The sequence below is a fragment of the Microbacterium sp. USTB-Y genome (assembly GCF_023703415.1).
Classification (GTDB): domain Bacteria; phylum Actinomycetota; class Actinomycetes; order Actinomycetales; family Microbacteriaceae; genus Microbacterium.
The window spans coordinates 1-114,042 of the sequence record NZ_JAGMTU010000009.1; the positions used below are offsets into that span (position 1 = coordinate 1).

Annotated in this window: 97 protein-coding genes and 1 pseudogene (1 of these 98 only partly in view); 38 read left to right on the top strand and 60 right to left on the bottom strand. The window is 71.3% G+C overall.

Going from position 1 to position 114,042, the window contains the following annotated elements; genetic code table 11:
- Positions 1-224: 224 nt before the first annotated feature.
- The 3 genes from J8G10_RS17520 to J8G10_RS17530 all read left to right on the top strand — a co-directional run bounded on the left by J8G10_RS17520 (position 225) and on the right by J8G10_RS17530 (position 4,299).
- Entirely contained in the window at positions 225-2,864 is a 2,640-nt protein-coding gene (locus J8G10_RS17520) for a glycoside hydrolase family 3 protein (protein ID WP_251448017.1), read from the top strand.
- 81 nt (positions 2,865-2,945) lie between these two features.
- Entirely contained in the window at positions 2,946-3,893 is a 948-nt protein-coding gene (locus J8G10_RS17525; RefSeq protein ID WP_251448019.1) for a histidine phosphatase family protein, read from the top strand.
- A 172-nt stretch (positions 3,894-4,065) separates the two neighbouring features.
- Positions 4,066-4,299: a hypothetical protein gene (locus J8G10_RS17530; RefSeq protein ID WP_251448022.1), complete on the top strand. Its 234-nt coding sequence runs from the start codon at positions 4,066-4,068 to the stop codon at positions 4,297-4,299.
- A 22-nt stretch (positions 4,300-4,321) separates the two neighbouring features.
- Here J8G10_RS17530 and J8G10_RS17535 read toward each other — a convergent pair whose 3' ends face one another.
- The 17 genes and pseudogenes from J8G10_RS17535 to purL all read right to left on the bottom strand — a co-directional run bounded on the left by J8G10_RS17535 (position 4,322) and on the right by purL (position 16,450).
- A complete protein-coding gene (locus J8G10_RS17535; RefSeq protein WP_251448025.1) occupies positions 4,322-5,317 on the bottom strand; it encodes a Gfo/Idh/MocA family protein in 996 nt (331 codons plus the stop codon).
- 4 nt (positions 5,318-5,321) lie between these two features.
- Positions 5,322-6,203 carry a hypothetical protein gene (locus J8G10_RS17540; protein ID WP_251448028.1) on the bottom strand — a complete coding sequence of 294 codons (882 nt, stop codon included), beginning with the start codon at positions 6,201-6,203 and terminating at the stop codon, positions 5,322-5,324.
- Positions 6,204-6,313: 110 nt separating this feature from the next.
- Positions 6,314-7,012, bottom strand: a complete 699-nt coding sequence (locus J8G10_RS17545) for an SGNH/GDSL hydrolase family protein (RefSeq protein ID WP_251448030.1) — start codon at positions 7,010-7,012, stop codon at positions 6,314-6,316.
- Between the two features lie 128 nt (positions 7,013-7,140).
- Complete coding sequence (locus tag J8G10_RS17550; RefSeq protein ID WP_251448033.1) at positions 7,141-7,491, bottom strand: hypothetical protein; 351 nt, start codon at positions 7,489-7,491, stop codon at positions 7,141-7,143.
- Positions 7,488-8,108: an Asp23/Gls24 family envelope stress response protein gene (locus tag J8G10_RS17555; protein ID WP_251448036.1), complete on the bottom strand. Its 621-nt coding sequence runs from the start codon at positions 8,106-8,108 to the stop codon at positions 7,488-7,490. Before J8G10_RS17555 ends, J8G10_RS17550 begins: the two co-directional genes overlap by 4 nt.
- Positions 8,105-8,680, bottom strand: a complete 576-nt coding sequence (locus J8G10_RS17560; protein ID WP_251448039.1) for an RNA polymerase sigma factor — start codon at positions 8,678-8,680, stop codon at positions 8,105-8,107. Before J8G10_RS17560 ends, J8G10_RS17555 begins: the two co-directional genes overlap by 4 nt.
- Positions 8,681-8,884: 204 nt before the next feature.
- Complete coding sequence (locus J8G10_RS17565; RefSeq protein ID WP_251448042.1) at positions 8,885-9,124, bottom strand: CsbD family protein; 240 nt, start codon at positions 9,122-9,124, stop codon at positions 8,885-8,887.
- An 82-nt stretch (positions 9,125-9,206) separates the two neighbouring features.
- Positions 9,207-9,818: a hypothetical protein gene (locus J8G10_RS17570; protein WP_251448045.1), complete on the bottom strand. Its 612-nt coding sequence runs from the start codon at positions 9,816-9,818 to the stop codon at positions 9,207-9,209.
- Complete coding sequence (locus J8G10_RS17575; RefSeq protein ID WP_251448048.1) at positions 9,815-10,384, bottom strand: hypothetical protein; 570 nt, start codon at positions 10,382-10,384, stop codon at positions 9,815-9,817. Before J8G10_RS17575 ends, J8G10_RS17570 begins: the two co-directional genes overlap by 4 nt.
- Entirely contained in the window at positions 10,381-10,725 is a 345-nt protein-coding gene (locus J8G10_RS17580; RefSeq protein ID WP_251448051.1) for a hypothetical protein, read from the bottom strand. Before J8G10_RS17580 ends, J8G10_RS17575 begins: the two co-directional genes overlap by 4 nt.
- Positions 10,722-10,913 carry a hypothetical protein gene (locus J8G10_RS17585; protein WP_251448054.1) on the bottom strand — a complete coding sequence of 64 codons (192 nt, stop codon included), beginning with the start codon at positions 10,911-10,913 and terminating at the stop codon, positions 10,722-10,724. Before J8G10_RS17585 ends, J8G10_RS17580 begins: the two co-directional genes overlap by 4 nt.
- Positions 10,910-11,356 (bottom strand): Asp23/Gls24 family envelope stress response protein, encoded by a 447-nt coding sequence (locus J8G10_RS17590; RefSeq protein WP_251448057.1) that lies wholly within the window; start codon positions 11,354-11,356, stop codon positions 10,910-10,912. The genes J8G10_RS17585 and J8G10_RS17590 overlap by 4 nt, the downstream gene beginning before the upstream one ends.
- A 166-nt stretch (positions 11,357-11,522) precedes the next feature.
- Complete coding sequence (locus J8G10_RS17595; protein WP_251448061.1) at positions 11,523-11,873, bottom strand: TraR/DksA family transcriptional regulator; 351 nt, start codon at positions 11,871-11,873, stop codon at positions 11,523-11,525.
- A gap of 147 nt (positions 11,874-12,020) precedes the next feature.
- Positions 12,021-12,653, bottom strand: a complete 633-nt coding sequence (locus J8G10_RS17600; RefSeq protein WP_251448064.1) for an amidohydrolase family protein — start codon at positions 12,651-12,653, stop codon at positions 12,021-12,023.
- Positions 12,654-12,709: 56 nt separating this feature from the next.
- A pseudogene (locus tag J8G10_RS17605) lies at positions 12,710-13,651 on the bottom strand (LacI family DNA-binding transcriptional regulator); the annotation flags it as partial.
- A 306-nt stretch (positions 13,652-13,957) separates the two neighbouring features.
- Positions 13,958-14,104: a hypothetical protein gene (locus J8G10_RS17610; protein ID WP_251448067.1), complete on the bottom strand. Its 147-nt coding sequence runs from the start codon at positions 14,102-14,104 to the stop codon at positions 13,958-13,960.
- A gap of 18 nt (positions 14,105-14,122) precedes the next feature.
- Positions 14,123-16,450 carry a phosphoribosylformylglycinamidine synthase subunit PurL gene (gene purL / locus J8G10_RS17615; RefSeq protein WP_251448070.1) on the bottom strand — a complete coding sequence of 776 codons (2,328 nt, stop codon included), beginning with the start codon at positions 16,448-16,450 and terminating at the stop codon, positions 14,123-14,125.
- A gap of 354 nt (positions 16,451-16,804) precedes the next feature.
- Between purL and J8G10_RS17620 the strand changes: the two genes are divergently transcribed.
- On the top strand, positions 16,805-18,406 hold the full coding sequence (locus tag J8G10_RS17620) for an APC family permease (RefSeq protein ID WP_251448072.1): 1,602 nt from the start codon (positions 16,805-16,807) through the stop codon (positions 18,404-18,406).
- Positions 18,407-18,609: 203 nt separating this feature from the next.
- Here the strand turns inward: J8G10_RS17620 and J8G10_RS17625 are convergent, their stop codons facing one another.
- Entirely contained in the window at positions 18,610-19,605 is a 996-nt protein-coding gene (locus tag J8G10_RS17625) for an SDR family NAD(P)-dependent oxidoreductase (RefSeq protein WP_251448075.1), read from the bottom strand.
- A gap of 103 nt (positions 19,606-19,708) precedes the next feature.
- On the opposite strand from J8G10_RS17625, the gene J8G10_RS17630 reads away from it, so the two are divergent.
- On the top strand, positions 19,709-20,293 hold the full coding sequence (locus J8G10_RS17630; protein WP_251448078.1) for a TetR/AcrR family transcriptional regulator: 585 nt from the start codon (positions 19,709-19,711) through the stop codon (positions 20,291-20,293).
- Between the two features lie 1,153 nt (positions 20,294-21,446).
- Complete coding sequence (locus J8G10_RS17635) at positions 21,447-21,971, top strand: PKD domain-containing protein (RefSeq protein ID WP_251448081.1); 525 nt, start codon at positions 21,447-21,449, stop codon at positions 21,969-21,971.
- Between the two features lie 36 nt (positions 21,972-22,007).
- On the opposite strand, the gene J8G10_RS17640 is transcribed toward J8G10_RS17635, so the two are convergent.
- The 5 genes from J8G10_RS17640 to J8G10_RS17660 all read right to left on the bottom strand — a co-directional run bounded on the left by J8G10_RS17640 (position 22,008) and on the right by J8G10_RS17660 (position 24,642).
- A complete protein-coding gene (locus tag J8G10_RS17640; RefSeq protein WP_251448084.1) occupies positions 22,008-23,111 on the bottom strand; it encodes a nuclease-related domain-containing protein in 1,104 nt (367 codons plus the stop codon).
- A gap of 77 nt (positions 23,112-23,188) precedes the next feature.
- A complete protein-coding gene (locus J8G10_RS17645; protein ID WP_251448087.1) occupies positions 23,189-23,515 on the bottom strand; it encodes a hypothetical protein in 327 nt (108 codons plus the stop codon).
- A gap of 4 nt (positions 23,516-23,519) precedes the next feature.
- Positions 23,520-23,882 (bottom strand): nucleotide pyrophosphohydrolase, encoded by a 363-nt coding sequence (locus J8G10_RS17650; protein ID WP_251448090.1) that lies wholly within the window; start codon positions 23,880-23,882, stop codon positions 23,520-23,522.
- Between the two features lie 140 nt (positions 23,883-24,022).
- Positions 24,023-24,415, bottom strand: a complete 393-nt coding sequence (locus tag J8G10_RS17655; RefSeq protein WP_251448092.1) for a type II toxin-antitoxin system VapC family toxin — start codon at positions 24,413-24,415, stop codon at positions 24,023-24,025.
- Positions 24,412-24,642: a hypothetical protein gene (locus J8G10_RS17660; protein WP_251448095.1), complete on the bottom strand. Its 231-nt coding sequence runs from the start codon at positions 24,640-24,642 to the stop codon at positions 24,412-24,414. Before J8G10_RS17660 ends, J8G10_RS17655 begins: the two co-directional genes overlap by 4 nt.
- A 331-nt stretch (positions 24,643-24,973) precedes the next feature.
- On the opposite strand from J8G10_RS17660, the gene J8G10_RS17665 reads away from it, so the two are divergent.
- Genes J8G10_RS17665 through panB form a run of 4 tightly spaced genes read left to right on the top strand, consistent with a single transcriptional unit; the run spans position 24,974 to position 27,997 of the window.
- Positions 24,974-25,876: a DUF2520 domain-containing protein gene (locus tag J8G10_RS17665; RefSeq protein ID WP_251448098.1), complete on the top strand. Its 903-nt coding sequence runs from the start codon at positions 24,974-24,976 to the stop codon at positions 25,874-25,876.
- Positions 25,873-26,739: a pantoate--beta-alanine ligase gene (panC, locus tag J8G10_RS17670; RefSeq protein ID WP_251448101.1), complete on the top strand. Its 867-nt coding sequence runs from the start codon at positions 25,873-25,875 to the stop codon at positions 26,737-26,739. Before J8G10_RS17665 ends, panC begins: the two co-directional genes overlap by 4 nt.
- On the top strand, positions 26,739-27,131 hold the full coding sequence (gene panD, locus J8G10_RS17675; protein ID WP_251448104.1) for an aspartate 1-decarboxylase: 393 nt from the start codon (positions 26,739-26,741) through the stop codon (positions 27,129-27,131). The genes panC and panD overlap by 1 nt, the downstream gene beginning before the upstream one ends.
- Positions 27,128-27,997, top strand: coding sequence for a 3-methyl-2-oxobutanoate hydroxymethyltransferase (panB, locus tag J8G10_RS17680; protein WP_251448107.1), 870 nt, complete (start codon positions 27,128-27,130; stop codon positions 27,995-27,997). Before panD ends, panB begins: the two co-directional genes overlap by 4 nt.
- 331 nt (positions 27,998-28,328) lie before the next feature.
- On the opposite strand, the gene J8G10_RS17685 is transcribed toward panB, so the two are convergent.
- The 4 genes from J8G10_RS17685 to J8G10_RS17700 form a co-directional block, all read right to left on the bottom strand.
- Positions 28,329-29,063: a ribonuclease H gene (locus J8G10_RS17685; protein WP_251448110.1), complete on the bottom strand. Its 735-nt coding sequence runs from the start codon at positions 29,061-29,063 to the stop codon at positions 28,329-28,331.
- Positions 29,064-29,349: 286 nt separating this feature from the next.
- Positions 29,350-30,285: a G5 domain-containing protein gene (locus J8G10_RS17690; RefSeq protein ID WP_251448113.1), complete on the bottom strand. Its 936-nt coding sequence runs from the start codon at positions 30,283-30,285 to the stop codon at positions 29,350-29,352.
- A gap of 143 nt (positions 30,286-30,428) precedes the next feature.
- A complete protein-coding gene (locus J8G10_RS17695; RefSeq protein WP_251448116.1) occupies positions 30,429-31,517 on the bottom strand; it encodes an amidohydrolase family protein in 1,089 nt (362 codons plus the stop codon).
- A gap of 19 nt (positions 31,518-31,536) precedes the next feature.
- The gene (locus J8G10_RS17700; protein ID WP_251448119.1) at positions 31,537-32,919 is read right to left on the bottom strand and encodes an APC family permease; all 1,383 of its coding nucleotides are present in this window, start codon (positions 32,917-32,919) and stop codon (positions 31,537-31,539) included.
- A gap of 166 nt (positions 32,920-33,085) precedes the next feature.
- Between J8G10_RS17700 and J8G10_RS17705 the strand changes: the two genes are divergently transcribed.
- The 3 genes from J8G10_RS17705 to J8G10_RS17715 all read left to right on the top strand — a co-directional run bounded on the left by J8G10_RS17705 (position 33,086) and on the right by J8G10_RS17715 (position 36,442).
- Positions 33,086-33,769: a GntR family transcriptional regulator gene (locus tag J8G10_RS17705; RefSeq protein WP_251448122.1), complete on the top strand. Its 684-nt coding sequence runs from the start codon at positions 33,086-33,088 to the stop codon at positions 33,767-33,769.
- Between the two features lie 78 nt (positions 33,770-33,847).
- On the top strand, positions 33,848-34,441 hold the full coding sequence (locus tag J8G10_RS17710; RefSeq protein WP_251448124.1) for a PadR family transcriptional regulator: 594 nt from the start codon (positions 33,848-33,850) through the stop codon (positions 34,439-34,441).
- A 204-nt stretch (positions 34,442-34,645) separates the two neighbouring features.
- Positions 34,646-36,442 carry an AarF/ABC1/UbiB kinase family protein gene (locus tag J8G10_RS17715; RefSeq protein WP_251448127.1) on the top strand — a complete coding sequence of 599 codons (1,797 nt, stop codon included), beginning with the start codon at positions 34,646-34,648 and terminating at the stop codon, positions 36,440-36,442.
- Between the two features lie 68 nt (positions 36,443-36,510).
- On the opposite strand, the gene J8G10_RS17720 is transcribed toward J8G10_RS17715, so the two are convergent.
- Together J8G10_RS17720 and J8G10_RS17725 are read right to left on the bottom strand one after the other, a co-directional pair.
- Positions 36,511-38,340, bottom strand: coding sequence for a ParB-like protein (locus tag J8G10_RS17720; protein ID WP_251448130.1), 1,830 nt, complete (start codon positions 38,338-38,340; stop codon positions 36,511-36,513).
- A gap of 144 nt (positions 38,341-38,484) precedes the next feature.
- Positions 38,485-39,714, bottom strand: a complete 1,230-nt coding sequence (locus J8G10_RS17725; RefSeq protein WP_251448133.1) for an MFS transporter — start codon at positions 39,712-39,714, stop codon at positions 38,485-38,487.
- Positions 39,715-39,796: 82 nt separating this feature from the next.
- Between J8G10_RS17725 and J8G10_RS17730 the strand changes: the two genes are divergently transcribed.
- Positions 39,797-40,117, top strand: coding sequence for a helix-turn-helix transcriptional regulator (locus J8G10_RS17730; protein ID WP_251448136.1), 321 nt, complete (start codon positions 39,797-39,799; stop codon positions 40,115-40,117).
- Positions 40,118-40,150: 33 nt separating this feature from the next.
- On the opposite strand, the gene J8G10_RS17735 is transcribed toward J8G10_RS17730, so the two are convergent.
- The 3 genes from J8G10_RS17735 to J8G10_RS17745 form a co-directional block, all read right to left on the bottom strand.
- Positions 40,151-40,621 carry a hypothetical protein gene (locus tag J8G10_RS17735; protein WP_251448139.1) on the bottom strand — a complete coding sequence of 157 codons (471 nt, stop codon included), beginning with the start codon at positions 40,619-40,621 and terminating at the stop codon, positions 40,151-40,153.
- A gap of 120 nt (positions 40,622-40,741) precedes the next feature.
- Positions 40,742-42,139, bottom strand: coding sequence for a copper amine oxidase (locus tag J8G10_RS17740; RefSeq protein ID WP_251448142.1), 1,398 nt, complete (start codon positions 42,137-42,139; stop codon positions 40,742-40,744).
- Positions 42,140-42,259: 120 nt separating this feature from the next.
- On the bottom strand, positions 42,260-47,908 hold the full coding sequence (locus J8G10_RS17745; protein WP_251448145.1) for an LPXTG cell wall anchor domain-containing protein: 5,649 nt from the start codon (positions 47,906-47,908) through the stop codon (positions 42,260-42,262).
- A gap of 611 nt (positions 47,909-48,519) precedes the next feature.
- On the opposite strand from J8G10_RS17745, the gene J8G10_RS17750 reads away from it, so the two are divergent.
- The 4 genes from J8G10_RS17750 to J8G10_RS17765 all read left to right on the top strand — a co-directional run bounded on the left by J8G10_RS17750 (position 48,520) and on the right by J8G10_RS17765 (position 51,838).
- Positions 48,520-48,897, top strand: coding sequence for a metalloregulator ArsR/SmtB family transcription factor (locus J8G10_RS17750; protein WP_251448148.1), 378 nt, complete (start codon positions 48,520-48,522; stop codon positions 48,895-48,897).
- A 40-nt stretch (positions 48,898-48,937) separates the two neighbouring features.
- Positions 48,938-49,915 carry an SRPBCC family protein gene (locus J8G10_RS17755; RefSeq protein ID WP_251448151.1) on the top strand — a complete coding sequence of 326 codons (978 nt, stop codon included), beginning with the start codon at positions 48,938-48,940 and terminating at the stop codon, positions 49,913-49,915.
- 127 nt (positions 49,916-50,042) lie between these two features.
- Positions 50,043-50,597: a hypothetical protein gene (locus tag J8G10_RS17760; RefSeq protein ID WP_251448153.1), complete on the top strand. Its 555-nt coding sequence runs from the start codon at positions 50,043-50,045 to the stop codon at positions 50,595-50,597.
- Between the two features lie 185 nt (positions 50,598-50,782).
- Positions 50,783-51,838 carry a DUF998 domain-containing protein gene (locus J8G10_RS17765; protein ID WP_251448155.1) on the top strand — a complete coding sequence of 352 codons (1,056 nt, stop codon included), beginning with the start codon at positions 50,783-50,785 and terminating at the stop codon, positions 51,836-51,838.
- Between the two features lie 478 nt (positions 51,839-52,316).
- On the opposite strand, the gene J8G10_RS17770 is transcribed toward J8G10_RS17765, so the two are convergent.
- Both J8G10_RS17770 and J8G10_RS17775 read right to left on the bottom strand, forming a co-directional pair.
- Positions 52,317-52,556, bottom strand: a complete 240-nt coding sequence (locus J8G10_RS17770; protein WP_251448158.1) for a hypothetical protein — start codon at positions 52,554-52,556, stop codon at positions 52,317-52,319.
- 901 nt (positions 52,557-53,457) lie between these two features.
- Complete coding sequence (locus tag J8G10_RS17775; RefSeq protein ID WP_251448161.1) at positions 53,458-53,805, bottom strand: hypothetical protein; 348 nt, start codon at positions 53,803-53,805, stop codon at positions 53,458-53,460.
- Positions 53,806-54,839: 1,034 nt separating this feature from the next.
- Between J8G10_RS17775 and J8G10_RS17780 the strand changes: the two genes are divergently transcribed.
- Positions 54,840-55,058, top strand: coding sequence for a hypothetical protein (locus tag J8G10_RS17780; protein ID WP_251448164.1), 219 nt, complete (start codon positions 54,840-54,842; stop codon positions 55,056-55,058).
- A gap of 860 nt (positions 55,059-55,918) precedes the next feature.
- Here the strand turns inward: J8G10_RS17780 and J8G10_RS17785 are convergent.
- The gene (locus J8G10_RS17785) at positions 55,919-56,239 is read right to left on the bottom strand and encodes a hypothetical protein (protein WP_251448167.1); all 321 of its coding nucleotides are present in this window, start codon (positions 56,237-56,239) and stop codon (positions 55,919-55,921) included.
- Positions 56,240-57,021: 782 nt separating this feature from the next.
- Between J8G10_RS17785 and J8G10_RS17790 the strand changes: the two genes are divergently transcribed.
- Positions 57,022-57,219 carry a hypothetical protein gene (locus tag J8G10_RS17790; RefSeq protein WP_251448170.1) on the top strand — a complete coding sequence of 66 codons (198 nt, stop codon included), beginning with the start codon at positions 57,022-57,024 and terminating at the stop codon, positions 57,217-57,219.
- A 139-nt stretch (positions 57,220-57,358) separates the two neighbouring features.
- Here the strand turns inward: J8G10_RS17790 and J8G10_RS17795 are convergent, their stop codons facing one another.
- The 5 genes from J8G10_RS17795 to J8G10_RS17815 form a co-directional block, all read right to left on the bottom strand.
- Entirely contained in the window at positions 57,359-57,706 is a 348-nt protein-coding gene (locus J8G10_RS17795; protein ID WP_251448174.1) for a protealysin inhibitor emfourin, read from the bottom strand.
- Positions 57,687-58,361, bottom strand: coding sequence for a hypothetical protein (locus tag J8G10_RS17800; protein ID WP_251448177.1), 675 nt, complete (start codon positions 58,359-58,361; stop codon positions 57,687-57,689). Before J8G10_RS17800 ends, J8G10_RS17795 begins: the two co-directional genes overlap by 20 nt.
- An 80-nt stretch (positions 58,362-58,441) precedes the next feature.
- Complete coding sequence (locus J8G10_RS17805) at positions 58,442-60,970, bottom strand: RNA helicase (RefSeq protein ID WP_251448180.1); 2,529 nt, start codon at positions 60,968-60,970, stop codon at positions 58,442-58,444.
- Between the two features lie 220 nt (positions 60,971-61,190).
- Positions 61,191-61,904 (bottom strand): purine-nucleoside phosphorylase, encoded by a 714-nt coding sequence (gene deoD / locus J8G10_RS17810; RefSeq protein ID WP_251448183.1) that lies wholly within the window; start codon positions 61,902-61,904, stop codon positions 61,191-61,193.
- Between the two features lie 149 nt (positions 61,905-62,053).
- On the bottom strand, positions 62,054-62,716 hold the full coding sequence (locus J8G10_RS17815; protein ID WP_251448186.1) for a DNA alkylation repair protein: 663 nt from the start codon (positions 62,714-62,716) through the stop codon (positions 62,054-62,056).
- A 175-nt stretch (positions 62,717-62,891) separates the two neighbouring features.
- Here J8G10_RS17815 and J8G10_RS17820 point away from each other — a divergent pair, with 175 nt between their 5' ends.
- Positions 62,892-64,664: a beta-galactosidase family protein gene (locus tag J8G10_RS17820; protein WP_251448189.1), complete on the top strand. Its 1,773-nt coding sequence runs from the start codon at positions 62,892-62,894 to the stop codon at positions 64,662-64,664.
- A 230-nt stretch (positions 64,665-64,894) separates the two neighbouring features.
- On the opposite strand, the gene J8G10_RS17825 is transcribed toward J8G10_RS17820, so the two are convergent.
- Positions 64,895-65,932 (bottom strand): aromatic acid exporter family protein, encoded by a 1,038-nt coding sequence (locus tag J8G10_RS17825; protein WP_251448192.1) that lies wholly within the window; start codon positions 65,930-65,932, stop codon positions 64,895-64,897.
- A gap of 80 nt (positions 65,933-66,012) precedes the next feature.
- Between J8G10_RS17825 and J8G10_RS17830 the strand changes: the two genes are divergently transcribed.
- The 4 genes from J8G10_RS17830 to J8G10_RS17850 all read left to right on the top strand — a co-directional run bounded on the left by J8G10_RS17830 (position 66,013) and on the right by J8G10_RS17850 (position 71,952).
- The gene (locus J8G10_RS17830) at positions 66,013-67,218 is read left to right on the top strand and encodes an alpha/beta fold hydrolase (RefSeq protein WP_251448195.1); all 1,206 of its coding nucleotides are present in this window, start codon (positions 66,013-66,015) and stop codon (positions 67,216-67,218) included.
- Between the two features lie 323 nt (positions 67,219-67,541).
- A complete protein-coding gene (locus tag J8G10_RS17835; RefSeq protein ID WP_251448198.1) occupies positions 67,542-67,895 on the top strand; it encodes a hypothetical protein in 354 nt (117 codons plus the stop codon).
- A gap of 233 nt (positions 67,896-68,128) precedes the next feature.
- Positions 68,129-70,972, top strand: a complete 2,844-nt coding sequence (locus tag J8G10_RS19470) for a LuxR family transcriptional regulator (protein ID WP_285814496.1) — start codon at positions 68,129-68,131, stop codon at positions 70,970-70,972.
- Positions 70,973-71,115: 143 nt separating this feature from the next.
- Positions 71,116-71,952: an oxidoreductase gene (locus J8G10_RS17850; RefSeq protein WP_251448201.1), complete on the top strand. Its 837-nt coding sequence runs from the start codon at positions 71,116-71,118 to the stop codon at positions 71,950-71,952.
- Positions 71,953-72,168: 216 nt separating this feature from the next.
- Here the strand turns inward: J8G10_RS17850 and J8G10_RS17855 are convergent, their stop codons facing one another.
- Positions 72,169-72,810 carry a TetR/AcrR family transcriptional regulator gene (locus J8G10_RS17855; RefSeq protein ID WP_251448286.1) on the bottom strand — a complete coding sequence of 214 codons (642 nt, stop codon included), beginning with the start codon at positions 72,808-72,810 and terminating at the stop codon, positions 72,169-72,171.
- A gap of 132 nt (positions 72,811-72,942) precedes the next feature.
- Here J8G10_RS17855 and J8G10_RS17860 point away from each other — a divergent pair, with 132 nt between their 5' ends.
- The gene (locus tag J8G10_RS17860) at positions 72,943-74,349 is read left to right on the top strand and encodes an APC family permease (protein WP_251448204.1); all 1,407 of its coding nucleotides are present in this window, start codon (positions 72,943-72,945) and stop codon (positions 74,347-74,349) included.
- The gene (locus J8G10_RS17865; RefSeq protein WP_251448207.1) at positions 74,346-75,566 is read left to right on the top strand and encodes a serine hydrolase; all 1,221 of its coding nucleotides are present in this window, start codon (positions 74,346-74,348) and stop codon (positions 75,564-75,566) included. Before J8G10_RS17860 ends, J8G10_RS17865 begins: the two co-directional genes overlap by 4 nt.
- Before the next feature lie 39 nt (positions 75,567-75,605).
- On the opposite strand, the gene J8G10_RS19605 is transcribed toward J8G10_RS17865, so the two are convergent.
- Entirely contained in the window at positions 75,606-76,514 is a 909-nt protein-coding gene (locus tag J8G10_RS19605) for a siderophore-interacting protein (RefSeq protein ID WP_251448210.1), read from the bottom strand.
- 30 nt (positions 76,515-76,544) lie between these two features.
- Here J8G10_RS19605 and J8G10_RS17875 point away from each other — a divergent pair, with 30 nt between their 5' ends.
- The 3 genes from J8G10_RS17875 to J8G10_RS17885 all read left to right on the top strand — a co-directional run bounded on the left by J8G10_RS17875 (position 76,545) and on the right by J8G10_RS17885 (position 80,680).
- On the top strand, positions 76,545-77,402 hold the full coding sequence (locus J8G10_RS17875; RefSeq protein ID WP_251448213.1) for an ABC transporter ATP-binding protein: 858 nt from the start codon (positions 76,545-76,547) through the stop codon (positions 77,400-77,402).
- 117 nt (positions 77,403-77,519) lie between these two features.
- Positions 77,520-78,545: an iron-siderophore ABC transporter substrate-binding protein gene (locus tag J8G10_RS17880; protein ID WP_251448216.1), complete on the top strand. Its 1,026-nt coding sequence runs from the start codon at positions 77,520-77,522 to the stop codon at positions 78,543-78,545.
- Positions 78,546-78,634: 89 nt separating this feature from the next.
- Positions 78,635-80,680, top strand: coding sequence for an iron ABC transporter permease (locus J8G10_RS17885; protein WP_308220729.1), 2,046 nt, complete (start codon positions 78,635-78,637; stop codon positions 80,678-80,680).
- Positions 80,681-80,886: 206 nt separating this feature from the next.
- Here the strand turns inward: J8G10_RS17885 and J8G10_RS17890 are convergent, their stop codons facing one another.
- From J8G10_RS17890 to J8G10_RS17930, 9 genes are all read right to left on the bottom strand, one after another.
- Positions 80,887-82,509 (bottom strand): NAD(P)/FAD-dependent oxidoreductase, encoded by a 1,623-nt coding sequence (locus tag J8G10_RS17890; RefSeq protein ID WP_251448221.1) that lies wholly within the window; start codon positions 82,507-82,509, stop codon positions 80,887-80,889.
- Between the two features lie 40 nt (positions 82,510-82,549).
- On the bottom strand, positions 82,550-83,449 hold the full coding sequence (locus J8G10_RS17895) for a universal stress protein (RefSeq protein WP_251448224.1): 900 nt from the start codon (positions 83,447-83,449) through the stop codon (positions 82,550-82,552).
- Positions 83,446-84,951, bottom strand: coding sequence for an APC family permease (locus tag J8G10_RS17900; protein ID WP_251448227.1), 1,506 nt, complete (start codon positions 84,949-84,951; stop codon positions 83,446-83,448). The genes J8G10_RS17895 and J8G10_RS17900 overlap by 4 nt, the downstream gene beginning before the upstream one ends.
- Before the next feature lie 140 nt (positions 84,952-85,091).
- Entirely contained in the window at positions 85,092-85,772 is a 681-nt protein-coding gene (locus J8G10_RS17905) for a response regulator (RefSeq protein WP_251448230.1), read from the bottom strand.
- Complete coding sequence (locus J8G10_RS17910; protein ID WP_251448289.1) at positions 85,769-88,663, bottom strand: ATP-binding protein; 2,895 nt, start codon at positions 88,661-88,663, stop codon at positions 85,769-85,771. Before J8G10_RS17910 ends, J8G10_RS17905 begins: the two co-directional genes overlap by 4 nt.
- Before the next feature lie 63 nt (positions 88,664-88,726).
- Complete coding sequence (gene kdpC / locus J8G10_RS17915) at positions 88,727-89,368, bottom strand: potassium-transporting ATPase subunit KdpC (RefSeq protein ID WP_251448233.1); 642 nt, start codon at positions 89,366-89,368, stop codon at positions 88,727-88,729.
- A 145-nt stretch (positions 89,369-89,513) separates the two neighbouring features.
- Positions 89,514-91,844 carry a potassium-transporting ATPase subunit KdpB gene (gene kdpB, locus J8G10_RS17920; RefSeq protein ID WP_285814497.1) on the bottom strand — a complete coding sequence of 777 codons (2,331 nt, stop codon included), beginning with the start codon at positions 91,842-91,844 and terminating at the stop codon, positions 89,514-89,516.
- On the bottom strand, positions 91,841-93,526 hold the full coding sequence (gene kdpA, locus J8G10_RS17925) for a potassium-transporting ATPase subunit KdpA (RefSeq protein ID WP_251448237.1): 1,686 nt from the start codon (positions 93,524-93,526) through the stop codon (positions 91,841-91,843). Before kdpA ends, kdpB begins: the two co-directional genes overlap by 4 nt.
- A complete protein-coding gene (locus J8G10_RS17930; protein WP_251448240.1) occupies positions 93,526-93,615 on the bottom strand; it encodes a potassium-transporting ATPase subunit F in 90 nt (29 codons plus the stop codon). The genes kdpA and J8G10_RS17930 overlap by 1 nt, the downstream gene beginning before the upstream one ends.
- Positions 93,616-93,913: 298 nt before the next feature.
- On the opposite strand from J8G10_RS17930, the gene J8G10_RS19610 reads away from it, so the two are divergent.
- Complete coding sequence (locus J8G10_RS19610; protein ID WP_251448243.1) at positions 93,914-94,906, top strand: EamA family transporter; 993 nt, start codon at positions 93,914-93,916, stop codon at positions 94,904-94,906.
- Between the two features lie 182 nt (positions 94,907-95,088).
- On the opposite strand, the gene J8G10_RS17940 is transcribed toward J8G10_RS19610, so the two are convergent.
- Both J8G10_RS17940 and J8G10_RS17945 read right to left on the bottom strand, forming a co-directional pair.
- Positions 95,089-99,804, bottom strand: a complete 4,716-nt coding sequence (locus tag J8G10_RS17940; RefSeq protein ID WP_251448247.1) for an NAD-glutamate dehydrogenase — start codon at positions 99,802-99,804, stop codon at positions 95,089-95,091.
- A gap of 98 nt (positions 99,805-99,902) precedes the next feature.
- The gene (locus J8G10_RS17945; RefSeq protein ID WP_251448294.1) at positions 99,903-101,882 is read right to left on the bottom strand and encodes an APC family permease; all 1,980 of its coding nucleotides are present in this window, start codon (positions 101,880-101,882) and stop codon (positions 99,903-99,905) included.
- Between the two features lie 340 nt (positions 101,883-102,222).
- Between J8G10_RS17945 and J8G10_RS17950 the strand changes: the two genes are divergently transcribed.
- Both J8G10_RS17950 and lgt read left to right on the top strand, forming a co-directional pair.
- Entirely contained in the window at positions 102,223-102,915 is a 693-nt protein-coding gene (locus tag J8G10_RS17950) for a GTP pyrophosphokinase family protein (protein ID WP_251448249.1), read from the top strand.
- Positions 102,916-103,005: 90 nt separating this feature from the next.
- Positions 103,006-103,983, top strand: a complete 978-nt coding sequence (lgt, locus tag J8G10_RS17955; protein WP_251448252.1) for a prolipoprotein diacylglyceryl transferase — start codon at positions 103,006-103,008, stop codon at positions 103,981-103,983.
- Between the two features lie 39 nt (positions 103,984-104,022).
- Here lgt and J8G10_RS17960 read toward each other — a convergent pair whose 3' ends face one another.
- The gene (locus J8G10_RS17960) at positions 104,023-105,720 is read right to left on the bottom strand and encodes an FAD-dependent oxidoreductase (RefSeq protein ID WP_251448256.1); all 1,698 of its coding nucleotides are present in this window, start codon (positions 105,718-105,720) and stop codon (positions 104,023-104,025) included.
- Positions 105,717-105,902, bottom strand: coding sequence for a hypothetical protein (locus J8G10_RS17965; protein ID WP_251448258.1), 186 nt, complete (start codon positions 105,900-105,902; stop codon positions 105,717-105,719). Before J8G10_RS17965 ends, J8G10_RS17960 begins: the two co-directional genes overlap by 4 nt.
- Positions 105,903-105,982: 80 nt before the next feature.
- On the opposite strand from J8G10_RS17965, the gene J8G10_RS17970 reads away from it, so the two are divergent.
- On the top strand, positions 105,983-106,297 hold the full coding sequence (locus J8G10_RS17970) for a metal-sensitive transcriptional regulator (RefSeq protein ID WP_251448260.1): 315 nt from the start codon (positions 105,983-105,985) through the stop codon (positions 106,295-106,297).
- A gap of 12 nt (positions 106,298-106,309) precedes the next feature.
- Here the strand turns inward: J8G10_RS17970 and J8G10_RS17975 are convergent, their stop codons facing one another.
- The 4 genes from J8G10_RS17975 to J8G10_RS17990 all read right to left on the bottom strand — a co-directional run bounded on the left by J8G10_RS17975 (position 106,310) and on the right by J8G10_RS17990 (position 110,000).
- Positions 106,310-107,089 carry an ABC transporter permease gene (locus J8G10_RS17975; RefSeq protein WP_251448263.1) on the bottom strand — a complete coding sequence of 260 codons (780 nt, stop codon included), beginning with the start codon at positions 107,087-107,089 and terminating at the stop codon, positions 106,310-106,312.
- Complete coding sequence (locus tag J8G10_RS17980; RefSeq protein ID WP_251448265.1) at positions 107,082-107,891, bottom strand: ABC transporter ATP-binding protein; 810 nt, start codon at positions 107,889-107,891, stop codon at positions 107,082-107,084. The genes J8G10_RS17975 and J8G10_RS17980 overlap by 8 nt, the downstream gene beginning before the upstream one ends.
- Positions 107,892-108,109: 218 nt before the next feature.
- Positions 108,110-109,324: an amidohydrolase gene (locus J8G10_RS17985; protein WP_251448268.1), complete on the bottom strand. Its 1,215-nt coding sequence runs from the start codon at positions 109,322-109,324 to the stop codon at positions 108,110-108,112.
- Between the two features lie 10 nt (positions 109,325-109,334).
- Complete coding sequence (locus tag J8G10_RS17990) at positions 109,335-110,000, bottom strand: TetR/AcrR family transcriptional regulator (RefSeq protein ID WP_251448271.1); 666 nt, start codon at positions 109,998-110,000, stop codon at positions 109,335-109,337.
- A gap of 150 nt (positions 110,001-110,150) precedes the next feature.
- On the opposite strand from J8G10_RS17990, the gene J8G10_RS17995 reads away from it, so the two are divergent.
- The 4 genes from J8G10_RS17995 to J8G10_RS18010 all read left to right on the top strand — a co-directional run.
- The gene (locus J8G10_RS17995) at positions 110,151-111,821 is read left to right on the top strand and encodes an ABC transporter substrate-binding protein (protein ID WP_251448274.1); all 1,671 of its coding nucleotides are present in this window, start codon (positions 110,151-110,153) and stop codon (positions 111,819-111,821) included.
- A gap of 127 nt (positions 111,822-111,948) precedes the next feature.
- The gene (locus J8G10_RS18000; RefSeq protein ID WP_251448277.1) at positions 111,949-112,773 is read left to right on the top strand and encodes an ABC transporter ATP-binding protein; all 825 of its coding nucleotides are present in this window, start codon (positions 111,949-111,951) and stop codon (positions 112,771-112,773) included.
- The gene (locus J8G10_RS18005; RefSeq protein WP_251448279.1) at positions 112,770-113,582 is read left to right on the top strand and encodes an ABC transporter ATP-binding protein; all 813 of its coding nucleotides are present in this window, start codon (positions 112,770-112,772) and stop codon (positions 113,580-113,582) included. Before J8G10_RS18000 ends, J8G10_RS18005 begins: the two co-directional genes overlap by 4 nt.
- Positions 113,579-114,042, top strand: partial view of an ABC transporter permease gene (locus J8G10_RS18010; RefSeq protein WP_251448283.1) — the beginning only. It continues 640 nt past the right edge of the window; the window shows 464 of its 1,104 coding nt (coding positions 1-464); the start codon lies at positions 113,579-113,581; the stop codon falls past the right edge of the window. Before J8G10_RS18005 ends, J8G10_RS18010 begins: the two co-directional genes overlap by 4 nt.

Here is a 114,042-nt window from a genome sequence, read left to right on the forward strand (position 1 = left end):
CAGAAGATCAGCCACCCGCACGGCAGTCGGCAGCGAAGGGTCCTGAAACGGCAGGGGCGCGGTCATGGCGCTCATCCTGGCATAGCCGAATCGAAAACCTAAGCAATTAAGGGATTGTTCGACTCATCGCGATCGAATACTTGACTCGTTTAGGTATTGACGCCAGACTCGGTGCCATTCGCGCATCGCAACGAGGCGATGCGCCAGGCCCGATGGAGGGTGACATGTCTGAGAAGTCCGGCGCCGACTGGGATTCCGCAGCCACCGACGAGCGCGTCGAGGGGATCCTCGCGCAGCTCTCGCTCGAGGAGAAGGTCGCGTTCGTCACGGGCGACCTGAACTGGAACTTCGGCTTCTTCGCCGAAGGAGTGCAGCGGCTCGGGATCCCGGACATCCAGATGGCGGACGGACCGGCCGGGGTGCGGATCAACAAGGGCGACGTGCACGGGGGCAAGGCCACGTCGCTGCCGGCGCCGATCGCTCTCGCCGCCACCTGGGATCCGGCGCAGGCGTCCGCCTACGGCACGGTCATCGGGGTGGAATGCCGGGCGACCGACCACAACGTCTCACTGGGACCGGCCGTCGACATCGCCCGGGTGCCCGTCGGAGGGCGCACGTTCGAGTCGTTCGGGGAGGACCCGCTGCTGCAGTCGGCGATCGGCGTCGCCGTCGTGCGCGGCATCCAGGACCAGGGCGTGCAGGCCTGCGCCAAGCACTACGCGATCAACAACCAGGAGGACCACCGGTCGAGCGTCGACGCGGTGATCGACGAGCGCACCATGCACGAGCTGTATCTGCCGCCGTTCGAGGCGCTCGTCCGCGAGGGCGGGGTCGCCTCGATGATGGGCTCGTTCAACCGCCTCAACGGCGACTACGCGTGCGAGCATCCGCAGCTTCTGCGGGACATCCTGCGCGACGACTTCGGGTTCCGGGGCTGGATCATGAGCGACTACGGCGCCAACCACTCCACGGCGGAGGCGGCGAACGCGGGACTCGACCAGGAGCAGCCGAACGAGGGCTTCTGGGGCGGCCAGTTGCTGGCCGCGGTGCACGACGGACGCGTGAGCGAGGCCGTCGTCGACGAGAAGGTGCGCAACATCCTGCGTCCCCTGATCGGGCTGGGGCAGGCGGAGAACCCCGTGGGGGTCGCCGAGTTCGCCGTCGATCAGCACCACGACGTCGCCCAGGCGATCGCCGAGGACGGCATGGTGCTGCTGCGCAACGACGGGATCCTGCCGCTTCGCGGCGTGCGCCGGGTCGCGCTGATCGGCCCCGACGTCGACGCCTGGAGCGCGCAGGGCGGCGGCAGCTCCCAGGTGAACCCGACCCGTGGCGTGTCGCCCCTCGACGGGCTCCGTCGCGCGCTCGGCGACGAGGTCGACATCGTCGTGGAGCACGGCAGTGATCCGGTCACCCCCGGTGCGCTGCTGCCCGGGGCCGACCCCATCGGCTCGAGCTTCTTCCGCGCGCCCTCGGGCGAGGTCGGCCTGCAGGCCGAGTACTGGGCGAACCCCTCGTTCGACGGCGAACCGCTGGTGTCCCGGATCGACGGCCAGGTCGAGCTGATGCACGGCTTCCACAACTTCCCCGGCTTCAACGCCGCGTCGGCCCGGTACGAGAAGCTCCCGACGGAGCTGAACGCGCAGATGTCGGCGCGCTACACCGGAACCCTGACGGTGCCGGTCACGGGCTCCTACCGCTTCGTCATCACGACGCTCGGCTCGTACACGTTCGAGCTCGACGGCAGGGTGGTGGCGGCATCGGGATCCGCCGAGGTCGTCGCCGACACGGACACCGTGATCGACCTCGTGGCGGCCGAGGCCGCCGAGAGCCCCGCCGAGGACGAGCCCCGCCCGTACGGCTGGGGCGGAGATGGCGGGCAGCCCGACGTCTCGGTCGACGAGGTCGTCGTGCGGCTGCAGGCCGGGCGCGCCTACGGGATCCGGATGTCCTATGCCGCCGACCACCCCTCCCAGGGGTTCCTGCTCGGGGCGAAGCTGCGGCTCGGCTGGGTGCCGCCGGCCGGGGTCTTCTCGCCCGACGTGGCGCGCGCGGCCGAGGCCGCGGCCGCCGCCGACGTCGCCGTGGTCGTCGTGCGCAGCTATGAGGCGGAAGCCGACGACCGCCCGAGCATGCAGCTGCCGTGCGGCCAGAACGACCTGATCCGCGCGGTGCTCGCGGCGAACCCGCGCACCGTCGTCGTGCTGATGACCGGTGCGCCCGTCGACGTCACGGGGTGGGGAGCGGACCCGGCCGCGCTGCTGCAGGCGTGGTATCCGGGGCAGGCGCAGGGCGATGCGCTCGCACGGGTGCTCACCGGTGCTGCGGAGCCCGGCGGACGGCTGCCGCTGACCCTTCCGGTCGCCCTCTCGCAGACGCCCGCCCGCGACGCCCGCACCTATCCGGGGGTGGACGGCCGGGTGCACTACGACGAGGGGGTGCTCGTCGGGTATCGCGCGTTCGATGCTCACGACCTGGAGCCCGCCTTCCCGTTCGGGCACGGCCTGGGCTACACGACGTGGGAGTTCGAGGATCTCGTCGTCGTGCCGTCGGACGGCGATGAGGCGGGCACCGCGACCGTGACCGTGCGCAACACCGGCGGGCGCCCGGGGGCGGTCGTCGTCCAGGTCTATGCGGGCGACGTCGTCGCTCCCGTGCCGATGCCGCCGCAGCAGCTCGCCGGGTTCGCGAAGGTGCGGGTGGACCCCGGCGGCTCCGAGCGCGTCACCGTGCGCATCCCCCGGAGGACCGTCTCTTACTACGACGTCGACGCGCACGGCTGGGCGCCGGCGGCCGGCACCGCCGAGATCCGGGTCGGAGCCTCATCCCGTGACATCCGTGTGAGCGCGCCGCTCGCGCTCTGAGCCGCCGATCCGCGCAAGACCCCCGAACGGGATCCGGGTGCACCGTCGCGCCCGGATCCTCCACCCTCAAGGAGAAGAAGAATGAAGAAGAGCATCATCCGCACCGCGGCCGTCACCGCCGCGCTGCTCGCGGCGACCACCCTCACGGCCGTCTCGGCAGCGGCCGCGCAGCCGTCGACCGCCGTCGGAGCCGGCAACAGCAAGCCGGACCGCGTCGTCACGATCTACCTGACCCGGCACGGCCGCACCATCCTGAACCAGACCGACACGGTGCAGGGCTGGTCGGACTCGCCGCTGCTCGTCGGCACGAAGCCGATCGCGACGGCGCCGGTCGGCAAGCTCGACGAGGGGCGTCCGCTCGCCGCCGCCGTGGGAAAGAACCTCGCCGCCGCCGTCGGCCGGTTCGCCGCCGCCTACTCGGCCGACGGGAAGCGGCACTTCGAGACCGCGACCTATGCGCTGGAGGGCGCGGGGCAGTCGAAGCTGACCGTGACCCAGGACGCCCGGCTGCGCGAGGTGAACTTCGGCAAGTACGAGGGCAAGGAGAACAAGGAGCTGTGGACGGCCGCGACCGAGCATCTCGGCTACACGATCGACCATGACGCGGCCCCGCTCGCCCCGGCCGACGCCAACGGGCAGAACGGCGGGTGGCAGACGATGCAGGGCATCGCGATCGCCCAGCACGGCCTGTACGGGATGATGACGGCGATCAAGGCCGTCGCCGACGCCCCGGAGCTGGGTCTGCCGGCCGAGGACTGCTCGGACGTCGACGCGCGCATGACCGACGCCCTCACCGAGATCGCCACCAAGGCCGTGAACAAGAACGACAAGACCGTGTTCGTCGTCTCCAGCGGCCTCTCGATCTCGTGCTTCGCGGGCGCCCCGGACATGCGCGACACGACGGGCGCCGCCCCGACGATGCCGCCGGCCGGCGTGCCCAACCTCGGCGTGACGAAGGTGATCTACAAGAACGGATCCTTCACGATCGACGGCCCCGTCGGCAGCAAGGCCTACTACCCGCAGCCCTGAGCGCACGCGGCACGGGCGCAGCGCGGGATCCGCTCCCGCGCTGCGCCCGGATCCGGGAACGCGCGGTGCCGCCGATGAGGATGGGGAGTTCTCCCCATTGGCGGCGCGGACGCCATGCGGGAGGCTCGGCGCAGGACGTGGAACGCGTCCGCCCGGACGATCGGAGGAGATCATGAAGAAGCTCGGACTCGGCAGGAAGCTGGTTCTCGCGGGTGCGCTGTCGGGCGCGCTCGTGCTCGGGACGGTCATCCCGGCGAACGCGGGCTCCTTCATCGAGATGGGGCCGTACGCGACACAGGAGAAGTGCAAGACGGTTCAGCGGACCTACACCTCATCGTGGACGAAGATCGTCGCCCCTTGCTTCGCGTCGGACGGCTCGTGGTGGTTCGGCTACCGCACCCGATGAATGCCCTGACCGCGGCTCCGACCTACGCCGGGACGGGCACGGCGGCGCCGCCCGCGGCGATCGACGCGTAGGCCGCGTCCACCACGGCCACTGCGGCGATGCCGTCGGCCGGGGTCACCCGCGCGGGCCGCCCCGTGCGGATCGCCTCCGCGAAGTCGGCGATCTGGGCGCGGTAGGGGTGGTCCTCCGTCTGCGGCGGAAGGTACCCGGCGTCGGCGCCGTCCGCACCGGAGGCATCGGCGCGAGCGGGCGCCTCCGCCGCGGCGCTGTCGTGCGCGAGCACCCCGGCCGACCCCGTCGCCTCGATCGTGGTCCGGAAGGGCGCGCCCTCGCCCAGCCAGCCGCCGTCGATCCGGGTCGTCACCCCGGTTCCATGGCGCAGCTCGACGGACGCCGTCACCGGAGCTGACAGGCGGCCGTCGACGCTTGGCGGATCCTGCCGGGCGACCACGGACGCCACGGGGCCGGCGAGCCACAGCGCCTGGTCGATGTCGTGGATGAGCAGGTCCCGGATGAGACCTCCGCCCGCGCCCTCGTCGTAGAACCACGCCGTGGTCGGACCCGCGCCGGCACGGCTCAGCCGCAGCGAGCGCAGCGCTCCGATCGTCCCGGCGGCGACCTGCTCCTGGATCCGCCGGTACGCCGCGAAGTAGCGCACCACATGCGCGGGGAACAGCCGCACCCCGGCGTCGGCCGCGGCATCGGCGATCGTCCGGGCCGTGGCGGCGCTCGTCGCGAGCGGCTTCTCGCACACGACGTGGCGGCCGCGGGCGATCGCGCGCAGGGCCAGATCGAGGTGCGTGGGAGTGGGGGTCAGGATCCCCACGACGTCGACGCGGTCGATGAGCGCCTCGGCGTCCTCGGCGATCGCCACGCCGAACCGCGCCGCGAGCGCCTCGGGCCGGGACCGCGACGAGATCACGCAGTCGGCGCCGACCGCCTGCCAGGCATCGAGGTGCGCGGCGGCGATCCCGCCGGCGCCGATGAGGCCGACGCGCAGCGGGGCCTGCTCCACCATCGGCTCAGGGCTCCTGGCGCGGCAGCGGGGCGGCCTGCCGGAGCGGATCCGTGCGCGGCTCCCGCACCGGCAGCGGTTCCGGGAGCGGGGCGGGAGCCTCGTGCGCGACCGGTTCCGTCGCGGTCCCCTCGGCCGAGGCGGCGGGGGCTGCGGCATGGCCCTGTTCGAGCTGCAGAGCCACCTTCTTCTCGAGGTTCTCCACCGCGGCGTCGGAGAGGTCGATGAGCCCGTCGAGCTCCTCGCGAACGCGTCGATAGGCCGCCTGGCGCTCAGCCGGAGTCGCCGACTGATCGACGGCGACCTTCAGCATGTGCTGGGCGCGTTCGAGACGCTTGCGCTCGTCGTCGGTGAAGGTGGAGTCGCGCAGGCGCCGCGCGTCCTTCTCCGCGACCTCGAAGGCGACCGCGTAGGCGCCGACCGCGTCGAGGTACTCGGAGACCTGCTGCTCGGTGACCTTGGCGTCCGCGGACGAGGGGCGCAGGGCGTCGGCGGTCTTCTTTGCGCGCAGGAATGCCGCCGTCAGCGGCTGACGACCGTCGCTCATCGCGGGGAACGCGATCATCTTGGCGACGTCGAGCTCATAGTCCAGCCAGCGCACGGTGATCTCGTCGTGCTCGGCGAACAGCCGCTGCAGCAGCTCCTTCGCGGAGTTCTCCTGCTGTGCGGCGGCCCGGCGCGGCGACAGCTGCGGGGCGACGCCGCCCCGGGCGGCGAACTGTGCGGCCTTGAGTTCGCCCTTGAGGCGCAGGGTCTCCATGCGGCGCTCGTGCCGGCGGCGAGCGCCGATCTCCCACCGTCGCGCGATTCCGCCGGCGATGCCCATGACGGGGAAGATGATCCACCAATAGTGGCCGAGCCACTGGAGGACCTGCTGCAGAGGATCCATGATGCCCTCAGCCTATGCCGCTCGGATCCGCGCCGTCATCGACGGACGCCGGGTCTCAGCGGTCTCGTCAGATCCGCCTCCCGTCGACCCTCCGCGACGGCGCACGCGGCCTAGGGGTTCAGCCGGCCCGCGGCGACGTCGGCGCGCAGCTTCGGCAGCACGCGCGAGTCGACCGGATCCAGCCCGAGCACGGCGACGAGCTCGAGGGCGAGGGCGGCGTGGCCGGTGGCGTTGGGGTGGAACGGGTCGTTCATCAGCCCCCACGGCACACCGCCGTTGCCGAGGGCGGCGAAGCGGGCGAACACGTCGACGAGGATCGCGTCCTCGGCCGCGGCGACGTCGCGCGTCGCCTGCGCGAACTCCGCGATCCGGCCGCGTTCGGGGGCGTTCGGCACGTCGACGGCGGGCGGCGTCAGCAGCACCGGGATCGCGCCGAGCGTGCGCACCCGGCGTACGAACGCGGTGAGCGAGGCGGCGAACTCCGCGGGCGAGATCACCGGGAACACGCCCTCGTCGGAGCAGTCGTTCGTGCCGATCATGACCGTCACGACCTGCGGGCGCCACGTCGCGACCCGGCGGTCGAAGTCGTCGAGCAGCTGCACGATCCGCCAGCCGCTGATCGCCGTGTCGATGAGTGCGTCGTGCACGCGGCCGAGCTCACCGCGCACGACCTCGTGCAGGTGCTCGGCGTAGGTGCGCCCGCCCTGGGTGTGCACGAGCCCGTGCGTGATGGAGTCGCCGGTCAGCACCCAGGTGAGCGGGGCGTCGGCAGCGAGGGCGCGGGCGAGGACGTCGGCGTCGGCGGTCATGGATCCATTCTGGTGGTCCGTCACGGTGCTCGACGCCGCCCGCGCTGTCGCGATCGGCACACGATGCGACGATCAGCACAGGCGGCACCGGCGGTTCGTGTGCCGATCGTGACAGCGCGTGCTGATCGTCACCTCGGGTGAGGGGTGTCAGCTCCGGCGGAGGGGGAGGCATCCACATGGGCGACCGTGACGCGGATCCGCACGGCGGCGGACGCGGTGCTCCGGATGATGCGCTGCGCCGCACGGGCGGTCTCGCCGGCCGGGCGGCTGCGGTCGACGCCGAGGGAGACGTCGACCTGCACCGGCTCGCCCGTGCGGACCACGACGCGCGGGCCCGTGTCGTCGGCGCCGACGAGCTTCGCCGCCGCCTCGCGCAGCAGGACGCCGCCGGACGCGGGGTACAGCACGGCCACCCCGGGCTCGGCGAGCAGGTCGCGCTCGATGCGCGCCGCCAGCTCGGCGGCTTCGTCTTCGGTCATCGCTCGTCGCCTCCGCCCGTCGGCAGGTCTCTCACATCGTGCACGATGATGTCGACCTCGGTGATGTTCAGCTCGGTGTGACCGCGCAGCCGATCGCCGATCTCGGCGCGCAGGCGCTCGGCCAGGGGGGCGAGGGGCCGGCCGTAAGGGACGCTGACCTCCGCCTCGATCCGGATCGGGGATCCGGGCACGGTCACGTCGCCGTCGAGGCGGCACCGGCCGATGAGGACGCCGGGGATCGCGTCGCCGGCCGAGCGCACGAGTCCGCGCACGGCGCCCTCCGTGATGCCGAGGTCGTCCTCCGGCTCGGAGACCGGGAAGGGGATGCGGCGTCCCGCCCGGGCGTCGCGGGCGATGCCGCCGATGATCGAGGCGACCCAGCTCTCGTCCGCCTGCGGCTCGGCCGCGGTGTCCCGGTCGAGGAGCGCGGGGCCGAGGCGGCGCAGCCGTTCGAGCGCGTCGAGGGCGATCCGGCACCCCGGCGAGGCGTCGATCGAGGGGTCGGCGGGCCGGCGGCCGGCGTCGAGGTAGTCGGCCAGCTCGTCCATGGTGTGGCCGTCGAGATCCTCGGGCTCGAAGCCGAGGGGATGCGATCCTGTGCTGTCGTCGCGGGTCATCGCCACTCCTCCATCCGCACGATGATGTGCTTGCGTGCGCGGGCGAGCAGGCCGCGCACCGTGCTCACCGGCTGTTCCAGCTGCTCGGCGATCTCGTCGTACGAGCAGCCGCCGATCTCGCGCAGCACCCAGCACTCGCGCTGGGCGTCGGGCAGCTCCTGCAGCGCGTCGGCGAGCGCGGTCAGCTCGGCCCGCCGCTCGGTGCGCTGCGCGGGGCCGTCGCCGGGGCGGGAGGGCAGCTCGAGGCCCTCCACGCCGTCCAGGTCCAGGTGCGGTCGCGTGGCGCGGACCTCGTCGATCGCGTTCCTGCTGACGATCCGCATGAGCCAGCCGCGCACCCGTCCCGGGTCGTCCAGCTCCGGCAGGCGCTGCCATGCCGTGATGAAGCTGTCCTGGACGATGTCGTCCACGCTCGCGGTCCCGCTGAGGATCCGGCGCGCATAGGCGCGCAGGAGCGGGGTGCAGCGCCGCACGAGCACGGCGAACGCCTCCACGTCCCCGTCGGAGGCGCGACCCGCGATGGTGCGGTCGTCCGCGTCGTCGAGGGCCGGTCTCCCCTCATGGCCGGTCATGGATCACTCTCCCTTCGAGGCGGTCGTTCCTGTCGCGATCATGGGGGCCGCGCCGCAGCACGGACCCCATGATCGCCTGCTGTCCCGCGCGGAGGCGGGAACGGCGTCGACGTGTCACGCGTCCCGATGCCGTCCGACGACGAGGAAGCCGAGGGACCCCCGGTTCTTCGTTCGGTTCGCCGGCTCCGGCCGGGGCGACGCCGGTCACTTCTTGAAGAACCGGCCCGCCTTGTCCGCGACGTCCTGCGCCGCGTCCTTGACCTTCTCCGCGGCGTCCGCGACCGTCTCCTTGACGTCCTCGACCGCCTCCTTCACGCGCCCCTCCGCCTGGTGCTCACGGCCGCGATCGGCGATCTCGTCGTTTCCGGCGGCCTCTCCCAGGGCCTCCTCCGCCTTGCCGGCGATCTGCTGGCCCTTCGCCTCGGCCTTGTCCTTCAGACTCATGCTCGTTCCTTTCCTCAACCCGGCGCGTCCGGCGCCGGTCGTCGTGATGTCTTTGTGCGTGATGGTCTCTGTGCGCGGGTGCTCATCGTGCTCGGACGGAGGAGCGGAGCCGATCGAAACCGCCCCGGTCCGCGAGGTGCACGACGATCGGCGCCCGCGCGCCGCTCAGTGCGTCCCACTCGGCCACAGCGCTCTGCGCCTCCGTCAGCAGCGCGGTCAGGTCCGCACCGGAGCGCGGGACGACCGAGACCCGCAGGGCCGTCGCTCCCGCGACGCGGTACGCCCGCGTGCGCGTGGAGAGCACGTCGGCGCGCCGGCGGAGCGGATCCGTGAGCACCGCGTCCGCGATCGTCTCGTCGACGGCCGTGCTGCCCGCGTCGTCTGCGAACCGCAGCACCGTGCGGGCGCGGCGACGGCGACGCGTCCCGAGGAACGCGAGCAGCGCGACCACGAGGAGGAGGCCGAGGCCCACGACCGCGATCTGCGTCCCGTTCAGGGATCCGCCGGGCAGGGCGATCCGCCACGACCCCACGGCCTCCGCCGCGTCGTCCATCAGGTGCAGTGCGGGCTGCCACCACGGGGTGACGAGCGCGGCCGGCAGGAGCGGACGGGCCGCGAGCACGGCGCCGACGAGCGCGGCCAGGCCGGCCAGCAGCAGCAGCGCGCGGTTCAGGATCCTGGTCGAGGAGATCATGCGACGATCCCCTCTGCCGCGACCGTCACGACGGGCCGGGCCGTGAAGCCCAGTCGGCCCAGTGCGCGCCCCGCGGCGTCGGCCGCACCCGTCCGGTCGACGGGCACGCCGCTCACGGGGCGGATGCGCACGAGCACCCGGCGCGCGGTCACGGTCGCCGACACCTGGGACGCCGGAAGCGCACAGCGCTCGGCGACGGCGTGGGCCGCGGCGTCGGCCAGCAGGCCGTCGTCGACGACGAGCTCCACCCGCTCCGCCGCGCGTCCGTGCCGGCGGCGATGCCCGGGCGCGAGGGCGAGGACCACGAGCACGAGGCCCACGACCGCCGCCCCCGCGGCGATCGCTGCGCGCCACGACGGTTCGGCCCAGGCCGTCCGCACACCCGCGGCGCCGGTGTCGATCGTCGATGCGGCCGTCGCGTCGACCCCGGCCCACACGGCCAGGACGGCCAGCGCGGCGGCGGCCGCCAGCAGCACCACGGCGACGACGACCGCGGGGGTCGTACGCGCGGCACGGAGCTCACGGCGCAACAGGCGCCGGCCCACGGTCCTCTCCCGCTCGTTCATCGCACTCTCCTCGTCTTCTCGCGGCGCACGCCGGAGAATCGCAGATCCACTCCGTTCACCCGTCGCCCCGCCCGTTCCCGCATGCCGCCCACCAGGGAGGACCGCAGCTCGGCCCCCCGCTCCTCGAGCGTGCGCCCTCGCTCGTCGCGCACCGCCAGCGGCAGCGTCACGGCGGCGTGCAGCCCTCCGTTCGCGTCGGTCCAGCGCAGCGCGATCTCGCGGGGATCCGCACCGGACGCGTCCGCGACGATGCCCACCCCGAGGCGGTGCAGCGCACGGGCCGTGAGGATCGTGCGTCCGCGCTGGACCGGTGCCGGCGCGGACGCCGCCCCCGCGCTCATGACGAGGTGCGTCGCCCGCGCAGCGCCTGGACCAGTCCGTGCAGGTCGATGTCGCCGCGGACGAGCCGGGCGATCCCGACGCCCGCGAGCATCGCGAGACCGACGAACAGGAAGGCCCAGAAGCCGAAGGCGACCCAGGTCAGCGCCAGCGCCGCCCCCACGGCGGCGCCGATGATGCTCGCGTTCACCGGACTCGCGCCTCCTGCGCCTCGTCGTCCTCGTCGTCGGACGGGATGTGCACGTCGTTCACGGTGACGTTGACCTCGGTGACCTCCAGGCCCACGAGCTCCTGCATCGCGGTGTAGACGGCCGTGCGGACCGAGGACGCCAGGTCCTGCAGGGAGACCGGGTACTCCGCGACGAGCGTGACGTCGACGGCGACCTGGCGCTCGCCGACCTCGACGCCGATGCCCTGGGCGAGATCGGTGGAGTTCAGCGCGTCACGGATGGCGCCCACCACCCGGGCGGCCCCGCCGCCGAGCGCGTGCACGCCGGGGACCTCACGGGCCGCGATGCCGGCGATCTTCGCGACGACCGCGTCCTCGATCGTGGTCTTGCCGGTCTGCCCGGCGACGGTCTGTCCCGTGGCGGTCTGCGCGGTCTGCTTGCCGGTGGTGATGTCGTTCGCCATGTGCTCTTCCCCTTCGGTCGTGCCGCCTTCTGCGACGTCACCTCATTGACGGTGGCCGGGACGGATTCGTCACAAAAAAGTTCGGAGAACTCCGCAAAGCGGGATCCGGACAGGATCCGGGCGGGATCCGGACAGGATCCGGGCGGGATCCGGACGCGGGGGCGGGTCAGCGTCCGAGCCTCTCGGCGCACGAGACGCAGTGCTCCGCGAAGGGACGCACCTCGAGCCGGGCCGCGGGGATCGGCCTGCCGCACGACAGGCAGACGCCGTAGTCGCCGGCGTCCAGGCGGGCGAGCGCGTCCTCGACCTGTCGAAGCTTGGCCGTCGCGGCGTCGGCGAGGCCGGAGAGACGGGACCACTCGGACGACAGCGTCACGCCTTCGGGGTCGTGCTCGTCGTCGTCATGGGATCCCTCCCGGTCGTGCAGGAGCGCCTGAAGCGCGGCATCGGCCGCGCCGACCTGCGCCACGGCCTCGGCATGGAGCCGCTGCAGCAGGGCGCGGGTGTCGGCGGTCATGGCGTCAGCCTAGGCGCGCGGCGTCCGCCGGTCAGTGTCCGCCGGTCGACCACCGGTCAGCTTCGGCCGGTCTGCGGCACGTCAGCGGTCACCGTCAACGTCCGCCCGTCAGCGTCCGCCGGTCAGCGTCCGCCGGCCGTCCGCCCATCAGTGTCCGCCGGTCGGCCGCCCGTCGACGAGGGTGAGCAGCACGCGCGCCTCGAGCAGCTCCTCCGCGGAGACGGTCAGCGGGTCGCGGTCGACCACGACGAGGTCCGCGGGAGCGCCCGGGACGAGCCGGCCGCCGTCGGATCCGGCGGCGCGATGCGCGTGCGTCGTGTACCCCTCCAGGGCCTCGGCGGCGCTGAGCGCCTGATCGGCCCGCACGGGCGCGGATCCCGGAGTCGCCACGGAGCGGCGCCCCTGCGCGTCCGCCATGATCTCCCACGGATCGAAGGCGGCGACCGGCCAGTCGGACCCCAGGGCGAGGACGGCCCCGCTGCGACGCACGTCGGCGGTCAGCCAGGCGCGCGCGGCCCGCTCCGGACCGAGGCGTCGCGACCAGTCGTCCGAGCCGTCGCCGCGCACATGGTGCGTGCAGTGCGTGGGCTGCATGCTCGCCACGATGCCGCTCGTGCCGATGAGCGCGATGACGTCGTCCTCGACCGACTCGATGTGCTCGATGCGGTGGGGGACGCCGCCGGGCGGCAGCGCGGCGAGCGTCTCCGCGACGAACCGGATCCCCTGCTCCCCGATCGCATGGGTCGCCGTCGGAACGCCGGCATGGTCGAACTGCCGCACCCGTGCGGCGTAGGCCTCGGCGGGCGCCCGTCGTGCCGCGGTGCGGTCTCGGCGGCGCCCTCGGAGTCGAGCACGGCGAGGGCGGCGAGGGTGCAGCGCCGCCCGAACTCGCGCGGGTGCAGGTCGATCGCGGTGATGGAGGGCCGGGTGAGGGAGAGCACTTCGGTGTCGACCAGGGCGGCGACGAGCAGGTCTTCGCCCACCGACCGGCCGAGCTGCTGGGCGCTGGTGACGACGCTGAGCACGGTGCCGTCGGAGACCGTCACGATCGCATCGACCGGATCCTCGTCGTCCGCGGCGACGAGCTCCGAGACGGCGGCGTGGATGACCTCCGGCGGGGCGGGGTGCTCCAGCTCGGTGATGCGGGGGCGGATGCCGTGGTCGGCGCACCAGTCCTCGAAGGCGTCGCGCACGGTGAGGGCCCAGTAGCCGCGCAGCTCGGGGAAGAGCATCGCGGGCCGGCGCATGCCGCGTTCGAGGAGGTGGTCCATGAGCGCGTGCACCGCGGGCGCGTGCTCGCTGGTGACCCAGGCGCGGGGCTCCGGGAGGCCGTCCGGGGTCGGCTCGCCGGTGACCACCGGAAGGCGCCCGGCGAGCAGCGCGTGCACGCCGGGGTCGTTGAGATCCGGGTCGAGCAGGATCACCGCATCGGCGACGAGCTGGTCGGCGCGGTCGGCGCTCTGCTCGGTGGGCAGCATGACGACCGTCATGCCGGCGCGGTTCGCCTCCTCGACGATCCCGAAGGTCGCCTCCATGTAGTACGACATCGTGGTGCTGTCCGGGGGCAGGCGCAGGGCGAGCATGCCGGTCCGCGATCCCTTGAGATGACGGGCGACGGTGTTGGGCCGGTAGCCGAGCTCCTGGGCGACCTCGTGCACCCGGCGGCGCGTCTCCTCCGATACGCGTCCGCGTCCCGTGATCGCGAACGACGCGGTCGAGCGGGACACGCCGAGCCGGTCGGCGATGTCCTGCAGGGTCACCGCTCGGTCGGGTCGCATGATCTCGAACCTACCCCGTGCGGGCGGTCGCGGCCCTCGGCGCCGGCGCGACCTCGGCCGGCGATGCCGCCCTCGTCGCCGGCGCGGGGAGGACGTTCTGCAGGGACCCGGTGCTGTTCTGCAGGGTGGGGTCTGCCGGGAGCGAACCGGATCCGCCCGCGGCCCCCCTGTTTCTGGCTCGGACGCCCGGCCGAAGGGCGAGGCCTCCCTGCAGAACGACCGAGCCTCCCTGCAGAACGGCGCCCGAGGCGCGGTGCCCAGTGAGCGGTGCCGAGGCGCGGTGCCCGGTGAGCGGCGCCGACGGGCTCAGCCCAGCAGCACCGTGAGCACGGTGGATCCGCCGCCGACCAGGATGAGGGCGACGATCACGACCCAGGCCGTGATGCGGATCCGGCGCTGCCGCCGTGCGCTGTAGATCGAGAGGTCTTCGGTCTCCTCGGGAGTGCTGTTCATGAGCGTCCTCGCGGGCCGTCAGGCGCCGACCGGCTCCGTGACGGTCGGACCGAACGCGGCCGGCAGGGTCGCCTGAGCCGTGGCGCGCAGCTCGTCGACGGAGATCGTGAAGACGTCCTGCACCTCGAGCTGCGGGGCGCTGTCCGTCACGCCGATGCGCAGCACCGGGTAGCCCCGGCCCTCGCACAGACCCTGGAACTTCACGTCGTCCTCGCGCGGCACGGTCACGATCACGCGGCCGGCCGACTCGGAGAAGAGCGCGGTCGCCGCGTCCACGCCGTCGCGCTCCATGAGCTCGGTCAGCCACACGCGGGCGCCGACGCCGAAGCGCATGACGCCCTCGGCGAGGGCCTGGCCGAGGCCGCCCTCGCTCAGGTCGTGGGCCGAGGAGATCAGCCACTCGTCGCGCGCCGCGCCGATCAGGCCCGCCAGGCGCTTCTCGCCGGCGAGGTCGACCTTGGGCGGCAGGCCGCCGAGGTGGCCGTGGATGACGTCGGCCCAGGCGGATCCGGAGAGCTCGGTCGAGGTGGTGCCGAGCAGGTAGATGTTCTGGCCTTCGTCCTGCCAGCCGGACGGGATCCGGCGGGACACGTCGTCGATGATGCCGAGCACGCCGACGAGCGGGGTCGGGTGGATGGGCACGTCGCCGGTCTGGTTGTAGAACGAGACGTTGCCGCCGGTGACCGGGGTGCCGAGCTCGAAGCAGCCGTCGGCGAGGCCGTCGACGGTCTGGCCGAACTGCCACATGACCTCGGGGTTCTCCGGGGATCCGAAGTTCAGGCAGTCGGTGATGGCGGTGGGCTCGGCGCCGGTGACGGCGACGTTGCGGTAGGCCTCGGCCAGCGCCAGCTGCGCACCCGCGTAGGGGTCGAGCTGGCTGTAGCGGCCGTTCGCGTCGGTCGAGATCGAGACGCCGAGCCCCGACTCCTCGTCGACGCGGATCATGCCGGCGTCGTCGGGGAAGGCGAGGGCGGTGTTGCCGAGCACGTAGTAGTCGTACTGGTTGGTGATCCAGCGGGTGTCGGCGAGGTTCGGGCTCTCCAGCAGTGCCAGGAACTGCTGCTTCAGCGCCTCCGGGTCGTTGTCGCGGGGGAGCAGCTCGGCCGCATCGGCCTGCAGCGCGTCGATCCAGCTCGGGTAGGCGACGGGGCGGTCGTAGACGGGGCCGTCCACGGCGACCGTGGAGGGATCCACGTCGACGATGCGCTCGCCCTGCCAGTCGATGATGAGGCGGCCGTCGCCGGTGACCTCGCCGAGGACCGAGGTCTCGACGTCCCACTTGTTCACGACGGCGAGGAACGCGTCGAGCTTCTCCGGGGCGACGATCGCCATCATGCGCTCCTGCGACTCCGACATGAGGATCTCCTCAGCGGTCAGGGTGGGGTCGCGCAGCAGCACGTTGTCGAGAGACACGTGCATGCCGGAGTTGCCGTTCGCGGCCAGTTCGGAGGTGGCGCAGGAGATGCCCGCGGCGCCGAGGTCCTGGATCGCCTCGACGAGCTCTTCGCGGTAGAGCTCGAGGCAGCACTCGATGAGCACCTTCTCGGCGAACGGGTCGCCGACCTGCACGGCCGGGCGCTTGGTCGGGCCGGTCGAATCGAAGGAGTCGGAGGCGAGGATCGATGCCCCGCCGATGCCGTCGCCGCCGGTGCGGGCGCCGAAGAGCACGACCTTGTTGCCGACGCCGGTGGCGTTCGCGAGCTTGAGGTCCTCGTGGCGCAGCACGCCCACCGCGAGCGCGTTCACGAGCGGGTTCGCCTGATAGACCGCGTCGAACACGGTCTCGCCGCCGATGTTCGGCAGGCCGAGGCAGTTGCCGTAGAAGCTGATGCCGGCGGTGACTCCGTGCACGACGCGGGCCGTGTCGGGGTCGTCGATCGCGCCGAAGCGCAGCGCGTCCATCACGGCGACCGGGCGGGCGCCCATCGAGATGATGTCGCGCACGATGCCGCCGACGCCGGTCGCGGCGCCCTGGAACGGCTCGATGAAGGAGGGGTGGTTGTGCGACTCGGCCTTGAACGTGACGGCCCATCCCTCGCCGACGTCGATGACGCCCGCGTTCTGCCCCATGCCGACCATGAGGCGCTTCTTCATCTCGTCCGAGACCTTCTGCCCGAACCGGCGCAGGTAGTTCTTGCTCGACTTGTAGGAGCAGTGCTCGCTCCACATCACGGAGTACATTGCCAGCTCGCCGCTCGTGGGGCGGCGGCCCAGGATCTCCCGGATCCGCGCGTACTCGTCGTCCTTGAGGCCGAGCGCCGCGTACGGCTGCTCCTTCTCCGGCGTCGCCGCGGCGTTGGCGACGGAGTCGGGGACGTGGGTGGTGGGGGTGTTCGGGGTGGTCACGCGGGCTCCTGGAGCGAGGGGAGGCGGGGCAGGATCCAGTCTACCGGCGGCGGGGGATCCGGATCCGCCGGGTTCGGCCCCCGGTCGAGCCGATGCGTGCGGGTGCGACGGGCGCCCGGGTTCTGGTTCCGGCGGGGCGTGACGATCAGCACAGGTCGTGACGATCAGCACACGGGATCCGGTCGAAACCTGTGCAGATCGTCGCACGCTGTGCAGATCGTGACCCCGAAGGAGGCGACGGGATCCCGCACCCCGTGACGCCGGATTCAGCCGAAGCATAGAATCGGGGGGCGGCACCGTCAGTGCATCGTGCCGACTTGGGGTGCGCGACGGAGCGCAGGAAGCAGGACTCGCATGAGTGTGAAGTATGACCAGGGAGCGCCGGATCCGGCGACGCGGACGCTCGATTCGGTGACCGGCATCAGCAAGAAGGGCCTGCCGACCGGCACGGTCGGCGTGCTCGGCGCACTCGTGATCGGGATCTCGACCTGTGCGCCGGCGTACACGCTGACCGCCGCCGTCGGACCGGCGGCGAGCGAGGTGGGGTACCAGACCCCCGCGATCTTCCTCATGGGCTTCATCCCCATGCTGCTCGTGGCGCTCGGCTACCGTGCCCTGAACTCGGCGATGCCCGACTCCGGCACGTCGTTCACCTGGGCGACCCGGGCGTTCGGGCCGTGGATCGGGTGGATGGCCGGCTGGGGCCTCATCGCCGCGACCGTGCTCGTGCTGTCGAATCTCGCGGGCATCGCCGTGGAGTTCCTGTTCCAGTCGATCAGCATCCTCGTCGGGGATCCGTCGATCGCGGATCTCGCGGCGAACAAGTTCATCAACATCGCCGTGTGCCTCGCGTTCATGGCGCTCGCGACGCTCATCTCGTACCGGGGCATGACCTCGACCAAGGTGTTCCAGTACATCACCGTGATCTTCCAGATGGCCGTCATGGTGTGGTTCGTCGTCGCGATGTTCGTGGGCGCCGCCGACCCGGCCAACAAGGAGGCGAAGCTTCCGGAGCTGAGCTGGTTCAACCCGTTCGAGGTGTCGAGCTTCAGCGCCTTCGCCGCCGGCATCGCGGTGTCGATCTTCGTCTACTGGGGCTGGGACACGGTGCTCACCATGGGTGAGGAGACCAAGCCCTCGAAGGGACGCCTCTCGACCGAGAGCAAGGCGGCGATGATCCTCGTCGCGATCCTCGTGGTCCTCTACGTCGGCACCGCGACCGCGACGGTCGCCTTCGCGGGCCTCGGCGACGGCCCGACCGGCCTCGGCAACCCCGACATCATCGAGAACGTCTTCGCCGCGCTCGCCCACCCGGTCATGGGACCGGCGGCGATCCTGCTCTCCCTCGCGATCCTCGTCAGCGCGATGGCGTCGATCAACTCGACGGCCATCTCGCCCGCGCGCACCCTGCTCGCAATGTCGCACTACGGGGCGCTGCCTCCGTCGCTGAAGAAGGTGCACCCGAAGTACAAGTCGCCACACGTGGCGCTGCTGCTCTCGTCGATCGTCGCCTCGGTGTTCTACGCCGTGATGCGCTTCATCAGCGAGGACGTCCTGTGGGACACGATCACCGCGCTCGGCATGATGGTCTGCTTCTACTACGGCGTCACCGCGCTCGCGAGCCCCTGGTACTTCCGCAAGTCGGCGTTCCGCGAGGGCTTCGGGTCGATCCTCATGAAGATCGTGCTGCCCGGCATCGGCGGGATCCTGCTACTCATCGTCTTCGTCAAGACGACGATCGACGCCATGGATCCGGAAGCGGGGTCCGGCAGCAACATCGGCGGTGTGGGGTTGGTCGGCATCATCGGCGTGACCGTGCTCGGGCTCGGCGTGATCCTCATGTTCGTGCAGGCGAAGGCGTCGCCCGAGTTCTTCCGCGGCAAGCGCCTCGCGCGCACCGACGCGACGAACGACACGTCGGCGCTCCAGGTGTTCGACGACGGTCTCGGCAGCTGAGCCTGGCGCACGGGCGCGGATCCGCGGGCGGGTCCGGCGCTCGTCAGCCGCCGCGGCGCATCGCCGCGGGCGGTGGGCGGTGTCGCGAGCAGCACACGATGCGACGATCAGCACACGGCTCAGGCCAGAACATGTGCTGATCGTCACGCGATGTGCTGATCGTGACACCGGACTCTGCCGGGGCTGATCCCGGCAGATCTGCCTTATTGCACCGACCAGCCGCCGTCGGAGGCGAGGATCGCGCCGTTGATGTTCACGGCGTCGTCCGAGAGCAGGAACGTGATCGACGCGGCGAGGTGCTCGGCCGTCGCCACCGTGGGGATCGCCTGCTGGAACGGCGCGAGCCGACCGGATCCGTACTCGGACATATGCGGCGGCATGGGGATCCCGGTCGCGACGCCGCCGGGGGCGACCGAGTTCACGCGGATCCCCTTGGGCCCGTACATGAACGCCGCCGACTTCGTGACGCCGATGATGCCGTGCTTGCTGGCCGTGTAGGCGTTGCCCGACGCGTTGCCGCGCAGGCCGGCCTCGCTCGAGACGTTGAGGATAGATCCGCGTCCCGCCGCCTCCATGAGCGGCAGGACCGCGCGCATGAGCTTGAACGGCGCGGTGAGGTTGATCGCGATCACGCGGTCCCAGACGGCGTCGGGGGTCTCGCCGGCGGGCGAGAAGTCGTCGTTGATGCCCGCGACGTTGGCGAGGCCGTCGATGCGGTCGCCGGCCGCGGTGATGACGCGATCGATCGCGTCCTGCTGGGTGAGGTCGCCGGCCACGGTCACGATGCCCGGGAACTCGGCGGCCAGGGCGTCGAGCTTCTCGGCCGCGATGTCGCAGGCGACGACGCGGCCGCCTTCGCGCGTGATGCGGGATGCCGTGGCCTTGCCGATGCCCGATGCGGCGCCCGTGACGATCACCGTCTTCCCGGAGAAGCGGCCGGGGGTGACCTGCTCGGTCCAGCCTGTGGCGGCGGTGTCCTCGGGGATCTCGCCGCCGTTCGCGGCGCGCACGAGGTCGTCGACGACCGACTGCGGCATCGCGCCCTGGCTCATCACGACGAGCTGCTGCAGGGGCAGGCCGAGCACGGGGGCGAGCGAGTCGGCGCTCGCTCCGGACTGCGCGAGCAGTCCGCGGATCAGCTCGCCGCCGGTCGGGTCGGCCAGCCAGTCGCCGATGGAGGAATTCGCGGTCAGGGCCATGGGTGTCTCCTTCGTTCGCCGTGGATCCGGATCCAGGGTGCGATCGGGTTTCGCAACGGTGCGTCCACTTATTCCTGAGCGTACACCTCGCTACCCTCGGAGGGTGCCCCGTCCCCGCAGCGAGAACGCCCGCCAGTCCGTCCTGGCGGCGATGCGTCGCGCGCTCGCCGCAGACGGCTATGACGCGGTGACCATCGAGGGGCTGGCCGCGGAGGCCGGGGTCTCGAAGCAGACGATCTACCGGTGGTGGCCGTCGAAGGCCGCGATCCTGGGTGAGGCGCTGCTCGAGGGAGCGCTGCCGGGGGCCGACGTGGTGCTGCCGTTCTCCGCGGACCTCGCTGCGGACCTGCGGTCGTGGTTCACGACCGCGGGCGAGCACCTCTCCCGTGCGGAGAACGTCGAGCTCGCCCGGGCGCTTATCGCCGTGACGGCGACGGATCCGGACCTCGGCGAGGCCCTGAACCATCGGTTCGCGGATCCGATCGTGTCGTGGATCGTCGCCCGCGTGGCGCAGGCGCAGGAGGACGGTGCAGTGCGCGCGGACGTGAACGCGGCGGTCGTCGCCGACCAGTTCGTCGCGGCGACGTCGTACGCGGCGCTGCTCGGCCGGCCGCTGCCCGCCGAGCGCGTCGATGCGCTCGTGGACCTGGTGATGCGAGGGATCGCGGCGCCGATCCCGGGACATTGAGCGCACCGCCTTCCCGGCGCGTTGAACGCATCGCCTTCCCCGGGTCGTCGAACGCGTCGCCTTCCCCGGGTCGTCGAACGGGTGAGCTTCGGGGTCGTTTGAGCGGGTGAGCTTCGGGGTCGTTAAACGGGGTGAGCTTCGGGGTCGTTGAGCGAGCGAAGCGAGACGAAACGCGACGTCGTTCCGCAATGACGGCCTGTGGATAACTTCCGAGGCCGTGCGACGGATCCGGCTACCTTGTGGGCATGAAACCTCGGAGCACAGCTCTCGCAACCCCGGCCGGACGCGCAGGCCCGTTGGCTGGGACGTTACGCGCGGGCATCGCAGCGGTACTCATCAGCGCCGCGATCGGCCTGGCCGGCTGTACCCCCGACCCCGCCCCCCAGCCCACGCCGACACCGCTTTTCGCAAGCGAGGCGGAGGCGTTCACAGCGGCGGAGCAGGTGTACAGGGATTACACAGACGCAAGCAATGAACGTCGTGACGGGAAGGCCGATGCAGATCCACAGAACTTTCTTTCGGGACAGGCATTGGAGGACGACATTAACGCCCAACGCACTCTTAGAGCCAAGCGCCTCAAGGTCGTGGGCCCTAACCGAGTGACTTCCTTTCGTGCTTTCGACTACGACCAAGCGCGGGGGCAGATCGGGGCCGACGTCTGCATCGATGTGACTGAGAGTCGCGTTCTTGACGATTCAGGGGAAGACGTGACGCCATCAAGTCGGGCGAGCTTGGTAGCTCTCCATGTCGTCATGACGCAGGAGCATGATCGGCTCCAGATCACGAGCGCCGTTGCGGGGAAGCACTCATGTACTTCTTGAGGGGGCCAATCTTGAGGGAGTCAATCGCTATTCCTGCGATTCTCACGCTGCTTCTGCTGGGTCTGACGGGACCTGCAACGCTTTTCCCACTCCAAGGCGCCGCCGCCGACCCTCCCCCCGCTTGCAGTTCGGATGAGATTGCGGTTGGGCTATGCGGTGCAGATTCCGGCGGCATCACCATCACGGATAGCCAGACCGAAGGTGAGGGTGGCAACGGCCCCAACGGCGGTTCCAGCGATCCAGGTGCATCCGGCGGTGGCGCCCCGACCCCGCAGGAGATCTGCCTGGCGACGCCGGGCCCGCCCAGCGCTTTCTGCCGCTCGCTCACGCCCGTGGGTGTGCCCGTCGGCCAACCCTCCCCGGCGACGCCCGGCTGGAGTGTCACGATGTCCGACCTCGCTCGTTTCGTCCCGGCCACGGCGACCGTCGTCGGCGAGCCGGACAACGTCGCGGTCGTCGGCCTTCCTGCGAACTTCGTCAGCAGCGCCGCAACCGAGACGATTCCCGGTTCGGTCCTCGACCGGGCGCTGACCATCCGATTCACCCCGGTCAGCTATGCGTTCGATTACGGCGACGGCGAACGGCGCACGAGCACCACGCCCGGCACCGCCTGGGACGCGAGTGGTCAACCGCAGTTCACCCCCACCGACACGAGCCACGTCTACAGGAAGCCCGGCATCTTCACGGTGACGGCTACGGTCACCTACTCCGCAGACATCGACCTCGGAGCCGGTTGGATCCCGATCAACGGCAGGCTGACGGGTCCTCCAGCGAGTCAGCAGATCCGCGTCGTCAAGGCCTACACCGCGCTCGTCGAAGGCACGTGCATGGAGCGGCCTCGCGCCCCCGGCTGCTGAGCGCGGCCACCGGTCGGATGGTGGAAACTCGGCGACTCAGGTCCGGGCGCCTCGCGACTCCCGGATCCGCGGTCCATCAGCAGCAGCAGGCGAGAGAGCACCGCGCGCCGGCATCCGGAAGGTCAGAGGCACCGAGCTGCGGAACTCCGAGACGAAGCGTCCGGTGCCGTGCAGGTCGGCGCCGAGCTCGCGCACCGTCGCGACGAGTTGCGTGAGCTGGTGCGACGAAGGGCCGGCGGGGCCGCCGGTCTGCGCGTCGAGGAGCGCCTTCTGGATCGTCCGGACCGAAGTGATGCGCGTCGGCTGCGCGTGCGCGGTCTCGTCGAGACCGCTCGTCCACAGACGCGCGTCGGGGTGCGAGTAGAACACGCAGGTCTGCACGTAGGGCGCGGAGCCGTGTTGTGCAAGCAGGTGCTGATGGAAACGGCGCGCCTGACGCCGCACCTGCGAGGCGGGGGAATCGGAGCCGAGGTGGGTGCGCACGTCGAGACGCTCGGCGCCGTCCGGCGTCACCGAGATCGCGAATGACGTCGGCAGCGCGTTCTCGTCGAACAGCACCCCGAGCGCTCCCGCGAGCGACGAGGGCTTCTTGCCGTCGAGAATGAGGCCCTTCCAGTTCTTGCTGTCGACCAGTACGACGGCCTTCTCGGTGATCACAAGATGGTCGAGCTGCGCGCAGTACGGGGCGAGAGATCCTTCATCACGCGGCGAGAACACGATGTTGGTCGCGACGATCGCATCCAGCCCGGCCGCCTCACAGGCGTCGACGAGCACCTCACGGGATGCGAGCTCCCAGCGCAGACCGCGGCCGGCGAGGAGCCGGGAGCCCTCCTCGTTGGCGATCGCGGCGTCGCGCTCGGCGGTGAGGGTGCGCACCTGTTCCGCGTGCGCGTCGAGACGCTGCTTCGTCTCGGTGTCGTGGCGGGCGGTCAGCCCGGCGAGCGTCTCGTCGTGTGTGCTCTGCAGTTCGCGCGTCGCACTGGCCTGGCGCTCGACGAGCGAGCTCTCCTCGTCGGCATAGCGGCGCCGCAGCTCGTCGTTGACGCTCCGATTGCGGCGGCTCAAACCCCACACCGTGAGCGCGAAGGCGATGATCAGCACCGCGACGACGACGAGCAGGACCAGAGTGGGGATCTCCATCCGTCCAGCCAATCAGCGTCCACCGACTTTCCCGGCGCGTCGTCCGCGCGTGGCGCAGACCGGATCCGCAACGTCGATCAGACGCGGATGTAGGCGGCCCCATCGAACTGGGCGTCGCTGAGCGCGACGGTCGCGGCAGGCACCGTGATCACACCGGGCTGGAGCTGGTCGACCGGAATTCCGTGACCGCGGAGGCCGCCTTCGCACGCCTCGACCGTGGCGACCTCGGTCGGCGGAAGAGGTGCGGCTCCAGCGGCGACTCCGGGGATCGCCGGCCCGTTCACGATGATGCGGATCCGCGTCTCCGGGCGTTCGCTGTGCAGGATGTCGGCCATGCCGATGGCCCGTGCGACGTCCGCAGGCTGTCCGGACACGTGCAGCAGAACGGTGCGCTGAAGAGTCATGGGGTCATCCTTGCGCATCCCGCTCGGCGTCGCCCGCGCGTTCGGCGGCCAGTTGCGTGTACTTCACCTTGCGGCCGCGCGCCTGGTCGACCGGATACTTTTCGCGGGTCGATTCGAGCTTGCGCAGCACGATCTCGTCGAGATCGACGCCGATGCGGTTCGCCAGGTGGATGCAGTACGTGACGACGTCGGCGAGTTCCTCCTCGACGCGCGTCTGGTCGAAGTCGGACCCCCACTGGAAGCACTCCAGCAGCTCGCCGGACTCGATCGAGATGCTCTTGGCGAGGTTCTCCGGCGAGTGGAACTGATCCCAATCGCGCTCCTCGACGAAGGCGCGGAGGGCGGCGAGCGTGGCGGGGGACGGCATGGGGCCGAGGCTAACGGATCCTGTCTTCGGTCGAGGAGCGTTCGCGATGAAGTCGGTGCAACGACCTGCCTCGCTCGGGGGTTCCACGTCGAGCGGTAACCTCGACGGTCCCATGCCGAGCGGTGACGTCTGGCGCTCACTCAGGCGGGCACGACCTCGACTTCGCAGTGCTCATGCGCAGCCTTGGCCAGCCGGCGGTCGAGTGTCATCAAGGGGCAGTGGAACGCCTCGGCCAGTGCGACATAGGCCGCGTCGTAGGCGGAGAAATTGTGTCGGAGTGCGAGCATCCGCGGAGTCAGCGGCAGAGACGGGTGCAAGTCGATGGGGATGCGGAGGAGATCATCGGCGGCGATGGCGAGAGCATGATCCTCGAGGTGCCCCCCGAGGTGCAATCCCCGCAAGGCTGAGGCGACTTCGACGGGCAGGAAGTCGGGTGCGAGGAGCGTCTCACCCAGGATGCGCTCATGCAATCGAGAGGCGGAACCGTGCTCACCGATCAGTTCGACGACGACCGAGGCATCGACGACGATCATCGACCGCGACGACCATCCCGAATCGCCTTCAGGATCGCCGCGCGGGGGACGTGCTGGGGTGGCCGCTGCTCCAGCTCGGCAAGCATCTCCGACAGCGTCGGGCGGGACGCCAGCTGCGTCAGTTCTCCGGTCAGATACTGCTGCAGGGACTGTCCGCGCGCTTCGGCCCGCGCGGACAGCACCGAGTGCACCGCCGGATCGAGGTCGCGGATCAGCACGTTCGGCATGCTTACAGTATGCATGCATGTTCCCCGATCTGACAGTTGAGGATCGCCATGCATGCAGTCTGTACGGGGGCGTGATGGCCGGTGCGTCCGGGGCTGAATCGGGGGACGACTCGTCGCCGGTGTGTGCGGTGCAGGGCGAAGGTCCCACTGAGGCTCTGGAGCGTAATGGTGAGCCAGTTGCTCAACATGTGCACAGAAAAGCCTATTGTGCTCATCATGACTTGTCGGGGTGATCTCCGATTTGTCCCGGATCCCCTCGCGGGCGGATACTCGACCCGTCCCGGGCGTCGATCCCGGCCGGGGTCCAACAATGAATCCGACTTCCTCTTTCGTGCCTGCCGCACCCGGCCGCAGCATCGCCGTCGTCGGCGCCGGGCGCCTCGGCGGCGTGCTCGCGCGAGCGCTGCGGGATGTCGGGTTCACGGTGTTCGGGCCGCTGCGCCGGGGCGAGGCGATCCCCGCGGTCGACGTCGCCCTCCTGTGCGTGCCCGACGCGGCGATCCACGACGCGGCGGAGGCCGCGCGCCCGCATGCAGCACTCGTCGGCCACGTCTCCGGCGCGACGGGGCTCGACGACGTCGACTTCAGCGTCCACCCGTTGCAGACCTTCACCGGATCCGAGCCGCCGGCCGTCTTCCGAGGCATCGGCGCGGCGATCGAAGGGCGCACGGAGGAGGCGCTCGCGGCAGCGGATGGCATCGCTCGCGCGCTCGGCGCGCTCCCGTTCCCGGTCGACGATGCGCACCGCGCCGGGTATCACGCGTCTGCGTCGATCGCCTCGAACCTGCTCCTCGCGGTGCTGGATGCGGCAGAGCAGGTGGCCGGATCCGCGGGGATTCCCTCTGCGGAGGCGCGAGCGGCTCTCGCCCCTCTCGTGCGGCAGACGGTCGAGAACTGGGCTGAGCGCGGCGCGGCCGACGCCCTCACCGGACCGATCGCTCGCGGCGATGAGGTGACGGTCGCGAGGCAGCGGGCGGCCATCGCGGAAGGCGACCCGGAACTGCTCCCGGTCGTCGATGCGCTGATCGCGCAGACCCGGGTGCTCGCCGGACATGCCGGTGACCGCGTTTCGTCTCGCTCCGCTCGCTCAACGACCCCGGGGGAGGGGCGCTCGACGGCCGTGGGGGATGTCCGCCCGACGACCCCGGAGGATGTCCGCCCGACGACCCCGGGGGACGCTCGCCCGACGACCCTGGCGGGTGCGAGCCCGTCGGCCGAGAGGACCCGCGCATGAGGATCATCCGCACGATCGCCGAGGTCCGCGAGGCCGTCCGCGCGGCCAGGCGCCAGGACAGGACCGTCGGCCTCGTTCCCACCATGGGCGCCTTCCACGACGGGCACCTGTCGCTGATGGACGAGGCTCGGAGGAACAACGACCTCGTGGTCGTGTCGCTCTTCGTCAATCCGACGCAGTTCGGTGCGAACGAAGACCTCAGCCGCTACCCGCGTGATGAGGCTCGCGACGCCGCGATGGCCGATGACCACGGCGTCGACATCCTGTTCGCGCCCGAACCGTCCGAGATCTACCCCGACGGCTTCGCCACGACGATCCATGTCGCCGGAGTCACCGACGTGCTCGACGGCGCGGTCCGCGGCGCGCATCACTTCGACGGCGTCGCCACCGTCGTCGCCAAGCTGTTCGGCATCGTGGCCCCCGACGTCGCCTACTTCGGGCAGAAGGATGCGCAGCAGGTGCTCGTGGTCCGCCGGCTCGTGCGCGACCTGAACCTCGATGTGCGGATCGAGGCCTGCCCGATCGTGCGGGAGGCCGACGGGCTCGCCATGAGCTCGCGCAACGTCTACCTCGACCCCGCCGCCCGCGCCCAGGCCACCGCGCTCAACCGGTCGCTCGACGCCGCACAGGCACTCGCCGACGCGGGGGAGCGGAACGCCGGAACGATCATCGCCGCGGCCCACGCCGTCCTCGCCGACGCGGGCATCGCTCCCGAGTACCTCGAGCTCCGCGACGCCGAGACTCTGCAGCCGATCACCCTCCTCGACGGCGACGCGCTGCTCGCCGTCGCCGCCCGGGTCGGGGCGGCTCGGCTCATCGACAACCACACCCTCCGCTCTGCCGACAGGAGAGGCGACGCCTGATGCGACGCACCATGCTGAAGTCGAAGATCCACCGCGCGACGATCACCGGATCCGATCTGCACTACGTCGGATCCATCACGATCGATCCCGACCTGCTCGAGGCGGCCGACATCCTCCCGCACGAGCAGGTGCACGTCGTCGACGTCGACAACGGATCCCGATTCGAGACGTACACGATCGAGGGAGAACGCGGATCCGGGGTGATCCAGGTCAACGGCGCGGCCGCCCGGCTCGTGCACACGGGTGACACCGTCATCGTCATCTCCTACGCCGACTACGCCCCCGAGGACCTCACCGACTACGTCCCGACCGTGGTCCACGTCGACCGGACCAACACGATCATCCAGGTCGACGACGCCGTCGGCACACTGCTCACGGGGGCCCTCGCATGAGCGCGCACGCCGCCCCCACCCGTCGCCTCACGCTCGGCGACCTCGCCGCGAAGAAGGCGGCCGGCGAACCGATCGTCATGGTCACCGCCTACGACCATCCCGGTGCGCAGATCGCCGAGGCCGCGGGCGTCGACATGGTGCTCGTCGGCGACTCCGCCGCGATGACGGTGCTCGGCTACGACAGCACGGTGCCCGTCTCGGTCGACGAGATGATCATGCTCACGAAGGCGGTCCGGCGCGGGCTCACGAAGCCCCTGCTCGTCGCGGATCTGCCGTTCGGGTCGTATGAGACGTCCGATGCGCAGGCGCTCGCCACGGCCCAGCGCTTCGTCAAGGAGACCGGCTGCGACCTGGTCAAGATCGAGCGCGGCGGCACCTCCGTGCAGCGCGCCCGGGCGCTCGTGGAGGCGGGGATCCCCGTCGTCGGCCACGTCGGGCTCACCCCGCAGACTGCCACCTCCCTCGGCGGCTACCGTTCGCAGGGGCGCACCGCCGAGGCCGCCCTCGCCGTGATCGACAGCGCGATCGCCCTGCAGGATGCGGGCTGCTCGCTGCTCGTCGTCGAAGCGGTGCCGAGCGAGGTCACGGAGGCGCTGATGGCGCTGATCCACATCCCGGTGATCGGGATCGGTGCCGGATCCGCCCCCGACGGGCAGGTGCTGGTGTTCCACGACCTGCTCGGCATCTACGACGGCGGCGCGGCGAAGTTCGTCAAGCGGTACGCGGATCTGCGCACGGCGGCGATCGACGGCGTGACCGCCTATGCCGACGAGGTGCGCGGTCACGTGTATCCCGCTCCCGAGCACACGTACGCCATGCCGGCCGAGGAGGCCGTGCGCCTGCGGGAGCTGCTCGCGGCGCGATAGCACGGGACCGCCGAGGGTGGTGTCCGGCGCGGTGCTTGGACGGAGCCCGGCCTGCGCGTGCGCTTTGCTCGGAGATGTGCCGGTTCTTCGGATCCCTTGCGCGGATCCGTCCGACGTTGGTGTACAACTCCGAAGATGGGGCACGTTGGCGGCGCGGGGGCGGCCCCGCGCCCGGCTTGCGCGTGCGCCCGGCGCCCGGTGTCCGGCCTGCGTGTGCGCTTTGCTCGGAGATGTGCCGGTTCTTCGGATCCTTTGCGCGGATCCGTCCGACGTTGGCGTACAACTCCGAAGATGGCGCACGTTGGCGGCGTGGGGGCGGCCCCGCGCCCGATCAGATCAGGCGGCGCAGCGCCTCTTCCAGGGTCACGCCCTGGGCGTCCGCACGGTCGCGGAGGCGCGCGTGCTCGGAGGCGCTGAGCGTCACCCGCAGCTCGATCGGGCTGGTGTCGGCCGGCAGATCGAGCCCGTCGAGCAGGTCGGAAGCCTCGGCCCACAGGGCGGGCGCCGGGGCCGCGGAGGGCGCGACGACGGGAAGCGACACTGCGGCTGCGACGAGGGGCTCGTCGAGCACGGCGGGCGCATCGCCCGTCGCCGAAGCGGCCGCGGTGAACCCCGGGCCGCGGTCCGGATCCTGCTTGCGCTGGTATGCGGTCGCGGCGGCGTTCGCGCGCTGATCGGCGGCCTCGTTCAGCGGATGCCCGGCGTGGCCCTTGACCCAGGTGAACGACACGTCGCGCCCGCGCAGTGCCTCGTCGATGCCCTCGAGCAGGTCGCGATTGAGCACCGGACCGCCGTCGGACTTGCGCCAGCCCTTGCGCTTCCAGCCGGGCATCCACTTGGTGACGGAGTCGATCACGTACCGGCTGTCGCACTCGATCACGAGCTTCTCACCGGCGACGTCCTCCGTCGCCTGCAGCAGTTCGAGCACGGCGCGCAGCTCGCCCTGGTTGTTCGTGCCATGCGGGGATCCCCCGGCGGCCCAATTGGCGTCGTCGATGTACCAGGCCCAGCCGTTGGGACCGGGGTTGCCCAGGGCGGATCCGTCTGCCGCGGCGGTGATCGTCATCCCTCCACCGTAGGGCGTGGGGAGGCGCGGTCCGGGCGTGGCGGGTGTCGGGCGAGGCTACGGCGCGGGGCTTCTGCGGCACCCTCGGCGCGGCCGCGGGCCCGGAAGGCGCGAGTCCGCAGTTCCCGCGGTTCGCCCAGGGCCCGAATTGCGCGAGTCCGAGTGCTTATCGCTGCCGCCCCGTGCACAACTCAGGCTGGAAGCAGTCGAGTGCCCATGATTCGGGTGCTTCAGGGCGTTTCAGAGAGATACAGCCTGAGTTGCGCACGGCAGCCGTGCGGTACGGCTACTCGCAGCCGATGCCGTCGCCGTTGCTGTCGAGACGGTAGATGTCTGTGCCGACCACGCGCACCGGGCCCTGGACATAGGCAGGCCCATTGCCGCTGCCGCCGGCGCAGTCCACGTCGCTGGCGATGGGGACGCACGCGTCGGCGTAGTTCGGGTCGCATTGGCCGGCGGGCTCTTGGGCGACGAGGGGTGCGGGCGGCGCGGCCTGCTGTTCCCGCGTTCCGTGTGCCGTCACCTCGGTGACCGGGGGCAGAGTGACCGTCTCCTTCGCGACGGTCCGGCCGATCTCCTTGCCGTCGATCTTCGTCACTCGGTAGGTCGTGACCTTCGAGCCTTCGACGCCTGCCGTGACGACCTCCATCACCCCGAGGTCGCGCTCGGGATCGTCGACCGTCGAGCGCTCGAAAGGGATCACCGTCACGACGTCCACCATCTCGTAAGTGGTCGGGACGGGCGTGGGAGTCGGCGCCGCGGCCGCGAACGAGCGCGGGGTCGCGCTGGAGGTGACGTCCGCGGTGAGCATCGCCGGACGTGTGGCACCGTTCGCGGCACCGCCGCCGATCAGGAGCAGCGCGGCGGCGCCCAGTGCCAGCAGACCCGAGGCGCGCGACCGCAGCGAGAGCCGGGGAGCGCCGCCGCGGATGAAGACGTACACCGCGAGCCCGAGCACGGCCAGGATCACCAGAAGCCACAGTGCCGGCGTGATCCGTGCGAGCACGCCGCCGAGCATGATGACTCCCAGGACGACGAGAGCGGTCACCCACCACGGGCGACGTCGGGACGCGCCCCTCGCTGCTCCTGGGGCGGGTGGCGGCACCGAGCCCGCCGGAACCGGGGTCGTATCAGCCGTCCAGGTCGTGCCGTTCCACCAGCGCAGCTGGGCGCTGTTCTCGGGATCGGGGTACCACGCGGGAGCAGGGGAGGAATCGGGCATCGCAGTCGCCGTTCGGGTCGGTCGGCATCGGGTCCCCGAATCCTATCGATCTGCTGAGAGTGCGTCCACGAGATCCCCCGCCCCCGCCCCCGCCCCCGGCCCCGGCCCCTCGACCCCCGGCCCCCGGCCCGAGGCCCCCGGCCTCAGGTCGCCGCGGCCTCGTGGCCGTCGATGAGGATCCGGCGCGGAGCGGGCCGGTCCACGACGAGCTGGGCGACGTTCTCGGCGTCGAACTCGAGACGCGTGCCGCTCTCCGGATCCCAGTCCGAGATCGCCGGGATCCCGAGCAGCTCCCCGCCGTGCACGGTCGCGATCCGGAAGACGCGCTCGAGGTCGGCGTCGGTGCGCGCGCCCGTACGGTAGCCCAGCAGGTGCGCACGGTCGAGCATGCTGCCGGTGCCGAACGGACTCCAGGCGTCGCGCACGCCGTCCGAGCCTGCGACGACCCGCACGCCGTGGCGCTCCATCCGGTCGAGGTCGGGCACGGGGTCGTCGCCGAGCGCGCACGTGGCGATCCAGATCCCCGCTTCCGCCACGAGGTCCAGGGTGTCGCCGAGGCTCGGCAGCGCGGCATCGCAGAGGGCGAAGGCGTGCCCGATGGTCACGCGCCCCTGCCTTCCGCCCGCGATCGTGCGCCGGGCGATCTCGCGGATCTGCGCGAGTCCGTCCTCGCCGCCGTCGTGCAGGTGGATGTCCAGGTCGCGCCCGGCGCGGTCGGCGAGGCCGAAGACCGCGTCGAGGTGTCCGTGCAGGTCGCCCTCGAGTCCGCCGGGGTCGATGCCGCCGACGAGGTCCGCCCCCGCTCCCAGCGCCGCCGTCATGGCGTCGAGCGTTCCCGGGTTCGTGAGCAGGCCGAACTGCGGGAAAGCCACGATCTGCACGGTCATCCCGGGCAGTCGCTCGGCGGCGGCCCGCACGCCCTCGACGTTCGCGGTGCCCAGTTTGGAGGAGACGTCCGCATGCGCGCGCGCCGCGAGGGTGCCGCTCGCGAACGCTCGGGAGAGCAGCGCGTGCGCCCGCTCCTCGACGCCGGTGACGTAACCGGCCTGGGTCGCGCGGTCTCCGGCGATCAGCTCGGGGAGCGTCGTCGCCGGGGACCGGGACACCCACGCCTGCCCCCACGAGGTCTTGTCGGGGTGGATGTGCGCGTCGACGAACCCGGGGGTGCGCAGCAGGTGCGCGCGGGCGCCTGCGGTGGCGTCGTCCCTGTCCGGTCGCTCGGTGCGTCGCATGCGGGATCCTTTCGGAAGGTCAGTCCTGATAGGGGAGCGTCGGCATCGCCTCGGTGCTCGCGTCGTCGAGCTGGAGGGCGAGGGGGCCGCCCTGTCGCTTCCGGCGCACGAGGTAGATCACGACTCCGATGGCGAGCCAGACGCAGCCGAGCGCATACGTGAACGGTGCCAGCGAGGTCCACAGCCAGGCGATCGAGACGAATCCGACGATCGGCAGGATGAGATGGCGGACCAGTCCCCAGCCGCGGCGCAGCTTCATGTCGAAGAACAGCACCTGGATCGTGGAGAGGTTCACCATGGCGAACGCGATCAGTGCGCCGAAGTTGATCATGTACACGGCCTGGTCGAGCGTGATGAACAGGGCGACGAGCGCAACCACGGAGACCACGAGCGCGGCGACGTAGGGAGTGCGGAAGCGGCGGTGCAGCCGGGCGAGCACCGGGGGAAGGATCCCGTCGCGGCCCATCGCGAACAGCACGCGACTGACGCTCATCTGCGCGGCCGTTCCGCAGAGGACGATGCCTGCCGTGTTCACGATGACGAAGGTGACCATGAGCACGTCTCCGCCCGCGTGCTGCATGAGCTCGGTGCCTGCGGCGTCGAGGTTCTGCAGCTTCGTCCAGTCGGGCGCGATGAGGCTGCCGGCGATCGCGAACGCCAGGTAGCCGAGCCCCGCGAAGAGCGTAGCGAGCACGATGCCCTTCGGCACCTTGCGGCGCGGATCCTTCGTCTCCTCGGCCAGGGTCGAGACGCCGTCGAAGCCGAGGAAGGCGAAGGCGACGATCGCGGCCGCCGCGAGGATCGGCAGGATCCCGCCGTCCCCGATCGACAGCGGCCGGGCGACCGCCTCCAGGCTCAGTTTCGGCGCGTTCATCACGGCGAGCACGAGGAAGGCGAGGATGACCAGCACCGATGCGACGATCACGACGGAGTTCATCCGCTTGATCCAGTTGACCCCGATGATGCTGAACACCGCGACGACGAGGATGCACAGCAGCGTGCCGACCCACGACGGCACCGAGGTGAACAGGCTGTTGAAGTAGAGGCCGAACAGCAGGAAGTTCACCATCGGCAGGAACAGGTAGTCCAGCAGCATGACCCAGCCGGTGAGGAACCCGGTGGCGGGGCCGAAGCCGCGTGTGACGTACGCGTACGCCCCGCCGGTGATCGGCACGTGCGCGGCCATGCGTCCGTAACTGTGCGCGGTGAACAGCATGATCACGATCGTGGCGACGTAGGCGGCGGGGAGGTGGCCGTCGCTGATCTTCGTGGCGGGGCCGTACACCGAGACGACGGACAGCACGCCCATCGAGGTGAGGCCGTAGGCGATCAATGCGGGCAGGCCGAGCTCGCGCTTCAGGGTGCGCGGGCGGTCCCGTTCCGGGGCGGAGGTGGTGGTCATGCGCAGACTCCCTTGTGCTGAAGGCTGACCGGGGACGAGCCGGGGCTCGATTCAGAATTGTATACCAAAACGAAGGATTGTTATACAAGAAGAGGGAATCAGCGACTCGATGGCTGCGATCGGGTACTTTTTGTCATGCAAGCATCGGGGAGAAGGGGATGGGTGGATGGCGCAGAGCACCACGGCGGAGTCGGAGGAGATGCATCCCGGCGCCTCTCAGGGGGTGAGGGTCTACGAGTGGATCCGCGACCGCATCATCGACGGTCGGCTGCCGACGGGCAGTCGCGTCCGCGAGCGCGAGGTCGTCGAGCAGCTCGGGGTGTCCCGTGTGCCGATCCGGGAGGCGTTCCCCCGCCTGGAGGCCGAGGGGTACATCCGCACGGTGCCGCACAAGGGGGCGATCGTCGCCCCGATGGAAGCCGTCGACGTCGCCGAGCTCTTCGACGTCCGAGCCTCGCTCGAGCCCCTCGCGGCGCGCCTGGCCGCGGCCCGCTGCGCGTCCGGCGTCTCGGGCGAGCGGCTGACGGAGGCCCTTTCGCTCGCCGCGCGTGCCCTGGACGTCCACGTCCAGGGGGAGCTCGCCGAGGCGACATCCGACTTCCACGACGAGCTCGTCGACCTCGCGGGCAGTCGGCTGCTGCAGGATCTGATGCTGCCGGTCCGTGGCCGGGTCAAGCGCCTGTTCCATCTGGCGAACACGCCGGACGACCGGGATCTGCACCATGAGCACCAGGAGCTGTGCGACGCGGTCGTGAAGGGGCAGGTCGAGCGGGCGGGGGCCCTGGCGCTCGCGCACGTCGAGCACTCCCGCATCGAGACGATGCAGATGCTCTTCTCCTCCGATTCATAGGGGCTGCTCTTCCCTTCCGATACATAGCGACATATCGTTGACTATCGCTCGGGGTGAGCGGGAATCGAGGAGGTCGTCATGGACAACGCATATGGACCGCGCGGATTCGGCGGGCCGGGGTTCGGTCCCGGAGGAGGGCGAGGCTTCGGCGGACGCCCGGGGATGAACCCGACGGCCGGTCTCTGGGAGGCGATGGAGCACCTGCGCTCCGCCTTCGACCAGCGCCCTCAGGCCCCGCGCATGGCGCGCGGCGACGTGCGCGCCGCCGTGCTCGCGCTGCTCTCCGAGCAGCCCATGCACGGCTACCAGATCATCCAGGAGATCGAGGAGCGCAGCGGCGGCTCCTGGAAGCCGAGTGCCGGATCCGTCTATCCCACGCTGCAGCTGCTCGCGGACGAGGGGCTCATCGAGGCCGCCGAGCAGGGCGGTCGCAAGACGTACTCGCTCACCGAGGCGGGTCGCGCCGTCGCCGACGAGGCCGGCGCCCCTCCGTGGGAGGGCTCCGGCGCTCGCGCGGGCGCGGCGTCGTTCGGCGCGCTGCCCAAGGCGGGGGTCGACCTCGCGGGGGCTGCGGCGCAGGTCGCGCGCACCGGCACTCCGGAGCAGGTGCAGCAGGCGATCGACGTGCTCGACGAAGCGCGTCGCCGTCTGTACGCGATCCTCGCCGACTGATGGCGGACGATTCGGGAGAGCGACGAAGGGCGGGGGCGGCGTCGGCCGTCCCGCTCCCGAGGGTCTCGCCGGACGTGCTTGCGCGATTCCGCCGGCTCGACCGCACCGTCGATCGGCCCCTGTGCCCGGTGCTCGGCACGGCGACGGTGCCGGGGATGCTCGCGCGGTCCCCGCGCGGGAAGATGGGACGGGAGGCGCATCCGCATGGTCGATGATCGGAGCCCGGGAGCCCCGGCGAAGCCCACAGGCGCGGCCGGAGATCAGGCCCCTCCGTTGCGGGCGCGCTACCGGCGGATCCTCGCGTTCGCCGCACGCGTGCTCGTGCAGACCTGGTGGTTCGAGCTCGCTCTGCCGCGGCTCGGCCTGACCGGAGTCGCCGAGAAGAGCCGGGAGCGCCGGATGCGCACCCTCGCGCAGCGCTTCCACGTGCTCGCGGTCGAGCTGGGCGGACTCATGATCAAGGTCGGCCAGTTCATGTCGTCGCGGCTGGACGTGCTGCCCCCGGAGATCACCGCCGAGCTCGCCGGCCTGCAGGACGAGGTGCCCGCGGTGCCGGTGCATCGGATCCGCGCGCTCGCCGAGGCCGAGCTCGGGGTGCGGCTCGAGCGCGCGTTCGCGTCCTTCGACGAGACGCCCCTCGCCGCCGCATCGCTCGGCCAGGCGCATCGCGCCCGGTTGTCCGATGAGGACGCGGCGGTGACCGGGTTCGCCGACGTCGTCGTGAAAGTGCAGCGCCCCGGGATCGATCAGGTCGTCGCGACCGATCTCGCCGCCCTCCGCCGGGTCGGCGGGTGGCTGCGCCGCATCCGGTTCGTCGCCGACCGGGTCGATGCGCCCGCTCTCGTCGAGGAGTTCGCGCAGACCAGCCTCGAGGAGATCGACTACCTGCACGAGGCTGCCGCCGCGGAGCGGTTCGCCGAGAACTTCGCGGGGGATCCGCGGGTCGACGCGCCGGCCGTGGCCTGGGAGCGCACCACCCGTCGCGTGCTCACGCTCGCCGACGTCACCGCGATCAAGATCAACGACGTCGACGCCCTGCGCGCGGCGGGCATCGACCCGGCCGACGTGGCGCGGGTGTTCGCCGAGGTCATGTTCGACCAGCTCTTCACGCACGGGTTCGTGCACGCGGATCCGCATCCGGGGAACATCTTCGTGACGCCGCACCGCGCGGGCGGGGTCGGGATGCCGGGCGCCGCACCGCCGGTGCCGGGCTCGGCGACCGGCGCCGATGCGGCGCACCCGGCCTGGCGCCTCACGTTCATCGACTTCGGGATGATGGCCGAGGTTCCGGAGGGAATCCGGCACGGGCTGCGCACGCTCTTCATCGCCGCGGCCTCCCGCGACGGGAAGGGCATGGTCGCGGCCGCCCAGGAGATCGGCGTGCTCATGCCGTCCGCCGAGAACCGCGAGCTCGAACGGGCGCTCAGTGCCCTGTTCGCGCGGTTCGGCGGGATGGGCTTCGCCGAGCTCCGCGATGTGGATCCGCGCGAGTTCCAGGGCTTCGCCGACGAGTTCGGCGACACGATGCGCTCGCTGCCCGTGCAGCTGCCCGAGGGACTCCTCCTGCTCATCCGGGCGGTGTCGCTCACCTCAGGCATGTGCAGCGGGCTGGATCCGCAGTTCAACATCTGGGAGTCGATCGAGCCCTACGCCACCCGGCTGCTGACCGACGAGAGCGGCAACGTCGTGCGGGACTTGTCTCAGCAGGCCGTGTCGAACGCGGGCATCCTCTGGCGGCTGCCGAAGCGGATCGACGACATCATCACCCGGGTCGACGAGGGATCCGTCACCTTCGACACCTCGCGGATCGAGCGCCGTCTGGACCGGATCGACGGACTCGTCCGGCGCGGTGTCTCGGCGCTCCTGTTCGCGGCGCTGCTCATCGGCGGAGCCGTGGTGCTCACGGCGAACCCGGTGCTGGGCACCGTGCTGATGAGTGTGTCGGCGCTGCCGCTGCTGCACGCGCTGTTCGCGGGGCTGTTCCGGCGGGGACCCCGCTGATCGAGCCTCGGCACGACGAAGGGCGCACGACCGGATCGCGGTCGTGCGCCCTTCGTCGTGTTGCGGCGTCAGTCCTCGCCGACGCGGGTGCGGCGTCGTGCGAGCAGCAGCACACCGGCGGCGATCACGATCGCACCGGCGATGCCGAGCCCGATCGGCGCCGCGGATCCGGTGGTCGCGAGGGTGCCCGAGACTCCGGATCCGGATCCGTTGGACGCCGAACCGGACCCGGCCGACCCCGATCCGGGAGTCGTGCCGGTTCCGTCGCCGCCGCCCGCGTCCGCCACCGTGAAGGCGGCCGAGGCGACCGGGGTGCCGTTGAACGACACGGTCACCGTGTGCGCCCCGGCGGGCAGAGAGGCCGGCAGTGCGGCCTGCAGGGTGAAGGCGCCGGCGGCATCCGTGCTGCCCGTGCCCAGTGACACCGGGTCGGAGTGCACCTCGACCGCGAAGCCCGAGGCGTCGGCGGCGAGGCCGTTCGCGGTGACCGTGACGGCGCCCCCCGGCCGCAGCGCGCCGGTGATCGCGACGGCGCCCCGCACGGCGGCGGGGTCGGCGATGACGACCGGCGTTCCGGTGGAGGCGGTCGACCCGATCGCGTTGTGCGCGGTGACCGTGAGCGCGTACGAACCGGGGGCGACCCCGTCGAACGTGAACGACGTGGCGCGGGCGTCGACCTCGGCCGACCGGGCGGCGCCGAGCGCGACGGTGTAGCCGGTGAGCGCCGAGCCGCCGTCGGCGGGCGCCGACCACGAGATCGCGACGTGGGAGCCGGCGGGCGACGTGCCGCCGACGACGGCGAGCGGAGCGGCGGGAGCGGCGGGAGCCGTGGGGGCGGGCACGTTCCGCAGGCGGTACTCGGTCATGTACGCGAGCTTGCCGGGCTTGGCGTCGGAGTACGGCTTCGCGAGCTTCGCCCACTCGCCCTTGCCCTCGGCCTTGCCGTCGTTCCAGGCGCCGAGCACGCTGAGGTCGCCCGCGGTGTAGCCGGACTGCGGGTCGACGACGGCGCCCGCGCCGAGCGCGACCTGCGCCTGGGAGAGCTGCTTGACGAGCGCGAGGGATCCGGCCCAGTCGTCCTGGTTCCAGCCGGCGACGGGGATGTCCGTGCGCGTGCGCAGCCAGGTGCCCCAGTAGAACTCCTGGAACGGCACGGCGCCGTCGGCGGCGTAGCCGATGTCGCGCGCGAAGTAGAGGATGCTGCGGAAGCGGTCGTCCTCGAAGTTCGCCAGCCCCACGTTCGCGGGCAGTTGCGAGGGCGTGATCGCCTCGCCGTCCACGTCGCGCAGCCAGGTCCACTTGTTCGCCTGCATCGCGGCCCAGAAGTCCGCATCCGACAGGCCGGAGAGGTTGCCGAGCACGCGCAGGCGCACGTGCACATCGGGACCGCTGTTCTCCTGGAAAGAGGTGAGCGTGTGGTGTCCGTCCGTGAGGTACAGCACGCCCTTCGGGCCGATCACGACGGTCTTCATCGGGGCGATCGTGTCGGCCGTCTCGCTGCCGACCGGGACCGTGCAGGTGAAGGTGGACGGATCCGTCAGCGTCGCGCCCGGCTGGGCGCTCGCGGCGTCCTGCTGGCCGTTGGCCTCGCACCAGTCGGCGAACTTCTTGTTGATCGCGTCCTTCGAGAGAGCGGCGTCGTAGCGGCCGAGCTTGTAGTAGACCTCGTCGTAGCCGAGCGAGGGCTGGGTCGGGTGCACGTCGCCGACGCGCACGTCGAGCAGTTCGCCCACGGGAGCGCACAGGTCGCGGAGGTCGCCGACGGAGCACGAGGCGTCCTTGACGTCGGTGGGCGTCTCCGCGGCGGAGGCGGGGACGGCGGCGAGGACGGATCCGCCGAGGGCGAGGAAGGAGGCGAGCGCGACGGCGAGCGTGCGACGCGAGCGGAGCAGGGGCACGGAGGTCTCCAGGGAACGGGGGAAGGGGAGTCCCTCCGAGCCTGGCCAGCCGAGGCGGACGGCTGGTTGCGGCCGGGTGAACAGCGGATGACCGCCGACGCGCACGGCCCGTGCCGGAGCACGATCCCGGTCCAAGCGTGCGAGTCAGTCGGCTCGGCGGACGCGCAGCACGAGCGCGATCAGCGACAGCACGATCACGACGACGCCGTAACCGACGCAGACGGTTCCCAGCCCCACCTCGGCGACGAGCACTCCGGCGACGACCGCAGGAACGCCGAAGGCGAGGTACGCGAGCAGGTACAGCACCGCGAAGGCGTCGGCGCGCTGAGTCGCCGGGATGCGCGGGGCGAGGGATCCGACGACGCCGAAGAACGCGGTGCCGAAGCCCATCCCCGTCACTGCGGCCGCCACCAGATACGCCGGCAGCGAGCCGAGCCCGAGTGCGAGCAGGGAGAGAGCGGTGCCCGCGGCGAGTGCGGCGGCGCCGAAGATCACGATCGTGCGAGCGGAGCGGTGCCGGATCGCGAAGGCGGTGACGGCGCCGACGCCCGCGAGGAGCGCGACGGCCAGCCCCTGCCACAGGTGCGCGGCGCCGCCGAGCTCGCCGCGGACGATGCTCGCTCCGAGCGAGAGGAACAGCCCGCCGGTCGCCCAGCCGGCGATGACCGCGGGCGCGGCCCGCCAGAACTCGGCGCGGATCCCGGCGGGAACCGAGAGGCGGAAGCGCAGGGACGCCCAGGCCCCGGGAAGCAGCGGCGCGGTCTCGGGGGCGATGAGCACGAGCGCGGCGATCACGAGATACACGGCCGCGAGGGGCGTGAACACCTCGGGCAGCGCCTCTGCCGTGGCATCGAGGGCGAGGGCGGCGACGAGAGCGCCCGCGGCGAGCCCGATCCCGGGGCTCAGCGCGTTCCAGAGCGCCGCCGTCCCGGGGCGGGCCGGCGGCGCGAGGTCGAGCACCGTCGCGGAGAGGGAGGCGATGAGCAGGCCGCTCGCGACGCCCTGCAGGATCCGCGCGAGCACGAGCAGCAGCACGGATCCGGCGTTCCCGAACAGCAGCATGCTGCCCGCGAGCAGGACGAGCCCTGTCACGATCACGGGGCGGCGTCCGATGTGGTCGGAGAGCGACCCGGCGGCGAGCAGCGTGAGCAGCAGGGCGGCCGCGTAGACGGCGAACACGACGGTGATCACGATCGCATCGAAGCCGAGATGCTGCGCCAGCACCGGGTAGAAGGGAGAGGGGGCGCTCGCTCCCGCCATCATCAGGATCTGGGCGACGATCGCGAGGACGAACCCGAAGCGCGTGCGCACGGGCCGCCCGGGCAGGGCGGCGGGCTCCGGGATCCGCGGCGTCGCGATCGGCTGGGTGGTCATGGCGGCTCCTCATCTGTTCGAGAATTCTCGAACGATGTGCACGCTACTCGCCTGGCTCGGAATGTTCAAGTATTATCGAACCATGCCAGGGGCCGTCGACCTTCCGCACCCGGAGCGCTCCGAGATCGAGCTCACAGCGGTGCTCTTCGCGCTCAGCGACCCCGAGCGCCTGTCGATCGCCCGCCAGCTCGTCGACGGCCCGCTGGACATGGCGGCGTGCCACGCGACGGATCCGAACCTGCCGAAGTCGACGAAGTCGCACTTCATGAAGGTGCTGCGGGAGGCAGGGGTGCTCCGCAACGAACCCCACGGACGTCGCCGCATCCTGACGCTCCGCCGGGACGACCTCGACGCGAGGTTCCCGGGCCTGCTCGACGCCGTGCTGGGCTCGACCGACGCCTGAGACCGGGGCGCTCGGCGACCCCGACGCGCGAGGTCAGTCCGCCGTGATCTCCTGCACCGTGATGCGCGTGGTCCCGGACGCATCGGTGGTCTCGTAGCGCACGGGCATCCCCGGATGCGCGAGCGCGAACCAGAACACCGCGCCGCCGTCGTCGTCGCTCACGGTGTACCGCAGGCACTCGAGGCGCCCGAGCGGGTGCTCGATCGTGTCGTCGGCGACCGCCGTGCGGTCGGCGGGGAATGCGGCGTGCGCCTGCAGCGCCCGCCAGGAGACCCGTCCGCCGGTCGCCGTCTCGGGCGCTCCCACGGGGTGGCTCTCCAGCAGCACGTCCTCGTCGCGGCCCTCGGAGTAGCGGCTGATCCGCTCCGAGGCCGTGCCGTCGGGGGCTTCGATCCGCACCCGGATCACGGCTCCGTCGCGCAGTGCGGCGCGGATCTCGTCGGCGGTGAACGGCGTCGGCAGCAGCCCCTCGGCGACGACATGCGGATCCGGGTTCTCGGTCATGCGGTCAGGATAGGCCCCGAGCCGAGGGGCTGCCAGATTCCGGTCCTGAGAAGCGTCAAGAGGGGGAGCGCCGATCCCCGAGAGGACGGACCGCGTCCCGCGCTCAGGGCGTCGCTCTGCTCAGGGCGTGGGCGAGGGGCTCTTCCACGGGCTGTCGTAGCGCCCGTTGCGGTCGTCGTACCCCGGCGGCGCGTCGAAACGGGTCGCGGTGAGATCGCGCGGCAGCAGGCTGAAGCCCTGCCAGTGCAGCTCCATGGGCGACTGGTCCTCATCCCGGGGCACGTGGTGGAACCCGACCGCCACCCACGACACCACGTCCGAGAGCGCCCGGTCCGCACCGCGCTCGACGAACTCGCGCACCCCGCTGCCGCAGTCGCCCGGGTTCTTCGTCGCGTACTTCTGGCAGGCGTCGAAGTCCGTGAACGCGACGTCGTAGCCCGCCGTCGCACCGTGCCGATGATCGTCCGAGAACACGAATCCGTCGGTGCGCGCGAGCTCGATCTGGTACGAGATCGGGTGCCCGTCGCTGTTCTCCACGGCGGGGTTCAGCACCTGCCACCAGCGGCGGTCCTGCCACTGCGCGAGCGCCGGATCCGGGATCGGGGTGAGGGATCCGTTCAGCACGGGGGCCTTCGCGCCGTCCGCTCCGGTCGGGGTCGCGTCGTACTGCTGCACGGCGAGTCCGCCCGTGCCGTCGAGCGCCCAGTGCACGCGCCAGACCGCGTTGTGGGAGTGGCTCGCCGCGTACTCGTGATCGCCCACGTCGGATCCGTGGTCCGCGTCGGTGAAGTCGTTGGGGGAGAGATCGCCTGTCGCGCCGAGCTGAACAGCGATGGATCCGTCGGCGCCGAACGTGTATTGCGTGACGTACTCGTACCAGCCGACGCGCGAGATCGTGGACAGCCGCCAGTCGGTACGGCGGGCATCGGCCTGGGGCTGGGTCGCCCAGGCGCTGGAGTGGTACGAGAGGCCGCCGTCGACCTGCTCGGAGCACAGCACCTTCCTGGTGCGCGTTTTCCCGTAAGCGCCGTCGTCGATGTCGGGGAGCGCCGTGGACAGCCGGTCGCCCGTGCAGGAGGCGTCGTCCAGCGCCAGCATCTTGGTGCCGCCGAAACCGGCCTCGGTGATGTCGTGGGTGGTGCTGTCGCCGGTGTCATAGGGCACCTCGAGCTGGGAGAGCGAGAGGGAGGAGATGACTCGGATGGGCCGGGCGTCGGGCGGCGCGAGGCGGATGTCGGAGAGCATCAGCCCCCGTTTCGGATCCACGTTCCAGCAGAGGCTCCAGACCGCGCCGCTGGAGAGGGTGCGGGTGAGGCGCTGGGCGGGGCCGATCTTGCCGCCGGTGCCGATCTCGGCGGCCGGCGCCGTGCACGGGGCGGACGCCGCGGACGTCGTCGCCGTCGTCTCCGGCGCTGTGCCGGTGCAGGCTGCCAGCAGCAGAGCGCCGCAGGCCGCTCCCACGATGGCGAGACGTGCGCGCGATGCGCCCCTCGGCTTCCGCGCAGCGATGCGCATCATCGGCTTCCCCCCCCCGGGTGCTTCCTCGATGCCGACAGCCTAGCGGCACCGGAATATCGGTTGGAACGGAGGAGGGGCGGCGGCCCTGAACGGACCGCCGCCCCCCTCATCCTTCCCGGATCAGTGCTCGCGTGCGCTCGCCGAGCGCCGGCGCACGAGCACCAGCGCCGCTCCGGCGATCAGCAGGAGCAGGGCCGCCGCCGCGAACGGGGTGGCGTCGCCACCCGTCTGCGGGAGGGTCCCGGTGCCGGATCCGGTACCGGTGCCGGATCCGGATCCGGTGCGGGCGACGGTGAACGTGCCGCTGCCCGTGTTGCCGGCGTCGTCCTTCACGGTCACCGTGTAGTCGCCGGGCTGTGCGCCCTTGTCGACCGTCATGGTGAACGTGAAGCCGCAGCCGGGGCCGACGGTCACGATGACCGACTGGCCGAGCGCAGAGCCCGACGCGTCGGTGATCGTCACCGTGGCGGCGGTGCCGGCCGCGAATCCGGTACCGGTCACCTGGATCGTGTCACCCGGGCGGACGGAGGACGGCTGGACCTTCACGACCGGATCGATCGTGCAGGACTGCGTGCCCGCCGACACCGTGAGCGGCGCGGAGACCGCGGCGCCCGCGGCGTCGGTGCCGACCACCGTGTACGCGCCCGGGGCGGCGTTCTGCGGGACCGGCAGAACCGTGCCCGCGGGGATGCCGCCGTTCGCGTCGGTCGTGACCGTCACCGGCGCGCCCACCGGAGCCCCGGAGGGGTCCGTCAGCTGCAGGCTCACGGTGGTGTTCGGCTGCCAGCCGCCGCCCGTCACCGCGGTCTGCGTGCCCGGCGCGGCCGGTCCGCCGGCTGCGAGCGTCGGGTGGTAGACCGCGACCTCGGCCGTGTCGGCGTCCTCGGATGCCGCATCGGTCGCGACGACGGTGTACGCCCCCGCGGCGGCATCGGCCGGGACCGGCACGACGGTCGCTGCGGGGAGGGTGCCGTCATCCGCGATCGTCGCGGTGACCGGTGCGCCCACGGGGCCGCCCGACGGGTCGGTCAGCTGCAGGGCGACGGAGTGACCCGCCGTCCAGCCGCCGCCGGTGACCGTCGTGCGCCCGCCGGCCGGAACCGGACCGGTCGCATCGATGCCGGGGGCGACCGCCGCAGTGACCTCGACCGAAGCCGATGCCGTCGCGCCGTTCGCGTCCGTGCCCGTCGCCGTGTAAGCGCCGGGGACCGTCGCCGAGGGGACCGCGAGCGCGGCTCCCGCCGGCAGTGCGCCGTTCGCGTCCGCGGTGACCTGCACCGCGGATCCGATTGGAGCGCCGGCCGCGTCGGCGAGCTGCAGCGTGACCGCCGTGTTCGGCAGCCAGCCCGAACCGGTGATCGCCGACTCGCCACCCGCCGGGACCGGGCTCGTCGCCATGACCTCGGGGCGGTAGACGTCGACCGCGGCGGTCGCGATGTCGCCCGAGGCGGCGTCCGTGCCGACCACGCTGTACGCGCCGGCCGCCGCGTTCGCCGCGACCGGGATGGTGACTCCGGCCGGCAGGGTGCCGTCCGGCGTCGCGGTCGTGGACACCGGAGCGCCCACGGCCGCACCGGACGGATCCGTCAGCTGCAGCGACAGGCTCGCGCCGGCCGCCCAGCCGCCGCCGGTGACCGTCGTCGTCGTGCCGGCCGGGACCGGACCGGTCGCCGACAGGACCGGCGTGGTCGCCGCGATCACCGAGACCGGGGCCTCGGCGGTGCCGCCGCGCGGATCCGTGGCGACCACCGTGTAGTCGCCGGGTGCCGCGCCCGCCGGGATCAGCACCGAGGTGCCGGCCGGAAGAGCGCCGTCCGCGCCCGTGATCGCCGTGGCCGGTGCGCCCACGGGAGCCCCGGAGGGATCCGTCAGCTGCAGCGACACGGTGTCGACGGGCGCCCATCCGGTGCCGGTGATCGTCGTCGTTCCCCCGGCGGGAACCGGGGAGGTCGCCGAGATCGCCGGGACGTAGACCACGACGGGAGCGGAGGCCGTGCCGCCGTTCGCATCGGTGCCGACGGCGGTGAAGGCGGTGCCGGCGGCTGCGCCGGCGGGCGTGGTCAGCACGGTCCCCGCGGGGATCGTGCCGTCGGCGCCGGTGACGACCGAGACCGGAGCACCGACGGGGGCGCCGGTGGCGTCCTCGAGCTGCAGCGTCACCTCGGAGTTCGGCAGCCAGCCGTCGCTCGTGACGTCGGTCGTGCCGCCGGCCGGAACCGGGGAGGTCGCCGACAGCGCGGGTGCGTAGATCGAGACCGGGATCTCGACCGTCGCGCCGTTGCCGTCCGTTCCGACGACCGTGGCGTCACCCGGGGCGGTGCCCGCGGGGATCGGCACGCAGGTGCCGGCGGGCAGGGCGCCCGCGGCGTCCGTGGTCGCCGTCACCGGTGCTCCCAGCGGGGCGCCCGCGGCGTCGGTGAGCTGCAGCGTCACCGTGGTGTTCGGCTGCCAGCCGGCACCGGACACCGGGTAGCAGCCGCCGGCCGGAGCGGCAGGGCCGCCCGTCAGCGACGGCGCGTACACCGTCACATCCGCCGACACCGTCGCGCCACCGTCGTCGCTTCCGGTCACGGTGAGCACGGCGCCCGCCGCGATCGTGGCCGGGATGGCGAGGGTGGTCCCCGTGGGGATCGCGCCGTTCCCGTCGGTGGTGACCGTGGTCGGTGCGCCCACCGGGGCGCCCGAGCCATCCGTCAGCTGCAGGGCGACCTGCGCGTTCGGCAGCCAGCCGGTGCTCGTGACCGTCGTCGTGCCACCGGCGGGCGCCGGGCTCGTGGCCTGGATCGCGGGCTGGTAGACGGTGAACGCGTCCGTGGCGGTGGCGCCGGAGGGATCCGTGCCGGTGACCGTGTACTCGCCGGCGGGGCTGCCCGCGGGGACGATCAGCACGGTTCCGGTCGGGACGGTGCCGACGGTGCCGGTCGTCGCGGTCGCCGGGGCTCCGACCGGAGCTCCGGACGGATCGGTCAGCTGGAAGGTGATCGGCGTGTTCGGCGCCCAGCCTCCGCTGGTGACCGTGGTGAAGCCGCCCGACGGGACCGGGGAGGACGCCGTCAGCACGGGCGACGTCGCCGCGACCACGGTCACCGGGGCGGTGACGGTCGCGCCGTTCGCGTCCGTGCCCGTGACGGTGTCGTCACCCGGGGTGGTGCCCGCGGGCACCGACAGGCAGGTGCCGGCCGGGATCGCGCCCGTGGCGTCCGTGGTCACCGAGAGCGGGGATCCGATCGCCGTGCCGGAGCCGTCGGCGAGCTGGAAGCCCACCGTGCTGTTCGGCGCCCAGCCGGTCGAGGTGAGCGTCGTGCACTGGCCGGCCTCCACGGGGGAGGACGCGGTCAGGGTCGGCGCGTACACCGCGGCGTCCGCCGTGGCCGTGTCACCCGATGCCGGATCGGTTCCGACGATCGTGTAGGCGCCGGGAGCCGCGTCGGCCGGGATCGGAACCGTGGTCCCGGACGGCAGGTCGCCGTTCGCGTCCGTGGTCGCGGTCACCGGGGTGCCGAGCGGCGCGCCGGACGGATCCGTGAGCTGCAGCGTGATCGGCGTGTTCGGGTTCCAGGATCCGCCCGTCACCGTGCTCTCGCCACCGGCGGGAACCGGGGACTGCGCGCTCAGCGTCGGGGTGCCGGTCGAGCTGCCGACCGTGATCGGGGCGGTGCGCTCGGCGCCGGTCGGGTCGGTGCCCGTGACCGTGTAGGAGCCGGGTGCGGTGCCCGCCGGGATCGGCACGCAGGTGCCGGCCGGGATCGCGCCGTTCGTGTCGGCCGTCGCGGTGACGGGGGAGCCCACCGAGGCGCCCGAGGCGTCGGTCAGCTGGAACGTCACCGTGGTGCCGGGGATCCAGCCGGTCGAGGTCAGGGCCGAGCAGTCGCCCGGAGCGACCGGGGACTGTGCGGTGAGAGCCGGGTCGTACACCGTCACGGAGCCCGTGCCGGTGGTGCCGGACGGATCGGTGCCGACGACGGTGTAGTCGCCCGGCGCGGTACCCGCCGGAACCGGGAGGCAGGTGCCGGCCGGGACGGCCCCGGTGGCGTCGGTCGTGACGGTGAGCGGGGAGCCCACCGGGGCGCCCGAGGCGTCGGTCAGCTGGAACGCGACCGCGGTGTTCGGCGCCCAGCCCGTCGAGGTGAGCGTGGTGCACGCACCGGCCGGGGTGGGCGACGACGCGGTCACGACCGGAGCCGCGGCCAGACCGCACGCGTCGACGCGGGCGCCGGCGTTGCCGATGCCCAGCCGCGCGGTGCCGCCGCCGACGCCGAAGCTCAGCGCCGACACCTCGACACCGGTGGTCTTGGTGCTGCCGTCCGGCGCCTGACACGTCGTGACGTTCTGATGGTTGAGCTGCACCGAGAAGAGGTTCCCGGCGATCGCCTGCAGGAACGGCTCCACCGCGGCCCGGATGGGCGCCGTCACCAGATCCGTCTTGATGGTGGTGAACGCCGCGAAGATCGGGCTCCCGCCGTCGGAGAGGATCAGGTTGATCGGCGACATCGCGAGCTGCACCGCGGAGATGACCGGCGCGAGCAGGACGCAGGCCGTGCCGGTGCACGGCTCGACGACCTGACCGGCGAGGTTGACGCCGAACGCGGCCGAGGTGGGCGGGAGCAGCGGCGGCGCCACGGTGGCGGCGACGTGCACGGTGATGCCCTTCATCGAGTTCAGCGCCGCATCCGAGGCGACCGAGAGCACGGTCTCGATGGCTTCGTGGATGTCGCCGGCGATGAACGGGTAGGTGTCGCTGTCGATGAGCTCGGTGTTCGGAGCCTGGTTGTTCAGGCCGACCGGACGGTTGGGGATGATCCCGTTCGGGTGGTTCGGGCTCGGGTCGTTGCTGCCGAGGCGGCCGAGGTCGATCGTGATCGTGCCCTTGCCGAGATCGATCTCCGCGTATCCGTCCTTGGTCTTGATCGGCGACAGCATGACCGCATCGAGCACGTCCTGCTTCACCGTGCTCGACACCGTGGTCGTCAGCGTGGTGCCGGGCACCAGGGATGCCAGCTGGGTCAGGTTCAGACCCTGGTTGATCGTGTCGACCGCGGAGGTCTCCAGCGTGCCAGCGGCGTCGCTGAGCCCGGCGGCCGCCTGCTCGATGATCGGCGAGTGGATCACGAGCTTCGCGGATCCGGCGCGGTACTGCCCGTAGCCGGTGACGCCGCCGTCGGGATCCTGGAGGACTCCGTCGATGGCCTTCACCCAGGCGCCGCCGAGCGCGAAGCTCAGGTCGGCCTTGTCGATGGCCGGCGCTGCGGCGGAGGCCCCCGGAATCGAGAGCAGGTTGATCTGCGCCTCGCCGAACTCGCTGTCGGTGCCGTCCAGCGTCAGACCGCCGTCGGCGCCGACGATGCCGGCGATGCCCTCGGCGTTGCGTCCGTCCGTCGCCGTCGAGCGGCTCTGCAGTGCGCCGAGCTGACCGAAGGAGATGAACTGGTCCAGCGGGATCTGGTACCCGGAGCCGAAGTCCACGATCTCGGTGCCCCCGATGGCGCCGCTGAAAGCCTCGGTGTTGGGCCCGGGGCTCTGGGTCGAGCCGGCGTGGGACTGCGCGAGACCGAACAGATCGGTCCCCGCGAGGCTCATGTCGAGGATGCTGGCTTCCGCCTCGGCCTTGTCGTTCGGATATGTGTCGAGCCCGGCGGCGGAAGCCGCACTGGTCGCGAACAGGACGCCGACGACGCCGATCGCCGTTCCGGTCAGGACGAGACCCGATCCGCGGCGGCGCCGGCCCGGGGGCCTCCCCCGTCCGGTCTCCTCGTGGTTCGTCAGAAACATGAACTACCCCCTCCGTGGAAGAACTCCGTTGGATACAAGGGGAAGTCGCTCAACGGCGCGGCCAATGCGTCGTTGCTCCCCCTTGAGAGACTTCCTAGCGGTATATCGGTGCGTTGTACAGCCCCTTCATAGGTTGATTTGTCGGACGGGGTGCTGAATTCTGTGAAGATTCCAGACGCCAGAGATCTGGATCCAGATGGATAACGATCGGGTAACAAGCAACCGCTTGCCACCTGCGGCGGCCTGTGGTCGCTGTGTCGGCGACCAGTGGGGCGGTGTCGCGAGGGGCCCCAGGGCGCCGCGGAACGACGCGCCGATCGGAACATTCCGCCGACGGCATGTTTCCGTTTCGGCCGCTCGTCTGGCGCGTGAGGAGCCCGTGGGGTATGGGCCTTCCGCCCCTTCGCCGGGATAAGTAAAGGGTGTAAATTGCTGGCAACTCTCGGGGCTACCCCCTCCAGAGTTCCTCGCCGATCGGTTGGCCAATAGCGGATCGGCAGCGACCCCTTCCCGTACCGACCTCGTTCCGAGGCGGCGGGGAAGGGGTCGCGGGCGTTCGGAGGAAGGATGCCTGTTGACACCGGATCCGCGCGGTCGTAATCTACAACCAAATGGTTGTACGAAATGAACTGAGCGATGAACAGATCGACCGTGTGTTCCAGGCCCTCGCGGCGAGCACGCGGCGCGACATCCTGCGCCGCACGATCGCCGAAGAGCAGTCCGTCTCCGAACTCGCCCGCGACTACGACATGTCGTTCGCGGCGGTGCAGAAGCACGTCGCCGTGCTCGAGGCGGCCGAGCTCATCGTCAAGCGCGCCGAAGGACGCGAGCGGCTCGTCCGCGCGAATCCCGAGATGATCGCCCGCGCTCGCGCCCTGCTCTCCCGCTATGAGGATCTCTGGCGCCACCGGATCGCCCGTCTCGACGACCTGCTCGCCGAGGACGACCCCGACGCGCGCCCCGCACCGCGCGGATCCACCATTCCCTGACCGAGACCGACAGCTTCGACCGACCCAGAAGGAGGGTGACATGCCTGTCACCGATGTGATCACCGACCCCGAGAACCTGACGATGACCGTCATCGCCGATCTCGCCGCCCCCGTCGAGCGCGTGTGGAAGGCCTACTCCGATCCGCGTCAGCTGGAGCGCTTCTGGGGCCCTCCCGGCTGGCCCGCGACGTTTACCGCGTTCGACCTGACCGTCGGTGGCCGTGCCCGGTACACGATGAACGGCCCGCGCGGCGAGCAGTCGAGCGGATCCTGGGAGTTCCTCTCCATCGACGGCCCGCACGGCTTCGAGGTGCTCGACTCGTTCGTCGGCGACGACGGCGAACCGCTCGACGGCTTCCCGAGCATGCGCATGACCTTCGGCTTCGCGCCGTCGGCGGAGGGCACGCGGATGACCAACGTGTCGTACTTCGACTCGGTCGAGGCACTCGAGCAGGTCGTGGCGATGGGCGCCGTCGAGGGCACCCGGATGGCGATGAGCCAGCTCGACGCCGTGCTGCAGGACCTGCGCGACTACGCCCAGGGCAAGGGCACCCGGCTCGAGGTGCTCGATGACACCCACGTGCGGATCACGCGCCTCGTCGACGGGCCCCAGGAGCTCGTCTGGCGCGCGCACAACGACCCCGAGCTCATGAAGCAGTGGCTGCTCGGACCCGACGGCTGGGAGATGACGGAGTGCGTCGTCGCCGCCCGGGCGGGCGAGACCTACCGCAACTCCTGGGCCCCCGTCGGAGACGGCGCCGGTCAGGCCTTCGGGTTCGAGGGCGAGGCGCTGCTGGTCGACGCCCCGCGCCGGGCGGTCACCACGGAGCGCATGCAGGGCACCGAAGGGCCGGTCACGCTGAACGACCTCTCGCTCTACGAGGAGGACGGCGCGACGCTGATCACCCTGCTCATCGAGTACCCGGATGCCGAGACCCGCGACATGATCCTCGCCACGGGCATGATCGACGGCATGGAGACGTCCTACGCCCGCCTGGAGGACCTCGTTCTCGTCTGATCCGCCCGACGGGCCCGGATCCCGGACGGATCCGGGCCCGTCCGCGTACGGACGTGGGCTGTTCCGGCTCGGATCCGGGCCCGTCCCCGCTCGGCTGCCGTGCGTCGCGAGCGGATACGCTCGGGGGATGTCCACGTTCGTGGTGAAGATCCTTCTCGTGCTCGCCGTCCTCATCCTCGTGGCGGCGGCGATCTCGCGGTTGCGCGGACGGCGCTCCGTGGGCCCGGTGCGGCAGCGGATGCCGAAGCTGGTGCTCTTCGTGGGGGTGCTCTTCGTGGCGCTGGGAGGACTCCTCGCCCTGGCTTCGTTCACCGCGGCGAACCCCGACGGCATGCTGTGGCCGATGCGCATCGCCTCGGCGCTGATCGTGCTCGCCGGCGTGTGCTTCCTCGTGATGTACCGCAACTTCTACGTCGAGCCCCGGGCCGATGAGATCGCGTTCCGCACCGTGTGGGGTCGCGAGGCGGTGATCGCGTACGCCGACATCGTGGACTACTCCGTGCAGGCGTCCGGCGGGAGGCTGAAGCTCACCGTCCGAGCGGCGTCCGGCCCGAGGCTCCGGCTGAGCCCGAACCTGTATGACCTCTCTCCGCTGCTGCGCGCCAGCGAGTTCCGGCAGCACAACGGGCGATGGCCGGTGCGCGGCGAGCTGCACGGCGGACCCGGCACCCTGACGCGCTGACGCGCTGACGCGCTGACGCGCTGACGCGCGCCTCGGGGCGCAGGCCCCGACGCGCGCCTCGGGGCGCCGTCGCGAGAAACCACTTCTGTCCCGAGACATCACGTCAGCACGTGAGTCTCCTGCAGGATCTGGTTTGTCGCCGTGATGCCGCCGTCGGTGTCGGCGGGGCGTGATTGCATGACGGCATGGACACTGCGGAGCGACTGCGCGCCGAGACGCGCACGGTGTGGGCGACGGCGCTCTGCTTCGCCGCGGGGACGGTCGCCGGGCTCGCGGTGCTGTCCGGCCCTTCTCGTCCGCTGACCGGACCCGGATCCCTCAGTCCGCCGGTCGCGGTGGTCGCCGCGGCCATCGCCGCGGCGGCGTTCGTCGCCAGCACCCTGCAGCACCGTCGCGGTGAGACCTCTGCGATGCCCCGCTGGCAGACGGCGATCTCGCACATCTCCGCGGTCGCGCTGACGGTCGCGTTCGCCGCGGTCACCGCCCTGGGCGTGCTGCTCGCCGGGCTCGTGTTCGGGGCCGGGCTGCAGGGCTTCACGGCCCCGGCGCTCGGGGGCGCCGTGATCTCCGGTGTCGCAGCGGCGATCGGCGGGCGGTTCGCGTACACCGCGGGCGCCGGCATCCGCACCCGCGACCTGGCGGCCCTGCTCTTCGGCTTCCTGGCGATCGGCACCCTGTTCGCCATGGGCACGGCGGGGGATCCGCTGTGGTGGCAGCGGAACTTCTCCCAGCTCGGCCTCGGCGCCGGCGGCTGGGCGTTCAACGGCACGCTCACGGTCGCCGGACTGCTCTTCGCCACGGTCGGGGCCTACATCGGACGCGATCTGCACCGGCTGCGCGGCGACGCCGCTCTGCGTGGGATCGCCGCCGTGGTCGCGCTCTGGGCTGCGACGGGGTGCGCCCTCGCCGTCGTGGGGCTCGTGCCGATCGAGGCGAACAGGGTCGTGCACTGGATCGCGGCGGTCGGCGCACTCGTGCTGTTCGCGCTCGCCGCGATGACCTCGGCGGCGGCGCTGCCGGGGCCGCCCCGCGCGCTCGTGATCGCGACCGTCGGGCTCGGCGTGCTGCTGGCGGCGGCGGTGCTGCTGCACTGGCCGGTCGGGCTGTACTCCTCCACGGGAGTCGAGGCGATCGCCGTGGGGCTGGGCCTTGTCTGGATGACGACCTTCGTCCGCGTACTCGCCGTTCTGGTGCCGGACCTTCCCCGGGTCTCGGCTCGGGCGAGGCTCTGGCGAGGCTGAGGCGGAGCGCGTCCGGCGGCAGGCTCCGTGCCCGATCCGGCTTCCCGCCCGGGCGAGTTCCCTTCGATCAACTCCCGGTCCGAGACGCTGGAGACGTGGTTCAAGGCGCGGCCGCTGCCGACGAGAGCGGTCGTGCCCGCGTCGTACTGGCGCGAGATACGGAAGCCGTCGAAGCGGTGGGTCCACCTGTCGTTGCCGGGGGGAGGAGCTGATCGGCGTGGCTGCAGTCCTGCAGCGTGTTCGTGGTTTCCCAGCACAGTCAAATCATGGGAAACGAGGATGTGGACCTGCCCGCGCAGGATCGAGGGGAGCAGTCGTGGTCGCCGGTGACCGCGACGATCCAATTGGGCACGCCATCCCAGAACAGGTCGACGGTCGAGGCCGCGGCAAACACTGCTATCGGGTTCACCTCAGAATCCGATCGAGTTCGTGACTGCTGATTCATACGATGGCGATCCATCTTGACTATGGCCGCGGCTCAAAGGCTTGTGGGAGGGTGGGCTGCGACCGAGTCGGGCTCGTTGAGGAACTCGAGGAAGCGATGACCCTTGGCGTTGGTGCGGGCAGCGAAGATGCCCTGGGGTGTCATCGTCGTTGTGAGAGGGATTTGCGCGAGACCGTTGCGTTCCAGGTCCGCCGCAGCTTGAGCTATGGGCTCGCGAGACGCGTTCGCCGTGGTGCCGAGCGCGGACTCGAGTGGCCCGCTGATGCCGCTCATGTAGAGGTCCTGGTGCTGCTCCCAGAGCCGTGCGCTTGGAGCCATGCCTCGGGATTGGTGACGTAGTGCAGCATCCAGATACGCAGCGGACTAAGTTTGTCGACGAGGCGGGTGAACTGCTCCCGCTCGGTGGCGGTGAATGGTGCCCAGCTCCCGCCGTTCGCGACTGCCGCCGCAAGCCAGGCGCGACGCGCCCGGCTCGCCGTCTCGGCCGCGGCGCGTTGCGCGCGTGACCACCGCGACGAACTCATCCGAGCCCCCGATGTCGTCGATCGTGATGCTGTCGTCGAGCCGCTCGATCGCATCAGAAAGTGCTCTTACGATCGCGGTGTTGAACTCATGCGGGCGTCGCGCCTGCCGGGAGGCGAGAACGTGAGCGACGGTCTCGGACGCGAGCGAACCAATGACGGGAATGGTGCTTAGAGCAGCTTTGCCCGCAAACGCGAGAGCGTCCTCGGCTGGCTCGTGGGGCGGTACGAGGTCCTCAAAGTCGTCATGCGTCTCATGATGCGTTACGGCGCGGACATCAGGGTCATGCGAGGCGCCGCAGAACCACGCGTTCGCGATGGCGAGAAACGCACATAGTGTCCTTTCAACTGGATAACGGGGTTATCGAATCTGGGTAGATAGCGGTCGTAGTTGGCGAACGAAAGCTAACGCCGGTCCCGATCTTCGCCCCCGGGGGCGACGTCGAGCGCGGCGCCAGTGCTGTTCTGAGCGCCGCGAATAAGAGCCGACTGCTTGGTCAGTCGTCGAACGAGCGACGGTGCTTCTTGATGCCTGCGCCGCGAACCGAGGCGGCGGCTGCTCGGTCGGGCCCCTTGACCATCTCGGGGTGGACAAGGAGGCTGGCTTCATAGTCCGAGATCACCGTCACGGCATTCAGCCGGCATAGCTCCAGTTACCCGATAGCGACGCCGTGCGGCGACTTCCAGTGCCCGCGTTCATTCGCGAAGGGGTTGCCCAGGAACGCGTTCTGCATGACGGCGCCGAGATACCAGTCCAGCCCAGACTCGAACACGTACTCGTAGTGCAGCTCCCAGAAGACCGGAACGCGAAGGACCGACGTCGCCTGGATGCAAACCGTCCCCTCCAGCTGCTTCTCGAAGTCGATGGCGCTACGCACGTACTGGACGATGCGGTTGTTCAGCTCGGCGGCAGCCTGCCGAAGCGCAGGCTCGGGGTACCCGGTAGACGCCGCGTGTGCAGACATGTCGATGATCGAGCTGCGCAGGGCCAGGAATCCCATGCCGAGAGCGGTCTGCCGATCGAGACAGCCCAAGCCTCGATGCGCTCAAGAAGCAACTCCGCGGATTGCTGGCTTCTTCGATGCTGGGATCAATGGGCGGATCCATCATGATCGCGGCGTGCTGCTGGCTGCGAGAGGCGTCACTCAGAATCACGCGATCACCCTAGCGGCATCCGGATCCGCCTGCACGTCGGGCACCGGCAGCCAGCTCATCTTGCCCGAGCAGCTGTGGTCGCACTGGCCCGACCCCACCGTCACGGGAGATCAGGTGCTCATCGACGAGGCCGTGCGTGCCGGCGGGGCGTAGGCCGAAGCGCTGCGCGTCGACCAGTTGGCGCCTTTCGGCGCGAAGGACGAGGGGCCGCAGCTCATCCACCCTGTGAGCGCGTAGTCAACCGTGCTGTGCAGCGCGGCGGGGTGAGATCACGCCCAGTTGTCCCCAAAGGACGGACAGCCAGATTCACCGGATATGGATAGCCTTCCCCAGGACTCGCATAGGAGCTAGTCCCTAGCGGAGGAGAAAGCATGGCAAAGAAGCGTCGAGTGAGGCTTGCGATTCTTGCAGGTCTGGCGGCTTTCGTGATCGCGGCTTCGAGTGCGGCGCCCGCAATGGCCGCTGGGAACGGAGGAGAGGGCAACAACCCGGGCAGCACAAGCGGAGCCAACGCGGGAAAGCCAGGCAAGCCCGGCGACGAGATTCGCATCGGCACAAGCCTTGAGAATTCAACACTGCTCGGGGTCGTAGGGGAGACCGCGGTCACGCCCTACCTGTTCGATCCGCTTGACACGCTCAACTGCGACTGGGGGAACGATCCAAACTGGGAGGTCACCAGCTATTGGCACTATCGGTTCGACAACGCATGGGGTCCGTGGATCCCCGAGGGGTCGACGCCGCTGAAGTGCGGTACCGACACATCATCAGGGTTCAAGCACATCCGGTCTCGCCACCAGTGGGGCTCGGCGCTCCACCCCAACTCCTGGGAAGCTATCCGACAGAGCGCAATTAGCGCCGGGGCGCCGTCGGGGCCGACTACATGGACCACGCAATCAAGGCAACCCTCGACATGCCGCAGCCGCCGGCCGTTGCGCTTAGTAATGACAAGGCGTGTTTCTCGGCGCCGTATCACATCTGGCAAGGGACAAAGATCTATTCGTCCTGGTATGCGAACACGATTTCGTCTGTGAACAACAACATCGTCATCACCGCTTATCTGAGCGATAGCTACTGGACTTCGGATTGCTCCGAAGACTGACGGAGCACACCTAGGAGGCGCTAGCCCTCTTGGGTCGGCGCAAACTCGGAGAAGCGGGGGATCACTACGATTCCCCGCTTCTTCACTGCCTCCTGTACCTCATTGCAGAGAGCTTCACCTTCGGCGATCCAGGCTTCCCCCATCTCAGTAGACGGCCACCGGATCTCGAAGACAGGGTCAAGTTCTTCCTGCCACACCCGAACCCACTCGACAAGTCGCCGGGTTAGATCTGTGGACAGCCCAAGGTGCTCGGGGCGTAGAGCAACCGGTCCCCAGAGTGGCCACTTGTGTCCCCAGTCGGGGAAGAAGGCGATTTCGTTCGAGGGCTGAATCGGCATCATGGGGTTCACATCATAGAAGTCAGCACGCGCGTGGCGAAACGTGAAGGTTGTCAGACTGTCGACTGACATTGTCGCTATTACAAGCGAATCTCAGATGATCCATAGGCATCATAGTTTGGTAAATCTGATCTATCCGTGGAAGGGTGGGGACGAACAAGCGCTACCCGCACTTGGGGATGCAGCGCCTTGAGGAGCGTCAGCTGCGGGCCGCGCGCTGCGCCGACCCTCTGCAGTCACTCACGGCTGAGCAGTTGCGTTTGAACGCGCAGCCGGTGACCGTCGTCTCGGACGCTGTGCACCTCTGGGGTCACGTCTGGCTGCGCTTCGGCGACGTCGACGTGCGTTGTACGGTCCTCGTACGCCGCTGGACCGCGGATGCTGTCTGCGAGGAGCTGCCCGTCGACGACGGGGAACCCGCGCTGCTGGATCTGGCAGGGAGCATGCCAGCGCCTCGCGCAACGCACCGACGCGTGGGCCTGAAGTGTGATCTGTGTCGGCAAGCCAGCGCCGCGGCCCGGGTCACCGCATATCGCCGTCTGGATCGGGGAACGACTTCAGCTTCTTCGCGATGCCATCGAGCACCTCATTGAGGTTGTCAGCGGACTCCACAAAATCTGATGCGAGTGCTTCGCTGATCCGGATGTCGTCAAGTTCGTGTACGAGTCTGTTGCGGAGATTCTGTAGGTCGAAAGCAACTAGGGCAGTCGCCTTCGACATGAGGCCGCGGTCCACGAGACGAGGGACGAGGGTGCGCAGGTTCGCGGCACTGGCGCGTGTGAGGCCGAGAATTCGCCCGACTTCTGCTGCTCTTTTTTCGACTCGCAGCCATGCTTCGAGCATGCGGCCCGCGTTGTAGATGCCGAACGATGATCGCTTATCGTCTTCGCCGAACTGATCAGCTAGGACCTTTCGAAGTGCCCGGATATGCGCCGTGTACTCAGCCGGGTTTGTCGCGGCTGAAGGTACTTTGTGTGACGACGGGCCGTACCCTTGGTTGGCAGCTGGTTCCGCTCTCTCCGGCTGGCTATTCGTCTGGAGCGCGTTCGATCCATTAGGGGAAGAGGTTGGCTGGACGCTGTCTTGCGTAACGGCCGGCTCTTGCTTCTCTAGCTCTGGCAGCATTTCGGCGCGCTGTTGTGCTCCCAACCGGAGCGCAGCTGAGGTAGGCCGAGCGCTCGATCAAGCTTCGACGGTGCGTACCAGATCGGTTTGTCGGCGGCGTCTTTCGGGATCATCGCCGCGGTGCATCCGATGACGCGCGCCTGTCGTGCCGCCGTGACGCAGTCGCGCTCGCTTGAGGTGTTCGCGGCCGCGGTGCGTAGACGGCGACGAAGTTCGTCGCGCTGCGTGTAGGCCTCGCCCTCGCGGGCGGCGCGCGCGGTCTCGGCGGGCTTGTTCGCGCTGAGCGTCCGGGCGTCGACTGCCGGCTTTCGAGCACGTCGAGGCCGTGCTTCACTTCGAGCTGACCCGCGATCCTCTGCGCGCGGGAGAAGCCTCGTCGACGTGCCTCCGGCGGCAGGCTCCGTGCCGGATCCTGACGTGCGTCCGGCGGCAGGCTCCGTGCCCGATCCGCCTTCCCGCCCGGGCGAGCCTCGTCGACGTGCCGGGCGCACAATGGATCCATGGGCATGTTCACGCAGAAGCCGCAGGAGCCGAGCGCGTGGGCGGCGCTGCCCGGCGAACCGCTGGATCGCGAAGACGATCTCCTCCCCGAGCCCGCGGCGGATCCGCTCGGGCTCGGCCTCGGTGCGTCCACCTCAGCGACGAGCATCGCGATCCCCGCGCCGGCCGTCGCCGCGGACGAGTCCGGCCAGGACTGACGGCGAGCCGCACGGCGGGCCCGCGACGCGGGCGCACCCTCCCCGCTGTGTCGTTCCCTCCCCTGATCCGTGTCGCGCCGGCGAGGGAGAGCCGGTGCGGGGCGGGGAAGACGGGAAGGACCGGCGCGCGGGGCGCTCGTCACTGAGGAGCGGTTCCTCCGTCGGCGGCGCGGACCGCCTCGACGAGGTCGCGCCAGGGGCCGGAGAGATGCTCCTCCGGGATCACCTGCTCATGCCGTTCGCGGCGGATGCGCGCCTCGATGCGCCAGACGAACCGATCCGCGCCCGTGCCGGGCGGCGGCTTCTCGTCCCACGGGCAGCGGTCGACGAGCAGCATCCAGTGCTCGGCATCCCCGGCGGGCTGCACGCTCCACCGCCGCGTCATCCCTGCGATGCCGCCGCTGCGCGCCACACGGATCGCGACGCCGTCGTCGGTGTCGGTCTCGGACGGGATCCCGACGGGCGGGTCAGCCGGCGGAGTGCCCATCGCCCGTCGCTTTGATCACGCCCACCGATGCCCAGGCCATCCTCGCCGCGTCGCCGGTGGCTGTGCTGACGGCGTCGGCCTCGGCGATCGTCGCGGCCGCGAACTGGGCGAAAGTGAAGCCCTGGAAGACCTCGCCGTCGCCGTCGCCGAACACCATGCGCTCGCCGTTCCAGAAGGCGTTGTCGTACCCGGATCCGTAATGCACGGTCGCGTCGAGGGCCAGCCCCTTGCCGTCGATCGAGTTGCGCTGGAACGCGTCGAGGAGCATCTGGAACGTGGCCCCCAGCCCGTCGAACGCCTGGTTGACGGCGGCATCCGCGACGGTCGGCTCGTCCTCGGTGCGCACGACCGTGCCGGGGAGCGTCTCGGTGCCGTGGGCATCGCTGATGGTGCGGTTCGGCGCCGCCTCGACGGTGGCGACCAGGGTTCCGTTCTCGTCGATCGACAAGCGCAGCTGCGAACGACGCGCCGCGGGCGGCGCGGCGATCAGCGTCTGTCGCGCCGCCTCCGCGGCCTGCGTGTAGCGCTCCGACTCCGCGAGCCTCGACAGGAGATACGAAGGGATGATGCTGTGCCGGAGCGGGCTGGTCCGCCCGGCCCTCCGGTGCGCCCCCTGGTGTGCGGTCGGCCCTCCGCGGCCCTCGTGAATCGTCATGACGCCCTCCGTTCCGCTCCGTGTCTTCGACGATACGCCGCACGTCGGACATCGGACGCGGATCCCCTGAAGGGGCGGGATCAGAGCCGGTCCACGGCGGTCACGACGACGACCGCCTCGCCTGCCTCGTCGGAGGCGTCGAGATCGACCGTCGCGGAGATCCGCCAGTCGTGGTCGCCCGCGGGGTCGTCGAGGATCTGCTGTACGACCCAGGAGCGGGCCGGACGCTCGTGGCCCGGCCCTCCCGTCTCGTCGATGATGAGCAGCGCGGCGCTGCGGGCATCGGGGCCGGTGCGGATCTCGTCGTGCTCGGCGAAGTACGCGTCCAGCGCCGCATCCCAGCCCGCGGTCCCGAACTCGGGGTCGAGCCCCGCCAGGGCGTCCAGATCCTCTCGGGCTGCGAGCTGCACGCGACGGAACAGCTCATTGCGCACGAGGATCCGGAAGGCCCGCACGTTCGTCGTGAGCCGCTTCGGCGCCGGGGGCACCACCGGCTCCTCGTCGTGCGAGACGGGATGGCCGGAGACGAGCTCCTCCCATTCGTCGAGCAGGGAGGAATCGACCTGGCGCACGAGCTCGCCCAGCCATTCGATGAGGTCGCGCAGCTCCTCGGTCTTCAGGTGCTCGGGGATGGTCTGCGAGGCGGCCCGGTACGCATCGGAGAGGTAGCGCAGGACGACGCCCTCGGAGCGGGCGACCTTGTACAGCGCGACATATTCCCCGAACGACATGGCTCGCTCGTACATGTCCCGCACGACCGACTTGGGATGCAGCTCGAAGTCGCGGATCCAGGGCTGCGCCGCGCCGAAGGTCTCGAACGCGGCCGACAGCAGCTCTTCGAGGGGCTTCGGGTAGGTGATCTCCTCGAGCGCCTCCATGCGCTCCTCGTACTCCATGCCCTCGCGCTTCATCGCCGCCACGGCCTCGCCGCGCGCGACGAACTCCTGCTGGCTGAGGATCGCGCGGGGATCGTCGAGCGTCGCCTCCACGATCGAGAGCATGTCGAGCGCGAAGGCCGGATCCTCCGGATCCAGCAGTTCGAAGGCGGCGAGGGCGAAGGGGGAGAGCGGCTGGTTCAGGGCGAAGTTCGGCTGCAGGTCGACGGTGAGGCGGATCGTGCCGTCGGGGTCGCGCTCGACGATGCCCGACTCCCGCAGGGTGCGGTAGATGCCGATGGCCCGGAGGGCCAGGATCCGCTGCTTCGCCGGCGGCTCGTGGTTGTCGTATACCAGTGCGCGCATATTCGCGAAGACGTCGCCGCCGCGTCCGATCACGTTGAGCATCATGGCGCTCGTGATCTGCATGTGCGAGGTGAGCGTCTCGGGCTCGGCGGCGATGAGCTTCTGGAACGACGGCTCGCCCCAGGACACGAACCCGTCCGGCGCCTTCTTGCGGATGATCTTGCGCTTCTTCTTCGGATCATCGCCGGCCTTGCGGATCGCGGCGATGTTCTCCGATTCGTGCTCGGGAGCCTGGGCGACGACCGTGCCGGCGGTGTCGAAGCCGGCACGGCCGGCACGGCCCGCGATCTGGTGGAACTCCCGGGCGTTGAGCTGGCGCATCCGGGTTCCGTCGAACTTCGTCAGCGCCGTGAGCAGCACCGTGCGGATCGGCACGTTGATGCCGACGCCGAGCGTGTCGGTGCCGCAGATCACGCGCAGGAGTCCGCGCTGGGCCAGCTGCTCGACGAGCCGGCGGTACTTCGGCAGCATGCCCGCGTGGTGCACGCCGATGCCGAGCCGCAGCAGCCGGGCCAGGGTCTTGCCGAACGAGGTGGTGAAGCGGAAGCCGCCGATGAGCGCCGCGATCTCGTCGCGCCGCTCGCGGGTGGCGACCTTCGCGCTCGCGAGCGCCTGGGCGCGCTCCATGGCCGCCGCCTGCGAGAAGTGCACGATGTAGACCGGGGCGCGGTCGGTGTGCAGCAGGTCGTCGATCGTCTCGTGGATCGGCATCGTCTCGTAGAAGAAGTGCAGGGGGACCGGGCGCTCGACGCCGGTCACGACGGCGGTGCCCCGGCCGGTGCGCCGGGTGAGGTCCGCGGCGAGCTCGGTCACGTCGCCGAGAGTGGCCGACATCAACACGAACTGCGCCTGCGGCAGCGAGAGCAGCGGCACCTGCCAGGCCCAGCCGCGATCCGGGTCGCCGTAGAAGTGGAACTCGTCCATCACGACCTGGCCGACCTCGGCGTCCGGCCCCTCGCGCAGCGCCAGGTTCGCCAGGATCTCGGCGGTGCAGCACACGATCGGTGCGTCGGCATTGACGGCGGAGTCGCCCGTCACCATGCCGACGTTCTCCGCTCCGAAGACCTCGACCAGGCTGAAGAACTTCTCGCTCACGAGCGCCTTGATCGGGGCCGTGTAGTACGTGCGGCGCCCGGCGGCGAGGGCGGCGAAGTGCGCGGCGACGGCGACCAGCGACTTGCCGGTCCCGGTCGGGGTGCTGAGGATCAGGTTCTGCCCCGAGACGATCTCGATGACCGCCTCGTCCTGCGCGGGGTAGAGCGAGATCCCGGTGGACTCGGCCCATTCGACGAACGCGAGATAGACCGCGTCAGGATCCGGATCCCCCGCGGCCGGGCGGACGACGGACGGATCGAGGCGCGCAGACATGATGCATCGATCATCCCACCCGCCGGAGTCGCCGAGCGGCTGGTCTGGGGGCCACGGCCGGCACAACTCAGGCTGGACGATCGGCTCCGCCTCGGAATGGTCCCGGAATCCGGGCTTCCGTGACCTCCAGCCTGAATACGGAGAGATGCTCCGCCCCGCCCCGGGGTCGTGGGACGGGGCGAGCGCTCGCGCAGTCGGCGCCCGCGACCCGCACGCCGGGTCAGGCCGCGGTTGCGGCCTCCAGCGCGATGCGCACCATGTCGCCGAAGCTCTGCTCCCGCTCCAGGGCCGTGGTCTCCTCGTGCGTGACGAGATGGTCGGACACCGTGCAGATGCTGAGGGCTCGCCGGCCGAAGAACGCGGCGAGCGTGTAGAGCGCGCTGGTCTCCATCTCCACGGCGAGCGCGCCGTGCGCGACGAACGGCTCGGTCAGCTCGGGGCGGGTGCTGTAGAACTGGTCGCTCGAGAAGAGCAGGCCGACGTGCACGGCGTGGTCGAGGTCGGCCCGCTCGCTCGCCTCGACGGCGCGCCGCAGCAGGGAGAAGTCGGCGACGGGGGCGTAGTCCTGGTCGTGGAAGCGGATCCGGTTGATCCCCGAGTCGGTGCACGCGCCGTTCGCGATGATGATGTCGCGCATGCCGACCTTCTCCGTGAGCGCGCCGCACGAGCCCACCCGCACGATCGTCTGCACGTCGTACTCGCGGAACAGCTCGTTGGCGTAGATCGACATGGACGGCTGCCCCATGCCGGATCCCTGCACGGAGACGCGATGCCCCTGCCAGGTGCCGGTGAAGCCGAGCATGCCGCGCACCTCGGAGTAGCACTCCGCGTCGTCGAGGAAGGTCTCCGCGATCCACTTCGCCCGCAGCGGGTCTCCGGGGAAGAGGACGACGGGGGCGATCTGGCCGGGCGCGGCGGCGATGTGCGTGCTCATGCGATCAGGGTAGCGAGACGGATTCGGGTCGGACCGGGTCGTGCGCGCATGCGCAGGCGGGCGCCGGATTGCGGGCGGGCGCCGGATTGCGGAACGGGCGCCGGATTGCGCGGGCGGGCGCCGGATCCGGCGGTGAGCGCGGCCGGGCCTCAGCCCTGCCGGCGGACCATCTCGGCGATCCACAGCGGTGCGAACGGCGAGGTGCAGTTCGGCGGCGTCGGGTAGTCGGCCAGCACCTGCAGGTGTTCCCCGATCGCGATCGCACGGTCGCGCAGCGCCGCGTGGTGGATGCCGATCTGTGCGAGCGTCTCGTTCATCGCCCACTGCTCACGCGCGGGCGCGGCGACGAGCTCGCGTTCGATCCGGTCGAGCAGCCCGTCGAGGTCGAGGCCGTCGGGATCCTTCGCGACCCGGGCGGAGGTGAGCGACCAGGCCGCCGCACGCGCATCCGGATCCGCGTCGTCCAGCCAGCGCAGGCGCAGCTCCTCGGCGAGCGGCGACTTCTTCACGAGGTAGGCGACGAGCCAGTCGTGCGCCTTCGCGCTCTGCGTCGACCGCAGCATGCGGTCGAGATCGTCGGCGTCGAGGGCGCGGGGCTTCGCGACGAGGATGCCGAGGAGCTGTCCCGCCACATCCCCGGAGTCGTACAGCTCACCGGCGAGCTCCGGATCCGTCCCGATCCGCTTCGCGAGCGCGCGCAGCTTCGAGAGGTTCACGCCGTGCGCGTCGCCGTGGCGCTCATTGACCGCGCGCGCCTTCGGATCCTCCAGGGCGGCGAGCTCGGCGAGGGCGTCGGCAAGGGTCGTGGACATGCCGTCAGCCTAGAACCGTGTGTCGAACTCCGTCGATCCGGGGGATTTCGACCGTGCGCCCGCGGAACGCGCCGAATCGACGGAGTTCGACACCGCCTCGCGCGCGCAGGTGCGCTGGGATCCGTGCGTGAGCGACAATGGTGACGCAAACATCGCGTCCGATCCCAGGAGAGCCATGACCGAGACCCCGAGCCCCGCGCTCACCCACCGCGACGGCGCCCTGCTGCGCCACGGTCGGCCGTTCCGGATGCTGTCGGGAGCGGTGCACTACTTCCGCATCCACCCCGACCAGTGGGAGGACCGGCTGCGCCGCCTCGCGGCGATGGGGGCGAACACGGTCGACACCTACATCCCGTGGAACTTCCACGAGCGGGTCGAGGGCGAAGCGGACTTCACCGGCTGGCGCGACGCCGAGCGGTTCATCCGGCTCGCCGGAGACGTCGGCCTCGACGTCTTCGTGCGCCCGAGCCCGTACATCTGCGCCGAGTGGTCGAACGGCGGGATCCCGTTCTGGCTGAGCGCACGCACGGGCGCCCTGCGCACGAGCGACCCGGTCTTCCTCGCCGCGGTCGACGCCTGGTACGACGCGCTGATCCCGCGGCTGGCCCCGCTGCAGGCCGCGCACGGCGGGCCCATCACCGCGGTCCAGGTCGAGAACGAGTACGGATCCTTCGGCAGCGACCACGACTATCTCGTGCACCTGCGGGACGCCCTGCGCTCGCGCGGCATCGTCGAGCTGCTCACGACGGCCGACGGCACGACCGCGGACATGGTGCGCAACGGCAGCGTCGAGGGCGCGATGGGGTCGTTCACGTTCGGCACCGGAGTGGCGCTCGCGAAGAAGCTGCGCCGGCCCGGCGACGCGCTGATGTGCGCCGAGCTGTGGGGCGGATGGTTCGACCACTGGGGCGAGCAGCACCACGTGCGGTCGGCGGCGAGCATGATCGGCACGGTCGAGGAGCTGCTCGCGGAGGGCGGATCCGTGAGCCTGTACATGGCGCACGGCGGCACGAACTTCGGCCTGTGGGCCGGCGCGAACCACGACGGCGCGCTGCAGCCGACGGTCACCTCGTACGACTCCGACGCGCCGATCGGCGAGGACGGATCCCTGAACGACAAGTTCCACGCGCTGCGGGCCGTCTTCGCGCCGTTCCACGACGGCGACCTGCCGCCGATCCCGGCAGCGCCGCGCCGGCAGCCGGCCGCCTCGGCTCCGCTGAGCCCGGTCGCGTCGCTCCTCGACGTCGTGCGCGCCGTCCCCGCCGGTGCTGCCGTGCCGATGCCGCTCTCCTTCGAGGAGCTCGGCGCCGAGGACGGTCTGGTCGTGTACGAGGCGGAGATCACGTACGCCCCCGGTGCCGCGCTGACCGTCGACGTGCTGCACGACCGGGCGGTCGTCCACCTCGACGGCGTGCGCCTCGGCGTGCTCGAGCGGGACGGGGAGCGGTCGCTCGATCTACCGGCGGAGGGAGGATCCGGCGTGCTCACGCTCGTCGTGGAGAGCCAGGGGCGCGTCAACTACGGCCCGCACACGGGGGAGCGCAAGGGCATCCTCGCCGGGGTGCGGATCGGGCGCCGGTTCGCCCACGGCTGGACCCACCGTGTCGTCCCGCAGGAGGCGCCCGCGGATCCGGCTCTGCCCGACGCGGCGGCCCCGGCGGCCGCAGCGCCGATCGATGGGCTCGCCGTCGCCGTGTTCGACGTCGCAGACCCCGCCGACGCCTGGCTCGCGTTCCCCGGCGCCGGCAACGCCCTGGTGTGGCTGAACGGGTTCCTGCTCGGACGCTCCCGTGCCGTGGGCCCGCAGGTCACGCTGTACGCGCCGGGCCCGCTGTGGCGGGAGGGACGCAACGAGATCCGCGTGCTCGACACCGACGCGCTCGGATCCGCCGTCGAGATCCGCGAGGAACCCGACCTCGGCCCGGTGGAGGAGTTCATCGGGTCGTAGCGTGCCCGGTGGGCGAGGGGCCGCGCGCACAGTTCAGGCTGGACTTCGCGGACGCGCCGGTATCGGCGGTCTTCGGGGCCCTTCGGCGAGCTCCAGCCTGAGTTGTGCACGGACGGGAGGCGAGCCCGCCGTCGGCTCGCGACCGATCCGGGTCCGCGGCCGCGGCCTGATCCGCGGTAGGGACCGGATCTGGGGTAGGGACCGGATCTGGGGCAGGGACCGGATCCGCCTCAGTCCTCGTCGCGCAGGCCGGCGCGGATGCGGCGCAGATCCTCGGTGAGGGAGCCGATCAGCACCCAATTGCGCGACGACGGCGGACGGATGTCGAGCGCCGAGGTGAGCGCCGGGATCGCCGAGGTGAGCGTCTCGGGCTCCGGATCCACCTCGGCGAGCTGCACGGCGAGGCGCACGTCGTGCCCGGCGCGGTGCAGCTGCTCGGCGATCGCCGGCACCGACGGTTCGGCCGGCAGGGTGTCGTCGTACTGATCGACGTAGGCGCGGGTCATGCCGATGACCTGCGTCACGATCGGGCCGAGCCGTTCGAGCAGCGCGCTCATCGCCGCGAGCTCCGTGCGGTGCCGGGATCCGCGCGGGTTCAGGGTGAGGGATTCCTCGCCCGCACCGAGCGATGCGTCGGCGGCGTCCTTCATCGGACGCAGCAGCCGTGCCTCGAGCATCAGCTCCTGCAGGCGCGCGGGGCTCTGCGGTTCGGTGATCGCGTCGCCGAGCCGGTCGAGGGTCGCCGCGAGCTCTCCGCCGAGCAGGGCGAGGTCGCGCCGCGCCGGATCCACGAGCACCGGGGGCACCACGACCACGTTGACGACGAAGCCGATGGCCGCGCCGATGAGGGTCTCCAGGATCCGGTCCACGGCGTAGTCGGGGCTCGCGGATCCGAGCGCGAGTACGAGCATCGCCGAGATCGCCACCTGGTTCGCGGTGCCCGGCGTCGCCTTGAACGACCACGCCACCACCATCGCCACGACGACCGCGAGCAACACGACCCAGCTGAGTCCGCCGAGGGCGAGGCTCAGCAGCACCGCGATCACGACGCCCGCGATGACGCCGATGCTGCGTTCCACGGCCTTCGCGAACGACTGGTTCACGCTCGGCTGCACGACGAGCAGCGCGGCGATCGCCGCGAACACGGGAAGGTGCCCCGGCACGAGCCAGCCCGCGATCAGCCAGGCCGCGATCGTGGCCGCGGCCGACTTCGCCACCTGCAGCAGCGGCGCGCGTCGTGCGGCGCGGAGGGCGGCGAGCGGACGCATGACTCCACGGTAGTCCGCGCGGCTGTGCGCGGTGCGACCCGCAGTAGAGTGACGCGCACAGCGTCGGATCGGATGGATTCGTGAGCAGCACTCGGGGAACGCGCAGCGGCCGCAGGGTCAGGGGAGCCCTGTTCCTTGTGGTGCTCGCGCTGCTGAGCATGCTCGCGGGCGCCGAGGGCATGCGGGTCGGCGGCGATGCCGAGGAGGCCGACGGCCGCGCCGCGTTCTACGCGCAGCCCTCGCCGGTGCAGGCCGGGGTGCCGGGCGCCCTGGTGAAGACCGAGGAGCTCGTCGGGGTGCCCCCGCTGACGCGGGCATGGCGGATCATGTACCACTCGACCGACCTCGACGGGGCGGACGTGATCGTGACCGGCGTGCTCGTGGTCCCGCTCGGCGCGGCCCCGGCGGGCGGGCGGACGGTCGTGTCCTGGGGGCATCCGACGACGGGCTCCGCGCCGGAGTGCGCGCCCTCGTACCAGTTCGATCCGTTCCTGCTGACCGAGGGGCTGCGGGCGATGCTCGATCGCGGGTACGCCGTGGTCGGCACCGACTATGCCGGGATGGGCACGGCCGGTCCCGATTCCTACCTCGTCGCGGTGACGGAGGCGCGCAACGTGCTCGACGCCGTGCGCGCGGCCCAGGGGATCCCCGAGGCCCAGGCGGGCGAGGACGTCGTCCTGTGGGGGCATTCGCAGGGTGGACAGGCGGTGCTGCGCGCGGCGGAGATCGCCGGGTCCTACGCCCCGGAGCTGCGGATCCGCGCGGTCGCTGCCGCCGCCCCCGCCGCTCAGCTGGACCGGCTCGTGAAGGCGCATCTCGACGACATCTCGGGGGTCACGATCGGCTCGTACGCCTTCCCGGCCTACGCCCGTGTCTACGGCGCCACGGTGCCGGGTGCGCGACTGGACGGGATCCTCACCCCTGCCGCCATCGCGGACGCCCCGCGGATGAACCGGCTCTGCCTGCTGAGCGATCTCTCCGAGCTCCACGCCATCGGGACGCCGCTGGTCGGGACCTTCTTCCTGGCCGATCCGACCGTCACGGAGCCCTGGCGGACGCTCCTCTTCGAGAACTCCGCCGGATCGGTACCCTTCGCCGCGCCGCTCTTCCTCGCCCAGGGCGAGTCGGACGCGCTGGTGATCCCCGCCGACACCCGTGCGTTCGCGGAGCATGAGCGGGCGATGGGCATGGACGTCACGTTCGAGGCGATCCCGTTCGCCGACCACGGGACGGTGGCCTATCTCGCGATCCCCGCGCTGATGGCCTGGCTGGACCGGCTCGGCTGACCCGGGGTCGCCGGGGTGCGCCCCGCGCCCGGGTCCGGGTTGCGCGGGGGATGCGGACGTTGTGCAGGGAGGCGACGTGTTGTGCAGGGCCGGCCCTGTCCGCGGTCGTGGATCCGGCCCGGAATCCTGCGTCTCGCGGGCGATCAGGCCCTCGGGACGCCGGATCGACCCTGCAGAACGGCGCGGGGTCCCTGCAGAACGGCGCGTTCGCGGATGAGCCGGATCCGGATCTGAGGTACCCGGCTCGGAAGTTAAGGCATCTGCCCGATGGGGCGAGGGGGCCTTAGCGACGAGCGTATGAGTACCGGAGAAGGAGAGACACCATGGACCTGCACCCCTCGATGAGCTACCGCATCTCGACGCTCGAGATCGAGCAGGCGGCCATCCGCGCCGAGCGCGCGAGGATCGCCGCCGAGCACGCCGACCAGATCGTGCGGCGCGACGGGATCCTGCGCCGCATGTTCCCGCGGCGGCAGACCGGCCGGGCCGCGACGGCCGCAGCCCCTGCGGTCGAGACCGCCGCAGTCCCGGCGTCCGCCGCAGCCCCCGCGATCGCGCCCGCCGCGACCCCGGCGCCCGCCGCGGCCCCCGCGGTCGAGCCCGCCGCGCAGGTCGCGTCCGCATCGGACGAGACCCGTGAGCGCGAGCTCGTCGGCTGCGTCTCGCACGCCGCATGAGTGCGGCGGCGCCCGTCCCGGCGCCCGCCGCGGCCCCGTCCGACACGCGGCCGTCCGCCCTGTCGTCGACGGCGGACGTCGCACCCGAGAGCCTCCCGACGACGGATCCGGCACAGGATCCGCTGCCGTCGGGAGGCTCTTCCGCGTCCGTCGAGAACGGGGCCGGCTCTGCCGAGAGCGGCGCCGCGCCCGCGGCGGCTCCCGATGTCCGTGGCGGGTGGCACGATGAAGGTATGTCCCTCGCCACCACGTCGACCGTCATGGTCGGGCGCGATGCCGAACTCGCCCTCCTCGACGACGCCCTGCGCCGCGTGGAGGCCGGCGAGTCCGCCTCCGTGCTCGTCGGCGGCGAGGCGGGCATCGGCAAGTCCCGGCTGACGGCGGAGTTCCGCCGCCGGGTAGCCGACCAGGCCACGGTGCTGACGGGCTGGTGCCTCGACTACGGATCCACGCCGGCGCCCTTCGGACCGCTCCCGGCGATCCTGCGCGGAGTGCTCGACGAGCTCGGCGAGCGGGCCGACGAGGCCGCGGGCCCGGGTCGCGACGCCCTGCAGCTGCTGCTGCCCGAGCGCGCCGCCGGTCCGGTCGACCGGTCGGCGATCCGCCCCGAGGGGCTGCGCGAGACGATCGCCAATCTGCTCGAGGCGGCCGCCTCCGTCCGTCCCGTGGTGGTCGTGATCGAAGACCTGCACTGGGCCGATGCCGCGACCCTGTCGATGCTGTCCTTCCTGCTCCGCGCCCTCGCGGGCCGCCCCGTGCTGTTCCTGCTCACCTGCCGCATCGACGAGGTGCGCCGCGGCGGCGAGGTGCGCACGTTCCTCGCCGAGGCGGAACGCGCGCGCCTCCTCGATCGCGTGACCCTCGATCGGCTCGACGCGAGCTCCGTGCGCGATCTCGTGCAGCGGCTGCGCGGTCCGGTGGGCGACGCGGGCCTCGCCCGGCTCATGGAGCGCAGCGAGGGCGTGCCCTTCTTCGTCGAGGAGCTGCTCTGCAACGTCCAGGGCCCGATGCCCGACACCCTGCGCGACGTGCTGCTCGCCCGATTCGACGCCCTCGGCGACGACGCGAAGCGCGTCGTGCGGGTCGCCTCGGGGTCCGACGGGGCGATCGCGCACGACCTGCTCGCCGCACTCGCGGGCTTCGGCGACGAGCGGCTGGACGAGGCCGTGCGCGAGGCGATGGGTGCGGGCATCGTCGAGATCGCCGATCGGGAGAGTTACGGCTTCCGGCACGCGCTGCTGCGCGAGGCCGTCCACGACGATCTGCTCCCCGGGGAGCGCGCCCGCCTGCACTGGGCGTACGCCGACGCGCTGGAGGCGGCCGGTGCGGCGCCGTCGACGCTCGCTTTCCACTGGCACCGCGCCCATGACTCGCCGCGCGCTCTCGCCGCAGCCGTCACCGCGATGCACGAGGCGAAGAACAGCTACGCCTTCTCCACGGCGGCACGGTTCGGCGAGCTCGCGCTGGAGTTGTGGGAGCAGGTGCCCGATGCCGCGCAGGTCGCCGGCATCGAGCGGATCCCCCTGCTCGCGCAGGTCGGATCCATCCTGCGCAACGGCGGCGACGGGGAGCGCGCGCTCGCCGTCGTCTCGCTCGCGCTCGACGAGATCGACCCCGCGGTCGTCGACCCCCCGGTGCACGCACGGCTGCTGCGCGACAAGGCGCTCTACCTGCAGAACCTCGGTCGCGGCGGGTCCGCCGACCTGTTCCTCGAGGCGATCGCGATCATCGAGTCCGAACCGGGGCAGGAGCGGCTGAGAGCCGCACTGCTGGGCTATCTCGCGGGGCGCTACCTCATCGGAGCGCGGCTGGAGGAGGCCGTCGCGACCGCCGACGAGGCCTTCCGGATGGCGGAGTCGATCGGCTTCGACAACGTCATGTCGGTCGCCGCGAACCTGCGCGGCTGCAGCCGGATCCATCTCGGCGAGGTCGAGGCCGGCCTCGCCGACTTCCGCCTGTCCTGGGAGCACGCGGCCGATCACGACGCCCAGCTGCGCTACCGGGTCAACTACGCCGACAGCCTGAACATGCTCGGGCGCTTCCGCGAGGCCGTCGAGGTCGCCGAAGCCGGCGTCGCGCACTCGCGCACGCTCGGCGTGGAGCGGTCGACCGGCGCGATCCTCTCGCACAACATGGTCGAACCCCTTCTCGAGCTCGGTGAGATCGACCGGGTGGAGGAGATCTCCGCGCGCGAGCTCGCCGTGCGCACGCTGCAGGTCTTCCGGATGTACTCGACGATGTCGCGCATCCGGGCGCTGGTCTGGCGCGGCGAGATGGACGAGGCCGTCCGCGTGCTCGGCGAATGGCGATCGATCGCCGAGGGCGTCGCGTCCGTCGAACGGCAGGTCTGGTACTCGCTGCACGACGTCGAGATCCTCATCGCGCTCGGGCTCGGCGATGCGGTGCGCGCCGCCGCGGTACTGCGCACGGTGATCGAGGATCCGGGCCGGCGGCTCGCCTTGCTGGGGCGGACCCTGCTCGAGGGAGGGCGGGTGGTCGCCGACCTCCGTGCGGACGGCCACGGTCCGCTCGCCGAGGCGACCGCCGAGCTCGTGCGCGCGCGGTGGCACTCCCTGCCCGCCGAGCTGCAGCACCCGCACTGGGCCGCCGTGCTCATGGCGCTCCTGGACGCGGATCCGGAACGGCTCGATGCCGCCGTCGTGCTGGCCGACGGCGACGACGTGCCCGCCGTCTTCCGTCCGCTCGTCCGGCTGGAGCGCGCCAGAGCGCTCGTGGCGGCGGGGGACCGGGCGGGCGCCGTCGCGCGGGCGGCCGAGGCCGCCGCGGTCGCGGAGGAGCTGGGGCACGACCGGCTGCGCCGTCAGACCCGGGAGTTCATGGACGCCGCGGGGCTGCACCGCACCGTGGCGCGCGGCGCGAGTGCGGTGGAGGGCATCGAGCTCACGGCGCGGGAGCAGCAGGTGCTCGACCTCATCGCCGAGGGGCTCAGCAACCGTCAGATCGGCGAGCGGCTGTTCATCAGCGGCAAGACCGCGAGCGTGCACGTCTCGGCGATCCTGCGCAAGCTCGGCGTCTCCAGCCGCACGGAGGCCGCCGTCGCCCAGCGCGTGCGCTGAGACCGGGCGCCGCGGGCGCATGAGCGGGCGTGAGGGGCCCGGATCACCGTCGTCTTCGGAGGCCGCGCAGGGGTGAGGCGTGTCAGGCTGGAGACCGGAGTCCGAGACACGGGCCGACGGGGATGAGATCCGGGGAGTTCGTCATGGCAGCACAGGTCGCACTGGTCACGGGTGCCTCCTCGGGGATCGGGGAGGCCGCCGCACGGCGTCTGCGGGATGCCGGGTTCACGGTCTACGCCGCCGCGCGGCGGGTGGATCGCATGGCGGGCCTGCGGGAGGCCGGGGTGCACACGATGAGCCTCGATGTCACCGACGCCGCCTCCGCGCAGGCGGCGGTCGCGCAGATCCTCGCGGAGCAGGGCCGGATCGACGTGCTCGTCAACAACGCGGGCTACGGCTCGTACGGGGCGCTCGAGGACGTACCGCTCAGCGAGGCGCAGGCCCAGCTCGACGTGAACGTGCTGGGACTCGCGCGCATGACGCAGCTCGTGCTGCCGCAGCTGCGGGCGCAGCGCAGCGGCACGATCATCAACATCGCATCGATGGGCGGGAACTTCACGACGCCGCTCGGCGCCTGGTATCACGCCAGCAAGTACGCCGTCGAGGCGCTCAGCGACGCGATGCGGATGGAGCTGGCCCCCTTCGGCATCGACGTCGTCGTCATCGAACCCGGATCCATCCGCACCGAGTGGGGCGCGATCGCCGCCGCCGCGGTGCTCGAGACGTCGGGCGACGGCCCGTACCGCACGCAGGCGGAGCAGGTCGCGACCTCGCTGGGCCGCACTTCGGCTCCGGGCGCGAGGATGACGTCCTCGCCCGAGGTCGTCGCGCGGGCGATCGTGACAGCGGCCACGGCCCGCCGTCCCCGTGCGCGCTACCGCATCGGCTTCGGCGCGAAGCCCCTCGTGCTGGCGCACCGGATCCTGCCCGCGCGCGTGTTCGACCGTCTCATCCGGCGCGGGATGGGCGTCGCGGGCTGAGTCGCCATCAAGCTTCCCGGCGGGCTTTCCCCGCTTCCCACCGGGATCCACCCGTTCAGGTCGCAGAAGATGTCGCTGTCCGGCGGTCGGAACGACACTTTTCGCGACGGGAACGGAACGACCGCGGGCGGCTGGATCGAGCCGGGCGGACCGCGCCCGGAATCACCCCCGGGCGGACCGCGTCCGGAATCACCCCCGGGCGGACCGCGTCCGGGATCACGCCTGGCGCGCCATCGCCGCCTCGAACGCGCTGCGGTCCAGGCTGAGCGTCCAGACCGTGACGTCGCCGACGAAGCGGGAGAACGCCTCGCCCGAGAACGGGCCGCGATCGTTCACGTAGCAGCCGAAGGCGTCGATCGCCATGAAGATCCGGATGCACGACGCCTCGACGTCGGGGGTCGCGAACTCCCCCTCGTCGACGCCTTGGGCGATCAGCTCCGTGAGGCGCGCCCGGTCGAGGGCCTCCTGCTCCTCGATCGAGGCGAGCAGCGGGGTGCTGAATCTCGACAGATGCCGCGCATTCAGCCAGAGGCGCGCGAGGTCGTCGGCCCGGCGGCTCTCGATGCGGTGCACGAGATGCGCGATCCGGTCCAGCGACGAGCCGTCGCCGGCGAACATCGCCTCGCGTTCCCCCTCGATCGCGAGCTCGAACGCGGCGATCACCAGATCCTGGACCGCGGGGAAGTAGTGCCCGATGAGGCCGGGGCGGACGCCGAGCTGCTCGGCCACGCCTCTCAGGGTGACGCGCTCTAGCCCTTCCGTCAGGGCGATCCGGGCCGCTTCGTCCAGGATCTCGGCGCGCCGTTCCGTGGGCAGCTTGCGCACGTGCCGGGCGGGGGTTGGATCCACTCTTGACATCATGCACCACAACCTATTGGATGGGTGACCAATAGTCTTATTGGGTTTATGACCAATAGGACGGGATCCGATTCGATTCGAAGGGGAATCAGCGATGCACACCGACCTCTGCCACGAGGACAGGACCGTCTCATGAGCGAGACGACGTCCGGAGCGCACCTGCGGAAGAGCCTCGGCCTTCCCTCGGTCGTCGCGTTCGGCCTGGGCTACATGGCCCCGAGCCTGGTCATGGTGATCTTCGGCGTGATCGCCGTCGCGAGCGCCGGGACCTCGGCGACCGTGTTCTTCGTCGCGACCCTCGCGATGCTGCTGACGGCGCTCAGCTATGCGAAGCTCTCCCGCCACTACCCGGTGTCGGGATCCGCGTACTTCTATGCGCGGCGCCTGCTCACCTCTCCGATCGGGTTCCTGGTGGGCTGGAGCGTGCTGCTCGACTACCTCTTCCTGCCGATGGTGGCGTGGCTCGTGCAGGCGGTGTACCTGAACGCCCAGTTCCCCGACGTCCCGGTCTGGATCTGGATGCTCATCAACGCGGGCCTCACGACCCTGATCAACATCGTGGGCGTGGTGCTCAGCGATCGCGTGAACATGGTGCTCACCGGCACGGCGGTGTTCCTGGTCCTGCTCTTCGTCGCCTACTGCCTCGTCTTCCTCGTGCATCATGAGCCCTCCGACTACGTCGCGCCGATCTGGAATCCCCTCACCACCGTCGGCGGGGTGACCGCGGCCACCGCGATCGCGGCCTACTCCTATCTCGGGTTCGACGCCGTCACCACGCTCTCGGAGGAGACGCGGGATGCGAAGAGGACCATCCCGCGCGCGGTGATCCTCGTCATCGCCATCGGCGGGGTGCTGTTCACGGCCGTCGCCTATGTCATGCAGCTCGTCCACCCGGGGTTCGATTTCGGCAAGCCCGGCGATGAGCAGGTGGCGGGGTACCTGCTCTCCATCCAGGTCGGTGGTCAGGCGTTCGCCGACTGGACGAATCTGGCGGGGATCGTCGCGGGGTTCGCGTCGGGCCTCGCGGTGCAGCTGAGCTCGAGCCGCCTGCTCTACTTCATGGGCCGGGACGGCGTGCTGTCCCGGCGGGTGTTCGGCTGGGTGAGCCCCCGCACGAAGACGCCGATCTGGGCGATCCTGTTCACGGGACTGATGTGCTTCGTGGGGATGGGACTGACGACCGACGTCGCCTACTCGTTCATCAACTTCGGCGCCTTCACGGCGTTCACCGTCGTCAACATCTGCGTCATCGCGTTCTTCGTGCGCAAGCACAGGACGCGCCGGCTCAGCGTCCTCGCCTACGTCGTGCTCCCGGCGCTCGGAGCCTGCGTGACCGTGTACCTGCTCACCCAGCTCAGCCCGACCGCGCTCATCATCGGCGGCAGCTGGCTCGTCGCCGGCTTCCTCTGGCTGCTCTGGCTCACCCGCGGGTTCCGCCGACCGACGCCGGCGATGAGCGCCGACGAGTACGGGGAGATCCCCGCGGACGCCGCCACCCGGCCCCTGCCGGCGCGAGAGCTCGAGGTGATCGACGAGTGAGCGCGGCCCTGCTCCCCGAACCCGTCCCGAAGCGCCCGGCGGCCGCGGGTACAGGGGCTCACCCGCCCCGGTACCCGGACGCGCCGGCCGGCGAGCCGACGCTCGACAGCTGGCAGGAGGCACCGCACAATCGCTGGGCGTTCGCCCACATGAGCGAGCTCATGCCGGTCGCGACCGTGTCGCGGCATCCGGCGACCCCGCCGGGGGCGACCGTCCGTCTCGGACCCCTCGCGGCGCGGCTCCCGGATCTCGTCGCGCGGCTCGAGCGGACCTTCACCGATGCGTTCCTCGTGCTCCGAGGCGAGGAGGTGCTCGCCGAGTACTACCGCGAGGGCTTCGCCCCCGATCAGCCGCATCTGCTGATGAGCGTCTCGAAGTCGCTGTGCAGCACCGTCTTCGGCGCTCTGGTGGACGCCGGCCGGATCGACCCGGCCGGGCGGATCACCGCGTACGTGCCCGAGCTGGCCGGATCCGTGTACGACGGCCCGACCGTCCAGCAGCTGCTCGACATGGAGATCGCGATCGACTACGACGAGGACTACGTCGATCCGGCGTCCGAGGTGCAGGCGCACGACCGTGCGGCGGGCTGGCGCACCCGGCGGCCCGGCGACGCGGCGAGCAACTACGAGTTCCTCGCGACGCTGCGAGGCAGCGGATCCGTCGGCGAGTTCCAGTACTGCTCGGCGAACACCGACGTGCTGGCCTGGATCATCGAGAGGGTCAGCGGGCTGCGCTACGCGGACGCGCTGTCCCGATTCCTCTGGGCCAAGCTGGACGCCGATCACGACGCGACGATCACGGTCGACGCGACCGGGTTCGGCTATGCCAACGGCGGCGTCTCCGCGACCGCGCGAGACCTCGCCCGCGTCGGACGGATGATGCTCGACGGAGGGGTCGCCCCGCGTGGGCGCGTGGTGTCCGAGGACTGGGTCCGCAGCGTGCTCGCCGGCGGCTCGCGCGAGGCGATGACGTACGAGGGGTTCACCAGCACCTTCCCGAACGGCAGCTACACCCGGCAGTGGTGGTGCACCGGCAACGATCGCGGCAACGTGAGCGGAATCGGGATCCATGGCCAGAGTCTCTGGCTGGACCCCCTGACGGATTCGGTGATCGTCAAGCTCTCCGCGTGGCCGGATCCGGACACCGAGGAGGGGAACGCGCGCCAGAGCGAGCTGCTCCTCGACGTCAGCCGAGCCCTGGACGCGGTGCCGTACTGACGGCTCGGGGGGCGGAGGCGCGACCCGGCCGTGCCGGGCTCAGGCGGCCTCCGCCCGCCCCCGGCGCCAGTACCCCATGAACGCGACCGACCGGCGATCGATGCCGAGGTTGCGCACGAGGTGGCGGCGCAGGGCGGTGATCGTCGACGCCTCTCCGGCGAGCCAGGCGTAGCAGGATCCGACGGCGGCGTCCGGGACCTCCCAGAGCACCTCGTCCTCGCTCGGGTCGGCGAGCTCGGTTCCCGTCGTCGCCGCGGGCTCGTCCTCGGCCGCCCGGGTCTCGCCCCAGGCGTGCACCGCCGCGCTCAGGCGCAGCCCGTGCGCAGCGCTCCCGCGGGCCAGCCACCGGATCGCGACGCCCTCGGGTGCGGCGAGGGGAAGCGCGTCGGCCTCGGTGGGGACCTCGATGTAGACGGATCCGGTCACGTGCGCCGGCAGCGACTCGACGATCGCGCAGATCGCCGGCACCGCGGTCTCGTCCCCGGCGATGAGCACCGATCCGGCATCGCCCGGGTTCCACTCCAGTCCTCCGGTCTCGTCGGCGCGGGCATCGGGGCCGATCACGACCAGCGGCGCGCCGGGTGCGGCCGCCGAGGCCCAGGCGGACGCGGGGCCCTCGGTGCCGTGCAGCACGAAGTCGACGTCGATCTCACGGACCTCCGGCCGCACCGCGCGGATCGTGTAGGTGCGAATCGGATTGCGGCTCTCATCGGGGAGTTCTCGCCAGCGGCGATACCACTCCATCATCCCCACCGTCTCGTCGAACTGGCCGACGTCGGTGAAGGATCCGTCGGGCAGCGGCAGGACGAGCTTGATGCGCTGATCGAGGCCGGCGGTGCCGAAGTGCACGAGATCGGGGCCGGTCAGCGTCACGCGCAGGAAGTTCGGCGACAGCTGGGTTCGATGCGCGACGGTGGTGCGGTAGGTCCGGTAGGGGTGATGTGACACGCTCACAAGGATAGGTTAGGCTCCCCTAACATGACGAATCGGGATTCCTCCGGCTCACTCCTGCCGGCCGGGCTCGAGGCAGAGGGCCTCGCCCTGCACTACGGCCGCACCCCCGTCGTGCACGACGTCGCGCTGAGTCTTCGGCCCGGAGCAGTCACGGCGCTCATCGGCCCGAACGGCAGCGGGAAATCCACCGCGCTGCGTGCCATCGCGCGGCTGCACCGCGTCCACGCGGGGTCCGTGCGGATCGACGCCGCCGGCGCCGATCGCGACGCGGCGGCGCTGGATGCGAAGGAGTTCGCGCGCACCGTGGCGATGCTCTCGCAGTCGCGGCCGCATCCCTCGGGCCTGGAGGTGCGCGACGTCGTGACCTTCGGGCGGCACCCGCATCGCGGCCGGTTCTCCGGCCTGCGCGACGAGGACCGCGCGGCGATCGACCGGGCGCTCGCCCTCACCGGGCTGGACGCGATGGGGGCGCGTCCGGTGGATGAGCTCTCCGGCGGGGAGCTGCAGCGCGTCTGGCTCGCCACCGCGCTCGCGCAGACCACGCCGATCCTGCTGCTCGACGAGCCGACCAACCACCTCGACCTGCGCTACCAGATGGAGACGCTCGACCTCATCCGCGACCTCGCCGATGCCGGCACGGCCCTGGGCGTCGTGCTGCACGATCTGGACCACGCCGCCGCGGTCGCCGATCGGGTCGTGCTCCTCCACGACGGCCGGGTGCGCGCGTGCGGCACCCCGGCCGAGGTGCTCACCGGCGAGAACCTCTCCGCGGCCTACGGGCTGCGCATCGACACCCTGCTCGACGACGACGGCCGGGTGCGCGTGATCCCGCGCGGCCGTCACTCCGCCCGCCGTCCCGTCCCCGAACCGCAGCCCGCCTGATCGCGGGCCGACGCCGCCGCGCCGCACGATCGTCGTCCGACCCCGCCCGGCATGCCCGGATCCCCGATCTCGACCTCTTCTGCTTCCCGACCACCGATCCACCGACCCTGGAGAACCATGCGCAAGCCCCTCGCCGTCCTCTCGCTGCTCGCCGCGAGCACCCTCGCCCTCGCCGGCTGCGGGACAACCTCTGTCGCCGCGCCCACCGGCAGCGCCGCCCCCGCTGCGAGCGCCGAGTGCGCGAAGGACACGACGCGCACCGCCACGGGGCCGGTCAGCGTGACCGACGCCCTGGGCCGCACCGTGAAGCTCGACAAGCCCGCCGAGCGCGTCGCCGTGCTGGAGTGGCAGCAGGTCGAGGACGCCCTCACCCTGTGCGTGACCCCCGTCGCCGTGGCCGACGCGGCCGGCTACCGCCAGTGGGACAGGGCCGAGACGCTGCCCGAGGGCGTCGCCGATGTCGGAACCCGCCAGGAGCCGAACCTCGACGCGCTGTTCCAGACCAAGCCCGACCTCGTGATCGTGGAGGCGCAGACGCGCGACGATGCGATCATCGGCCAGCTCGAGAAGTACGGCGTGCCCGTGCTCGTGACGATCGGCGCCGATGCGAAGGATCCGGTGAAGCAGCTGCTCGCGACCTTCGATCTCATCGCGCAGGCCACGGGTCGCACCGAGCGTGCCGAGGCCGTCGCGACGGAGATGAAGGACCACCTCGCGGAGGCGAAGAAGGCCCTTGCCGCAGCGTCGCCCGCCAGCACCGACTTCGTCTACTTCGACGGCTGGGTCGACGGCGGCACCGTCTCGCTGCGCCCCTTCGGCACCGGTTCGCTCATCGGCGCGATCGGCGGCGAGCTCGGGCTCACGAACGTGTGGAAGGGCGAGACCGATCCCGCCTACGGGCTCGGCAGCACGGACATCGAGGGCATGACGACCGTCGGCTCCGCCACCCTGCTGTACACCGGCACCGACGACCCGGACAGTGAGAGCTTCATCAAGGCCGCCGAGAAGAACCCGGCCTGGGCCTCGATCCCGGCCGTGAAGGAGAAGCGGATCCACGCGTTCCCGGCCGGGATCTGGACGTTCGGCGGGCCGCGCTCGGCCGAGAAGATCGCCGACGCGTACGTCGACGCGTTCACCCGGTGAGCCGCGGGCGGTGCGATGACCTTCCTTCGGGGTCGTTGAGCGAGCATCGGCGCAGCCGAAGCGAGACGAAACGCGGCATCCCCGCGGGAGTGCGGCGTTCCGTCTCGCCGTCGGTTCGCGAGGCGGCCCCGGGAATCGGGGTCCGCGCGCGCCTCGGTGCCGTCGGGGTGCTGGTCCTCCTCGCGCTCGCGCTCATCGCTGCCGCCGGCTGGCACCTCACCCAGGGCACGAGCGGGGCGGTCTGGGCGAACCCCGAGATCCTGCTCGGGGCGCGCCTGCCCCGGCTCGCCGCGGGTGTGACCGTCGGCGTGGCCCTCGGCATGGCCGGCCTGCTCATGCAGTCGCTGGCGCGCAACGCCCTGGCCTCGCCCGACACGCTCGGCGTGACGTCGGGCGCCTACCTCGCGATCACCGCGGTCGCCGCCTTCGGCATCTCCGTCCCGTTCTGGGCCTCGGGGATCGTCGCTTTCGCCGGCGGGCTCGTGGCCGCCGTGATCGTGCTGGGCCTCGCCGGAGGGGCCGGATCCTCGACGACCCGGCTCGTGCTGGCCGGATCCGCGCTGGCCCTGGCGTTCCAGGCCGCGACCTCGGCGCTGCTGATCCTGTTCAGCGAGCAGACCAAGGGCCTGCTCGCCTGGGGGAGCGGAAGCCTGTCGCAGCTCGGGCTCGAGGCGTTCCTGCGCGCCGCGCCGATCGTCGTGGTCGCCGGCCTGCTGGCGCTGCTGCTCGCCCGGCGGCTGGACGTCCTCGCGCTCGGCGACGATCTGGCCGCATCCCTCGGGGTGAGGATCCGTTCGACGCGCGTCCTCGGGATCCTGCTCTCGGTGCTGCTCACCGCGACCGCCGTCACGCTCGCCGGCCCGCTCGGGTTCGTCGGCCTGTGCGCCCCCGTGCTCGCCCGCCTGCTGGTGCGGATCGTGCCGGGGCTCGGCCGGCACGCCCTGCTCCTGCCCGCTTCCGGCCTCCTCGGCGCGCTCGTGGTGATCCTCGCCGACGTGCTGCTGCGGCTCCTCATCGGCGCCGAGGGGGCCATCGCCGTTCCGACGGGCGTGGCGACGACCGTGCTCGGATCTGTCGTGCTCGTGGTGATGGCGCGGCGGCTGCGCGATTCCGGACCGACACGACGGCCGCCGTCGATCCGGTTCGGCGTGCGGGGGCCGTTGCGTTTCCGGCTCGTGGTCGGGATCTCGGCCGTGCTGGCGGTCGCCGTCGTGGTCGCTGGCCTGCTGGTGGGGGCGACGCCGCTGCTCACCGGGGACGTCCTGCTCTGGCTGCAGGGGCAGGCGCCGCCGCAGATCGCGTTCGCACTGGACGAGCGTGCCCCGCGGGTGATCGCCGCCGTCACCGCGGGGGCTGCCCTCGCGCTCGCCGGATGCCTGACCCAGGCGGTGAGCCGCAACCCGCTCGCCGATCCCGGACTCCTCGGCATCACCGGGGGCGCGGGGCTCGGCGCGGTGCTCGTCGTCACGAGCGCCGCGGCCTCGACGTTCGGCATGCTCGCGGCGGCGGTGGTCGGCGCGCTCTGCGCGTTCGCGCTCGTGTATCTGCTCGCCTGGCGCGGCGGGCTCAGTGCGGATCGGTTCATCCTCATCGGGATCGGCGTCTCGTCGGCGGCGGTCGCGCTCACGTCCTTCGTGCTGCTGCGGGCGAGCCCGTTCGACACCCCGAAGATCTACACCTGGCTGAGCGGAACGACCTACGGCCGGATCTGGGAGCAGGTCGTCCCCCTGGCGGTGGTGCTGATCATCGCCCTGCCGGTGGTGCTGATGCGCCATCGCGAACTGGATCTGCTCGCCCTCGACGAGGACACCCCGCGCGTGCTCGGAGTGAAGCCCGAGCGTTCGCGCCTACTGATCCTCGCCGTGGCGGCGCTCCTCGCGGCGTTCAGCGTGGTGGCGGTCGGCGTCATCGGCTTCGTCGGCCTGGTCGCCCCGCACGCCGCGCGCGCCCTGGTCGGCGGCCGGCATGCGCGCGTGGTGCCCGTCGCGGTGCTGCTGGGGGCGGTGCTGGTCGGCCTCGCGGACGCGGTGGGCCGCACGGTCATCGCGCCGGCGCAGCTGCCCGCCGGCCTCGTGGTCGCGGTCCTCGGCGCTCCGTACTTCGTGTGGCTGCTCTGGCGCTCCCGCGACGTGTGAGCCGGCGGTGGTCGCCGGCCTGCCGGGGTCGTTGAGCGAGGACGGCGTAGCCTGTGCCGGCCGGCCCGCCGGGGTCGTTGAGCGAGGACGGCGAAGCCGACCGAGACGAAACGCGGTGACGGGGGAGAGTGCGGCGTTTCGTCTCGCGCCGGCTGCGCCGGTGCTCGCTCGACGACCCCGGACCGCGCGGGCTGGGGGCGGCGGTTTCAGCCCGCGGCGTCGGCCTCGAGCAGCGCCATCGCGGCGTTGTGCCCGCCGATGCCCGAGACCGCGCCGCCGCGGACCGCGCCGGATCCGCACAGCAGCACGTCAGGGAAGCGGGTGGCCACGCCCCAGCGCCGGGCGGGTGTGTCGAGCTCGGCGTCGTCCTCGGCCCAGGGCCAGGACAGCGGCCCGTGGAAGATGTTCCCGCCCGGCATCGCGAGCGCCTCCTCCAGATCGCGCGTCGTCTTGACCTCGATGCACGGCTCCCCCGCCGCATCGACCGCGAGGACGTCCTCGATCGGCTCTGCGAGCACCGAGTTCAGGGAGGCGAGCGCCGCGGTCCGGATCCGGTCCCGCAGCTCGTCGTTGCCGATCCGGTCGACGAGCCGGTCCGGCACGTGCAGGCCGAACAGCGTGAGGGTCTGCGCAGGGGTGTCGCGCAGCGACTCGCCCAGGATCGTCCGGTCGCTCAGCGTGTGACAGTAGATCTCGCACGGCAGCGGATCCGGGAGCTCGCCCCCTTCCGCCCGTTCGAAGGCCGTGCGCAGCTGCACGCCGAGCTCGTTGATGTGGAAGGTGCCGGCGAACGCGGCCTCGGGGGCGACGGTCCCGTCGCGCAGCTTCGGCAGCCGGGTGAGGAACAGGTTCACCTTCGCCTGCGCCCCCTCGGGGCGGGCCACCGCGGCGCCGGACGCGCCGAGCGCGCCGGCATCGCCGAGGAGTCGTTCCAGCACCGCGGGCGCGACGTTCGAGAGAACCGTGCGGGCGGTGACCGCCTGCGGCTCGCCGTCGTGGCGGTACTGCACGGTCGCGGATCGGCCCTCGGCGGCGGGGGCGACCGACAGCACCTCGGCCCCGGTCAGCACCCTCGCGCCGGCCGTCGCGGCGGCCCGGGCGATCTCGGCCGAGACCGCGCCCATGCCCCCGACCGGCACGTCCCAGTCGCCCGTGCCGCCGCCGATCACGTGGTACAGGAAGCAGCGGTTCGCGTCGAGCGCCGGATCGTCGAGGCTCGTGAACGTCCCGATCAGCCCGTCGGTCGCGACGACGCCGCGCACCAGGTCGCTGCGGAACCGGGCGTCGATCGTCGCGCCGAGCGGCCGCTCGATGAACGCGTCCCAGACGGCGTCGTCGCCGAGGAGCGCCTTCGCGGCTCCGCGGGTCGGCAGCGGCTCGGTCAGCGTCGGGAACAGGGCCTCCGCGATCCGCCGGGTCTCGTCGGAGAACGCATCCCATGCGGCCAGGTCGGAGGCGTCGACCCCGGCACGGGCGAAGTCGGCCCTGGCCCCCTCGGCGTCGGCGGCGCGGTCGACCAGCAGGCCGCGGGTCGGGTCGAGCGGATCCGGGGTGTACGAGGAATAGCGCCGCCGGACGAGGCCGATGTCCAGGCCCAGGTCGTCGATGATCCGCTGCGGCAGCAGACTCACGAGATAGGCGTAGCGGGACAGCCGCGCGTCGACGCCCTCGAACGCCTGCGCCGAGACGGCCGCCCCGCCGACGTGGTCGTCGCGCTCGAGCACGAGCACGCTGCGGCCGGCCCGGGCGAGATACGCCGCAGCGGTCAGTCCGTTGTGGCCCCCTCCGACGATGACGGCGTCGTAGTCGGCGGTCTTCTCCTCGGGCATGAGAGGTCCTCGTTCGCTGCGGTTGGAAATCGGATCCGGCTCACTCCGCCGTGGCCGCACCGGGCACGGCGACGACGGGGACCGGGGCGTAGCGGATGATCTTGGCCGCGCTCGATCCCAGGAACACGCGAGCGATCGGGTGCGTCGACGACGATCCGATCGCGAGGATGTCGCCCTCCTCCCAGTCGAGCCGGCGGATCGCGCGGGCCCAGTCGGATCCCTCGGCGATCGTGAACGTGAGCGTGTCGTCGTCGAAGCCCTGCGAGCGCAGGAACTCCTCCGCCTCGTGCTGAGCGTTGCCCGCCTGCATCCGCCACAGATCGATCACCTGGGTCTCGGCGTGCCCCATCCGGGAGGTGACGGGTCGGCGGGGCGGGGCGACGACGAAGGTCACCACCCGAAGCCGCGCCCCCGTGCGCCGGCAGATCTCGGCGACGCCGGTGAGCAGCGACCAGCTGGCGTCGTCGTCGCGGAAGGCGACCGTGACGCGGGTCACGCCGCTGTCGGTGCGGTAGCCCCGCGGCGCGATGGCCACGGGGATCGGCGACGAGTGCACGAGCCGGTCGGTCTTCGAGCTGAGCCGGATGCGGCCGGGCTCGGCGTCGCCGCTCGATCCGACCACGAGCATCCGCGCCTCGTGCTCCGTGGCCTGCTCGATGAGCGCCTGGGGGACGGAGCGCCCGCTCACCCAGACCGCGGTGCCGTCGATGCCCGGGTGCTGGGCGAGGTCGGCGCGCGCCTCCTCGGCGGTGATCTCGCCCTCTCCCGCCGCCCAGTCCTCGAACTCCCGGTCCGTGCCGCCGGCGAGCGGGTTGCCCCACCCCTGCGGGACGACGGACACGGCGCGGACGTGCTGGGGTTCGGAGCGGGCGAACTGGCAGGCGAGCTCGATGGCGGAGCGATCGTTGTTGTGGGGGCCGTAGCCGACGAGGTAGGTCACTTGCTCTGGTCCTCGAGTTCGGGGTGGATGGGTTCGGAGATCTCCTCGTCGGAGGTGTAGGTGTTCAGCGTGGCCTTGCGGCGGCCGTAGGCGAGGTAGAACAGGAACACGATCACGAGCCAGCTCACGCAGATGATCCAGGTGATGGGCTGCAGCTGGGTCAGCACGTACACGCACACCAGCACGGTGAGGATCGGCACGACCCACGGGCCGAACGGGACCTTGTACGGCCGCTCGATCTCGGGGTGGGTGCGGCGCAGGACCATGAGAGAGATCGCCACGATGCTGAACGCGACCAGGGTGCCGAAGGAGACGCTGTCCCACAGGTAGTCCGCCGGCACGAACCCGGCGACGAGGGCGACGATGATCGACACCGTGAGCGTGTTGAAGACGGGGGTGCCGAACTTCGGGCTGACGCGCTCGAACTTCTTCGAGACCATCCCGTCGCGGGAGATCGAGAACAGGATGCGGGTCTGCCCGTAGAGCGTTACCAGGGTCACCGAGAACACGGAGATCACGGCGCCGGCGGACAGGATGATCGGCCAGATTGGGCTCCCGGTCACGTTCAGGAGGATCTTCGCGAGGCCCGCCTCGCCGGCCTCCTTCGTCGCGAACCAGCTCGCCGGCTCGGCGGCGAGGCCCGCGACCGAGACCAGGACGTAGATCGCGGTGACGATCAGCAGCGCACCGATGATCGCGCGGGGGATCGCCTTCTGCGGGTTCTTCACCTCCTCGGACGCGGTGGCGACCGCGTCGAGTCCGATGTAGGAGAAGAAGATCACCCCCGCCGCGCCGCTGATCCCGGACGCCTGCCCGAAGAAGTTCGCGAAGTGGTCGGAGTTGAACGCGGTGAACGCGAGGACCACGAACAGCAGCAGCACGCCGAGCTTGATGCACACCATGATGGCGTTCACCGTCGCCGACTCCGATGCGCCGCGGATCAGCAGCAGCATGCACAGGCCGATCAGCACCACGGCGGGCAGGTTGATGAACCCGCCGTTGGGGGATCCGTCCGGATTCGGGATGAACGTCAGCGACAGCGCCGTCGGCAGCTGGAAGTGGAACAGCTGGAGCAGCAGCTCGTTGAAGTAGCCGCTCCACCCGACCGCGACCGCGGAGACGGCGAGGCCGTATTCGAGCAGCACCGCGCCGCCGACGAGGACCGCCGGACCCTCGCCCAGCGCGTGATACGTGTACGAGTAGCTGGATCCGCTGACGGGGATCGCCGACGCGAGCTCGGCGTAGCAGAGCGCCGACAGCCCCGCGGCGACCGCCGCGAGCAGGAACGACAGGATGACCGCGGGTCCGGCCAGCGGGACCGCGCTGCTGAGGACGAAGAAGACGCCGGTGCCGACGGTGGCGCCGACGCCGAACATCATCAGCTGGAACGTCCCGAGATTGCGGGACAGCTCCTCGCCCTGATGGTGTCGCCGCTGGAAGATGATCGGCTTGCGGCGCACGAGCTGGCGTCCGAAGGACGACGGGGTGTGATTGGTGGACATGTGGCTCCCAAAGGCCGGTGGCGGGCGTCTTCGACCGCCGTTGCCTCATGCTGGCATTCGGCAGGAGAGATGCCAACATACCCCCGGAGGGAGTTGTCTGGAATCTCAGACAGCCCGCCGTCCGGTACCTAATCGGACGATCAGGCCGGATCCAGTACCAGCCGGTAGCCCATGCCCTGCTCGGTGAGCAGGTGCTGCGGCGCGCTCGGGGTGCGCTCGAGCTTCTTGCGCAGCTGCGAGAGGTAGAGGCGCAGGTAGCCGGTGTCGGTGACCTGCTCCGTGCCCCAGATCTCGCGGAGCAGTTCCTGCCGCGTCACGAGCCCTCCCGGGTGCCGGGCCAGATGCTCCAGGATCTGCCATTCGGTCGGCGTCAGGTGCACGCGCGCGCCCTCGCGGGTCACCGCCTTGGCGGCGAGATCCACCTCGACGTCGCCGAACGTCACGGAGGACTCCGCCGGCGCCCCTCCGCGGCGGCGGGCGAGCGCCCGCAGCCGCGCGAGCAGCTCATCCACCTGGAAGGGCTTGGTGACGTAGTCGTCGGCGCCCGCGTCGAGCGCCTCGACCTTGTCGGCGGATCCGGTGCGCCCCGAGACGACGAGGATCGGAACGTCGCTCCAGCCGCGCAGGGCCTCGATCACGGCGATCCCGTCGAGCTTCGGCATGCCGAGGTCGAGCAGCACGATGTCGGGGTGCGCCTGCGCGGCCATCGCGATCGCGGCGGCGCCGTCACCGGCGGCGATCACGTCGTAGCCGTGCGCGGCCAGCGTGATCCGCAGCGCACGCACGAGCTGGGGGTCGTCGTCGGCGACGAGCAGTTTCATCGCGGCTCCTCCTCGGTGGACTCGTTCAGGACGCTCCCGTCGCGAAAAGTGTCGCTTCCCGGGCCGCTTTCCGACACTTTCTGCGACGGGAGCGGGAGGGATGCGGGCAGGGGCTCCGTCCCGGGAACCGGGAACGCCGGATCCGATCCCGGATCCGGATCCGGGGCCGTGCCGGCCAGGGGCAGCGACACGACCATCGTCAGTCCTCCGCCCGGGGTGTCCTCGGCGGTCAGCGTACCGCCCATGCCCTCGGCGAAGCCCCGGGACAGGGCGAGCCCCAGCCCGAGCCCCGTCGTGTTGTCGGTGTCGCCGTGCCGCTGGAACGGCAGGAACGCGCTCTCGCGCTGGTCCTCGGGGATCCCCGCGCCGCGGTCCGCGACCCGGATCTCGGCGCGCTCGCCGAGCCGGCTCGTCGAGACGATCACGCGCTCCCCCGCCGGGGAGTGCCGCACGGCGTTGGTGAGCAGGTTCACGAGCACCCGCTGCAGCAGCACCGGATCCGCACGCAGCGGCGGCAGGGCGGCGTCGAGGGCGAGCTCGACCTCGTCCGGGCCCAGCGAGAGCTCGTCGAGAGCCGAGACCACTCCGCCCCCGGCGTCGACCTGCTCCAGCGACACGGCCAGCACCCCGGCCTGCACGCGGCTGACGTCGAGCAGGTCCGTCACCAGGCGCGACAGCGTGGCGAGGCTCTCGTCCGCCGTCTCCACGAGCTCGGCGCGATCCTCGGCCGAGAGGCGGTGCGCACTGCGCAGCCCGCCCACGGCGGCCACGGCGGCGGCGAGCGGTCGGCGCAGGTCGTGGCTGAGCGCCGAGAGCAGGGCGCTGCGCACCTGGTCCGTCTCAGCGAGCACGGCCGCCTCCTTCGCGGTCTCGCGCAGGTCGGTGTGCTCGATCGCGGCGGCGAGCTGCGCCACGATCGCGTCGAGCAGGCGGCGGCCGGCGGCGTCCAGGTCGCCGCCGTGCAGCTCGAGCAGCGCGCGCGGGCGCCCGTCGGCCCCGACGCCGACCGGCACGGTCTCGACCGCGGCCACGTCGGCCCCCGCCGGAGCGCCCGGCGACCGCAGGGCGCCGCGCCGTGACCGCGAGACCGAACCCGTGGCCCGAGACCGCGGATCGTATCGTCGGTCTCGGGACGGAGGTTCGGTCTCGCGGTCGGTTCGGCGGGATGAGCGGGGTGAGCGGGGTGCGGGGGGTGCGGGGGGTGCGGGGTATGCGGCGTCGCCGGCGCCTCCGAGCGGCTCTCCGTCGGCGGCGATCACCGCGCCGTCGGGGGAGAGCAGGCGGATCCCGCTCAGCCCGAACGCCTCGCGCGCCCGGGCGACGAGCGCCGTGGGGGCGCTGTCTCCGCGCAGCACGTTGCCGGCCACCGCGGCGAGCAGCTCGGCCTCGCCGGACGCGCGCTGGGCCGCCCTCGCGCGGCGCGCCGCCTGGTCGACGACGATGCTCACGAGCACGGCGATCACGACGTACAGCACGAGCGCCAGCGCGTGCAGCGGATCCGCGATCGTGACGGTGAACAGCGGATCCACGAAGAGGAAGTCGAGGGTGAACCCGCTCAGGACGGCGGCGAACAGTGCGGGCCGCAGGCCGCCGATGAGGGCGACCACCACGACGAGCAGCTGGTAGCTCAGCACGTCGGAGGTGATGGATCCGGGTGCCTTGAGCGAGAAGAGGAGCCAGGACAGGAGCGGTCCGCCGATGAGCGCCACCGCGAATCCGATCAGTTGGCGCCGCCACCCCAGGGCTCCGCCGCTGATCGTCGGGAGCGGTCCGCGCCGCCCCGCCGCGGAGTGCGTGACGATGTGCACGTCGATGTCGCCGGAGCGGCGGATGATCTCGGCGCCGATCCCGGGGCCGGTGAGGGCGGCGGAGAGACGGCTGCGCCGGCTGACGCCGATGACGAGCTGGCTCGCGTCGACCGTCTGCGCGAACTCGACGAGCATGCCCGCGACGTCGTCGCCGACGAGCTGGTGGTAGCTGCCGCCGAGCGACTCGACGAGCCCGCGCTGGGTGGTCAGCGCTCCGGGGCGGTCGCCGCGCAGGCCGTCCTGCGTGGTGACGTGCACGGCCAGCAGCTCCCCGCCGGCCGAGCGCGCCGCGATCCTCGCGCCGCGGCGCAGCAGCGTCTCCCCCTCGGGGCCGCCGGTGAGGGCGACCACCACGCGCTCCCTGGTCTGCCAGGCGCTGTCGATCCCATGCTGGCTGCGGTAGCTGCGCAGCGCGCTGTCGACCTCGTCGGCGAGCCAGAGCAGCGCCAGCTCGCGCAGCGCCGTGAGGTTGCCGAGGCGGAAGTAGTTCGACAGCGCGGCGTCGATCCGCTCCGCCGGGTACACCTGGCCGGCCGAGAGCCGGTCGCGCAGCGTCTGCGGGGCGAGGTCGACGACCTCGACCTCGTCGGCGCCGCGGATCACCTCATCGGGCACGGTCTCCTGCTGCGCTACGCCCGTGATCTTCTCGACCACCGCGTTGAGCGACTCGATGTGCTGCACGTTCACCGTGGTGATGACGTCGATGCCCGCGTCCAGCAGTTCCTGCACGTCCTGCCAGCGCTTGGCGTTGCGGGATCCGGGGGCGTTCGTGTGCGCGAGCTCGTCGATGAGCGCGAGCTCGGGGCGCCGGCTCAGCACGGCGTCGAGATCGAGCTCGTCGAGCTGCACGCCCCGGTGGGACACCGTGCGGCGCGGCACCTGCTCGATGCCGAGGGTCTGCGCATGCGTCGCGGCGCGGCCGTGGGTCTCCACGATCCCGATCACGACGTCGCGCCCGAGCTCGTGCAGGCGGCGCCCCTCACCGAGCATCTCGTAGGTCTTGCCCACCCCGGGTGCGGCGCCGAGCAGCACGCGCAGGCGACCGCGGGCGTGGGATCCGCCCTCTCGCCGCGCCTCCACCATCGCCGACATCCCTTCACTCACCGACATGCTCGCCCGCGCCGACATGCTCGCCTGCCCGGCGCCTCACCGGCCCAGGGAGTCCAGCGCCTGGTTCAGCTGCAGGACGTTCACCCGCGGCTCGCCGAGGAAGCCGACGTCGCGCGTCTGAATCCTAGACTCCACCAGGGCGCGCACGGCGGACGCGTCGAGGCCGCGCGCGTCCGCGATCCGGTTCACCTGCAGCAGGGCGTAGGCCGGGCTGATCTGCGGATCCAGGCCCGACGCCGAGGCGGTGACGGCGTCGGCGGGGATCGCGGACTCGGCGACGTGCTCGCGGGCGGCGATCGCCGCGCGGCGTTCGGCGATCGCCTTCACCAGGTCGGGGTTGTTCGGTCCGAGGTTGCTGCCGCCGGACGCGGTGGGGTCGTAGCCGTCCTTGCCCGCGGCCGACGGGCGCGGCTGGAAGTACTGCGGCAGCGCTTCGCCGTTCGCATCGGCGAAGGACTGCCCGATGAGCGCGCTGCCGACGGGGGCCGCGCCGCCGGTCCAGCCGCCGGTGGGGTTCCCCTTCGCGTCGACGAGCGAGCCGTTGGACTGCCAGGGCAGCGCGAGCTGGCCGATGCCGGTGATCGCGAGGGTGTAGCCGACGCCGAGCAGGAGGGTGAGCACGAGCATCGCGCGGACGGCGACGCCGGTGAGGCGGACGGTGCCGCGGAGGTTCGACATGGGAGGGCCTTTCGGGAGGGTCTATGTGGGGTCGTTGAGCGAGGCCGCGGAACGACCGAGACGAAACGCGGTGGTCTGTCGCGGACCGCGTTTCGTCTCGCGCCGCCTGCGGCGGTGCTCGCTCAACGACCCCGTGGTGTGCACGTCAGAAGCCGGGGATGAGGGCGACGACGAGGTCGATGAGCTTGATGCCGACGAACGGCAGGATGACGCCGCCGATGCCGTAGATCAGCAGGTTGCGCTGGAGGATCTGCGACGCGCTCGCCGGCTTGTAGGTCACGCCGCGCAGGGCGAGCGGGATCAGGAAGACGATGACGATCGCGTTGAACACGATCGCGCTCGTGACGGCGGAGGCGGGGGAGTGCAGCTGCATGACGTTGAGCGCGGCGAGTCCCGGGAAGGCGCCCATGAACATCGCCGGGATGATCGCGAAGTACTTCGCGATGTCGTTCGCGAGCGAGAACGTGGTGAGCGCCCCGCGGGTGATGAGCAGCTGCTTGCCGATCCGCACGATGTCGATGAGCTTGGTCGGATCCGAGTCGAGGTCGACCATGTTCCCCGCCTCCTTGGCGGCCGAGGTGCCCGTGTTCATCGCGACGCCGACGTCGGCCTGTGCGAGCGCGGGGGCGTCGTTGGTGCCGTCGCCGGTCATCGCGACGAGACGACCGCCCTCCTGCTCGCGCCGGATGAGGGCGAGCTTGTCCTCCGGGGTGGCCTCGGCGAGGTAGTCGTCGACGCCGGCCTCGGCGGCGATGGCCTTCGCCGTGAGCGGGTTGTCGCCCGTGATCATCACGGTGCGGATCCCCATGCTGCGCAGCTCGCCGAAGCGCTCCGCGAGCCCCTCCTTGACGACGTCCTTGAGATGCACGACGCCGAGGATGCGGGCTTCTCCCCCCGATGCGTTCGAGCGAGCACCCTCTCCCGGGGTCGTTGAGCGAGCGCCGACGGAGTCCGAGCGAGACGAAACGCCGTCTCCGTCGGAAAGCCGCGTTTCGTCTCGGGCGGCTCCGCCGTCCTCGCTCAACGACCCCGAAGAGACCACGGCCACGACGAGCGGGGTGCCGCCGGAGGCGGCGATCTCGTCGGCGAACGCCGCGGCCTCGGCCGCCGCCGCGGCGTCGCCGGAGCCCTCCGACTCGATCCAGGCGCGGATCGCGGATCCCGCGCCCTTGCGGATCTGCATGCCGTCGATGAGATCGACTCCGCTCATGCGGGTCTGCGCGGTGAACGGCACGACCTCGGCGCCCTCGGGAGCGGCGACCACGATGCCGCGGGCGGCGGCGAGGTCGACGATCGAGGCGCCCTCGGGCGTCGGGTCGGCGAGCGACGACAGCGCGGCCGCCTCCAGCAGCTCCTCCGCGGAGACCCCGGCCACCGGTCGCACGTCGGTGGCGCGGCGGTTGCCGTAGGTGATGGTGCCGGTCTTGTCGAGCAGCAGCGTCGTGACGTCGCCGGCGGCCTCGACGGCGCGACCCGACATCGCGAGCACGTTGCGCTGCACGAGCCGGTCCATGCCGGCGATGCCGATGGCGGAGAGCAGGGCGCCGATCGTGGTCGGGATGAGGCAGACGAGCAGGGCGATGAGCACCGGGATGCTCACGGGAGACGCCGAGTAGGAGGCGATCGGGTTGAGCGCGAGCACGACCACGAGGAACACGATCGACAGGCTCGCGAGCAGGATGTTCAGGGCGATCTCATTGGGCGTGCGCTGGCGGTCGGCGCCCTCGACGAGGGCGATCATGCGGTCGACGAACGTCTCGCCCGGCTGCGAGGTGATCCGCACCACGATGCGGTCGGACAGCACGCGGGTGCCGCCGGTGACGGCGCTGCGGTCGCCGCCCGACTCGCGCACCACAGGGGCGCTCTCGCCGGTGATCGCCGACTCGTCGACGGTCGCGATGCCGGCGATGATGTCGCCGTCGCCGGGGATCGGATCTCCCGCGACCACGATCACGACGTCGCCCCGGCGCAGGTCGGACGAGGCGACCTCCTCGGTGGCGGCGTGCTCCGCGGCGGGATCCGCGACCGCGTCGTAGCCGGTCACCCGGCGCGCCGTCGTGCTCGTGCGGGTCTTGCGCAGCGTCGCCGCCTGCGCCTTGCCGCGCCCCTCGGCGACCGATTCCGCGAGGTTCGCGAACAGCACCGTGAGCCACAGCCAGACGGCGATCGACCAGGTGAAGCCGTTCGGCACCGGGGTGCCGCCCGATGCGGCGGCCCCGGCGCCCAGGAACGGCTCGGCGACCGCGAGCACCGTGGTGACCGCGGCGCCGGCCCAGACGAGCAGGATGACGGGATTGCGCAGCAGGCGTGCGGGGTTCAGCCGGCGCAGCGCGCCGGGCATCGCCTGCACGAGCTGGCTCCAGCCGAAGGCGCGCTGCGGGCGCTTCGGGGATCCGGATCCGTCGTGGGGGGATTCCGGTGACGGGTGGGTGAGCCTTTCGGCAGGCTCGGGGGCCGTGGGGGTGATGACGGTCATCGGACGAGTCCTTCTGCGAGCGGCCCGAGCGTGAGCACGGGGAAGTAGGTGAGGGCGGTGACCACGACGGAGACCGCGATGAGGAGCCCGACGAACTGCGGGCGATGGGTGGGAAGCGTCCCCGCCGTCTCCGGCACGTGCTGCTGCTGGGCGAGGGATCCGGCGAGGGCCAGGACGAACACGATCGGGATGAACCGTCCGAGCAGCATCGCGACGCCGAGCGCGGTGTTCAGCCAGGGCGTGTTCGCGGTGAGGCCCGCGAAGGCGGATCCGTTGTTGTTCGCCGCCGAGGTGAAGGCGTACAGCACCTCGCTGAGCCCGTGGGGGCCCGGGTTGAGGATCGAGGTCTTCTCCACATCGGTGCGGATGGGCGGGATCGCGAAGCTCAGCGCGGTGCCGGCCAGCACGAGGGTCGGGGTGACCAGGATGTAGAGGCTCGCGAGCTTGATCTCGCGCGGGCCGAGGCGCTTGCCCAGGTACTCCGGGGTGCGGCCGACGAGCAGCCCGCCGACGAACACGGCGATCACGGCGAGGATGAGCATGCCGTACAGGCCGGATCCGACGCCGCCGGGGGCGACCTCGCCGAGCATCATGTTGATCATCGGCATCATGCCGCCGAGCGGTGTGAACGAGTCGTGCATGGCGTTCACGGCGCCGGTGGAGGTGAGGGTGGACGCGGTGCCGAACAGGGCGGATCCGAGGATCCCGAAGCGCTGCTCCTTGCCTTCCATCGCGGCGCCCGCCGCCTGGGTGGCGGTGCCGCCGCCGCCGAGCTCGAGCGCGCTGAGCGCGAACAGCGAGACGAGGAAGATCGTGCCCATGACGGCGGCGATCGCGTAGCCCTGGCGGTGGTCGCCGACGATGCGGCCGAACGTGCGCGGCAGGGCGAACGGGATGGCGAGGATCAGCAGGATCTCGAGCAGGTTCGTCCACGGCGCCGGGTTCTCGAACGGGTGCGCGGAGTTGGCGTTGTAGAAGCCGCCGCCGTTGGTGCCGAGGAGCTTGATGGCCTCCTGCGAGGCGACGGGCCCGCCGGGGATCGACTGCGCGGCGCCCGCGACGGTGTGCACGTCGGTGAAACCGGAGAGGTTCTGCGCGACGCCGCCCAGGATGAGCGCGAGGGCCGAGAGCACGGCGAGGGGCAGCAGCAGCCGGACGAGGCCGCGGATGAGGTCCACCCAGAAGTTGCCGATCGTGGCGCTGCCGCGGCGGGCGAAGCCGCGCACGAGGGCGATCGCCACGGCGATCCCGACCGCGGCCGAGGTGAAGTTCTGCACGGCGAGGCCGGCGAGCTGCACCAGGTGGCCCATGGTCTGCTCGGGCGAGTACGACTGCCAGTTGGTGTTGGCGACGAACGAGGCGGCGGTGTTGAACGCGAGCCCCTCCGGCACGGCGGGCAGCCCGAGCGAGAGCGGGAGGACCTGCTGGATGCGCTGCAGCAGGTAGAGCAGCAGCAGGCCGACCACCGAGAACGCGAGCACGCTGCGGGCATAGGCCCGCCAGGTCTGCTCGGAGGTGGGATCCACGCCGATGAGCCGGTAGATGCCGCGCTCCGCGCGCAGGTCCCTGGCCCCGGTGTAGACGCGCGCCATGTAGTCGCCGAGCGGGCGGTACAGGAGCACGAGGACGGCGATGAGGGTGGCGGCCTGCAGCACGCCGAGCCAGACGTCCGCGGCGCCCATCAGAACTTCTCCGGGGCGACGAGGGCGACCACGAGGTAGCCGATGGCGATGACCGCGAGGGCGGCGGCCGCGATCTCGATGACGATCACAGCTTCTCCACCCCTCGGGCGATCAGCGCGACCAGGGCGAAAAGCGCGAGCGTTCCCGCGACGTAGATGATGTCGAGCACGGATCCGATCGAACCGGTTCCCGGGGCCCCGGATCGGGTTCCTCACGACATCCTCACGACCCGCTGCGGGATCCATGCGCCTTCCGCACGGAACGCCGCGCTCGGCGCCGCGACCGGCCCGCGCACCGGCGGTGCTAGCCTGACGTCGCCCCTGAGCGTCTTCTCGGCCCGGTCACCCCCGCGCCGAACGCGGCGCCGTCCTTCGGCATGGAGGGTTCGTGCCCGCAGTCCTCGCGCTCGTCGCCGCATTCATCTTCGGATCCGCCGACTTCATCGGCGGCTTCGCGGCCAAGACCCTGCGCTCGCTCGCCGTGACCGCGGTCTCCGCGCTCAGCGGGCTCCTCGCCATGGTCGTGGTCGCGCTCGTCGCCCGGCCGGTGTGGCACCCCGACGACGTGCTCTGGGCGGCGCTGTCCGGGGTGAGCAGCGTGGCCGCGGTCGCACTGCTATACGGATGCCTCGCGATCGGGCCGATGAGCATCCTGTCGCCGCTCGGCGCGGTCGTCGCCGCGATCGGGCCCGTGCTCTGGGGACTGCTCGTCAACGGCGAGCAGCTCACGGGGATGACCCTGGCCGGGCTCGCCCTGGCGCTGACGGCGACCGTGCTCGTCGGCTTCATCCCGGGCCAGAAGGTCGTGCGGCCGACGCTCCGAGGCGTGCTGATGGCGATCGGATCCGGCCTCGGCATCGGCGTCTTCATGATCGTGATGAGTGGCACGCACGCGGACGCCGGCGTGGCGCCGCTCATCGTGAACCGCGGCGTCAACGCCCTGCTGTGCTCGCTCTTCGTGGTCGGGGTCATGATCGCGGCGCGCCGGCGCGGGCAGCGGGCGACCTCGGCGCTCGTCGCGTCCGGCCCGCAGCTCGGCGCGACGCCGTCGGGCCGCGCCGACCTCGAGCACGCCCGCCCGGACCATGCCCCCCGCGGGCTCGGGACGGGGGATCCGCACGCGGGGGCGATGCGGCTCGTCGCGATCGGCGCCCTGTGGGCGACGGTGGGCGGCGTCGTGGACGCGATCGCGAACGCGTTGACGATCATCGCGCTGCGCAGCGGCGATCTCGGGATCGTCGCCGCACTGACGTCCATGTATCCGGCCGGCACGATCCTGCTCGCCGCCGTGGTGCTGCGGGAGCGGATCGCTCCGGTGCAGTGGGCGGGCCTCGTCCTCGCCCTCGCCGCCGCGGTGCTGTTCGCCCTGCCCGCGCCCTGAGGCGAAGCCTCGGTCGGGGCGACGGAGTCCGCCGAGCGCCCCGCTCGGAGATGTGCATCCCGATCGGACGAATTCACGGAGTTCGTCCGAAGAAGGCGCACATCTCCGAGCGAGGCGCCCGCCGCTCCGCGGGACCCCGGCACGGATCTCGACACGGCGGTCTGTGCCGGGTGCAGCCCGGGTCAGCGCACCAGCGACCGCAGCTGCCGCAGCGCGACCGACAGCACGGCGATGCCCGGATGCGGCACCGCGGAGGCGGCGGCCAGCGCGCCGGCGGCCCGCTGCGCCGTGCTCCCGCCGCCGGCGAGCCAGTGCGCATACCGCTGATCGAGCGCGAGGCCGCCCGCGTGCGTCTGCACCGAGGCGGTGAGATCCACCAGCACCGCGTACAGGTCGTCGCGCAGGGACGCACGCGCCATCGACTGCCAGCTGTCGTCCTGTGCGAGCCCCGAGACGCTGCTCAGCAGATCGTCGAACCCGATCTCGCCGGAGAGCCGGAAGTAGGTGCGCGCGAGGTCTTCGAGATCCCCGCCCCTGGCCTGGGCGAGTTCGATCACGTCCAGCAGCCGGAGCGCCTCCAGCAGGCTCGCGCCGCGCTGCGCGAGCGCCGCGGGGACGCCGGCGGCGGCGAGGGCCGACTGCCGCGCGGCGAACTGGTCGGCCTCGTCGCCGTGGAAGAAGTCCGCCAGCCGCTCCGAGAGCAGACGGACCGGCTCGGCGAACCGGGCGATCTCCGCCCCGATGTCCACGCCCTCGGAGCGGTGCTGCACGAACCACCGCGCGGCGCGGTCGAGGAGGCGCCGGAAGTCCAGGTACAGGCGGGTCTGGGTCGCGGTGTCCACGACGTTGTCGGTGGCCTCGACCGCGACCACGAAGCCGCGCAGGTCGAAGATCTCCCGTGCGGCGACGTAGGCGCGCGCGATCTGCTCCGCGGTGGCGCCCGTCTCGGCCGCCGCCCGGTCGGCGAACGTGATCCCGCCGCGGTTGACCATCGAGTTCACGACCGTGTTCACGATGATCTCGCGGCGCAGCGGGTGCTCGCCCAGGCGCTCGCCGAAGCGCTCGCGCAGCGCGCTCGGGAAGTACTCCGCGAGGGTTCCGGAGAACCAGGGATCGTCGGCGAGGTCGGTGGCGGCGAGGTCGGTCTTCAGCGCGAGCTTCGCGTAGGCGACGAGCACGGCGAACTCGGGGCGGGTGAGCCCCTCGCCGGCCTCGACGCGCTCCTGCACGGTGAGCCGGTCGGGGAGGAACTCGATCTCCCGGTCCAGTTCGTCGCGTGCCTCCAGGGTCTCCATGAGCCGCTCGTGCACGGGCAGCATGATGGCGGCGTTGGCGCGGGAGTTGCCGAGCAGGACGTTCTGCTCGTAGTTGTCGCGCAGCACCTGCACGGCCACCTCGTCGGTCATCGAGGCGAGCAGCGCATTGCGGTCCTCGATGCCGAGCGTTCCCTCGCGCACGAGCGCGGTGAGCAGGATCTTGATGTTCACCTCGCGGTCGGAGGTGCCGACGCCGGCGGAGTTGTCGATCGCGTCCGTGTTGATCTGCACGCCCGACCGCGCCGCCTCGATCCGCCCCAGCTGGCTGACGCCGAGGTTGCCGCCCTCGCCGACGACGCGCACGCGGAGGCTGCGTCCGTCGACGCGGATCGCGTCGTTCGCGCGGTCGCCGATCTCGGCGTGCGACTCGGACGACGCCTTGACGTAGGTGCCGATCCCGCCGTTCCAGAGCAGGTCGACGGGCGCCAGCAGCACGGCGCGCTTCAGCTCGTTCGGCGTGAGCGCCCCCACCGCGTCGTCGAGTCCGAGCGCGGCGCGCAGCTGCGGCGACACCGGGATCGACTTCGCGCTGAGCGGGAACACCCCGCCGCCGGCCGAGAGGAGAGCCGGGTCGTAGTCGCCCCAGGAGGACCCGGGGAGCCGGAACAGGCGCAGGCGCTCCGCGAAGGAGGCCGCGGGATCCGGATCCGGATCCACGAACACGTGCCGATGGTCGAACGCCGCGACCAGCCGGATGTGCTCGGACAGCAGCATGCCGTTGCCGAACACGTCCCCGGACATGTCGCCGACGCCGACGACCGTGAAGTCCTCGGTCTGGGTGTCGGTGCCGAGCTCCCGGAAGTGCCGCTTCACCGACTCCCAGGCGCCGCGCGCGGTGATCCCCATCGCCTTGTGGTCGTACCCGACGGATCCCCCGGACGCGAAGGCGTCGTCGAGCCAGAAGCCGTACTCCTGCGAGATGCCGTTCGCGATGTCCGAGAAGGTGGCGGTGCCCTTGTCCGCGGCGACGACGAGGTAGGGGTCGTCCCCGTCCCGGCGCACGACGCGATCGGGCGGCACGATGCCTGCGGCGGTGCGGTTGTCGGTGAGGTCGAGGAGTCCGCGGATGAACGTGCGGTAGGCGTCCTTGCCGGCGTCCAGCCAGGCGCCGCGGTCGACGGCAGGGTCGGGCAGCCGCTTGCCGACGAAGCCGCCCTTGGATCCGGTCGGCACGATCACGGCGTTCTTGACCATCTGCGCCTTGACCAGCCCCAGCACCTCGGTGCGGAAGTCCTCGCGCCGGTCGCTCCAGCGCAGGCCGCCGCGGGCGACGGCGCCGAAGCGCAGATGCACGCCCTCGACCTCGGGGGAGTACACCCAGACCTCGACCATCGGCCGCGGTGCGGGGAGGTCGGGCACGGCCTTGCTGTCGAGCTTCATCGACACCCAGGGCTTCGGCCGGCCGTCGGCGTCCTGCTGGTAGAAGTTCGTGCGCAGCGTCGCGTCGATGACGCCGAGGAACGCGCGCAGGATCCGATCGTGATCGAGGCTCGCGACGCCGTCGAGGTCGTGGAGCACGCCGTCGCGGATCTCCGCCTGCGCGTCGGCGCCGGCCCGATCCGGATCGAAGCTCGCCGCGAACAGGCGCACCAGCGACACCGCGATCTCCGGGTTCGTGATCAGGGCCTGGTCGATGTACCCGGTGGAGAAGGCGGATCCGATCTGCTGCAGGTAGCCGCCGATCGCACGCAGGATCACGATGTCCCGCCAGTCCAGCCCGGCGTGCAGCACGAGGGCGTTGAGGTTGTCGTTCTCCGCGGCGCCCGTCCAGATGGCGAGGAACGCCGCCTCGAACTGCGCGGCGCGGTTCTCGTCGGCCCACAGCGCCGCATCCGGCAGGCGCAGGCCGAAGTCGGAGATGTGCCGGGTGGCGCCGTCGGGCAGCGTGACGGTGTGCGGGCGGTCGTCGACGACCTCGACGCCGAGCGCGGTGAGCATGGGCAGCACCTCCGCGAGCGGACGGGGGTCGACGCTCACGACGGTCAGGAAGCGGCGCGTCGGGTCGTCGCCCTCGGCGTACAGGTGCACGGCGACGCCGCCGGACTCGTCGAGCCGCTCCAGCCGGCTCACGTCGCCGACCGCCTCCGCCGGGCTCGCGAACTCCTTGTAGGACTCGGGGAAGGCCTCGCTGTAGCGGGCGTGCAGCATCCCCGCGGTCTCCTCGTCGTACGCGCCATGCAGGGCGTCGACGAACTCGGAGTCCCAGGTGCGCAGGGCGGCCTCGAGGCGCGCGGTGAGCTCGGCGGTGTCGACCGCCGGGATGTCGTGGTCCTTCGGCATCCGCATCACGACGTGCAGCTGGGCGAGGGGGGACTCGCCGACCTTCGCGGTGTACTCGAGGGCGTCGACGCCGTAGGCGTCCTTCAGGAGCGCCTCGATCCGCAGCCGCACCGGGGTGTTGTACCGGTCGCGCGGGAGCAGGACGAGCGCGGACACGAACCGGCCGAACTCGTCGCTGCGCACGAAGATCGCGGAGCCCCGCCGCTCCCGCAGTCGGCTGATCCGGGTCGCGACGTCGAGCAGATGCTCCGGCGAGTCCTGGAAGAGCTCGTCGCGCGGATAGTCCTCGAGGATCTGCTCGAGCTCCTTGGCCGAGTGCGAGCCCGGGGCGTGGCCCGAGGCCGCCAGCACCGCGGACACCTTGGCCGACGCGATCGGCAGGGTCGTGACCGAGGAGGCGTAGGTGATGGAGGTGAACAGGCCGAGGAAGCGGTGCTCCCCGGTCACGTTGCCCGCGTCGTCGAAGGAGCGCACGCCGATGTAGTCGAGGTACACCGGGCGATGCACGGTCGAGCGCGAGTTCGCCTTGGTGATCGTCAGGATCCGCGGCTCGCGCGCGGTCTCCCGTGCTTCCGGGCGCAGATGCACGACGCGGCTCGGGGCGTCGCGGAGGATGCCGAGTCCCGTGTCGTCGATCGGACGCAGCACGTCCTCCCCGTCGATCGACTCGAGCGCGTAGGCCCGATAGCCGAGGAAGGTGAAGTGGTCGTCGGCGAGCCAGCTCAGGAACTCGGTGCCGCGGGAGATCTCCGCCGGCGCCGCGGTCGGGGGCGGGGAGGTGCGCAGCCGGGTGACGATGTCGAGGCAGGTCCGGCGCAGCAGGCTCCAGTCCGCCACGGCGGCGTGCACGTCGGCCACGACGGAGAGGATCCGCTCGCTCAGGGCGTCGCGCTGCTCGACGGTGGGGATCCGGTCGGTCTCGAGGTGCATCCAGGACTCGGAGCGGCCGCCGAGGCCGCCCACCTCGAGCAGCCGGCCCTGGTCGTCGCGGCGGACGGTCACGACCGGGTGCAGGAGCAGGTGCACGGTGGGTCCGGCCTCGGCGATGGCCGCGGCGACGGAGTCGACGAGGAACGGGACGTCGTCGGTGCAGATCTGCACGATCGTCCGGCGCGAGGTCCAGCCGTTCTCGGCGATGGTCGGCGTGAAGACGGCGGCACGGGTCTCACCGGGACGCCGCCCTTCGGCGAGCTCGACCATGGCCGCGAGGGCCCCGGTGACGTCGCGCGGATCCCTGTCGTCGAAGCCGTCCCGGGGGAGCCTGCTGCGGAGCCGGTCGATCAGTGCAGTCGTCTCGGGCATCGTCGTCCTTCCAGCGCCGCACGGGCGGACGTTGCCCGTGGTCAGCCCGAGTGTCCCGCCGGGCGGCCCCCGCTGTCAAACGGCTCCGGCGGTCGGCGTCAGCCCCGCTCGGGAGGTCCGGCGGGGCGCTGCACGCGACGGGCCGGCTTGGCGTTCGCCTCGCCGTAGAGGGCGAGCGGGCGGCCGGCGCGCTGCTGTCCCGGCACGGGCCGCGAGCGGCGTCCGTAGATGAGCTCGGACGAGTCCAGCAGCCACGGCACGAGGGTGATCGTCACCCCGTGGATGAGCATCAGCTGGTTCGCCATCCGGCGCGCGCGGCGGTTGTGCAGGATGGACTCCCACCAGTGCCCGACGATGTACTGCGGCAGGTACACGGTGACCACTGCGGGGCCGTGCTTGGCGCGGTACTTCTTGATGTACGCCTCCACCGGCTGCGCGTAGGCGCGGAACGGCGACTCGACGATGACGAGCGGGATCGGGATCCGATGCTGCTGCCAGTCCCTCTGCAGCTGCACGCCGTCCTCGGGATTGGCGGCCACGTGCAGGGCGACGGTCTTCTCGTGCCGGGCGGCGATGGCGTAGTCGATCGCCTTGACGACGGGCTTCTGCAGCCGGTTCACCAGCACGATCGCGACGTCGCCCTCCGACCCGAAGTGGGTCGTGTCGTCGATCGCGATCTCGTGCTCCACGTCGCGGTAGTACCGCTTCACGCCCATCATGAGCAGGGCGAGGACCGGGATCGCGATGAACACCATCCACGCCCCGTGCGTGAACTTCGTGACGGTCACGATGAGGAGCACCGCGATGGTCAGGGAGGCGCCGAGCGAGTTGATGACGAGGCCGGTGTAGGCGCTGCGTCGCGCCTGTGCGGCGACCTCGGCGTTCTGGCCGTGGGCGGCGCGCAGCAGGCGTCGCCAGTGCCGCACCATGCCGACCTGGCCCAGCGAGAACGACACGAACACGCCGATGATGTAGAGCTGGATCAGGTTCGTCAGGTTCGCCTGGAACAGCACCAGCACGCCGATCGCGGCGATGCCGAGCACGATCATGCCGTTCGAGAACACCAGGCGGTCGCCGCGGGTGTTCAGCGCCTTGGGCGCGTAGCCGTCGCGGGCGAGGACGGCGCCGAGCAGCGGGAAGCCGTTGAACGCGGTGTTGGCGGCGAGCAGCAGCACGCACGCGGTCGCCGCCTGGATGATGAAGAACGGCAGGGAGCCGGCGCCGAAGGTGGCCGAGGCGACCTGCGCCATCAGGCTCTGCTGCGGCTGTCCGCAGGCGTAGCCGACGAGATCCCGGCAGGGATTCTCCGCGTAGTGCACCTGGGTGATGAGGCCGAGCGCGGTGAGGCCCGTGAACAGCAGGATGGCGATCCCGCCCATCATCGCCAGCGTGGTCTGCGCGTTGCCGATCTTGGGGATCCGGAACGCCTGCACGCCGTTCGAGACGGCTTCGACGCCGGTCAGGGCGGAGCAGCCGCTCGAGAACGCGCGCAGCACGAGCAGGATCATCGCGGCGCCCACCAGCTGATCGGTGTGCTGGAACGAGTACTGCGCGCTCTCGGCGACCGGTGCGTCGCCGAGGAAGGTGCGCACCAGACCGGTGACGATCATGACCGCGACGGATCCGATGAAGATGTAGGTCGGCACGGCGAAGAACGTCGACGCCTCGCGCACGCCGCGCAGGTTGACGACGACGATGAGGATCACGAATCCGACCGCGAGCTCGACGCGCCACGGGTCGAGCTGGGGCACGGCGGAGATGATGTTGTCGACGCCGGAGGCGATCGACACCGAGACGGTCAGGATGTAGTCGACGAGGAGGGCCGCGGCCACGACCACGCCCGGGATCTCGCCGAGGTTCTTCGACGCGACCTCGTAGTCGCCGCCGCCCGACGGGTACGCCTGGATGAGCTTGCGGTAGCTCAGCACGATGACGATGAGCAGCAGGACGACCGCCGCGGCCACCCACGGAGCGAACGCGAGGAACGCGAGCCCGCCCAGCCCCAGGGTCATCAGCATCTCCTGCGGCCCGTAGGCCACGGAGGAGAGGGCGTCGGATGCGAAGATCGGCAGCGCCATCCGCTTCGGGAGGAGCTGTTCGTTCGCCTTCTCTGTGCTGAGCGGCTCGCCGAGCAGGATGCGTTTGGCTACCTGCGGGGCGTCGGCGCTCTCACGGCTGTCATTTGCCACGAGCGGCAAAATTACGCCTGGAACGGCGCGGATGCAATTTCGCGCGCGGGTTGTTGCATCACTGTTCGATCACTCTTTGCCCGGATCCGGTCCCGGGCGTGTCCGAAACGGGTATCCGCGCGGGCGCGGAGAGCGCTCTCCGATCCGACCGGATCGCCGTGCGCGGTCTTCGATCCGCTGAGAACGAACACACAGGAGATCCGAACACCGGTTGCGTAGCGTCGCAGGCATGAGCACGGTTCCCCTCGATGACGACGCGCTGAACCAGACCCTCTCCGAAGCCCGGGAGCTGCGGGACGAGTTCCAGCGCTTCCTGCACGAGTACGAGTTCGGGATGCGCGAGATCGAGACGAAGATCTCGATCCTGCGGGACGAGTTCACCCACCACCACTCCTACAACCCCATCGAGCACCTCAAGAGCCGGGTGAAGTCGCCGGACAGCATCGTCGAGAAGGTCGCCCGCCGCGGGGTGGATCCGGACTTCGCGTCCATCCGGGAGAGCATCACCGACATCGCCGGCGTGCGGGTGACCTGCAGCTTCGTGGCCGACGTGTACCGGCTGTTCGACCTGCTCACCGCGCAGGACGACATCACGGTGCGCATCGTGAAGGACTACATCGCCACTCCGAAGGCCAACGGCTACCGCAGCCTGCACGCGATCCTCGAGGTGCCCGTCTTCCTCTCCTCCGGGCCGCTCCAGGTGCCGGTCGAGGTGCAGTTCCGCACGATCGCGATGGACTTCTGGGCGAGTCTGGAGCACAAGATCCACTACAAGTTCCAGGGCCAGGTGCCCGCGCACCTCGTCGACGACCTCACCGCGGCAGCCGATGCCGCGAGCGAGCTCGACGCGCGCATGGAGCGGCTGCACCACGAGGCGCACGCGCCGCTCGCCGCGCTTCCGCATCTCCCGCTCGACGTCTGAGCGGGAGCTGCGGCGAGGTGCCGTTCACAGCCGGTTCCGCACTGGCCTGCCTAGGGTGTCGGTGGCCGTGACCCCGAGCGAGAGGCGACCGTGAGAGCGAGCATCCCCAGCCCTCCCGAGCAATGGGCGCAGTTCCCGCTCGGTCCGCTGACCGTCCACGCGTACGCGCTGTGCATCATCGCCGGGATCGTGGCCGCGACGCTCATCCTCGGCCATCGCCTGAAGAGGCGCGGGATCGACCCCGGGTTCGCGATCGACATCGCGCTCTGGTCGGTACCGCTGGGCATCGTGTGCGCCCGGTTCTATCACGTCTTCACGCACGTGGGCGACTACTTCGCCCCGGGGGACAACCTGTGGGACGTGTTCGCGATCTGGGACGGCGGCAACGCCCTCTACGGCTCCCTGATCGGCGGCGCCATCGGCATCGTCGTCGCCTGCCGGCGTGCGCGGGTGCGGTTCTGGAGCGTCGCGGATGCGCTCGCTCCGGCGCTGCTGGTCGCGCAGTCCCTGGGCCGGCTGGGCAACTACTTCAACCACGAGCTCTTCGGCCTGCCGACGACGCTCCCCTGGGGCCTGCAGATCGAGGCGACCAACCCGAAGTTCCCACCGGGGATGCCTCCGGGGACGCTCTTCCAGCCCCTGTTCCTCTACGAGATCGTCTGGAATCTGCTCGGTTTCGCCGTGATCCTCTGGTTGGAGCGCCGGTTCGCGCTCCAGTGGGGCAAGGTGCTCGCCCTGTACCTGATCTGGTACGGCGCGGGCCGCAGCTACCTCGAGTCGATCCGCATCGACCCGTCCAGCATCGGCTTCCTCGGCATCCCCGCGAACGTGTGGGCCTCGCTGGCGGCCGTCGCGCTCGGCCTCGTGCTGCTGGTGGTGCAGACACGACGGCATCCCGGTGGCGAGCCGTCCGCCTTCACGGGAGCGTCGCGGGTCGCGCTCGCCTCCGAGGGATCGGGAGATCCCGGTCGCGCCCTCGGGGTCGGCGGTGACGCGGTCGGCGGCGCCGCGGTCGGCGGCGAGGGGCCGGACGCGGAGGCCCCGGTCGGCAGCCGGGCGCAGCGGTAGCCCCGCCGCGCCCGGGCCGCCGTCTCACGCCCTGCGGCGTCAGGACACGAGGACGTCGTCCCCGAGCACCGCGCGCGCCGTGAGCATGCCGCCGGACAGGGAGGCGGAGTCGAAGCCCGCCTGCACGAGCAGCCGGTGGGCGATGTGCGAGCGCACGCCGGATCCGCATAGGGCCCGGACGGGACGTCCCGCGGCGGCCGCGCGCACCTCGTCGAGGCGGTCGCGCAGCTCCGTGTGCGGGATGTGCAGAGCCCCCGGCAGGTGCCCGGCGGCGTACTCCGCGGCGCTGCGCACATCGAGGATGAGCGTCTCCCCGCGCAGCCGCTCCCAGTCCTCGGCGTACCAGAGCCGGAGCGTCCCGTCCAGGACGTTCCCCCCGACCATGCCCACGAGGTTCACCGGATCCTTCGCACTGCCGTAGACGGGGGAGTAGGCGAGGTCCAGGTCGACGAGGTCGGCGGCGGTGAGTCCTGCCCGGATCGCCGTGGCGAGCACGTCGATCCTCTTGTCCACGCCCTCAAGGCCGACGGCCTGGGCGCCGAGCAGGAGGCCGTCGCCGTGGCGGACGTGGACGACGAGCGCCATCTGCGTCGCCCCGGGGAAGTATCCGGCGTGCTGGGTGGGGTGCAGGTGGAGGGTGTGCGCCTCGATGCCGGCGGCGCGCAAGGCGGCCCGGTTGGCCCCGGTGAGCGCGGCGGTGAGTTCGCCGACCCGCACGATCGCCGTGCCCACGGGGGCCGGAAGGGGGCGCGCCGACGCGGGGCGGAGGATGTGGTCCGCGATCCCGCGTCCGGCGCGGTTCGCCGGGCCGGCCAGGGCGACCGGCCGGCGCAGGCCGGTGACGGCGTCGACGGAGAGCACCGCATCGCCGGCGGCGTAGACGTCCGGGAGGTTGGTGCGTCCGTGCTCGTCGACGAGGATCGCCCCGCGCTCGCACGCGACGCCGGCCGCTTCGAAGACCGCGGTGTCCGGGCGCACTCCGACGGAGAGCAGGATGAGGTCCGCGTCGAGGCGCCGGCCGTCCGCGAGGACGACGGTGTCGTGCTCCTCGTGCTGCTCGACCGCCTGCGCGGCGACCCCGGCGTGCACGGTGATCCCGAGCCGGCGCAGCTCCGCCGCGACGGGGGCGGCGATCTCGGCCTCCAGCGGCGGCAGCACGTGGGGTGCGAGCTCGACGAGATCGACGTCGAGGCCCTGCTGACGGAGCGCCTCAGCGGCTTCCAGGCCGATGAACCCGGCCCCCAGCACCACCGCCCGCCGTGCGGCCGAGGCATGTCCGTCGATCCGCGCGCGTAGGTCGACGGCGTCCTCGACGGTGCGGAGGGTGCTCACGCGCGGCGAGTCGAGCCCGGGCAGCGGCGGGCGCACGGCGACGGCACCCGGCGCCAGGACGAGCGCGTCGTACGCCAGCTGCTCCTCGCCCTGAGGCCCTCGCACCGTGACGGACCGCAGGCCGGAGTCGACGGCGGTGACCTCGTGGTGCACGCGCACATCGAGAGCGAGCGCGGCGCGCAGCGTGGCGGGCGTCTGGACGAGCAGGTCGGCCTCGTCCTCGATCTCGCCGCCGACGTAGTAGGGGAGTCCGCAGTTCGCGAACGAGACGTGCGCGCCCCGTTCGAGCACGATGATCTCCGCGTTCTCGTCCAGGCGGCGGGCGCGCGCCGCGGCGCTCATACCGGCGGCCACGCCGCCGACGATCACGATCCGCCGGGCCGGATCCGTCACGGTCTCGCTCATCGCCCGAAGATCCGCGACAGTAGTCCGCCCCGAGTCGACGCGACCGCATCGATCTCCGCCTGCGAGTGCCGGCCGCCGCACCACTGCGCGGCCGGAACGGAGCGCTTCACCTCGGACACGTGCTGGCCGCACCCGGCCCAGGTCGTCTTCCCGCACGTCTTGCACGTCACTGCACGGCACATCTCTTCTCCTCCTCGCCCGGACGTCTCGGATACCCCGGGGAGTATCAATCTAACATACTCCCGGGGGTATGCTTGGATCCATGATCACCACCGGAACCGCCCAGGACCCCTCCGCGGACGCGACGCACCCGGCAGGGCACGACGCCGACGCGGTGCGCAAGATCTCCAACCGCCTGCGCCGCGCGCACGGCCAGCTCGCCGCGGTGATCGGCGCCGTCGAGGCCGGTGAGGACTGCCGCGCCGTCGTCCAGCAGCTCGCCGCGGTCACGAAGGCGCTGGACCGGGCCGGGTTCCTGGTGATCTCGACGGCGCTGCGCGAGTGCCTGACCGAGCCGGACGCCGATGGCGGGCCCAGTCCGGAGGAGTTAGAGAAGCTCTTCCTCACCCTCGCCTGAGCGACGGGCGCTCTAACGCGACTCCCACTGGAACCAGCGGATCCCGATCCCCGCGAAGACCACGAGATAGGCGCCGATCGCGACGATCGCCCAGCCGTCGTCGCTCGTCCAGGCCGATGTCGACTGCACCGCGGTGAACAGGGTCATGAGCGCGCCGACGGGCGACCACTTCGCGATGGCGGTGAAGGTGTCGCCGAGCACGCCCGAGATGCCGAGGATCCCCAGCAGCAGGAGCAGGACGTACAGCACCCGGCCGAGGGCGTTCACGGCGGTGGAGGAGCGGAGCAGTCCGACCACGGCCTGCCCGATCCCGAGGAACATGGCGGCGCCGTAGATCGCGACGACGAAGATCAGCAGATACGTGCCCACGCCGTAACTGAGCCCGTGCATGATGCCCCCGACGACGATCACGACGACGGCGGTGGCGATCGCGGCGACGAACTGCACGATCAGGCGGCTCAGCATGATCGCCCAGGTCGGCGTCGGCGTGACGCGCAGCCGCTGGAAGACGCCGGCCTCACGGTCGCGTGCGACGGTGATCGAGTAGCCCAGCAACGAGGACGACAGCAGTCCGTAGCTCAGGGCCAGGGCGATCATCAGCGCCGGCCCCGCTGCGCCGAAGCCCGCGCCGCCCCGGCGGGTGGCCTGGTTCGTGACGATCAGCATGAGGATCGGCACGGCGAGGTTCAGGATCAGGGTCTGCTTGCTGCGCAGGATGACGGTGAAGTCGGCGGCGAGCAGGGAGCGCAGGGTCAGCCCGATCGGAGGCCGGGCGACGGCGAGGTCAGTCACGGAGATCACTTCCCGTCAGGGCGATGAAGACGTCTTCGAGCGTCGGTTCGCCGTGCGCGACGGCGAGCACGCGCGGATCCTCCCGGTGCGCGGCGATGAGCTCGGCCGGGCTGCCGGTCGTGACGATCCGGCCGTGATCGATGATGACGATGCGATCGCACACCGCCTGCGCCTCCTCCATCGAATGAGTGGTGAGCAGGATGCTGCCCCCGCGTCGCCGGGAGGCCTCGATGCGCTGCCAGAGGCTGCGCCGCGACTGCGGATCCAGACCGCTCGTCGGCTCGTCCAGCAGGAGGAGCAGGGGATCGTGAAGCGTCGCGATGAGGAGGGAGAAGCGCTGCGCCTGGCCGCCCGAGAGGCCCTTGAGTCGCTTCGACGCCTCCTGCTCGAGCCCCACTCCGTCCAGCGCCTCCCGGGCGGCGGCGCGGGTCAGCCGCACGCCGTACAGGCCGGCATACAGCCGCAGCAGCTGCTCGATGCTCAGCTCGGGCTGGAATCCCGAGCTCTGCAGCTGCACGCCGAGCCGGGCGCGGGCGTCGATCGGATGACGCAGCGCATCGATCCCGTCGACGACCACGGATCCGCTCACCGGCCGTCGCAGGCCCTCGATCACGCTCAGCGTGGTCGTCTTGCCGGCGCCGTTCGGCCCGAGCAGCCCCAGGATCTCGCCGCGCGCGATACGGAACGCGACGCCGTCGACGGCCGTGCGGGATCCGTATCTCACCACGAGACCGTCGACGGCGAGGACGGCGCCGTCCTGCATCGACGCATCGGTCTGCGACTGCTCTGCTGATGTCGACATGGCGCACCGCCTTCGGTTCGCGCTCAGCGTCGCACCGGTTGCTATCCGCAGGCTATGAGAACGGCTGGCATCCGCCGTTCGTCCTGCGACGATCAGCACAGCCCGTGACGATCAGCACACGTATCGACGTCGATCCGTGTGCTGATCGTCACGACCTGTGCCGATCGTGACAGGGTCGGAGGCGGATCCGGGCCGGGAGGCGGATCCGGTGCGCGTCGTCAGCCGAGGAACTCGCGCGCCGCGACGGTCAGGGCCTGCACGCCCACCTCGATCGTGGGGTGGATCTCGACCGCGAAGAACGGGGAGTGGTTCGTGGCGATCTCGCTGTCGACCGTCCCCTGCGCCACCGCGGCGGCGTAGCGCGCGGGGGCGATGCCGCCCCAGAACCAGAACACGAGCGGCACGCCGGCGTCGCGGGCGAACCACGACACGTCCTCGCTGCCCGTGAACAGGCCGGGATCGATCACGTTCTCATCGCCGAACGCGGCGCGGAAGGCCGCCGTCGCGCGCTCGGTCGCCTCGTCGTCGTTGATCGTCGCGGGCAGCGTGTGCAGCGTCTCGATGGTCGGCTCCTCGGTCGCGCCGCTCGCCATCGCCTCGGCCTTGATCACGCGCTCCACCTTCGCCAGCACCTTGGTGCGCAGGGCGTCGTCCGGGTAGCGCAGGCTGAGGTCGAGGGTGGCCTCGGCCGGGATGATGTTGTTCTTGGTGCCGGCGTGGATTGCGCCCACCGTGACCACGGCGAGGTCGTGCGGATCCACCTCCCGCGAGACCACCGTCTGCAGGCGCATCACCGTGGCGGCCGCCATGACCACGGGGTCGATCGTGGAGTGCGGGCGGGATCCGTGCCCGCCGCGGCCGTGCAGCACGACGTGCAGTCCGTCCGAGGCCGACATCTGGGGACCGGGCCGCACGCCGATCATGCCGGCGGGGAACGGCGTGACGTGCTGGCCGATGACGACGTCGGGTCGGGGGAAGCGGTCCAGCGCGCCATCGTCGAGCATCGCGCGGGCGCCGGCGCCGAACTCCTCCGCAGGCTGGATCACGACGACGAGGGTGCCGGACCACTCGTCCCGGGTGCGGACGAGCTCCTCCACGGCGCCGATCATCGCGGTCACGTGCATGTCGTGGCCGCACGCGTGCATGACGCCCACCTCGTGCCCCTCGGCGTCGATCCCAGTGGCGGTGCTGGCGTAGGGCAGACCCGACTCCTCGACCACGGGCAGCGCGTCCATGTCGGCGCGCGCCCAGACGACCGGTCCCGCGCCGTTGGCGAGCACGCCGACGACGCCTGTGCGACCCACGCCCTCGGTGACCTCGAGGCCGAGGTCGCGCAGATGCCCGGCGGCGATGCCCGCGGTGCGCACCTCCTGGAACGAGAGCTCGGGATTGCGGTGCAGGTCGATGAAGAGCGCTTCGAGGTCGATCGTCATAGGGCCGAGCCTACGCGGATCCGCCGGCGGTCTCGGCGACGTACGTCTCGAGTGCGGGGCCGGGGTGCAGCACGCCGTTCACGATCGCCTCGATCGCGAAGGCGCTGGCCTCGGCCAGGCCGACGGCCGCAGGGTCGAGCAGCCACTGCAGCTGCAGGCCGTCCATGACCGCGAGGATCGCCGCCGACGCCGTGGCGATCACCGTCGTGTCGGTCACGCCCTCCTGGGCGCACAGCTCGACGAACGCGGCGCCCACCTCGCCGCGGAGCTTGGTGTACCGGTGCTCGAAGAACCCGCGTGCGGGATGGCCGTCGGTCACCGATTCGTTCGAGAGCACGGTGTACACCTGCACGATGCCGGGCCTCAGCTCGTTCGAGAACGCGGTCTTGACGAGGTGCAGGAACAGGGCGGGGCCGTCGGGGATGTGCTTCTCGGCGAGGCCTTCGACGTCGCTCTCGTCACGATAGGCGAGCACCTCGAGCAGCAGCTTCTGCTTGGAGCCGAAATGATGCAGCACCCCCGCGTGCGTCATCCCGACCTGCTCCGCGATATCGGCCAGGGTGCCGTTCGCGGATCCCTTCGCGCCGAAGATCTCGATCGCGGCCTTCAGGATCTCGGTCCGCTTGCGCTCGGTCTCCGGCCGCGATTTCACGCGGTTCGAGGTGGACGTGACCATTTCGTGTCCCTTCCCCTTCTTGTCATCCAGCTTACTGGTGGGTAACCTCACTTTTGCTTACTTTCCCGCTAGTAAGTAAATTCCCCCAGAGAAGCGGGACCCCGCATCACATGGGCGCACGACGACGTCGGCCCACGAGAAGGAGAAGCAATGAGGCTCAGGAAGACCTTGATCGCGGTGACCGCGTTCGCGGCGATCGGCGCGGTGGCGCTGACCGGCTGCTCGTCGGGTTCCAGCACGGGCGCATCCGGCGGTTCGCTCACGGTGGCGAAGCCGGACGGCGCCGCGATCCTTTCGACGCAGACCAACAACCCGTTCATCTCGACGGGATCGGGCATGTCGCTCGGCTACGACCGGATGATCTACGAACCGCTGGCGATGGTCAACCCGGTCGGCAAGAACGAGACCACGCCGTGGCTCGCCTCGAAGGTGGAGTGGAACTCCGACTACACGCAGCTCACGGTCACCCCGCGCGCCGACGTCAAATGGAGCGACGGCAAGCCCTTCACCGCCGACGACATCGTCTTCACCTACAACCTCATCAAGAGCACCCCCGCGCTCGATCTCGCCGGACTCAAGCTCGCCGACGTCAAGAAGGACGGCGCGAACGTGGTCCTCTCCTTCACCGAGTCCAAGTTCGTGAAGCAGGGCGACGTGCTGCAGGTGAGCATCGTGCCCGAGCACCAGTGGAAGAGCATCGCGGACCCGACCAAGGACCCGGTCAAGGAGGCCGTCGGAACCGGCCCCTACACGATCAAGAGTTTCTCCTCGCAGGGCGTCGTGCTGAACGCCCGCACCGACTACTGGGGCGGCAAGGTCCCGGTGGGCCAGCTCAAGTACCTCGAGTACAACGACAACACCGGCCTGCTCCGCGCGCTGCAGAGCAAGGAGGCCGACTGGGCCCAGATCTTCATCACGGACTACCAGAAGAACTACGTCGACAAGGATCCGAAGCACAACGTGTTCTGGGGCGCCAACGTGCTCAGCCCCGACATGGTGCTCGTCAACACGACGAAGGCGCCGTTCAACGACGTCGCCTTCCGCAAGGCCGTCAACATGGTCGTCGACCGCAAGGCGCACGCCGAGAAGGCGCGCAGCAACGCCGGCCCCGAGCTCACCAGCGTCACGGGCATCCCGCAGCCGACGGGCGACCAGTACATCGCGCCGGAGTACAAGGACAAGACGTTCTCGATCGACGTCGACGGCGCCAAGAAGGTGCTGACCGACGCCGGCTACACGTGGAAGGACGGCGCGCTCATCGACCCGTCGGGCAACCCGGTCTCGTTCACGCTGCAGGACCCGCAGGGCTGGAACGACTACGTCACCGGCATCCAGCTCGTCGCCACGCAGATCAAGAACACGCTCGGCGCCGACGCGAAGGTGGCCACCCCCGACGCCGACACCTGGTTCACCAACATGGCGACCGGCAACTTCGACGCCGCGCTGCACTGGTCGGGATCCGGATCGAACCCCTGGCACATCTACGACGACGTCATGAACGGCGCGTACCTGGAGCAGGCCGCGGACGGAAAGGTCTCCGACAACTTCGGCCGTTACGACAACCCCGAGGCGACGGCGCTGCTGAAGCAGTACGCACAGGCCTCCGACGACGCGACGCGCACGGATGCGCTCAACAAGATCCAGAAGATCTTCGTCGAAGACGTCCCCGCCATCCCGATCGGGACGCACCCGCAGCTGGGCGAGTACAACACCCGCACCTACACGGGGTGGCCGAGCGAGAAGGACCAGTACGCGACCGCCGACCCGACGCAGCCCTCGGCCGTGCAGGTCATCATGAACCTGAAGCCGGTCGGCAAATAACCGCCCATCCCCCTCGGTCGTTGAGCGAGCGCAGCGAGACGAGACGCGTTCATCGCAGAGCACCGCGTTTCGTCTCGGTCGCGCTGCGCGCGGCCTCGCTCAACGACCGTTACAGGAGCATGCCCTCATGACAGACCCCCTTCTCTCGGTGCGCGACTTCTCGGTCGTGTACGACGTGGATCCGCCCGTGCGGGCGGTGAAGAACGTCACGATCGACATCCGCCGCGGTGAGATCGTCGGCCTCGCCGGCGAGAGCGGCAGCGGCAAGACGACCCTCGCCTACGGTGTGCAGCGGCTGCTCAAGCCGCCGGCCGTGATCACCGGCGGCAGCGTCGTCTTCCACGACGCCGACGGCTCGGACATCGACCTGCACGCGCTCGACGCCGAGCAGATGCGCCGGTTCCGCTGGGACAAGGTGTCGATGGTGTTCCAGGGCGCGATGAACGCGCTCAACCCGGTCGCCACGATCGGCGCGCAGCTCGACGACGTGTTCCGCGTGCACCGCCCGGGGATGAGCCGGACGCAGCGTCGCGACGAGGTCGTGCAGCTGCTCGAGATCGTGAAGGTGGGCGGGGAGCGCCGGCGCTCCTACCCGCACGAGCTGTCCGGAGGCATGCGCCAGCGCGTGATGATCGCGATGGCGCTCGCGCTGCGACCGCAGCTCATGGTGATGGACGAGCCGACCACGGCCCTCGACGTGCTCGTGCAGCGCGAGATCCTCAAGCAGATCTCGCAGCTGCGCCACGAGTTCGGGTTCTCCGTCGTGTTCATCACCCACGACCTGCCGCTGCTGCTGGAGATCAGCGACCGCATCGCCGTCATGCGCGAGGGCGAGATCGTCGAACTCGCCGACGCCGAGCGGCTGTGGACGGATCCGCAGCACGAGTACACGCGGGATCTGCTGCGCTCCTTCCCGCGCCTGACCGGCGAGCGGGGGGTGGTGGTGCGATGACCACGCTCGAGTTCCGCGACGTCACGAAGATCTACAACCTCCGCGGATCCGGTCAGCTCAAGGCCCTGGACGAGGTGAGCTTCACTCTCAGCTCGCACCAGACCATCGGCCTGGTCGGCCAGTCCGGCAGCGGCAAGTCCACGATCGCCAAGATCCTCACGCAGCTGGAGACCCCCACGCGCGGCGAGGTGCTGCTCGACGGCGCCCCGATCCCGCGCCGTGGCAAGGGGCTGCGGCGCTACCGCCAGCAGCTGCGCATGGTGTTCCAGGATCCGTTCGCGTCCCTGAACCCGTACCACTCGATCCGTCACCACGTCGAACGGCCGCTGCGGCTGGACCACGTGGTGCCGCGCGACGAGGTCGACGCCGAGGTGCGCCGCCTGCTCGAGCGGGTGCGGCTGGATCCCGACGCCGTCATGGAGCGGCGCCCGCATGAGCTGTCGGGCGGACAGCGCCAGCGCGTCGCGATCGCGCGCGCCCTCGCCTCGCGCCCTGCGCTGCTCGTCGCGGACGAGCCGGTCTCGATGCTCGACGTCTCGATCCGCCTCGGCGTGCTCAACCTGCTCGCCGACCTGCAGCGCGAGGAGGGCCTCGGGGTGCTCTACATCACCCACGACCTGGCGACCGCCCGCCACTTCAGCGACGAGATCCTGGTGCTCAACCAGGGCCGGGTCGTGGAGAGCGGGCCCGCGGACGACGTCATCCTGCATCCCCGGGACCCGTACACGCGCGAGCTGCGCGCCGCCTCGCCCGACCCGGAGGAGTTCTTCCGCCGCCGGGCCGCCCAGACCACCGGAGGTGCGCGATGAGCGCCGACACGTCCGCGCCCGCGACCGGGGCCGCTCCCGCCGAGGGGGCGCCGGGGGATCCCACGCTCGTCGGCACCACGGCGACGCGCGCCGAGCGCGGCGGCATCCGGGTGCCGTGGCGCTTCATCGGCGGCAGGGCGGCCTTCTACCTGTTCACCGCGTGGGCCGCGATCACCATCAACTTCTTCATCCCGCGTCTGATGAAGGGCGATGCCGTCGACGCCTACATGGCCCGCAGCCAGGGCCAGCTCACCCCGGACGCCGAGAAGGCGCTGCGCCTCATGTTCGGGCTGGACCACTCGGTGCCGCTGTGGCAGCAGTACCTCGACTACTGGGGCATGCTGCTGCGCGGAGACCTGGGCGTGTCGATCTCCACGGGCATGGCCCCGGTGGGCGACGCGATCGCCGCGGCGCTGCCGTGGACCCTGGGCCTGGTCGGCTTCGCGACGATCGTCTCCTT

What these genes read in the sequence shown, in the direction of transcription:
- J8G10_RS17520 (WP_251448017.1), top strand. Translation starts at nt 225, where the DNA reads ATGTCTGAGAAGTCCGGCGCCGACTGGGATTCCGCAGCCACCGACGAG.
- J8G10_RS17525 (WP_251448019.1), top strand. Translation starts at nt 2,946, where the DNA reads ATGAAGAAGAGCATCATCCGCACCGCGGCCGTCACCGCCGCGCTGCTC.
- J8G10_RS17530 (WP_251448022.1), top strand. Translation starts at nt 4,066, where the DNA reads ATGAAGAAGCTCGGACTCGGCAGGAAGCTGGTTCTCGCGGGTGCGCTG.
- J8G10_RS17535 (WP_251448025.1), bottom strand. Translation starts at nt 5,317, where the DNA reads ATGGTGGAGCAGGCCCCGCTGCGCGTCGGCCTCATCGGCGCCGGCGGG.
- J8G10_RS17540 (WP_251448028.1), bottom strand. Translation starts at nt 6,203, where the DNA reads ATGGATCCTCTGCAGCAGGTCCTCCAGTGGCTCGGCCACTATTGGTGG.
- J8G10_RS17545 (WP_251448030.1), bottom strand. Translation starts at nt 7,012, where the DNA reads ATGACCGCCGACGCCGACGTCCTCGCCCGCGCCCTCGCTGCCGACGCC.
- J8G10_RS17550 (WP_251448033.1), bottom strand. Translation starts at nt 7,491, where the DNA reads ATGACCGAAGACGAAGCCGCCGAGCTGGCGGCGCGCATCGAGCGCGAC.
- J8G10_RS17555 (WP_251448036.1), bottom strand. Translation starts at nt 8,108, where the DNA reads ATGACCCGCGACGACAGCACAGGATCGCATCCCCTCGGCTTCGAGCCC.
- J8G10_RS17560 (WP_251448039.1), bottom strand. Translation starts at nt 8,680, where the DNA reads ATGACCGGCCATGAGGGGAGACCGGCCCTCGACGACGCGGACGACCGC.
- J8G10_RS17565 (WP_251448042.1), bottom strand. Translation starts at nt 9,124, where the DNA reads ATGAGTCTGAAGGACAAGGCCGAGGCGAAGGGCCAGCAGATCGCCGGC.
- J8G10_RS17570 (WP_251448045.1), bottom strand. Translation starts at nt 9,818, where the DNA reads ATGATCTCCTCGACCAGGATCCTGAACCGCGCGCTGCTGCTGCTGGCC.
- J8G10_RS17575 (WP_251448048.1), bottom strand. Translation starts at nt 10,384, where the DNA reads ATGAACGAGCGGGAGAGGACCGTGGGCCGGCGCCTGTTGCGCCGTGAG.
- J8G10_RS17580 (WP_251448051.1), bottom strand. Translation starts at nt 10,725, where the DNA reads ATGAGCGCGGGGGCGGCGTCCGCGCCGGCACCGGTCCAGCGCGGACGC.
- J8G10_RS17590 (WP_251448057.1), bottom strand. Translation starts at nt 11,356, where the DNA reads ATGGCGAACGACATCACCACCGGCAAGCAGACCGCGCAGACCGCCACG.
- J8G10_RS17595 (WP_251448061.1), bottom strand. Translation starts at nt 11,873, where the DNA reads ATGACCGCCGACACCCGCGCCCTGCTGCAGCGGCTCCATGCCGAGGCC.
- J8G10_RS17610 (WP_251448067.1), bottom strand. Translation starts at nt 14,104, where the DNA reads ATGAACAGCACTCCCGAGGAGACCGAAGACCTCTCGATCTACAGCGCA.
- J8G10_RS17620 (WP_251448072.1), top strand. Translation starts at nt 16,805, where the DNA reads ATGAGTGTGAAGTATGACCAGGGAGCGCCGGATCCGGCGACGCGGACG.
- J8G10_RS17625 (WP_251448075.1), bottom strand. Translation starts at nt 19,605, where the DNA reads ATGGCCCTGACCGCGAATTCCTCCATCGGCGACTGGCTGGCCGACCCG.
- J8G10_RS17640 (WP_251448084.1), bottom strand. Translation starts at nt 23,111, where the DNA reads ATGGAGATCCCCACTCTGGTCCTGCTCGTCGTCGTCGCGGTGCTGATC.
- J8G10_RS17645 (WP_251448087.1), bottom strand. Translation starts at nt 23,515, where the DNA reads ATGACTCTTCAGCGCACCGTTCTGCTGCACGTGTCCGGACAGCCTGCG.
- J8G10_RS17650 (WP_251448090.1), bottom strand. Translation starts at nt 23,882, where the DNA reads ATGCCGTCCCCCGCCACGCTCGCCGCCCTCCGCGCCTTCGTCGAGGAG.
- J8G10_RS17655 (WP_251448092.1), bottom strand. Translation starts at nt 24,415, where the DNA reads ATGATCGTCGTCGATGCCTCGGTCGTCGTCGAACTGATCGGTGAGCAC.
- J8G10_RS17660 (WP_251448095.1), bottom strand. Translation starts at nt 24,642, where the DNA reads ATGCCGAACGTGCTGATCCGCGACCTCGATCCGGCGGTGCACTCGGTG.
- panC (WP_251448101.1), top strand. Translation starts at nt 25,873, where the DNA reads ATGAGGATCATCCGCACGATCGCCGAGGTCCGCGAGGCCGTCCGCGCG.
- panD (WP_251448104.1), top strand. Translation starts at nt 26,739, where the DNA reads ATGCGACGCACCATGCTGAAGTCGAAGATCCACCGCGCGACGATCACC.
- panB (WP_251448107.1), top strand. Translation starts at nt 27,128, where the DNA reads ATGAGCGCGCACGCCGCCCCCACCCGTCGCCTCACGCTCGGCGACCTC.
- J8G10_RS17685 (WP_251448110.1), bottom strand. Translation starts at nt 29,063, where the DNA reads ATGACGATCACCGCCGCGGCAGACGGATCCGCCCTGGGCAACCCCGGT.
- J8G10_RS17690 (WP_251448113.1), bottom strand. Translation starts at nt 30,285, where the DNA reads ATGCCCGATTCCTCCCCTGCTCCCGCGTGGTACCCCGATCCCGAGAAC.
- J8G10_RS17695 (WP_251448116.1), bottom strand. Translation starts at nt 31,517, where the DNA reads ATGCGACGCACCGAGCGACCGGACAGGGACGACGCCACCGCAGGCGCC.
- J8G10_RS17700 (WP_251448119.1), bottom strand. Translation starts at nt 32,919, where the DNA reads ATGACCACCACCTCCGCCCCGGAACGGGACCGCCCGCGCACCCTGAAG.
- J8G10_RS17705 (WP_251448122.1), top strand. Translation starts at nt 33,086, where the DNA reads ATGGCGCAGAGCACCACGGCGGAGTCGGAGGAGATGCATCCCGGCGCC.
- J8G10_RS17710 (WP_251448124.1), top strand. Translation starts at nt 33,848, where the DNA reads ATGGACAACGCATATGGACCGCGCGGATTCGGCGGGCCGGGGTTCGGT.
- J8G10_RS17715 (WP_251448127.1), top strand. Translation starts at nt 34,646, where the DNA reads ATGGTCGATGATCGGAGCCCGGGAGCCCCGGCGAAGCCCACAGGCGCG.
- J8G10_RS17725 (WP_251448133.1), bottom strand. Translation starts at nt 39,714, where the DNA reads ATGACCACCCAGCCGATCGCGACGCCGCGGATCCCGGAGCCCGCCGCC.
- J8G10_RS17730 (WP_251448136.1), top strand. Translation starts at nt 39,797, where the DNA reads ATGCCAGGGGCCGTCGACCTTCCGCACCCGGAGCGCTCCGAGATCGAG.
- J8G10_RS17735 (WP_251448139.1), bottom strand. Translation starts at nt 40,621, where the DNA reads ATGACCGAGAACCCGGATCCGCATGTCGTCGCCGAGGGGCTGCTGCCG.
- J8G10_RS17740 (WP_251448142.1), bottom strand. Translation starts at nt 42,139, where the DNA reads ATGATGCGCATCGCTGCGCGGAAGCCGAGGGGCGCATCGCGCGCACGT.
- J8G10_RS17745 (WP_251448145.1), bottom strand. Translation starts at nt 47,908, where the DNA reads ATGTTTCTGACGAACCACGAGGAGACCGGACGGGGGAGGCCCCCGGGC.
- J8G10_RS17750 (WP_251448148.1), top strand. Translation starts at nt 48,520, where the DNA reads ATGGTTGTACGAAATGAACTGAGCGATGAACAGATCGACCGTGTGTTC.
- J8G10_RS17755 (WP_251448151.1), top strand. Translation starts at nt 48,938, where the DNA reads ATGCCTGTCACCGATGTGATCACCGACCCCGAGAACCTGACGATGACC.
- J8G10_RS17760 (WP_251448153.1), top strand. Translation starts at nt 50,043, where the DNA reads ATGTCCACGTTCGTGGTGAAGATCCTTCTCGTGCTCGCCGTCCTCATC.
- J8G10_RS17765 (WP_251448155.1), top strand. Translation starts at nt 50,783, where the DNA reads ATGGACACTGCGGAGCGACTGCGCGCCGAGACGCGCACGGTGTGGGCG.
- J8G10_RS17770 (WP_251448158.1), bottom strand. Translation starts at nt 52,556, where the DNA reads ATGAGCGGCATCAGCGGGCCACTCGAGTCCGCGCTCGGCACCACGGCG.
- J8G10_RS17775 (WP_251448161.1), bottom strand. Translation starts at nt 53,805, where the DNA reads ATGGGATTCCTGGCCCTGCGCAGCTCGATCATCGACATGTCTGCACAC.
- J8G10_RS17780 (WP_251448164.1), top strand. Translation starts at nt 54,840, where the DNA reads ATGGACCACGCAATCAAGGCAACCCTCGACATGCCGCAGCCGCCGGCC.
- J8G10_RS17785 (WP_251448167.1), bottom strand. Translation starts at nt 56,239, where the DNA reads ATGCTCGAAGCATGGCTGCGAGTCGAAAAAAGAGCAGCAGAAGTCGGG.
- J8G10_RS17790 (WP_251448170.1), top strand. Translation starts at nt 57,022, where the DNA reads ATGGGCATGTTCACGCAGAAGCCGCAGGAGCCGAGCGCGTGGGCGGCG.
- J8G10_RS17795 (WP_251448174.1), bottom strand. Translation starts at nt 57,706, where the DNA reads ATGGGCACTCCGCCGGCTGACCCGCCCGTCGGGATCCCGTCCGAGACC.
- J8G10_RS17800 (WP_251448177.1), bottom strand. Translation starts at nt 58,361, where the DNA reads ATGACGATTCACGAGGGCCGCGGAGGGCCGACCGCACACCAGGGGGCG.
- J8G10_RS17805 (WP_251448180.1), bottom strand. Translation starts at nt 60,970, where the DNA reads ATGTCTGCGCGCCTCGATCCGTCCGTCGTCCGCCCGGCCGCGGGGGAT.
- deoD (WP_251448183.1), bottom strand. Translation starts at nt 61,904, where the DNA reads ATGAGCACGCACATCGCCGCCGCGCCCGGCCAGATCGCCCCCGTCGTC.
- J8G10_RS17815 (WP_251448186.1), bottom strand. Translation starts at nt 62,716, where the DNA reads ATGTCCACGACCCTTGCCGACGCCCTCGCCGAGCTCGCCGCCCTGGAG.
- J8G10_RS17820 (WP_251448189.1), top strand. Translation starts at nt 62,892, where the DNA reads ATGACCGAGACCCCGAGCCCCGCGCTCACCCACCGCGACGGCGCCCTG.
- J8G10_RS17825 (WP_251448192.1), bottom strand. Translation starts at nt 65,932, where the DNA reads ATGCGTCCGCTCGCCGCCCTCCGCGCCGCACGACGCGCGCCGCTGCTG.
- J8G10_RS17835 (WP_251448198.1), top strand. Translation starts at nt 67,542, where the DNA reads ATGGACCTGCACCCCTCGATGAGCTACCGCATCTCGACGCTCGAGATC.
- J8G10_RS19470 (WP_285814496.1), top strand. Translation starts at nt 68,129, where the DNA reads ATGTCCCTCGCCACCACGTCGACCGTCATGGTCGGGCGCGATGCCGAA.
- J8G10_RS17850 (WP_251448201.1), top strand. Translation starts at nt 71,116, where the DNA reads ATGGCAGCACAGGTCGCACTGGTCACGGGTGCCTCCTCGGGGATCGGG.
- J8G10_RS17855 (WP_251448286.1), bottom strand. Translation starts at nt 72,810, where the DNA reads ATGTCAAGAGTGGATCCAACCCCCGCCCGGCACGTGCGCAAGCTGCCC.
- J8G10_RS17860 (WP_251448204.1), top strand. Translation starts at nt 72,943, where the DNA reads ATGAGCGAGACGACGTCCGGAGCGCACCTGCGGAAGAGCCTCGGCCTT.
- J8G10_RS17875 (WP_251448213.1), top strand. Translation starts at nt 76,545, where the DNA reads ATGACGAATCGGGATTCCTCCGGCTCACTCCTGCCGGCCGGGCTCGAG.
- J8G10_RS17880 (WP_251448216.1), top strand. Translation starts at nt 77,520, where the DNA reads ATGCGCAAGCCCCTCGCCGTCCTCTCGCTGCTCGCCGCGAGCACCCTC.
- J8G10_RS17890 (WP_251448221.1), bottom strand. Translation starts at nt 82,509, where the DNA reads ATGCCCGAGGAGAAGACCGCCGACTACGACGCCGTCATCGTCGGAGGG.
- J8G10_RS17900 (WP_251448227.1), bottom strand. Translation starts at nt 84,951, where the DNA reads ATGTCCACCAATCACACCCCGTCGTCCTTCGGACGCCAGCTCGTGCGC.
- J8G10_RS17905 (WP_251448230.1), bottom strand. Translation starts at nt 85,772, where the DNA reads ATGAAACTGCTCGTCGCCGACGACGACCCCCAGCTCGTGCGTGCGCTG.
- J8G10_RS17910 (WP_251448289.1), bottom strand. Translation starts at nt 88,663, where the DNA reads ATGGTGGAGGCGCGGCGAGAGGGCGGATCCCACGCCCGCGGTCGCCTG.
- kdpC (WP_251448233.1), bottom strand. Translation starts at nt 89,368, where the DNA reads ATGTCGAACCTCCGCGGCACCGTCCGCCTCACCGGCGTCGCCGTCCGC.
- kdpB (WP_285814497.1), bottom strand. Translation starts at nt 91,844, where the DNA reads ATGACCGTCATCACCCCCACGGCCCCCGAGCCTGCCGAAAGGCTCACC.
- kdpA (WP_251448237.1), bottom strand. Translation starts at nt 93,526, where the DNA reads ATGGGCGCCGCGGACGTCTGGCTCGGCGTGCTGCAGGCCGCCACCCTC.
- J8G10_RS17940 (WP_251448247.1), bottom strand. Translation starts at nt 99,804, where the DNA reads ATGCCCGAGACGACTGCACTGATCGACCGGCTCCGCAGCAGGCTCCCC.
- J8G10_RS17945 (WP_251448294.1), bottom strand. Translation starts at nt 101,882, where the DNA reads ATGGCGCTGCCGATCTTCGCATCCGACGCCCTCTCCTCCGTGGCCTAC.
- J8G10_RS17950 (WP_251448249.1), top strand. Translation starts at nt 102,223, where the DNA reads ATGAGCACGGTTCCCCTCGATGACGACGCGCTGAACCAGACCCTCTCC.
- J8G10_RS17960 (WP_251448256.1), bottom strand. Translation starts at nt 105,720, where the DNA reads ATGAGCGAGACCGTGACGGATCCGGCCCGGCGGATCGTGATCGTCGGC.
- J8G10_RS17965 (WP_251448258.1), bottom strand. Translation starts at nt 105,902, where the DNA reads ATGTGCCGTGCAGTGACGTGCAAGACGTGCGGGAAGACGACCTGGGCC.
- J8G10_RS17970 (WP_251448260.1), top strand. Translation starts at nt 105,983, where the DNA reads ATGATCACCACCGGAACCGCCCAGGACCCCTCCGCGGACGCGACGCAC.
- J8G10_RS17980 (WP_251448265.1), bottom strand. Translation starts at nt 107,891, where the DNA reads ATGTCGACATCAGCAGAGCAGTCGCAGACCGATGCGTCGATGCAGGAC.
- J8G10_RS17985 (WP_251448268.1), bottom strand. Translation starts at nt 109,324, where the DNA reads ATGACGATCGACCTCGAAGCGCTCTTCATCGACCTGCACCGCAATCCC.
- J8G10_RS17990 (WP_251448271.1), bottom strand. Translation starts at nt 110,000, where the DNA reads ATGGTCACGTCCACCTCGAACCGCGTGAAATCGCGGCCGGAGACCGAG.
- J8G10_RS17995 (WP_251448274.1), top strand. Translation starts at nt 110,151, where the DNA reads ATGAGGCTCAGGAAGACCTTGATCGCGGTGACCGCGTTCGCGGCGATC.
- J8G10_RS18000 (WP_251448277.1), top strand. Translation starts at nt 111,949, where the DNA reads ATGACAGACCCCCTTCTCTCGGTGCGCGACTTCTCGGTCGTGTACGAC.
- J8G10_RS18005 (WP_251448279.1), top strand. Translation starts at nt 112,770, where the DNA reads ATGACCACGCTCGAGTTCCGCGACGTCACGAAGATCTACAACCTCCGC.